This window comes from Desulfotomaculum sp. (genome assembly GCF_982386235.1).
Genome location: NZ_CEVWQM010000003.1, coordinates 57,537 through 172,483, shown reverse-complemented (window position 1 = coordinate 172,483; position 114,947 = coordinate 57,537). Strand labels below are relative to the sequence as shown.

Here is a 114,947-nt window from a genome sequence, read left to right as displayed (position 1 = left end):
TACCAAGTTTTTTCTGAATGCCAAGAAGGTAGAACAAGACATTGAAGAACTTTCCCGGGGCTATGGACTCCATGTGGATCCCACGGCAAAGATTTGGCAGTTATCCGTTGCGGAAAAACAAAGGGTGGAAATTGTTAAAATGCTGTACAGGGGTTCTAAACTACTGGTTTTGGACGAACCCACCGCTGTACTGACTCCCCAGGAGGCCAGGGAATTATTTCAAACCCTAAGGAAAATGACTGCCAAGGGACAATCCATCATTCTGATTACCCATAAATTAAATGAGGTTATGGAAGTTGCCGATCGTGTTACTATTTTGCGTGGTGGCAAATCCGTAGCAACCCGAGAAAAACATGAAGTCAACGAGCGGGAATTGGCTCGACTAATGATGGGACAAACGATGGTGATACCGAGTAAAAAGGAAGAGGCTAATTTTGGGGCCACGGTGCTGGAACTTGAACGTGTAAGTGCAGGAAGTGATGCCAGGCGAGTAGGCATTAAGGATATTTCCCTTCGAGTAAGGGCCGGAGAGATCATGGGTATTGCCGGTATTGCAGGCAATGGACGCAGGGAATTGGCAGAAACCATCGCTGGGCTGCGGAAGATAGTTGAAGGGAAAATTTTTATTGGTGGAAAGGACGTCACAAATCTTTCTACCTTGGAGGTTATTGATGAAGGTGTCAGTTATGTTCCCGAAGATCGTTTGGGTACCGGACTGGTGCCCAACCTGGGAGCGGTTGATAATCTTATCTTAAAAGAATATCGTCGGCCTAGGCTGGGCAGTGGTCCGTTCATTAACCGCCGCAAGGCCAACGAATATGCAACGGAACTGGTAAATGATGTTGGGGTAAAGCTTACTGGCTTGGAAGCACCGGTCAAGCTGCTTTCCGGCGGCAACTTGCAAAGACTCCTGCTGTCCAGGGAGTTGGCCTGTTCTCCTAAAGTAATCGTTGCGGTTTACCCAGCCCGGGGACTGGATATTGCTGCCACTGAAGCCATTCACGAAATGCTGTTGGAACAAAGAAGCAAGGGAACGGCCATCGTATTAATCTCCGAGGATTTAGAAGAATTACTAAAGCTTTCAGATAACATAGGAGTTCTTTACAAAGGTTCTTTAATGGGTATCTTGCCGGTGGAAAAGGCCGAACCGGAAATAATTGGCTTAATGATGTTAGGGGCTAAACCAGGGGAGGAATTGGCATCGTGATAAGATTAGAAAGACGTTCTGCGCCTTCTCTATTGGGTACCATCTTAGTTCCATTAATAGCTATATTTCTGGCACTGATTACTGGGGCGATATTTCTTTATCTAAACGGCTTAAGTTCCCCCAATGGCATTACCTGGGGCCAAGTCTTTGCCGTTTACACAGGTATGTTGGATGGAGCAGTTGGCTCGACCTATGGTATTTCTGAAACAATTGTTAAAGCGATTCCCCTGATGCTTTGCGGCTTGGGGGTTTCCATTGCCTTTCGCATGCTGCTTTGGAATATCGGTGCAGAGGGACAGTTTCATATGGGGGCCTTTGGTGCAGCGTGGGTTGCTCTAACCTTTCCCCACTTACCCGTTTATCTAATGATACCGGCAATGGTTTTAGCGGGTATGCTTTGTGGTGGTATCTGGGGGTTAATCCCTGGTATTCCAAGGGCTTATCTTGGTGTTAACGAAACCATTACTACATTAATGCTGAACTATGTAGCCATGCTTTGGGTAAGTTATTTTGTTTTTGGACCCTGGAAGGATCCCCAGGGTATGAATTTCCCGTTAAGTAAGCCCTTTGAACCGGCAGCTATTTTACCCACATTGGGTAGCAGCAGGGTTCATTTGGGGCTAGCCTTTGGGATTTTAATTGCTGTGATACTTTGGTTTGCCCTGCGGCGATCCAGGTGGGGTTATGAAGTAACCGTTATTGGGGAAAGTCCAAGGGCAGCAAGCTATGCGGGAATGAATATAACCAAAAACATTCTTATCGTTATGTTTCTTAGTGGGGCCATCTGTGGTCTTGCCGGCATGGCAGAGGTTTCAGCCATTGCCCAAAGGATGCAACCGGGACTTAGTCCCGGGTACGGTTATACTGCCATCATTGTAGCCTGGTTAGGTAAATTAAATCCCTTTGCTATTATTCTGGTTTCTTTCTTACTGGGCGGCTTGCAGGTAGGCGGCTATAGCGTGCAATCCAGTGGGGTACCAGCGGCCATTGTTTTCATGATTCAAGGTGCCTTGCTGTTCTTTATCCTAGGAGGGGAAATATTTAACCGATATAAGATTGTTTTCAAAAACAAGGTTAAGGTGGGGGTATAGCCGATGTCACAGGAATTTTTAATAACAATTTTGGCCACTGCTATTACTGCTGGTACTCCTATCCTGTATGCTGCATTGGGTGAGGTATTAACCGAGAGATCTGGCATTATCAACCTGGGGGTTGAGGGAATGATGTTGGTAGGGGCGGTATGCGGTTTTGTCTTTGCCATTAAGACCAATGATCCCTGGCTGGGTGTTTTTGCAGCGATGTTGGGTGGGGGCGCAATGGCCCTCATTCATGCCTTCCTAACAGTAACCTTACAGGCCAATCAGATTGTTAGCGGTCTGGCCTTAACCTTGTTCGGTACGGGATTATCCGGTTTTCTTGGGAAATCCTATATTGGTATTCCCGTGGAAAATCCCTTTAAACCAGTCGAACTTGGATTTTTAAGTGACATACCCATTATTGGGGCGATTTTCTTTCAACATGACTATTTGGTCTACATCACTTACCTGTTGGTACCGGCCCTCTGGTTTCTTGTTTACAAAACCAAACCGGGTTTAAATCTAAGAGCAGTGGGAGAAAATCCCGCCGCCGCAGATTCTTTGGGGGTTAGCGTTTATAAAATACGATATATCTATGTAATATTAGGGGGAATGTTGGCCGGTGTTGGGGGAGCGTATCTTTCCTTGGCCTATGCTCCCTCTTGGTTAGAAAATATGACCGCTGGCAGGGGCTGGATTGCGGTGGCCCTGGTGATATTTGCCACTTGGAATCCTCTTAGGGCGATGTTAGGCAGTTATATTTTTGGCGGCATTGATGCCCTTGGATTTCGTGCCCAAGCAATGGGTGTTATGATTCCCTCCTTCTTTTTAAAGATGCTGCCCTATCTTTTCACCATTCTTGTATTAATTATAGTAACTCGCAAGGCGATGGCCAACCGTGTGGGGGCGCCGGGTGCCTTGGGCTTATCCTATGACCGTGAGGAACGCTGACAATTTATGGGGGAATTGGCATGGAATTATTAAAAGATAAAATACTTGACCAGGCTAAAGTAGTCTCAGATCAAATATTAAGGGTGGATTCCTGTATCAACCATATGATTGAGCCTAATATAATGGTAGAAATCGGACAGGAATTTGCAGCTAGGTTTCAGGAAGAAAAAATAACAAAGGTTTTAACCATAGAAGCCTCGGGTATAGCCATCGGACTAACCACCGCCATGGCACTAAAAACACCACTTCTTTTTGCTAAGAAAAAAATACCCTCTACCCTGGGGGACTATTATATGTCGAACATCTACTCCTTTACCAAAAACGAAGCAGTGGCAATAAGTGTTGCCAAGGAGTACTTAACCCCCGCTGATCGCGTGTTAATTGTCGATGATTTTCTGGCTAGGGGAGAAGCCTTGAAGGGTTTAACGCATTTAGTGAAGCAAGCAGATGCGAAGTTGGTTGGTATTGGCATCGTTATCGAAAAGGTGTTTCAAGGTGGCGGCAAAGCACTGCGCGATGCGGGTGTAAGAATTGAATCCCTAATTAAAGTTAGCAGACTGGCCAACGGAGAAGTTTATTTAGAAGAATAGCGAACCAAAGATGGGAGTGTTGTAAAACTACTTTATTTAGTAGTAAGCGACATTCCCTTTTTATTGTAGATTACTCGGACAAATTATGAACTTTAGTACCTTTGTTGCTTTTGCATCATACCTTGTATAAAAGCCCTTTCTGTTTCCACGATCCGTGGAACTTATTGGTCCTTGACAGCGTCAATAAAGTAACGGGAGGGAATCTTATGAGAAAATCAATTAGCTACTTACTGGTTAGTGCAGTCCTCATTGGAGCCGTTTCTTTAGGACCAGCAGCAACCGGATTAGCTGACGAAAATACCAATAATGAACGAATAAACCAGGAACAAGTGTTTAGTAATAAAGGAACAACGGTCAAAAAGGAAATCACCGATCTATCAAGGGGAGAGGCAGCAGAGATGCTTGTGGATGCCTTGGATTTAAATCTTGACCAGTTGCGTTTTTTTAAAGCACCTGAGGTCAAGGATTTCTTTGATGATGTGTCGCTAGATACCGATTATGCCAATGCAATTATGATACTGGGGTATAATGGTGTGCTTCATACTAATAATAGAAATTTCCGACCCTCCGATACCATTACCAGAGAAGAATTAGCTGAGATATGTGGCGGTCTGTTACAACAGCAGGCCCAGGGAGTACTTCATCCTGCCAAACATCCTCAAATTAAAGATTTGCGCGAAATGAACAAAGATGCTGTGGATGATATCAAGCTGATGATAAGTTTAAATGTTATGCATCTTACGAAGGATGGGTATTTTCAACCGAAGCTGGGAGTCAAGGCCACGGAATTAAAGCAAATTATAAAGCAGTTGGAAACTTACCTCAATGTTAATAAAGATGAGATAGCCGCAGAGATTATTTCTGGCAAAGAAGGTGGCCGGGAAATAGAAATATCCTGGGGTGAAAAACCCTCCAGTGGTTATGAAATTAGTATTGTTAAAATGAATTTAGAAGGCAATACCCTACTGGTACATTATCAGACGAAAGAACCAACACCTGGTTCCTATAACTCAACAGTTATTGTTGAACCAAAGGATACTCAGCCGATACCAGGCAATTATCCTGCAAATATTAATATTGAGCTAGTAAAGGCTATAAAAAATTAACACCGACTCGGTCGGTGTTAATTTTTTATAGCGATTAGTGAATGATTAAAACCGGGCAGGAGGCATGGCGTGATACTCGGTTACTGACACTTCCCATGATGTAACCTTTTATTTCCCCTAAGCCACGGCTGCCAATCACGATTAAGTCATAATCCTCCTGCGTTGCCTTTTCTAAAATTTCGTTAGCCGGGTGACCGATGATAATAAATTGATCTACTTCTATATTTCTGTCTGAAAAGGAAGCAGCATATTGATCCAGCATTACTTTACCATTGCTTAATAATTCATCGATAATAGATTGTTGAACATGACCCATGCGATCGATTGCTGTGTCAGTATAGGGGGGTAAGACAGGAATTGCGTACATTAAGGTGATTTTGGCCGAAAATTTTTCTGCCAAAGTAACTGCATGGGCGAGGGCTTTGGTAGACCGTTCCGAACCATCTAGGGGCACCAATATTTTATTATACATTAACGGTCCCTCCTTATTATAGTTTATTCTATTTTAATCCCCTATTCCTAATAATACCAGAGTAAATTTTATGCTAGTCTTAGAAAAAGTAATAGATGCGAAATAATTGACAAGCTTTTTTTACCATGTTATACTTTATTACGTAATATGCGGAAGTGGCTCAGTGGTAGAGCATCGCCTTGCCAAGGCGAGGGTCGCGGGTTCGAATCCCGTCTTCCGCTCCAGTTTAAGCGGGGATTGAGTCCCTGCTTTTTTGTATTTTGGAAAATTAGGGGTGTATAGCATGAAGGTGAAAATTATAAAAACGGCTAAGCATCTATATGACCTACAGATTCTTCAGGAAACCGCTACGATCCAGGATTATTTGGATGCTATAAATAGATTTGTTGAAGAAAATACAGAACCTCCCTGTAAGGGCTGTGATGAATGCTGTTGGGAAAGAATCCCCCTTACATGCATTGATGTACTAAACTACATTAACAAATTAGGGGATGAACTGGACCTAAATCGGGAATGGCCCCTGCTGGACTTTTTGGATCAGTACACCTACATTTGTGCCGAAGGTGGTGCCGTGGATATCAGCCTCGGCTTTACACCGGAAGGGGCTTGTCATTTTTTAAACCAGGGGGAACGCATCTGCAATGGTTATGCGGCTAGATCCTTCGTTTGCCAAAGTTTCATTTGCATGGAGAGCAGCCAGACCGTTCAAGAATTTAGGTCACAACTGGTTAACACAGGGATGGATGAACTGGTACGCCTATGGATGTTTCAATGTAAGGATGCTGGTATAAATCTGTTCTATCACGAGGAAAATGAAGCAAACCCCCAATTGGAGGATTACCCGAAAAGTGGATTTAGCGGAAAAACAAAATACAATGAGGTTATTCTAAAAGATATCTGTAGCCCCGAAGTATGGCAAAAATTATATCGGAAATAATACAGATATGATCACGAATATTAACTCATACCGCCAAAAACAAAAAATAACTCGTATTAATGGTCTGATTAAAGAATTGATGGCTATTCATGCTGAAATAAGCGAATTAATATTAGAAGAGAGTCAACTGAGAAGAACCATCAAGGAACTGGCTAAAGAACTTAAAAAACAAACTCATTAACCCGGCGAGTAAGAGCTGGGTTAATGATTTTTTTACCAATAAATGTAAAATAAAGTGTCATTTTTATAGTATATTGGGAAATGTTGGGGATAAAACTGTTAATAATGTGGATAAGTTGGAAAGTATTAACAATTTGCGATGTTATTCTACTTTTCTCACTGGACACATACACAATATTCCAATAGATTAACTAACATCAATATGCTATAATAACATGAGTATGTTAAGAAGGGAGGTATAACAATGTCTAAAGAGCTCATTAATAAGATTTTGGAAGATATTGGTTTGGAAGAGATACCAAAAAGTGAAGAAAAAGAATAAAAAATCGAAGGCGGATTAACCCACTCGCCTTCGATTTTTTATTTTTAAATTTTTATTTTCAAATAAATATCTTGTAATTATTCAATTTACTCAATCCAATATTTAATGTAAGATTAAGTTAAAAAAGGAGGTCTGTCATGTTTAGTTTATTTAAAAAGGACAAGCCAAATTACAATCTTATAAAAGAAGAACCACTATCCGTTGAACCGGCAACTCCTATTTTGTCCGAGGAACCGCCGAGCCTTGATCTATTGCAGGCAGAGAGTCTATATACTTCTATTGAATTGATAGAGGCCCTGGGGGATTTTATTTATCAACTGTTTGACGGAAAAAACTATGTAATTGTAATTGATAAGGACTATAAAATTTTAAAAACATGGGATGTTCCTACTTTCAATTTCACCAATAAACCTGGGAATATAATGCCCAAGGGTTCAATTTGTGCCAAGGCACTGGCTTCGGGAAGGCGTTTAGCTGCACAGGTAACAAAAGAAAATTCCAGTTATGGTTTTGGCTATGCAGGAATTGGTATTCCGATTAGGGGAAAAGATGGGGAAGTTATTGGCAGCCTTGCCACAACCTTTGTATTCATTAACCCAGATGACCTGGAAAATGTAGCAGAGGAACTTCATAATGCTTCTGATCAAAATGCAATCGCACTTGAGGAGATTGCCAAAGGTGCAACAGAACTTTCGATTTCCGTTGATGTATTAACCAAAAACACAAGTGAAGCCCAAGACTCCCTCAAAACGATCAATCAAGTAATTGAATTAATTAAGGGAATAGCTGATCAGACCAATTTACTTGCTTTAAATGCTGCCATCGAAGCAGCAAGGGCTGGGGACCAGGGGCGAGGCTTTGCAGTAGTTGCAGACGAAGTGAGAAAATTGGCGCAAAATTCTGCCAACAATGCGAAGGATATGTCTGATAAACTAATGGTAATATCAAACATGATTGAAAAAATTGGCGCTCAGGCACAGGAGCTTAATTCTTACGCTCAGCAACAGGCAGCTTCCACAGAGGAAATCAGTGCATCCATGGCACAACTGGATGAACAATCGAAGGTTGTTTTAGCCTTAACAGAGGAACTGAAAAAAGGCTTGGAGTTTATGTTTAGCTAATTGGTTAAAAAATTTACAATCAGGATTTGACAACAGAGAACGTTCTCTGTTGTCGATTATTTAAGGTAATAAGATTTGAAAAACCAATTATAAAAGGATCTGCCGGCATTGCAATGACACAGAATATATGATATAATTAAAAAATTCCAAATAGTCAAACAAATCAATCAATGGGGAGGAAAAGTAATGTCGGAAGAACTTATTGACAAGATCCTTGCTGAGGTTGGGTTAGAAAGAATTGATTACTCTGAAGAAAGTTAATTTATATTAAACACCCCTCCTGAATGCAGGTGGGGATTTTTGTTTGTTAATTGACTGGATGATGTAAGTAAGTCTCCTAACCCAAACCTTTTTGATCCCCTAAGTTGCCACTTTAACATATTCCGTGCCATTCCACTCCCAAGTCTCTAATATACCAATTTCACGGGTTAAATAATACCATACAGGAACCTCATTATCCGAGATCAATTGAAAAACCTGAGCGGCAATCTGTTGTGCTTTATCAAAATGAAGATCGGGATCATTAGCGGGAACATCAACACTATAACGATACCTGGTCTTTTGGTCCCTTGGGATATTTGGCAAATTACTTAACCAAATAACAGGAATATTTAACGACTTTAGCTCCTCAGGCAGATAGTTAACTTCCCCTATTTCAGGAATGAGTTGCTTAAGCTGTAAATTAGTAAAATGATAAAGTTTCATAGCATACATCTCCTAATTAATTTCTTTCATTCAATTTTATCAAAGGAAATGAATTGTTGTAAATGGGTTATAAATGGAGTATCAACGATCTTTGCGTATACGTACTGGCAATGAGGATAAAAATAGGGTAAGCGACAGTCGTTGGTTGATCTAATGGATGTACTATGCTAATATTAGTTTAACTTTAAGAACTGGAGGTTTTCCTTGTGCATTCGATCAGACTAAGATTCTAAACCTTGAACTGTTAATTTAATGAGTTCAAGACTCTGCTTGTCTGCAGAGTAAACGGGATTGGTCTGTCTATTTTTAGGAAAATCCTTGTATGTGTTCTTTGGTTATCTTTAATCATAGGTAGTTGGCAGAAGAACTACGGATTACTTATCCATGAAAATTCACCTCAGTGTCCTTATTTAACCAGGTGCTGATTGGTGAAGTTGTTAATTTGGGTAAGTTTAATCAAGTACGTGGTTCGGCACCTGAAAGATGATTATTTTTCCTAAGATCAGGTTTTCCATAGATAGAACGAAGTCTCTTTACTCTAGCACAGGCAAATTGCCTGTGCTTTTTTACCTTACAATCCGAGAAAAAAGGCGGTGCCTACTATGGCAGCAACAAATGAACCAGTACTGGAGAATTGGAAAAAGAATACCACTCTATTTTTGGCCACTCAGGCCATCTCGCTTTTTGGCTCAGCGCTGGTTTCCTATGCCATTACCTGGTATATCACATTAACCACACAGTCGGGAGTCATGATGACCATATCGATTATTTGCAGTTTCCTGCCTAGCTTTATTCTATCCCCCATAGCAGGGGTTTGGGCCGACCGCTATAATCGAAAACGGTTGATCATCCTGTCTGATGCACTGACTGCCATTGCAACGCTAATCTTAGCCATACTATTTTATCTAGGCCATGATGCCCTCTGGCTGCTATTTGTCATGTCAGCTATCCGCTCGATAGGAGCAGGCATTCAAATGCCATCGTTAGGGGCCATTCTTCCCCAACTGGTGCCAGAGGATAAACTTATCTCAGTGAACGGAATCAACAGCAGCATTCAAGCGATGGTATTTCTCGTGTCCCCTATGGTTAGCGGCGCACTGCTGGCGATGGCTTCCATCGAGTCTATTTTCTTTATCGATGTCATTACCGCGACCATAGCGATTTTTATTTTGCTCGTATTTATAAACATTCCAGTGCATGAGAAGGCCTCAGAAAAGCAAACAAATAGCTACTTTGATGACGTAAGGGAAGGTTTTGTCTATATCAAAAATCATGAGTTTGTTAAGAAATTTTTTATCTTTTACACCTTTTTCTTTATCCTGATTTCACCGGCTGCCTTTCTAACACCCCTGCTGGTTGCGCGTAGCTTTGGGGAAGAGGTTTGGCGTTTAACGGCGAATGAAGTCGTTTACTCCATAGGAATGATGATCGGCGGAGCCGTCATAGCATCCTGGGGCGGTTTCAAAAATAAGATTCATACCATGACACTTTCTTGTTTGGTGATGGGGGTCTGTACATTTGCCATGGGGCTGATTCCGATATTTTGGATTTATTTAGTCTTCATGGGTCTGGTGGGCATCGTAATGCCCTTCTTCAGTACCCCTTCGACGGTATTATTACAGGAGAAGGTTGAAGTGAATCTTTTAGGCAGGGTATTTGGTGTACTAGGAATGATTGCAACCTCCATGATGCCCTTAGGGATGATCATATTTGGACCCATATCCGATATCATTAAAATAGAATGGCTGCTCATGGGAACGGGCATCCTGCTATTTATACAGGGATTTTCCCTGCTGGGTAGTAAAGTGTTAATCGAAGCAGGAAAACCAGTCTCCAAAGAAACTCTGCAAAGCGAATAACATAAGAAAATCCCCTCGTCCACAGGACCAGGGGATTTTGCTTCTTAAATTAGTTTGCTTAACTCGATCTAATAAAATTAGTGGCTGTTTTTGGCTCCCGCTGGGGTAAGGAAATGCCTGCATTTTTGCCAGCCTCGATGCACTTTAACAGCCAGGCCATATTATGGCCTAAGGTACGCATGGTCTGCATACCTTCCAGATCCTGCTTCACTTCCTCCGGTGTATTGCCATGCACCTGATTCCAATACTGGGAAGAGACAATCGGCATATTGCTAATGGTAAAATACTTATTAATTTGGTCAAAGGCTGAAGAGGCACCACCCCGCCGGCAGCTAACAACCGCCGCACCTAACTTATTGGCAAACTGGTCACTTTTACCAAAGAAAACCCGATCCAAAAACGAGGTAAGATGTCCCGACGCCGCTGCATAGTGGACCGGCGATCCAAATACAAAGCCATCGGCATCCTTCGCTTTACCTAAAAAGATATTCACCTCATCATCCATAAAACAATTACCCTTTTTCATACATACTCCACAGCCCAGGCAGCCGGAAATAGGCTTTGTTCCCACCTGCACAATTTCTGTTTCAATGCCATGTATATTTAAGGTATCGGCCACTTCGGTTAAAGCGGTAAACGTACAGCCATTGGCATGGGGACTGCCGTTAACTAAGATAACTTTCATTGAACATCCCTCCCTATTATAGATTATATAAAGAAAATAGATATATTTCCATTATAATGCATTATTATTGCCTGCCATTAAGCCAGTAATTCTACCGCAACATCAAAATCCTTCAGAAACAACAGCTATCAATACCTGCCCCGGCCCTCCACTTTGTGTGACCTTTGCTGAATTCGGTGGCAGCGGGCAATTTATATTCCGGCAGCGATGTTAACCACTCATTTATCATCCTATAAATAGGATATTAAGAAACCCCTGGCCAAAAAACCCCTGGACAAATGACCAGGGGTTTTTTGGTGTCCACACAGAGGGAGGGAGAAACCATTAGGTTTCATAGGTGCTAGATTTAATATCCGAAAAATAAAAGAATCAAAACCAAAAACAGGATAAACGATGGATCGAAAACATTGCCACCACAACCGCCGCCAGATCCACATCCAAAGCCCATGGTGTATCCTCCTTTCCTTGTTGTACTTCATAATATGGAAAGAAGAGGATGAATGTTACACCCAAACTGGTTAAAATAACTAGGCCATGGATGGCAAAAACTGAGTAAACCGATGCCCCTTGGGGTAAATGACTTCTCAATTGGCTTACTATTGGTAGTACTTTAATTCGTTAAGGTGGCAATGCAATAGGGGCAGAATACTACATTGTTATTAGAAAATAAGAAGGAATAAAAGTTAATACATGGAATTTATTGCTATAGAAAATTTTAATAATGTTGCAGATGGTCTTAGTAATTATATTAAACCTCATGATTTTATTCCTGAACCGTATTGGCTCAATAACTTGGTGCTTGTAATGAAGCTTTTACCGCAGGCTGATTCGATACGAAAGCGAAATTGATTGTAAATACAGGGGGAGTATTTGTATGAATTCCTGGCTCAAAGAATTGCTTAAGAATATTGATAATAATGTAAATGAACAAACTAAAATAAAAATAATGGAGGCATCTGGTGAAAACTGTCCTTTTACTCATCTTACCGATGATAGATTACTAGAGATAAAAAGCAATTCTAAAAATGAATTTTATTTCTTGAAAAAATTGTCAGAAGAATGGCGAGTGAAAATCGAAGGGGACAATATCTATGTTGTTTTTGATAAATGCTATTGTCCACTTATTAATGAAGACATAAGAGGTGCTTCGAAAACTCTTTGTTATTGTACTCAAGGCAATATCAAAAAGAAATTTAGGATTGGATTAGGTAAAGATGTAGATGTTTTGATGGAAAAGACAATTCTTGCTGGTGATGATGAGTGCCGATTTAAAGTGTTTTATAAAGGAGGACAATCAGAAGGTTTGAAATGAGTTAAGGAAAACGTGCTATCATAAATATGGAATCGTGCTCAGCTTGCCATAATCCATATACCTATTTGCTAATATCACGAAGCTTGGATATATGGCATGAGACACTAATTAATAATACAACAACACATTGGCCCGGTGTGAGCAACATCTTATTATGATAAAAAAACTAAGAATTGTCCTAGTCAATCAGCGAACATCGTATTACAGGCATTATATTATCTTTTCCTATGTCGATAGGCTGATGGGATTAAAGTGTCATTTTTTATCCTGAATGAACAAGCATCTTGATCTCAGAAAGGTCATTCAATTAGAGTAAAAGGATAAGGTATTATGGATACATTACTTTACGTTATAAAATTCCTGTTTGTTTTCTTTATAATGATGATTCTCATAAAGGTTTTTATGATAGTAGCAAATTTTATTGGCGAACAAATAATAAAGTTCTTTCGATGCTTTTTACAGAAGATAAGAAAAAAGAGTGGTTTTGATTAGGACACAGGACACAAGGGGACGGTTCTTTTGTGTTGTTTTTCTTGCTGTGCGGGTGTAAACTATATATCAGGGGTGTAAAAATGCCAAGAGCAGCGAGGGAAAAAAGCAGTACCGGAATTTATCATGTGATGCTAAGGGGTAGTAACCATAAGATCCTATTTGAGGATAACGAAGACTATCAGAAATATTTGGAGACAATAAAAACATTCCAAGAAAAAAGTGGCTATGCGATTTATGCTTATTGCTTGATGAGTAATCATATTCACTTATTAATAAAAGAAGTAACAGAAGACCTGGGGATCGTATTTAGGCGGCTTGGGGCAAGTTATGTGCATTGGTATAATCGGAAATACAGCCGCCGGGGTCATTTATTCCAGGATCGCTATAAAAGCGAGATGGTTGAAACAGACAGCTATTTTTTAACGGTACTGCGCTATATTCACCAAAACCCATATAAGGCCGGTATGGTAAAAAATATAGCCGATTACCCATGGAGCAGCTATGGTGAGTATGTTGGAGAACCAAGGATTTGCGATGTTGAATTCGGTTATAATCTTTTTTCGACCAACAGAGTAAAGGCAGTCAAACTGTTTAAGGAATTCAATTTGGCAGAGAACCAGGATCGATGTCTGGACTATGATCCTGGTGTCCGTCTAAATGATACCGAGGCTAGCAATTTTATTAGGAGCATATCCGGTGTTCAAAGCCCAACGGAGATAGCACTTTTAGAAAAAGGAAAACGTAATGAAGTGATTAAAAAATGCAAGGCTAAGGGTCTGTCCATTAGGCAAATCGAGCGTTTAACCGGTATTAGTTTCGGGGTAATACGAACAATATAGACAGAATGGTTGTTCTAACGGCCATTTAACAAGCCAAGGAGGTAGGCCTGATAAGGTTATCGGCTTACCTCCTTGGCTGGCTAATTATTCATTTTTTAACGACACAAAAGAACCGTCCCCTTGTGTTCTAAAGCCCTGCTTGACAAGAGGTGATAATAATGGAAGATAAAGTAAAGTTCTATACAAGGCGAAAAAATTATCTATCTTCTGTAATGTTTAACGAGTATTTGGAAATAAAGGCTATGGATTATGAAGACGCTTTGAAGTTAGCTGACATTCTAAAGAAATACGGCTTTATGATAAAAGTTAATGACAAAGAAATTTAGACCAGAATTTTATTAGTTAAGTGATTAAGGAATAATATATTAAGCATAAGGAGGGGAGTATCTGCAAAGATGGGATATCCCTTATGTTGTATACCCTAACAAAGGATATTAAATTTAAAAATCAAACCTCCCATAATCCATATGACAGGGATAGGAGTTATCATGATGGATTTTAAAAAATGTTTATTTGTAATTATCATAGCTTCAGCAATGGTGTTTGCTGGATGTTATATTAATAACGATAAGAAATTGCCTTTAATTGGGATTAGCGTTAGAATCGTTGAAAAAGGCGCAGATTACTGTAAACTGGAATGGGAAGTGGAAAACAAATCGGATGTAACTGCCACATTTCTTAATGGTAACATAGAGCAATATGAAATAAGAAATAGAACAACCAAAAAAGAATATACCCATGATAAAAATGAAGCAGACGTTATTCTTAAAAGCGGAGATCGGTATAGCAATAATGTTTTAATTAACAACGTAGAAAAAGGTAGTTATGATTGTACTTTTTGGGCTGAATCAGAAGAAGGCACAAAAGGCGCAATGAAGCTTTCATTTGAAATTGAGTAACAAGTTTATAAATACCGGATGTTCTAAATGAAAATATTAACTTCTTGTTAGCATGTTTTTATCTTTCAGAAAAGTAGGTGGAAACAACTGAATTCAACAATAAGGCGGGCAACTATTAGAGACACTAGAATAATTAGCAATATACACGCTTCTAGCTGGAAGATAGCATATAAGGATATAGTTCCACAAAAGTTTTTAGATGAATTAGAATATGATTTTTGGGTCTCGGCTTTTCAAAACTGGATAGATAATAACATATTAACAGCACAGATTATCTATGATAATGAAAAACCTGTAGGTTGTATCACTTATGGAAGATCTAGAGATAATAAGCTTTCTAAATGGGGGGAGATTGTTTCTGTCTATGTGCTTCCCGGTTATTTCAGAAAAGATTATGGACAAAAATTGCTAGAAACGGCCTTAAAAGATTTGAAAGAAGAGGGTTTTCAGAATTGTTATTTATGGGTGTTAAAAGAAAACTATAATGCAAGGAGATTTTATGAAAAAATGGGTTTCGATTAATAATGATGAGCTTACCTGTGAAATTATGCAAAAGAAACTAACTGACATACGATATATTCTTTCATTAAATAATACATCGTAAAATTACGATTCAAAGCCTCATTATTCATATGACACGCAGATGAACAGGAATTTGTGAGGAGGAAAGGTATATGGGGAATTTGGCGAAGTTACCCAATATTGGTGAGGTTGTCGAACAGCAACTCAATGAAGTAGGGATCACAACCTATGAACAACTAAGGGAAGTAGGCAGTAAGCAGGCTTGGCTTAAGATAAAAGCGATTGATCCTTCCGCGTGTATTCATCGTCTATATGCATTTGAGGGAGCTATTCAGGGTATCAAGAAAAGCCAGCTTCCAGCAGGGACCAAAGCAGAGTTAAAGGATTTTTATAACTCCTTCAAGGGGTAAATTCCAATTACAGCCATATAAACCAAGTGACATCCTATTGAGAAAAAGGTTTACCAATTTCTTTTAGCCTTTTTGAGAGAAGATAAAGGCTGTGTAGGGTAATAACAAATATTGATCCAGCACCCGTAATTATTGTTAGGTTTAAATAATATTCTCTTTGGTACGACAAAATATCTGACAAACCAACAACCCATAAAATACTCCAAAAGACTCCACTCATAATAATACCTGCAAGGATTGCGGGCTTTTTCTTTTTAATTAATAAGTGTAGAAACAGAATGATAAGAGAATAAATCAAGAAAGGAATAAACTCATCCATACTTGATATTACAGGTTCATCACACAATATGATCATCCACCAGGCTTGAACCAGCATTAATGAAAAAGCTGGCAGAAAGCCGATTGATAGAAAAATGACTTGCTTTAGTACTTTCATACTTTTATTAACACCTCAGCAATGTTTCTAATAATCATTTTAATTATTTTAGCTTAATTGGGAAGGGGTTAAGATGTCAATGGGGTCAGGCTTGCAGTATTGCTGTAAAAACTGCAATACTGCAAGCCTGACCCCGAATATTTTTCTTTAAGGCTTGAGTTAAAGGATAATCTTTGGTAAAATACGTATGCGGCTGGTCTTATAATCACGGGGGTAGATGGTGCCTGGTGGTGCTCCTGGTCTTCAAAACCAGTCGTTGGGCAGTGTTCCTGTCCATGGTGGGTTCGATTCCCACATACTCCCGCCAGTAATTCAAGGCTTCCGAGATTTCGGAAGCCTTGAATTTTTTGTAGTTGGCAGCGGAGTTGAGCTTTATTGCTTATTTTTACACTTGTTTTGCCATAACTCTTTTATCTGATCGGCTTGTTCTTTGGTGATAATGCCGGCCTGTACCACTTCATCTAATCTTTTTACCTTGGCCTTTTGCCAATACTCACGGCGTTCTTCTTTGGAAAGGTCCTTTATTTTTTCCCGTTCTGCTTTTCTTTCAGCCATTTTCGATTGACGAAACTGAGCCCATTTGTCTGCCTGCTCCTGGGTAATAATCTTTTGCGAGACAAGTTCTGTCATCATTTCATTAAAATGATGCTTACCGTGGCATACTTCAGAATAGGTTTGAGTTGGTTTATTTGAAACCATTGGATCAATGTTAGCAAGGGAAGCGGTGCCAAAGGATAGGATGGTTCCACTTAGGATCGCGGTGCAAAGTAAACCTTTGATACGTTGGATTTTTCTCATCGAATCCCACCTTTCAACTTTTTGATAGTAACAAACCTAATGCGGCAAAAGATTTAGTATGTCTGAATTAGGTTTGCATTAATCTTATTGTGGGCATTTTTGAGGAAATATATTAATTTAACTTCTGCACTTATCACCAGAAAGTACAATTTAAAAATTAATTTATGATCGATGCAGGTATTTTGAGTCGAATAATGCTATGTTTTGGATAATAGGTTACATATATGGTAAAATGATCTTGAAAGCTTTTTAAACCTTATTGGCGTTGTTTGTTATGGAAGGAATTATTTAACTATTGTCGAATAAGTACCAGTTATGGTGGAAAGATTAGTTTTGCAAGTAGGTGACAGATAATATATGCTCGATTTCTTTAGCCAAGTTAGGAAAGATCTACAGGTTGTTGAGCATGAAATAAAAGCCATCGTTCAGTCCCGTGATCCGCTTTTAACTCAAACATCCATGCACTTATTGAATGCCGGAGGAAAACGTTTGCGTCCGGCTTTTGCACTTTTGGCCGGAAAATTTTATAGTAATGATATTAAGGAGCTTTTACCCCTGGCCGTGGCATTGGAGCTTATTCATATGGCTAGTTTGGTTCACGATGATGTGGTGGATGATTCCATGACAAGGCGGGGTAACCCTACGGTTAAGGCCAATTGGGGCAATCGTATTTCCATGCACACCGGGGATTATCTGTTTGCAAAGTCCTTGATACTGATTTCTCAGTACGAGAACCCATTGATCGCGAGGGTGCTTGCTGATACCAGTGTTATGATGTGTGAAGGAGAGATCCATCAAATCTCAACAAGCTATAGTATTAATCAGAGTTGGCGGGATTATTTTTATCGAATTAAGCGAAAGACGGCCTTGTTGATTGCAGCAAGTTGTCAACTGGGGGCAGTGGCAGTGGGGGCTCCGGAGGAGGAGCATAAAAGCCTCAGAAGATATGGGCATTATCTTGGAATGGCTTTTCAAATTACAGATGATATCCTAGATATGATGGCAGACCAGAAGATTCTTGGCAAGCCCATTGGCGGCGATTTGCGCCAGGGCATTTTGACCATGCCGGTAATCTATGCCCTGGAAAAGGGTGCTAAAAGGGAACGTTTGCGCCAACTGATAGAAATTACGGAGAAAACAGATGAGCAGGTAGATGAAGCCATCGGTATTATTAAGGAATCCGGAGGCATAGATTTTGCCTTTAACGCCACAAAGAGGTATATTGAGAAGGCTAAGCAAAACTTAACCGGGCTTCCTAATAAACCAGTTAAAGAAACCTTTTATCATATTGCTGATTTTATCGGTATACGGAGGTTTTAAATAAGCATAAATGACTGATTTATATCCAGTTTTTTTAAATTTACAGAATCGCCTCTGCCTGGTTGTGGGGGGCGGCTCAGTGGCAGAAAGAAAAATCTCTTCGCTATTGGCTTGCGGGGCTAGGGTTAGGGTGGTTAGTCCAGAGGTTACACCCAAAATAATGGAGTGGTATCTCGAAGGTCGCTTGGAACTGCGGCAAAGGGTTTATCAGACGATCGATCTTGAAGGGATTTTTCTGGTTTTTGCCGCCACCAATTTTTCCGAGGTCAATAACAACATTATTAGGGACTGCCGGGAAAAGCAATTGATTGTCAATGTGGCGGATAATCCCCAGCAAAGCAATTTTTTTGTACCTTCCGTAGTGAGAAGAGGTAAGTTTGCCATCGCTGTTTCAACCAGTGGTGCCAGTCCTTTGCTAGCTGCTCGGGTAAAACGAAAATTAGAACAGAGCTTTGGACCAGAGTACGAAGAATTCATGGACATACTTATTGAAGTACGGCAACAAGTACTTCAAGACATAGAAGATATAAAGCTGCGGCAAAAGATTTTTAAGGAACTTGTAGATTCAGATATATTGGAATTACTAAGGGGAAAAAAGTACGACCAGGTAAAGGAGCGCATCAGGCATGCTTATTGCGGTTATCGGAGTTAACCACCGCACGGCCCCCCTTCATGTGAGAGAAAAACTTGCCTTTCCAGAATGGGGTATGAAGGATTCTTTAAAAAAGCTAATGTCCTATTCAGGCATGGATGGTTGTGCCATTGTTTCAACCTGCAATAGAACAGAAATCTATATAGCACCCATGGAATTGGATGCTGGGATGAGTTCTGTGTGGTCTTTTTTATCTGAGAAATCTGGCCTGGACATTTCTGAGATAAAAAATTTCACCTTTTGCCATACTCTGTATGATGCCATAAGACACTTATTCCGAGTAGTCTCCGGCTTAGATTCCATGATTTTGGGTGAAACTCAAATATTGGGGCAGGTGAAAAAAGCTTACGAGCTGGCTCTGGAAGCTAAAACCACCAATGTTGTTCTGAACACTCTTTTTCAGCAGGCCATCACCACAGGAAAAAGAGTCAGGACAGAAACAGGCATCGACCAAAACCCAGTATCCATCCCCTACGCTGCGGTAGAACTGGCCAAGCAAGGTCTAGGTGCTTTGGATGGTCGTTCCGTGTTGGTGGTGGGTGCCGGGGAAATGAGTGAATTAACGGCGGTAAACCTGGTGGCCAATGGCGTTTCCAGTGTTATTGTTTCCAATCGGTCCTATGACAGAGCCGTTCAATTGGCGGAAAAGTTTAACGGCACGGCTGTAAAATTTGACCGCTTATTTCAATATATGAATCAAGCAGATATTGTTATATCCAGTACAGCTGCCCAGCATTATGTGATTAAAACTCCGGAAATGTTGCAGGTCATGGCTGAAAGACAGGGCAAACCTATCATGATGATTGATATTGCAGTGCCCCGGGATATTGATCCAGAGGTGCGCAAAATTGCTAATGTCACGCTTTATGATGTGGATAATTTACAACATGTGGTAGATGCTAATCTGGAAGAAAGAAGGAAGGCAGCGGTTCAGGCCGAGGGAATCATTGAAGAAGAACTGAATGAATTTATGCGCTGGCTTGCCACAAGATTTGTAGTTCCTACCATCACTGCTTTAAAAAAGATGGGTGAGGAGATTAAAAATAGAGAATTGGTAAGGGCCTATAACCGTATGGGGGATTTAACAGAGAGGGAGAAAAAAATAATTGGTTCATTGGCTAACTCCATTGTCAATCAAATTTTACATAATCCTGTAATCAAACTCAAGCAGTACGCCCTCACACCGGAGGGTCATCTATATACTGAAATAACTCAGAATATTTTTAACCTGGAAGTGGAAGGTCAAAGGACCCAGGCTAAACCCCTACCCGAGAAGAGAAAGGTGGCAGGCGGTTCTGGTTTTGGTAAAAATTGGGATCAGGAAGTTGCCGCAGTGGTGGCAGAATGTCGATCCGGGGAATAAAGGGAGGCTTCCATGAAACACAAAATAACCGTAGGCAGCAGGGATAGCGCTCTGGCCATGTGGCAAACCAAGTGGGTGGTTGAGCAGTTAGAAAGGCTAAATCCGGAAATTGCTTTTGAAATTGTCACGATGAAAACCAAAGGTGACAAGATGTTGGATGTGGCCTTGGCTAAGATCGGTGATAAGGGGTTATTTACCAAGGAATTAGAAGTGGCCATGCAGCAAAGGGAAATTGATTTTGCGGTACATAGCTTAAAGGATATGCCCACAGCCTTGCCCCAAGGCTTAACCCTTGGTGCCATCTGCGTAAGGGATAATCCGGGGGATGCACTGATTTCTAAGGACGGACGAAAATTAGCCGACCTTCCGAAGGGGGCCAGGATTGGCACATCCTCCCTGCGTCGTTGTGCTCAGTTATTAAGCTATCGCTCTGATTTTAAACTGGAAGCACTAAGGGGCAACTTAAACACACGCATGAAAAAACTGGTGTCAGAGCGGTTGGATGCCATTGTTTTGGCAGCGGCTGGGATCACCCGTATGGGCTGGGAGGATATGATCGCCGAAATTATCCCCTTTGAAGTATGTTTACCAGCAGTGGGACAAGGTGCCATTACCGTTGAATGCCGGGAAGGTGATCAACAAATTAGAGAATTATTGAAGGGTATTGACCATAAAGACACCCGGGATGCAACCACTGCAGAGAGGTCATTGCTTCGTTATTTGGAAGGTGGTTGCCAAGTTCCCATCGGAGCCCATGGTGCAGTAAAAAACAATAAGCTCTATCTTACTGCCGTGGTGGCCAACCTAGATGGTACCCAGGTTATACGGGCCCAGGGAGAAGCTGAAGTGGGCAGAGCGGAGGAGCTGGGTGTAGAAGTTGCGGAAAAACTGTTGGCCATGGGTGGCAAAAAAATACTGGAACAAGTTAGGGCAGGGGAATGATGACAATGACAAAGGGTATTGTGTATTTAGTAGGAGCAGGTCCCGGTGACCCGGGTTTGATTACCGTTAAAGGCTTAGATTGTATTAAGAAGGCAGATGTCCTGGTCTATGATCGTCTGGCCAGCCCCAGGCTGTTGATGCATGCCCGTCAGGATGCAGAGATGATTTATGTGGGGAAATCACCTGATCGTCATGCCATGGTGCAGGAGGATATTAACCAATTGCTGGTGGATAAGGCCAAGGAAGGGAAGCTTGTAACCCGCCTGAAGGGTGGCGACCCCTTTGTTTTTGGCCGCGGCGGCGAAGAAGCCGAGTTATTAGTAGAAAATAATCTTCCCTTTGAAGTGGTGCCGGGTATTACCTCCGCCATTTCTGTACCAGCCTATGCTGGAATTCCCGTGACCCATCGGGGTTATACCTCTACCCTGGCCATTGTCACAGGGAACGAAGATCCCGGTAAAGAAGATTCCAGCATTGCTTGGGACAAAATTGCCACCGGTGCCGGTACCTTGGTTTTTTTGATGGGGATGGGTAATTTACCGGGTATTTGTGCTCGGTTAATGGAATATGGACGCGCTGTTGAAACTCCTGTGGCCCTGATTCGCTGGGGTACCAGACCGGAGCAAAGAACTTTAGTTGGTACTTTGGCCGATATCCACCAAAAGGCAAAGGAAGCAAACTTTAAGAATCCAGCAGTGATTGTGGTGGGTGAAGTTGTTAAGCTCCGGGAGAAATTAGCCTGGTTTGAAAATAGACCGATGTTTGGCAAAAGGATTATTGTAACACGTTCCCGGGAGCAGGCCAGTGTTTTATCGGCGGCCATCGAGGCCCTGGGTGGCGAGCCTTGGGAATTCCCAACCATTCGCATTGCAGAACCAGAGGACTATACACCTTTAGATACTGCCATTGCCGATGTACGCTCCTATCGTTGGGTAATATTTACCAGTGTCAATGGCGTGCAAAAGTTCTTTAAGCGGATGAGTGAAAATAAAAAGGACATTCGGGATCTGAGTGATGTTCGGCTCTGTGCCATTGGGCCAAAAACCCGCGAGGAGCTGGAAAAGCGGGGCTTAACGGTGGACTATGTACCGGGTGAATACCGTGCGGAGGAAATCGTTGAGGGACTGAGGGGAAAGGTGCTGCCCGGTGACCGGATCCTGTTACCCAGGGCAGACATTGCCCGCAAAGTGCTGCCCAGGGCCCTGGAAGAAATGGGTGCCCAGGTACATGAAGTGGTTGCCTACCACACGGTTTTAGGGGACGGTAATGCGGCAGTTATACGGGAAAGCTTGGCCAACGGTGATATCCAGGTGGTTACATTTACTAGTTCATCCACCGTACAGAATTTTGTTAAACTAATAGGGGAAGCAGGGTTGCCACAGTTAATGGAGCAGGTGGTGGTGGCCAGCATCGGACCGATTACTTCTAACACCGCCAGACAATTGGGTCTGAAGGTGGATGTGGAAGCAAGGGAATATACCATTGATGGTCTTGTACAAGCCCTTACCGATTATTTCACAGGCCGGGAAGATTAAATTATTTTAACCCGGACTAAAAATTATAGAAAGTTGGAGCTTTATGATTGGTATTAGCAAACTACTCTGCGGTACAGAAAATTTTGGGGATTCTCTGCGCTATGCCCATGGTTCAAAGGGACAAATACATGGTGCTGTGGCTGGTCATGGGCCTGTGGTGGTTTGGAATACCACCAGAACCTGCAATTTGAGGTGCCGCCATTGTTATTCCGAGTCCGACAATAAAAAATATAATGAAATGAATACCCAGGAAGCGAAACAATTTATTGATGATTTGGCCGATTTCAAGGTGCCGGTAATTTTATTTTCCGGTGGGGAGCCACTGGTACGTCCGGACTTTTTTGAGCTGGCCGAATATGCCAGCCAAAAGGGCATCCGTACCACTATCTCTACCAATGGAACCCTAATTACACCGGAGGTGGCCGCTCGAATCAAAAAAATTGGGGTAGGTTACGTGGGGATCAGCCTAGACGGTATTGGTGAAGTAAATGATACCTTTAGGGGTCGTAAGGGTGCCTATGAAGCTGCCTTAACGGGTATTCGCAACTGTCTGGCGGTGGGACAACGGGTTGGTCTGCGTTTTACCATCAACCGTCATAATCATAAGGAATTGAACCAGATCTTTGATCTTATAGAAAGGGAAAATATCCCACGGGTTTGTTTTTATCATTTGGTTTATTCCGGTCGGGGCAGTGAAATGATTAAGGAAGATATTTCACCGGCAGAAAGCCGGGCCGCCCTGGATTTAATTATTGAACGTACCCAGGATTTCCACCGGCGAGGACTGGACAAAGAAATACTAACGGTAGATAACCATGCGGATGCCATTTATCTTTATTTGAAACTACAAAAGGAAAATCCAGAACAGGCTAAGAAGGTATTCGAGCTGTTATCTCGCAATGGGGGCAACCGTACTGGCATTGCCATTGGTGAGGTGGATTGGGAAGGAAATGTCCACGCCGATCAATTTACCCGCAATCACCGTTTTGGCAATGTCAGAGAACGTAAATTTGGAGATATCTGGACGGATCTCAGCCAGCCTATTCTGGCGGGTCTTAAGGATCGCAAATCCCTCTTGAAGGGCCGCTGTGCCAAGTGTAAATGGCTTAATCTCTGCAACGGGAATTTCCGGGCCAGAGCGGAAGCTGTCTATGGGGACTTCTGGATGGAAGATCCTGCCTGCTATCTAACCGATGAAGAAATAGGTCTAGCTTAAAACTTAGCCAACAACCGAGGGCCTTGGCCTGTGGTTGCTGGCTTATACTATAATTAGGTATCAAAGCTTGTGGAGGTGCTGTTATGCCCCAATTTCCTAATATTCGTCACCGTCGCCTAAGACTGAATGAACGTGTCAGACGCTTAGTAAGAGAGAATCACCTGGCAGTGGATGATCTAATTTATCCCGTCTTTGCCACCTATGGTCAGGGGGTGTGCAGGGAAGTAAGCAGTATGCCCGGGGTTTACAACCTTTCGGTTGATTTATTAATAGAGGAGCTAAGGAGAATAGAGGAGCTGGGTATTCCTGGCGTAATCGTTTTTGGTGTGCCGGAAGAAAAGGATGAGGTTGGTTCGGGTGCCTATGACCCGGCAGGAATTGTTCAGCAGGCCGTTCGGGCCATAAAAAAAGCTTACCCCAATATGTTAGTGATTACGGATGTCTGCCTGTGCGAATATACCGATCACGGACACTGTGGTTTGATTAAGAATAATACGGTGGAAAACGATACGACCCTGGAATTACTGGCCCAAACGGCCTTATCCCATGTGCAGGCCGGGGCAGATATGGTAGCACCCTCGGATATGATGGATGGCAGAGTGGCTGCTATCCGAGCTAAACTGGATGCCGCCGGCTATGCCGATGTGCCGATTATGGCTTACTCAGCCAAATATGCCTCTGCTTATTATGGGCCCTTCCGGGAAGCAGCCGGCTCCACACCTCAATTTGGTGATCGCAAAACCTATCAAATGGATTATGCCAATGGCAATGAAGCCCTTCGGGAAACCCTGCAGGATATTAAAGAAGGGGCAGATATTGTCATGGTCAAACCTGCCCTCGCCTATATGGATATCATCAGACGGATCAAGGACGAGTTTAATTACCCGGTGGCGGCCTACAATGTCAGCGGGGAATATGCGATGGTCAAAGCTGCCGCTCAGTTGGGGTGGGTAGACGAAAAGAAAGTCGTACTGGAAACCCTTACTGGCTTTAAGCGGGCTGGGGCAGATATCATTATTACCTACCATGCTCCAGAGGTTGCCAGCTGGCTGAGGCTGAAGGAGGACTAAACATGATTATTTCTTGGAATACAACCAACGCCTGCAACCTGTATTGCGAGCATTGCTACCGTGATGCCGGGGTCAAGGCGGAAGAAGAATTAAACACGGAGCAGGCCAAAAAACTATTGGCTGAAATTGCTGAAGCGGGCTTTAAAATAATGATTTTTAGCGGTGGGGAACCACTGATGAGACCAGATATTTACGAACTGGTGGCCCATGCCCGGTCGAAGGGGCTGAGGCCTGTTTTTGGCACCAACGGTACCTTGATTACACCGGAAGTTGCTCAGCGGCTCAAGGATGCCGGAGCGGCTGGTATGGGCATTAGCCTGGACAGTGTGGACCCCGCCAAGCACGATAAATTTAGGGCTCAGCAGGGCTGCTGGCAGGCGGCGGTAGAAGGTATGAGAAACTGCCGCCAGGCAGGACTTCCCTTTCAGGTGCATACCACGGTGATGGATTGGAATTACCATGAAGTAGAAGCCCTCACAGACTTTGCCGTTAAGGAAGGTGCTGTGGCTCACCATGTTTTCTTCCTGGTGCCCACCGGCAGGGCTGTTAATATCGAACAGGAATCTTTGCGGGCAGAACAGTATGAAAACCTACTAACCCGCATTATGGAGAAGCAGAAACAGGTAGATATTGAGTTAAAGCCTACCTGTGCCCCCCAGTTTATGCGCATTGCTAAACAATTGGATATGGATGTAAGATTTCAAAGGGGCTGTCTGGCTGGTACTGCCTATTGTATTATTGGACCCAAAGGAGATGTACAGCCCTGCGCTTATCTCAATATTCCTCTTGGCAATGTCAAAGAAATGTCCTTTGTAGACATCTGGAAAAACCACCCTGTATTTAAGGAACTGCGGACCATGGAGTATAAGGGTGGTTGTGGTGAATGCGGCTATAAGAAAGTGTGCGGCGGCTGCCGCGCCAGGGCACACTTCTATCATGGTGATTACATGGCGGAAGAACCCTGGTGTTTATACCACGGTCGGAAGGGGTATTAAAGTGAAGTTGGATCATGTAGACAGGCATCTGCTGGATGTGGTACAAACGGATTTTCCTATTTGCACGGAACCCTACAAGGTGATCGGTGAAATAATTGGTATCTCCGAACAGGAGGTATTAAACCGCTTGGAACGACTGATGCAGCAGGATGTTATCCGTCGTCTGGGTGGGGTTTTTGACTCCAGAAAGCTTGGCTATAAAGGAACCCTATGTGCTATTAAAGTTCCACCAGAGCGCATGGATGAGGTTGCTCAGGTGGTTAACAGCTATATTGGTATTACTCATAACTATTTGCGGGATCATGAATATAACATGTGGTTTACCATCTTAGCGCAATCACCGGCCAAGGTGGAGCAGATACTGAACGAAATAAAAGAGCAGACCGGGATTGATGATATCATCAATTTGCCATCCCAAAGATTTTTCAAGGTATTGGTGAATTTTAAAGTAAGAAAAACAGAGGAATAAAATTTTAAGCGGGGGAGAACATGACGTTAACGGATCTGGATAAAAAGATCGTTATGGAATTGCAGGCTGGCTTACCCTTAGTAAGCAGACCATTTATGGAACTTGCCCAAAGACTGGGTATCAGCGAGGCAGAGCTGATGGATAGGGTGCAGGCCATTAAAGAAAGCGGGTTCATGAGAAGAATTGGGGCGGCCCTCAGACACCATCGGGTTGGGTTTAAGGCCAATGCCATGATTGTTTGGAACATTCCCGAGGAGATCATTATCAAAGTGGGAGAAAAAATGGCAGAATTACCGGAGGTTACCCACTGCTATCAAAGGGTGTCCTTACCGCAATGGCCTTACAATTTTTATACCATGGTACATGGTCACAGCCAAGAAGAGTGTCAGCAAATTGCAGCAAGGCTTTCTGAAATTGCCGGGGTTACAAACTATCGGCTGCTTTACAGTGTAGCGGAATTAAAGAAAAGCAGTATGAAATATTTCATGGATTAGGAGGTTCTCTATGGCTCCCAGTTACCAAAAGTCACAAGAGTTATTTGATAAGGCCCAGAGGGTTATACCCGGTGGTGTGAATAGTCCCGTGCGAGCCTTTAAGTCGGTGGACATGGATCCACCTTTTATTGCCCGAGGCGATGGTTCCCATATGTGGGACATGGATGGCAATGAATACATCGATTATGTTTGTTCCTGGGGTCCCCTGATTTTAGGACATCGTCATCCGGCGGTTGTGCAAGCCATTCAACGTTGCTTGGAGCGGGGCACTACCTACGGAGCACCCACGGATTTGGAAGTAACCTTAGCCGAAAAGGTGGCAGAGGCACTGCCTGCGGTGGAAATGGTTCGCATGGTCAACTCCGGTACCGAAGCCACCATGAGTGCCCTGCGATTGGCCCGGGCCTATACCAATCGGAATAAGATTGTTAAATTTGAGGGTTGTTATCACGGTCATCATGACTCCTTATTAATTAAAGCTGGTTCCGGGGCCTTGACCCATGGTGTTCCCACCAGCCCGGGGGTACCCGAAGACATTGCCGGCAATACCATCAATGCCTGTTATAATGACCTAGAGCTGCTGGAGAAAATCTTTGCGGAAGTTGGTTCGGATATTGCAGCGGTTATTGTGGAACCGCTGGCCGGCAATATGGGTGTGGTGGCACCGGCAGAGGGCTTTCTGCAGGGCTTAAGGAGTCTGTGCAATAAATATGGTGCCCTGTTAATTTTTGATGAGGTTATCACTGGTTTCCGCCTAAGCTATGGCGGTGCCCAGGCCTATTATAATGTGCTGCCAGACTTAACCTGTCTGGGTAAGATTATTGGCGGCGGCTTGCCAGTTGGTGCCTACGGCGGCCCCAGGGAGATTATGCAAATGATTTCTCCGGCTGGGCCAGTCTATCAAGCAGGGACACTCTCGGGCAACCCCCTGGCCATGACCGCGGGTATCGCAACCCTGGTGCAGCTTCAACAGCCGGGGGTATATGAGGAGTTGGATCGCAAATCGGCCCTCCTGGCCCAGGGACTGGCCCAGGCCGCTCAGGCTGCCAATGTGGCTGTATCCTTTAACCGGACCGGGTCTTTGCAGACCTGCTTTTTTACCAGGGAAGCAGTAAGGGACTTTGCCTCTGCGGCTTCCTCTGATACTAAAAACTATGGAGTTTTCTTTAGAAGCATGCTGGAACAGGGCATTTACTTGGCACCTTCCCAGTTTGAAGCGTCCTTTGTTTCCTTGGCCCATACGGAGAAGGACATTGAAAAAACAGTCGAAGCAGCTTTCAAAGCCTTTAAGGCGGTAGCAGAAAAAGAATAGCCTTCAGCCTATCGGATAGCATTTGGCCTTGGGCTTTGTTGGCTCCAAGTTATATGTATATAAAATAAATTGGCAGTCACCACTAGTTGATAACCAAAATCCTTGTGTTAGGAGGTTTGTTTATGATTATTACTACAACAGGAACCATTGAAGGAAAGGTCATTCGGCAATATTTTGGTCTTGTCAACGGAGAAGCGATCATGGGTGCCAACGTAGTGCGGGATATTTTTGCCAGCATTACGGATATTGTTGGCGGACGCAGTGGAGCGTACGAGAGTAAACTGGCCCAGGCCCGGGAGGTTGCCCTGGCAGAAATGACGGAACATGCTCGTCGTATGGGAGCCAATGCCATTGTGGGTGTGGATCTAGACTACGAAGTGATCAGAGAAGGCATGCTTATGGTAGCTGCCAGCGGTACAGCAGTATTGATATAGTCATGAGCCAGGACTCATGGGCTTTGCACGGGTAAAAATGATAAGGGCTGTTGCACACGTCGTTAATGGTGCAACAGCCTCTTTTTTATCCGATCTAAAAGAATTTTAAAGATGATAGTATGCTAATGGTTTAAAGCCTACGGCCATTTTTATAAAACCGTATCCAAATTTACTAGCAACCAGAGTTGATCTCCCTTTTTAACAACGCCCTTTAAATATTCTACGTTGTCACCAATTAAATTGGGTGGTTCCACTTCTTCTTGGGTGAAACGTCCAACCTCTAGAACACTGTCTACAATCATTCCCACCTTGTTACCTTTGTTTTCTACGACAATTATTCTGGTATCCTCATTTATTTCTGTTTCGGGTAATCCCAGTCTTCGATTGAGGCTGATAACAGGGAGAATTGTACCGCGTAAATTAATAATACCTTCCACATAGAAATTCGTGTTGGGTAATCTAGTTACTTCGGCCATACGTATGATTTCCTGGGTTTCATTGATGGGTAGTGCATACTGTTGGTCGTTTAATTGAAAAACCACCAATTGATCTTCCTGACCCACTGCCATAAATATATCACCGTTCCTTTCATAATAGAAAAATATTCCTAACTTGAAATTCCTGCATCATAGACCCGTGACTGGAAACAGTTCCCTGCCTCTCCGCCAGAGAAGTCTCCACAGGCGTAAATTCACAAAGTAATTTTAAGAGCTTGGGACGATGACCCCTTGTTTTAGTGTGCGATTAAAAGAATTTAGGTGGATATATTCGACATTAAGGCAATATTTCCCTTTGAGGAATTACGTAATACTTAAAATTGAGGATAAAGAATTTTCAGAAAAGATGCAACCAACCCATTGACTGGTAATTCGTATCAGATATAATAAGAATAGACCTGACAAGTTAGGACTTCCTGTCTTGGAGGGTGTAAAAACGGATGCAATTTCCCTCAGGAGAGAGGCTAGTGTGCCTTGGACCAAGGGGTGTGCGGTTTTGCTTGTACGCTACCCGTCTGCCTTTCTCTGGCTTGACGGGTATTTAATTTTAGTTGGGAGTGATTAAATGTTACGTCGTATTGGTGTTGTGGGGATCATCATTGAGGAACGGGACAAGGCACCAGAAATCAATAGCATTTTAAGTCGCTATGCCGAGATTATCATTGGCCGCATGGGTATTCCCCATAAGGAAGCAGGGCTTTCCGTTATATCCCTGATTATCCAAGGTACCAATGATGAAGTTGGGGCCATGACCGGTAAACTTGGCAACATTAAGGGAGTTCAAGTAAAGACAGCCCTTAGCAACAAATACTGATCAGGCATCCGCTTTGGGGCATTTCTTGATGATCGGCTGTTAACGATTAGCGTAAAGACTAAAAACCAACATGGGACTTGGGTCAGCGAAACAAATTAGAAGTGACAATTAGGAGGAGGCTGAATAATGGATCACACCCCTAAGGGCAATCGGTTGCATATCGCCCTTTTTGGCCGGCGTAATGCCGGCAAATCAAGCCTTATTAATGCCTTAACCAATCAAGATATCGCACTGGTCTCCAACACCCCCGGGACCACCACCGATCCCGTTTATAAGGCCATGGAGATTTTACCGGTGGGGCCGGTAGTTCTTATTGATACACCAGGCCTTGATGATAGTGGCAAACTGGGGGAACTTAGGGTTAAAAGGTCGATGGATGTATTTAATAAAGCAGACCTGGCTCTATTGGTTGTTGATGCCCAAAACGGCTTTACCGAGTATGAGTTGAAGATTACTCAGCACTGCCAGAACAAAAAAATCCCCACCATTGTGGTCTTTAACAAAATTGATATCCAAGGGGTAGCTGAACTGGATATCGAGCAGGCCAAGGCAGCATTTTCAAGGGAACCAGTGCTGGTTAGTGCTCTTACTGGCCAGGGGATAAGTGAGTTAAAAGCAGCCATTGTCAAAACAGCTCCGGCAAACTGGGATGACCGGGTAATTGTAGGTGACCTATTAAATCCCGGGGATACGGTTGTGCTAGTAACACCCATTGATACAGCAGCACCTAAAGGACGTTTGATTTTACCCCAGGTGCAAACCATCAGAGATATTCTGGACCACCGGGCAATGGCCTATGTTGTTAAAGAGAGCGAGCTAAGGGAATGTCTGGGCAACCTAAATAAAAAACCCAAGCTAGTTATTACCGACTCCCAGGCCTTTAAAGAAGTAGCGAGAGATACACCGGAGGATATTCAATTAACATCCTTTTCGATACTCTTTGCCCGGTATAAGGGGGACTTAGAGACATTGGTGGCAGGGGCAAAGGCTATTGGTAATTTGCAACCAGGTGACAAGGTGTTAATTTCCGAAGCCTGCACCCACCATCGTATGGAAGATGATATTGGTACGAAAAAAATACCCGGTTGGTTACAAAAAATTGTTGGCGGAGATTTAGAATTTCACTGGAGCAGTGGCCACAGCTTTCCCGAGGATTTGACCGAGTACAAACTGGTGGTGCACTGCGGGGCCTGTATGATCAATGGAAGGCAGATGTTGTCCCGGATGATGCAAGTACAGCAGTCAGGTGTACCCATGGTCAATTATGGCGTCTGTATTGCCTATGTCATGGGAATCTTACATCGGGCTTTATCACCCTTTCCAACCATTCAAGCAATGTTAGCTGACCAAAATTCATAAACGAAGGGGGAACTGCCTTGGGGGAAAATTTTAGCCTGGCCCTAGCTAAAGCGGCCACAGGTGATAAATTATCCAGGCAGCAGATCATCGATTTATTAGGTGCACTGCCAGGAGAAGAAGAAAACCAGTTATTTAAGTTGGCGGATCAAGTAAGAAAACAACATTTTGGTGACGAGGTGCACCTCAGGGGAATCATCGAATTCTCCAATTATTGTCGTAATAACTGTTATTATTGTGGTCTCAGGAGAAGCAATAAACAAATTCAAAGATACCGTATACCCCTGGCGGAGATCATTAAAACAGCTCAATATGCCGCAGAACTGGGGTATGGTACCATTGTTTTGCAGTCAGGGGAAGATCCCCATTACAGCGGTTCCGAACTGGCAGAGATCATTCGGCAAGTGAGGCAGGCCGGCAATTTTGCCATCACAGCCTGTGTGGGAGAACGCAGCAGAGAGGATTTTGCTCGGATGAAAGAAGCAGGAGCGGATCGCTACCTGCTCAAACATGAGACCGCAGATCCCAATTTGTTTACGCAGCTTAGGCCAGCAACCACCCTGGCGGAAAGAATAAAAAAAATTGGCTGGTTAAAGGAATTAGGCTATCAAGTGGGTTCTGGCAATATTGTGGGGCTGCCTGGTCAAACAGTGGCAACACTGGCAGAGGATATCCTTTTATTAAGGGATTTAGATGTTGAAATGGCGGGCCTCGGACCCTTTGTACCGCATCATCAGACACCGCTAAGGGATAGCAAACCGGGGGATCTTAGCTTAACCCTAAAAACCCTTGCCGTGGCCCGGCTGGTGCTTCCCCAAACCCATTTACCGGCCACCACAGCAATAGGGACTTTACACCCTGCGGGGCGTCAAATGGCCCTCGGCTGTGGTGCCAATGTGATTATGCCCAACTTATCTCCGGAAAGTTACCGTGAAAAATATCAAATTTATCCGGACAAGGCCGGTAGTAAAGAAAATCCCGCTGAATCCCACCGCAAGATTACCGCCTTGTTAACAGAGGTGGGACGAAGCATTAGTACAGGACGGGGCGATAGCCCAAAGGAAAAATTTAAGAATGAGAGGTAGGGGAAAGGCATGTCCATTAACAAAGCGAATATTTACCAGCATCAATGGGAAGCTGCGGACTTTATCAACGAGGGAACCATAAACAGCCTATTGGAAGAGGGGAAAAAAGCTGCATCGGCCAGAGTGCGGGAAATTATCGAGAAGGCCAGGGAAGCAAAGGGTTTGACACCGGCAGAAGTAGCAATTCTCCTGCAAAATGACGATCAGGAATTACTGGATTTAATGTTTAAGGTTGCCGGTGAAATAAAATTGAAAATCTATGGTAAAAGACTGGTCATGTTTGCTCCCTTGTATATCAGTGATCACTGTGTCAACAACTGTGTTTATTGTGGTTATCGTAGAGATCATCAATTCAACCGGCGTAAATTAAGCCAAGCGGAAGTGGCAGAGGAAGTAAAGATTTTAGAATCCCTGGGCCATAAGAGATTGGCCCTGGAAGCAGGAGAGCATCCTGGTGAATGCTCCATTGAGTATGTTTTGGAATGCCTAAAAACCATTTACAGTTTGAAATTTGAAAACGGCAGTATCCGCCGCTGCAACGTAAACATAGCTGCTACCACCATCGAAGAATATCAGCTGCTAAGGGAAGCAGGTATCGGAACCTATATCCTTTTCCAAGAAACATACCATCGGGAAACCTATAAAAATATGCACCCCAGTGGTCCCAAGGCTGATTACGATTGGCATACCACGGCCCATGATCGAGCGATGTTAGGGGGCATTGATGATGTAGGCTTTGGTGCTTTGTTTGGCCTATACGACTATAAATTTGAGGTCATGGGCTTGATGCTGCATGCTCAACACCTTGAGGAACGTTTTGGCGTAGGGCCTCACACCATATCCGTACCCCGTTTGCGTCCTGCTCAGGGCATCGACTACGAAAGCTTCCCGTATTTGGTTAAGGACGAGGAGTTTGCGAAGATAGTTGCTATTGTTCGTCTGGCTGTTCCCTATACCGGACTTATTTTATCCACCCGCGAGCGACCGGAGCAGAGGGATATGCTGCTGAACTACGGTGTATCTCAAATATCCGCCGGCTCCTGTACCGGGGTAGGTGGTTATAAAAAGGAACAAGAAAAGCAAAATTGCACCAGTGGCAGCTGTGGCGAAGAAGAATCACCGCAATTTTATGTTGATGACCACCGCCATCCCGATGATGTATTGCGCAATGTTTGTCAATCTGGCTGGCTTCCCAGTTATTGCACAGCCTGTTACCGCAAGGGCCGTACGGGTGATCGCTTTATGGCTTTGGCAAAAAGCGGGGAGATTCAAAACGTCTGCCAACCCAATGCAATTCTTACCTTTAAAGAATATTTAATTGACTATGCATCCCCGGAGACAAGGGCAGTTGGTGAGGAGACTATCCGCCAACATTTAGCAGAAATTAAAAATGATCAGATTAGAAATTTGACGGAAGCGAGAGTAAAACAAATTGAGGACGGGGAACGGGATCTTTATTTCTAAGATTTAATTAACAAAATATAATTCCACAGGGACTGTGTTTTACGGTGCAGTTCCTGTTTTTTTTATTAAGCCGGGACTTTCCCTATTTCCCTGCCTGACCAGGGGCAAGTGTGCCAAGTTTTTCTAAAAAGCCTTTTGCTTTTTTGGATACGGGGTTATAATATGTAGCTAGTATAATATATTATGGAGGAGCTTATTGTGGTAAATCATGACCTACATCTGGCAAGGTATGTTACCATTGCTGCAGATATAGCCGAACGAATTGTCCGGGGAGAATATCAGGAAGGGCAAAAAATATTTGGCCGATCCACTTTGGCAGGAAAATATAGTGTTTCACCGGAAACCATCAGACGAGCACTAACCCTCTTACAAGAGGTGGGCATCGTTGATGTGGTTCCTGGTATTGGTGTGGTGGTTAAGTCTGTTTCAGCGGCTCAAAAATACTTGGATGATTTTGATCAGCGGATGGTTTTGACTGGTATCCATGAAAAATTACATGAACTATTAAAGGAAAGAGACCGTGTAAATGGTGAAATTTCAAGACTTTTAGAAGACTTATTACAACACACCTACCATTTGGAAAGCCGTTTAAATAAAATTGAAGATTGGAAGGTCTTACCCGATTCCATTCTGGTCGGAAAAACATTGGCCCAAAGCAGGCTCAATGAAAGTAAAGTATTGGCGATTGTTCGCAAAGGGCAAGGGGATATTGTTGACCCTGCTCCAGATAGTCGTATTTTGGCCGGGGATATTATAACCGTGTATGGACACCTAAATGCTTCTGACAATGAAGGTTTAATAAGGGTTTAAAAGGAAATTTGAAAGGTAATTCCCTTCGGAATGCCTTTCTTTTTTATTTACATACAGGCAACTTACATGGTAAAATGAGTTGTGACAACTTACAAAAACTAGATAAATGTTTGTAGGAGCTGAATCCTGTTCATACAGGAGCGGAGGACCCGATTTTTGGGGTGAATCTGATTATATTCAGTAGGGTTTTAACCTTTCGACCCGAACCCTTCAGCTAACTTCGTAAGCTATAAAGAAAGGGGTTTTTTTATGTCTGTACATTTAATTTCAGAAGATTTTCGGTCGGAACAAACTAAAAGAAAAATAGCCCTTAAAAGGGCCAAGGAGTTAAAATCAAACATTAGTGGTTACCTGGAGAACAAGGTTAACATACGTAATGGTTTTGAAATTCAGGAGCAGCATAACCTTGCTAAAAAGAATATTCTGAATTTTTTTCAGGCGGATGAGAAACAATGGCAGGATTGGCGTTGGCAAATGGCCAAGCGTATTAAAGATGTTAAGGTTCTAAGTCAACTGGTGGATCTTACAACGGACGAAAAAGAAGCAATCGAAAAGGTTGGGCGTCAATACCGTTGGGCTGTTTCTCCCTATTATATGGCCCTGGCAATGGCCAGTGGGCATGGCGGCCCTGTATGGCTGCAGGCTGTCCCCTGTGTAGAAGAAATTTTGGATCGCTATGGTGTTGAAGACCCTATGGGAGAAGAATATACTTCACCTGTGCCGGGGGTGACCAGAAGATACCCGGATCGTCTTATTATTAATGTTACGAACCAATGTGCGATGTATTGTCGACATTGCCAAAGGCGTAGAAATATTGGCGAAATTGATGTTCACAAATCAAAACAGGTGCTGCAAGGAGCACTGCAGTATATCAGAGAGAACACTGAAATAAGGGATGTCTTAATAACAGGCGGCGATGCCTTGTTATTATCAGATAAACAAATCGATTGGCTGCTCACGGAATTAGATAATATTTCCCATGTGGAAATAAAACGAATCGGTACCAGAACACCTGTCACAATGCCCCAAAGAATTACACCGGAACTTTGCAGTATTTTAGAAAGCCACCCACCGCTTTATATCAATACACAGTTTAATAGTCCCTTGGAAGTTACACCTGAGGCAAAAAAGGCCTGCGATATGTTGGTTAAGGCAGGCGTAGTCCTTGGTAATCAGGCTGTTTTATTAAAAGACATTAATAATCAACCAGATGTCATGAAGAGATTAAACCAGAGTCTATTGACCATCCGTGTTCGGCCCTACTATATTTTTCATGCTAAAGCAGTAAAGGGAACCAGGCATTTTATCACTGGTGTTGATGATGGTATTGCTATTATGGAACAACTGAGAGGCTATACATCTGGACTTGCTGTCCCCACTTATATTATTAATGCACCCAATGGCTATGGGAAAACACCCATATTGCCACAGTATATTCTAGAGAATAAGGATGAGCAGGTAGTCATGCGAACCTGGGAAAAGAGGGTTATTTCCTATAATGTTACTGGTAAACACTAAGTTTTTAGACCTGTCATAATAGTATGACAGGTTTATTTTTTACCCTTGACACGAACATAGGTTTGGTAATAAAATAATAAAAACAAATGTTCGGGGGGAGTCATGATGAAAAGTGCGGAGATGGTGATGGATTTTTCTATAACGCATCAACTGGTATGTGAAGAAACGGAAGCCGATCTATATGAAGGTACCCGTCAGTGGTTAGAGGGGGATGACTCAATTTTTGTCAAGAGATTTGGCCTGGCGGTAATTTGTTTTTCGGGCTTATATTTTATGGGACAAGTATTCAGGATTTTGTTTAATTAATAGCCCGCTACCGGGTTATTTTTTTTTGCCAATGCGCCATACTAGGGTTAGCCGATAGTAGATAGGAGGAATCCGGTGACCAGAGTATATGTGTTGGGGGCCGGTGCAGGAGCAGCATACAAAGGCTCATATCTTGGTGAAACAAGCCCGGTGGCTAAAAATTTCTTTCAAAAGGCCATGCGGGTTATTAATATTCATCAAATCAGAGAGAGGTACTATGAAGATGAAGATATGACCTATAATCATATATTTCAGTTTATTGAGAGATTATGGGGTGTTTCTAGGAATGAGGTAAGTAATTCCAACCTGGATATGGAAGAAGTATTAACTTTATTAAATATTGAAATGGAAGAGGACCAACCAGGACGGGAAAGACTTTTAAAGGCCTATGAGGAGTATCTGCTGCTAATGGCACTGACCTTTGATAAAATTTTATACGGGGATCTTTGTCCCTACCATAGCAAAATAGCGGCCTCCTTAAATCCCGGAGATACGATCATATCTTTTAACTATGAATTACTAATGGATTACGCTTTACTTAGGGCAAACTTACAAAGGAAAATGTGGTGCATCCAAGATGGTTACGGTATTTCTTGCCGATATTTAAGTGGATCAATAATGCCCCTTCACTTTAAGCATCAGAATGACTCGGGGCCGGCTAATTGTGCCAAGGTAAAATTACTTAAACTTCATGGTTCTTTAAATTGGTTGTACTGTCCCCAGTGTGGTCAGCTCTATGCCTATGAACATAGTGATGGGGGAGGACACAGTGTGGTAATAAATGGTATAGCCAATATGATTCAGTGCACCTCCCAACATTGCTGCAACAAACTTAGTAGAGTTATTATTCCACCCACCTTAATGAAAAACTACCAATCGATCCCTTTTATTCCGGAGTTATGGCACCAAGCCCGCAGGGCACTGGGGTTTGCATCGGAAATTGTTGTTATTGGCTATTCTTTTCCCACAACCGATTTTCGATCCAATTGGATGTTTCGCAAGGCTATGGTGGATAACAAAGAACTTAAAAAGGTAACAATTGTGGATAAGGCAGAAGGATATCAATTGGAAACATTGTTAGATAAACATAAGAGTATTTTTAGGGTTAAAGATGTTGATTTTTACCCCGATATTGGTGCCTTTACGCAGACACTGAAGTAAATCAGCTTAAAACTCTTGGGTTCTTGAGCCTTGGGCTTTTAATGCATGTAGATATTATTTAGGGGAATGATAAAGAAAATTCCCACCCGTCGCTTGTGGGAGGCGCGGAAAGGTTAACGGGTAAAGGTGTCAACAAAACCACTGGAAAAACCGACACCCGGGAAAAGGTATGGGGTTGCCTTTTCAGGGCTCCCTGTCAATGGCAGGGGGTCTTATTTAGTGCATCATATTTATTAAATGTGATATAATATTTATTGATAAATCAATTTATTAGGAGTATAATTAAAGTGACAAAAAGTAATTCTTACCCAATTAGATAATTAATTAGGTAAGAACGGTTACCTACATATTTTTAAGGAGGGATACCGTATGACACAATTTATTAAAACCTGTCCTAACTGCGGCCAAAATCTAGTAGAGAAACTTCAAAATGTTGATGTAAAACAAGACCTAAAAGCTTGTTACGCCGAGAGCATCCCGGTACTTGTATGTGAGAACCCTACCTGTACCAACCAGGAAAAGTATTATAGCCCCTTTTCATTCAATCTATTAAAAATGAAATGTCCGGAAATCAATAAATGGTAGAAGGTCTTACCCGGCAAAGCCGGGTTTTTTTATATCTTTTAATGGGAATTGATCCGGACTGATAAAAAATCTATAATTAAAGCAGAATTCATAGCTAAGGGAGTGCTACAATGAAAATTGGCAGTATTGAAAAACCAACCTTTGAAAAATTCCGGGAGAGTTTTTTACAGCTAATGGAGCAATTCACAGAAAAAGAACCAAACCCCTATGATGACTGGTTGGAGATTGCTGATAGTGAAATCAGAGAAAGCATCATTCGCCAGTTTATTCAAAGCAATGAGCAACAATATGGCTTTGAAATAGTCTTACAGGGGAAGCTCGCCAATAGGGAAGGTTCTGTTGAGGGAGTGGTTGGGGAACTATATCATGTGTTTTCTACCATGTTTTTAGTAGAGGTTATTAATTCTAAAATTCGTTCAGGGGAGAAGCGGGTTGATATATAAGCCCGCTTTGCTATTGGCCGTTAGCCGTTAGCTATTGGCCCTTACTAACCTGAAACATGCCCTAAGCCCAAAAGCTGTCAGCCATCTGCCGTCAGCTTTTGGGCTTAGAGGTATTCCTTTTGGGTCGGTTGAGTTGTAGGGGTGACCTGTGGTCACTCCTTCCTTCGTGTTTCAGGTATAAAAAAACCAGGCAATATATGCCTGGTTTAAATGGTGCGGTCGAGAGGACTTGAACCTCCACACCCTGACGGGCATAAGAACCTGAATCTTACGCGTCTGCCAATTCCGCCACGACCGCATGTTTATAGGATTGAATTACATGTCCTACCGACAAAAGTTATTATACATCACTTCAAATGGACATGCAATAGCGAAATAAAGTATTATTTTGTGTTTTTAGCCATTTAGCTATTAGCTGTGTGCTTCTAGTAGAAAAACAGATGATTGTGCTAGTAAAATATTTCAGACATAAAAAATAACCAGGTATTCGTACCTGGTTTAAATGTACGAGTGGCGATACAGCATTTTTTCAAAAAACCCCGTAGAATCAAGAGTTTATAGGCAGTTGAAAGCAGTATTTACATAAATATGCGCTGATAAGGCGAATTTATATTTTCTTCAAAAAATACTTGACGATTACCTTGGGTATTGGCTTAAGATTCTATTGGGGTGATAAATATGTTAATAAATCAAGTTAGCAAAACAACAGGCTTAACTAAAAAAGCAATAGAGTATTATACTTTGCAAGGATTGATTTTTCCGTCCGTTTTAAATAACGGATATAGGGATTATAGCAAAAATGACATTGGTGATTTTGTTATATTCCGGTTCAAGAGGACGGAGCTAAGGTAAATTTATCATACTTTGTATTGTAATTATAATGTGGAGTCTTGCAGCAGCGGTGCGTACATCATAATAGCGTGGTTCTCAGTCACAAATTCATCATCTATCAAGACATTGTTCCAGTCATATTTTTTTCGAAAGATCAGATTATGTCTTGTATAGCCACCCCAATACTCGGATTGAATAATATGTTTTTTTTCGTATACTTTATATTTATATTCAGGTGGTGCGTTTGACCGCCAAGTTCCTTTTAATTCATTTTCTGTAATTTCTATGCAAAGTTGAAAAGATTGGTCTGTATTGTTCTTTATCATCAAGTCACCGTAATTGTAAAAACAGGTTGCCCCGCTCCCAAACGGCTGTGTCCTGTTTGAGTCTGGGAAAACGTCGTAGCCGTGACGGTGACGCTCCGTTATTGTCAGTGGAGTATGAAGCGTCATCCAGTATATCAGGTTGGACAATTGGCATAAACCGCCGCCAATTCCGGCCTTGAAAGTGCCATTTTGCAGGACCATGCCTTTTAGGTATCCTTTGCGCTTTGTCGGTCTGCCTATCCGTTTCCAGTATGAAAAGGTTTCGCCCGGATGTATTGTTACGTAATTCACTTTGGGTACAGCAATCTTCAAATTTGCAATCTTATTATATTGCAGGTACATATCTACATCCTTTAGTTTTCTTAATAACGGAGTAGAGTGACAAAAGTGTTCGTATTCTAACAGAGTTTTATCTATATGCGCAAATTGAATACCGCCCAATATCCAAAAAACATATCTTTTGAACGTATAATAAGCGCTGCCCAGCATTAACCTGGCAGAGGTTCTATTTTTCGGTTTTTCGATTGGCTTTTGCATTGCGCCACCTCACGCATTATATAATAATGCTAGCTAACTCAATTTCCGTTTTGCAATAGGCTACAGCCATACCCTGTGCCCGTTGCCCATTGTACCACGTCTTGCACCCGAAAAGAAGGCATACCTTTCCTTAACGGAAAGTGGAGTTACGTTGCAAATAAAATTTCATGCTGCGAGCGCCAGCGAACCGCCGCCATGCACCCATTTCCCCCATGCACCGGGAGGAACCACCATATTTCGCCTATGTTCATCATCCAAAATCCGTGCCGCCTTGTTCAAAGATACAAGGTCGAATGCGGCATGATCGTAATAGATACCAATGTCAATATCCGATGTCTGGGAATGTGTACCCCTTGCACGCGAGACGCCAAGCACAACAGCCTCAATCCTTGAAATCTCGGTCAAATCTGTTACCACTTTATCTAATACAGCTCTGATTTCATCCATACATAACTCACCATACTTTCGTTACTATAAACAATTAGGCTAAAACAGACACATTTCTGTATCTGTTTTAGCCCAATAACCTTGTAAAGATGGTGGAAAAAAGATTTTTCGAATAACAGCAACTTATAGCCCGACCGACAAATTAGAATTTGTTAAACTAATCGCATATACAAAATCGGATAAGGATTTCCTTGCTCGTCTGTGTTCCTTCTTTTATAAACCTGAAATCCCATGTGTTCATAGAAGCTTTTTGCTTGCGGATTTTGTTCGTTCACACCTAATTCGTTTATAGAATAGTTTTCCATACCATAATGTAAAAGTTGTTTTCCCAATCCCTTTCCTCTATATTGGGGGGAAATAAAAAGCATTTCCAATTTTCTTTCTTCAATTCCCATAAATGCAACAGGTTTCTTTTCATTATTGACTGCAACAATCAAATGAGCTATCGAGTTCAAAGCCTGTGGAATATACTTCGCTATATTTTTAACCTCTGAATCAGATAAAAATAAATGTGTTTCTCTAACTGATTGATCCCAAACTTCAAGTAGTTGCTCTATTAGGACAGGATTTAATTCGTTAACTTCAATTAGTTTCATATTTTTATGGCTCCTTGTCAAATTCCCGTTTATCTGTTTGACTGAATAAGCCTTGAATCTATAATACCGCATTTGATTACATAAAAAAAGACATAACATCTCCTTGGCGGAAATGTTATGTCTTTTTTGGTGCGGTCGAGAGGACTTGAACCTCCACACCCTGACGGGCATAAGAACCTGAATCTTACGCGTCTGCCAATTCCGCCACGACCGCATATTTAGTTAGCTGGGGCACCAGTGCAATAGTGATTATAACAAAGAATTTCAGTTCGTTCAAGTGTATTCGTTATTTATAGACAAAAAAATACCCGGTCTTTTTACCGGGATTAGAGAGTAATCTTCAAGTGTAATATTATTATGTCATATTTTGTAGAAAAAGAATGAAACACAGCTGACATTTATATGCCAAAAAATAATAAAATTTTGGCTATACAGTAAAATTTTATTAAAAAGGCTTGGCTTATTTGTGCTCTAGCCTAAAAATAGCCTTCTAAATATGATCATTGTTCTGGTGGTGCCGACCAGCGGTATGAAAACGATCATCATTAAAAGCTTATGATTCCAGAGCGTGCAGGTTAAGCTGAACTCGTTTTTCAAAAGATCTGTAATAATGATGGTAAAGAACGGTGTTTCAGGAGAAAATAAATAGACGCAAAGGAGGGGTGTAGATGGCTAAAAAGATTAGAGGTTTCGTTAAAAATTCTGGGACCACGGGAGAGTCGGCCTTGGTGGGTAAAACCGGAGGCTATCATGATACCTGGGATACAGGAGTAAACGCCATGAAAAAAAGACAAAGGCTAACCGGGGTCAATAGGCCTTCAACTTAAAAGTAGGCTTGATTCATGTTTAATCAGCCGACAATAAAAAAAGCTAAGACCGACGCACCTTACATGCAGGTCTTAGCTTTTTTATTGCATCTGGCTGGGGCGGCTGGATTCGAACCAACGAATGCCGGAGTCAAAGTCCGGTGCCTTACCGCTTGGCGACGCCCCAGTAGTGGTGGAGGGAGAAGGATTCGAACCTTCGAAGGCGATCGCCGGCAGATTTACAGTCTGCTCCCTTTGGCCACTCGGGAACCCCTCCATAAATGGTGACCCCTACGGGATTCGAACCCGTGTTACCGCCGTGAAAGGGCGGTGTCTTAGACCACTTGACCAAGGGGCCATATTTTATTGTCCCACAACGATGTTTATTATAACAAAACATATTGTAGCAAGCAAGTTGTTTTTAAACATTTTTAACCAAATACTATTTTTATTTTCTTCTGTAAAAAGTTAATAGTTTTGTAAGATTAAAGTTAAGTAAAATAAAGATTAATTTGATATGCTTTTAAATATTTGATCAAAAACTATGGGAGGTAGTGGCGTGAGAGAGAAACTGGTTGAATTACTCACACGTAAGGAAGATGAAATTATCCACCGTTTAATTGATTATTCCAAAACAGGTGGGTTCACCAGATACAGTTCCACACGCCGAGGAGACTGGCGTCTTTCAGTGCATGAAATAATTCATGCTTTGTCTTATTACCTAAAGAATTATAAGGGCGATCCGATCCATGCCGAAGAAAAACTAGGTGAGGACCCAGTGACCAGCTTTGGCATTGAAAGTGCTAAACTTCACAGGGCCAGGGGTATTACTTTAAAAATGTTTTTGGGGTTATTTAAATATTATCGTCGATCCTACTTAGACATGCTTAAGGAAGGTAACTTGACAATTTCGGAGCAAACCCAGGCCTCAGAGGCATTGAATACTTTCTTTGACCGTTTTGAAATTGGTTTTTGCAGTGAGTGGGTGGGGGAAGGCCCTGATTCTAGGTTAACAGAATTACAGGCAATTAATCGAAGATTAACCAATGAGAAAAATAAATTTAAAACTATTTTCGATAGCATGATGGAGTGTGTCTTTGTGGTAGATTACGATATGAAAATTATCGAAATAAATCCTGCCGCTGCAGCTTTTTTTGATGTAAGTTCCGAGGATGTAATAGGTACCCAATGTTCTCAATTAATGGGATGTGATTTTAAACCTGAGCAGTGCCACCTTTATCAGGCTATGACAACGGGCGGCTCCTTTAAAGATATTCAAATGGAAATCAAAACCAGGCAAGGACGGAGACAAATCCTTACCAGTGGTTCCTTTCTACATGATATCAGTGGTAAATATGCTGGTGGGGTTCAGGTTTTTGTAGATATTACGGAGCGTAGTATAATGGAACAAAGCCTCCGCCTGCATATGCATGCCAATAATAGCTCCATAGAATCAGTAAGTATTTTTGATATAGCTGGTAAGTTAATTTATGCTAACCCTGCTGCCATAAATATGTTTGCCAGTGAATATAAACAATTGTTAGGAATGGGTATCGAAGAGATCTATCCCGGTGCAGAGAAAGTCTTATTCTCTTTAGTTCAGGGTGAATCCTGGAAAGGGGAAATGAATCAAGGTGGCAGGATCCTAAATATTAACGCCAATCCCATTCGGTTACCCAAGGGAAATATTACTGGTTTTTATGTGGCGGCCGAAGATATTACTTCTGTTAAAGCAACCCAGATAAAACTTCAACAAGCCAAGGAAGAAACCGAAAGAGAGGCTGCAAAACTCAGGGCAATCATCTCCATCATGAATGCATCCATCGCATTGGCTGATGCAGATGGGATCATTACAGAAGTAAATGAACAATGCCTTGTTATGTCTGATCTGACGAGGGATGATGTGATTGGGAAAACGTTAGATAAGATACACAGTGGTGAAACCTTTAAAAAGATACAGCAAATTGTGACACAGTATAGTCGCTACGAAAAAAGTGCTCCCACCACGATTACCAGGAGATTAGGTGAAAAGGATGTCATTATGAACATCCAGCCGGTTTACCGTGATAAAACATACGATGGTGTGTTGTTGATGGTGGTAGATATATCGGAAGTGGTTAAGGCAAAAAGGCAAGTTGAACAAGCATTACTCGTGGCAGAAAAGGCCAACCAAGCCAAATCGGAGTTTTTAGCCAATATGAGTCACGAGATTCGAACCCCTATGAATGGCATCCTTGGCTTTGCCGAGGTATTAATGCAACAGGAATTAAATTCGAAACAACAGGAAAGTATTAAGATTATTCAGCAGTGCGGCGAGCAATTAATGGATCTGATTAATGATATCTTAGACCTTTCTAAAATAGAGTCGGGCAAGTTAACAATTGATGAAAGAGTTTTTAGTTTGCGAAAAATAATTCATGAGGCTGTCAATGTTAATGAATCCCGATTACAAGCACGTAATATAGAAATAAAAATTAATATTGAACAAAATCTCCATGATCATTTTAAGGGAGATCCTACCAGAATAAGACAGGTTTTATGCAACCTAATTTCCAACGCTGCCAAGTTTACACATAACGGCTATGTTAAAATTTCCGTTGGTTCCGACGTGCTGGATATTTTTGGGCAACAGATGAATTTATTCTTTAGTATCGAGGATACTGGTATTGGAATACCGAAGGAAAAGCTGGAATTGATTTTTGAGGCCTTTACCCAAGCAGACGGGTCCACCACCCGCAAATATGGGGGAACTGGTCTTGGACTGACGATTTGTAAAAGCTTAACAAGGCTAATGGGTGGCGAACTTCGTGTAAAAAGTGAGGTAAATAAAGGTTCCGTTTTTTCTTTTAATATTCCGGTTGATAAAGTGGAAATAACGGAGCTGGATAAATCACAGGAAGCCAGAGGCGTGGAAGTGAAAAATGGAACGGTTTTGGTAGTTGAAGATGATTGGACTACCAGACAATTAATTCATAACTATTTGGAAAGGGCCGGTTATGCCGTAATCAGCACAGAACAGGGAAAAGAGGCTATTACACTGGCAAAGATTTATCAGCCGAATGTTATTATGCTTGATATCCTGTTACCGGATTTAACTGGCTGGGAAGTGTTGCAAAGAATTAAAACCTCGGAAGATACCAGGGAAATCCCCATTGTCATATGTTCTGTAATGCCGGAAAAGGAAAGGGCCTTTTCCTTGGGAGCAGTTGATTTTATTGAGAAGCCAATTTCTGAAAGGGTGCTGATTGACCGTCTGGAAAAGGTTATAACTAAGCAGAGAAACGATAAGATTAATATTTTACTGATCGATGATGAAGAAGCTGCCTTACAGTATCTAAAGGGGATAATTGGTCAGCACGGCTATAAAACCCATTCCTTTACGAGGGCAGAGGATGCCTTGGCATACCTGCTTCAAGGGGGTAGGGCTCAGGCCATCATTTTAGATCTTTTAATGCCAGGGATGGATGGCTTTGAATTTTTGGCAAGTCTTCGTGCTCGGTTGGATTTTAGAAAGATTCCAGTTCTTATCAATACCGGAAAAGACCTCACCCCAGAGGATTACCAACGGCTTAATGATATGTATGAAAAAATACTTAACAAAAGCTTAGTCCATCCTAATATGCTATTGGTAGAATTAAATGAGCTTCTAAAAGGGGTGACCTCTTGCAACAAGAAAAATGATAAAAAGAAAAGTGCTAATATATTGTTGGTTGAAGATAACCACTTTAACCAGTATTTAGTAGAACATTTATTGGCCGATGAATTTAAGCTAACAGTGGTTGAAAATGGGTTGCGGGCCTTAGAAAGATTGGCACAGGAAAAATTTGATCTCATCTTAATGGATATGCAAATGCCGGTTATGGATGGCTATGAGGCCACCAGTCTGATTCGCAGACAGGATCAATTTAAGGAACTACCGATCATTGCCCTTACAGCCCACGCTATGAAAGGTGATTATGAAAAATGCATTGCTGCCGGCTGTAATGGATATTTGGCCAAACCAGTAAAACGAGATGAATTAATTCAGACGATCAAACAATATCTTGCTTTATCCGGGGAGGCAGGCAAAAAAGGGCGAACCCGGGATAAAGGGATTGAAGCGCTGATACCCTGGTATCTACATGATCTAGAGGAAGAAATGGCAAGGCTCAAACAAGCTGTGGAGAGCAATGATTTTCCTACTATTCGCTATATTGGGCATGGTTTAAAGGGATCAGGGGGAGCTTATGGTTTTCCTGAATTCACAATCAGTGGGGCAGCCATCGAAAAGGCAGCCATCAATGAAGATGGGGTATTATTAAAAGAACTAGTGGATCAATTACAGGAACTATATAAAGCGGTACTGCAAGAAAATATCTCATAAACTAAATAGGGGATGTCGCTTACCACGATGTTTTGCGGCATTCCCTATTGATATTTTGTGAAAACATTAATTAGTCCATGCAAAGGATAATTGAATCCCCGGAAAGAATGTTTTAAAATAAGAACAGGGTTGCTATAAAACAGGAGTGTGAATATTATGAAAATTACCTTAGAGCAACTAGGGGACAACGAACAAAAACCTCTTTATCAAGACGAATCCAAACTGGTATTTGGCAGCATCTTTACTGATCGTATGTTTACTATGAGATATACAGATAATGCATGGATGGAACCCCGTATCGAAAAATATAAGCCCTTTCATCTCGACCCTTCATCCTGCGTATTACATTATTCCCAGGAAATTTTCGAAGGATTAAAGGCCTATGCCTCGGAGGATGGCAGAATCCTTTTATTTAGGCCGGATCAAAATGCCAGAAGGTTGAATCGGTCTGCGGCACGTTTGGTTATGCCCACCATTCCCGAGGAAGATATCATGCAAGCAATTACGGAACTGGTATTGGAGGAAAAAAGGTGGCTGCCTAAGCAACCGGGAACCTCCCTTTATATCCGTCCCGCTATGATTGCAACGGAACCTTTTCTAGGGGTTCATCCATCCAGGGAATATATCTTTTTCATTATTATAAGTCCGGTTGGGGCCTACTATAAGGGTGGATTTAAGCCGGTAAAGCTTTATGTAGAAGATACCTATATAAGGGCAAATATAGGTGGTGTTGGTGACGTTAAAACAGGTGGCAACTATGCTGCCAGTTTAATGGCAGGCCATCGGGCTCAACAAAAGGGATATTCTCAAGTACTGTGGTTGGATGGACGTGAGCGCAAATATGTAGAAGAAGTTGGCGCCATGAATATGTTCTTTGTTTTTGGTAATAAGTTAGTAACTCCTAAGTTAACTGGCTCCATTTTACCGGGTATTACTCGTGCCTCTGTATTAGAGCTTGCCAATTATCTTGGTCTGGAAACAGAAGAAAGATTAATAAGCATTGACGAAGTGATTGAGGGAATTAACACGGGAGATATTACCGAAGCCTTTGGTTCCGGTACTGCGGCTGTAATTTCCCCGGTTGGTTCTTTATATTATAAAGAAAAAGAGTATACCATCAATGCCGACCAGGTTGGTTCGGTGACTCAAATGCTTTATGATAAACTTGTTAATATACAATATGGTAGGGAGAAAGACCCCTTCGGTTGGGTTAGGGAAATTGGCAGATATTAAAAACGAAGCAGACCAAGGCAATAAAAAAAGATAAAAAAACAGAAGGCACCGTGTCCTTCTGTTTTTTTATCTTTTTTATTAAAAATTCGTACAAAAAAAGGATTATGCTTGTGAAATGTAGAATTTGCAAAATAAATGACAGATTTTTTTTACAAAAGGGGAGGTGGGTCATTTATAATGTACAAATTGCACGAGTTATTATGTGAAAACGATGACATGCTCATGTGTTTTTTGAATTATCTTCAATTAAATAGAAAAATATCTGAAGATGAAGTGAATGCCTTCCTAATCATTTATGAAGAGCAGAAAAATGTAGGTAAAACATACAAGAGAAAATATAAAAGTCTAAGAGAATTGCAATTTATTAAGTAGCATCGGTTAAATCCGGTGCTTTTTTATTTTATGCATTGACATATAGGGTAGGGGGGTATACTATTTTGGTAAAGGCGGTGATCAGAATGGACAGCGATAAAAGGGCTTCCTGTCTAGGTTGTCAGGAAGAAATGAAGAATAGGCTCAGTCACCATGATGAAAAGACAATCAAAGAGCTTGTAAATAGGATTAACCGTATAGAGGGGCAATTACGCGGTATTAAAGGCATGATAGAAAGACATGCTTACTGTGATGAAATATTAAATCAGATTTCCTCAGCCAACTCTGCTTTGCATGGAGTGGCCAAATTATTGTTAGAAAAACATATGAAGTCCTGCATCAAGGAGCAGCTTCAGGCTGGTGATGAGCAAGTGATCGATGAAGTATTAAAAACAATTTTTAAAATGATGAGATGATGAGGGGTGAAAGAGGAATGGAGCAAAAATTAACGACTTGCACTCTCCCTGTATCCGGTATGACCTGTGCCGCCTGTTCTAGCCGGGTAGAGCGGGTGCTAAAAAAGACACCGGGGATCCTAGAGGCCAGTGTAAATCTTGCTACGGAAAAGGCTGTGGTATCCTATGATGCCAGTCAAACCAAGGTAGAGAATATTATCGACAAGGTACGTGATCTTGGTTATGACGTACCAGTGGAAACAGTTGAGTTGGCCATTTCAGGCATGACTTGTGCTGCTTGCTCTGCCAGAGTGGAAAAAAGGCTAAATTCCTTGTCCGGTGTACAAAGGGCCTCCGTAAATTTGGCCACAGGTCGGGCAGCCGTAGAGTATATTTCCGGTTTAACCAATATAGGTGAAATACGTAAAACGGTAGAAAAGCTAGGTTATGGGGCCCAGAAGGTCACGGATGATTCCAGAGATCGGGAACAACAGGCACATCAAAAGGAAATTCGCCGCATGATTTTTAAGTTTGTCTTGGCCACGGTTTTATCTCTGCCATTGGCCTGGATGATGGTGGCTGAGGTGCTGGGTTGGCATCAGTTTATGATTGATCCGTGGATTCAACTGATCTTAGCAACACCGGTACAGTTTTACGCCGGAGGACAATTTTATCGGGGTGCTTATCATGCCCTAAAAACAGGCGGCGCCAACATGGATGTATTGGTGGTATTGGGAACTTCAGTGGCTTATTTCTATAGCCTAATTGCCGTGATAAAGGATTTGACTCCCCTGTACTTTGAATCAGCAGCCGTTGTTATTACCCTTATATTACTAGGGAAATTACTAGAAGCCATAGCTAAAGGGAAAACCTCCGAAGCCATCAAAAAATTAATGGGGTTACAGCCCAATACGGCCAGAGTAATCAGGGCTGGTGTGGAGGTGGATACCCCCATTGAGGAAGTAGAAGTGGGGGATGTCATCCTGGTTCGCCCCGGGGAAAGAATTCCCGTGGATGGCGTGGTCATAGAGGGTTTATCCAATGTGGACGAATCCATGTTAACCGGTGAAAGCATCCCAGTGGAAAAAGGACCGGATGACGAAGTTGTGGGGGCAGCGGTAAATAAACAAGGCAGCTTCACTTTCCGCGCCACCAAGGTTGGCAAAGATACCACTCTCGCGCAGATCATACGCATGGTAGAAGCAGCCCAGGGTTCTAAGGCACCGATTCAAAGATTGGCCGACCGGGTTTCTGGTATTTTTGTGCCAGCGGTGGTAGCCATTGCTATCTTCACCTTTATCGGTTGGTATTTAGCCGGTTATGGCGTTACGGAGGCATTAATCCACATGACCACAGTATTGGTCATAGCTTGTCCTTGTGCCTTGGGATTGGCAACACCTACCGCCATCATGGTAGGCACGGGAGTTGGTGCAGAAAAGGGGATATTAATTAAAGGTGGTGAGCATCTGGAAAGAGCTGGTCGATTGAATACAATCGTACTGGATAAAACAGGCACCATTACCAAAGGGGAACCATCCCTCACAAATTTATTTGTTTTACCGTCCTTTCGTGAAAACGAGGTTTTACAGGCCGTTGCCTCTGGGGAGAAAAAATCTGAGCACCCATTGGGGCAGGCCATCATTAAGGAAGCCCAGGGGCGTCAGCTGACATTATTAGAAACCACTGAATTCGAGGCCCTGCCGGGTAAAGGGATTCGATTCAATCTGGGACAAGATGTCTGGTATATCGGAAATGAAGCCTTAGCCAGTGCTTTAAATATTGATTTAGCATCTGTAAGAACAGAAAAAAATAAGTGGGAAGAGGAAGGAAAGACCGTCATGATTGCCATGACCAGTGGAAATCTGGCAGGATTAGTGGCGGTGGCGGATACCGTAAAGGACAATGCCCAAGAAGCCATTGCTGAACTGAAAAAAATGGGACTGGCAGTATATATGCTGACCGGCGACCAAAGACGTACAGCGGAGGCCATTGCTGGCCAGGTGGGCATTGATCAGGTTATTGCAGAGGTATTGCCAGAACACAAAGCGGAAGAAGTTGAGAAACTAAAGAATGCCGGCAAGGTTGTGGCGATGGTCGGTGACGGCATTAATGATGCACCGGCACTGGCCACGGCAGATGTAGGAATGGCCATCGGTACTGGTACAGACGTGGCCATCGAGAGTGCAGCGATTACCTTGATGCGCGGTGATTTAAGAACCATTGCCTCGGCCATCAGACTATCCCGGCAGACCTTGCGAAAAATTAGACAGAACCTCTTTTGGGCTTTCTTTTATAACATCATTGGTATACCCCTGGCGGTCTTTGGCTTATTTACTCCGGTAATGGCCGGGGCAGCGATGGCCTTTAGTTCCGTATCGGTGGTAACAAATTCATTGCTGTTAAAGAGATATGACCCCACTGCTTGAAGGGAGGTGATCAAATGAGTGAGATTTTACTTAGGGTAGAAGGAATGAGTTGTGGTCATTGCCAGGCCGCTGTGGAAAAGGCCCTCAAGGCCATAGCCGGGGTGACAGATGTGAAGGTAGATCTAGGACAAAAAGAGGTTGTGGTGACTGGCACAGCCCCAAGGGAAGAATTAGCCAAAGCCATTGAAGAGGCAGGCTACGAAGTAGTCGGATGATCACAAGGCATACTAAGCTGACGCCAAGAATTTGACGTCAGCTTAGTTGTCTGACATTAAACAAAGGGCAGACCAAGGATATCATCGCCGATGGCAGAGACAGATTTCCCGTCGGTTGTTATTTCGTAATCAGCGGCGGCCGCATATAAACGAAGACGTTTTTGGAGCAGGCTTTTGATGTCCGCAAGGCTTTTATCTTTAAGCAACGGACGGTCATGCTGATGCCTTAGCCGCTCCAAAAGGGTTGCCGGCTCTGCTTTAAGCCAGATGAGTTTACCCCTTTGTTTGAGGCAAGTTACATTGGCGTCATCGATGACAACGCCGCCGCCGCAGGAGATAATAGCCTGTTCCACTGTGCTAAGGCGTTCAATAACTTCCCGCTCCCGGGCGCGAAAATATTTTTCCCCATGCATACTGAAAATGTTTGGGATTGATTGCCCGGTTTGCTGTTCGATCAGACGATCCACATCGTAAAAGGTAAAACCGCTGATTTTAGCCAGGTGACGGCCCAGGGTTGTTTTGCCGCTGCCCATAAAGCCGATGAGAACGATGTTACAGGAAAATACCTGACGGCTCTGCACCCGGCGGCTCAGTTGGAAAATATGTTGGTACAGTTCTTGTATTTCTGCCCCGTATGCTTGATTTTTCAGGTTAGCGGCAAGTTTATTTAAAACAGCAGCTTCCCGTTCGGGCTGATAAACAGCCATGCCGCATTCTTTTTTATAGGTTGCTATGCGGGCAGCAGCCAAAAAGCGTCGGCCTAATGCTTCCGCAAGGATCGAGTCACACTGATCAATTTCTGCTCGCAGTATATCCAGCATTCACTACACCTGCCTGTGTTTTATCGTTTATCGATTATAGCTTATTCGGTTCCTTTATCTGCTAAGCAATGCAAGGGTTTGTTGAGGTGTCAGGGTGTATTCGGTAACTTGCCCCAAGCCCGTTGGCAAAATGAAGGAAATGATACCGTCTTGATTTTTTTTGTCTGTACGCATCTGTTCTACCAGACTGGTTAAGGAAAAATCTGTTCGATCAGCAGATATGTTCGTCCTGCCAATCAAATCCGCAATTTCCTGGTTGTATGCTTCGGAAATGAGATTCATCTTTTTAGCCAACAGGCTTTCATAATGCATCCCGATTAATACCGCTTCACCGTGTAAATAACGCTGATAATGGGTCAAGGTTTCAAGGGCGTGACCAATGGTATGGCCGAAGTTTAAGATTTTGCGAAGGTCCCTTTCGGTTTCGTCCTGTCCCACAATGCCGGCCTTAATTTGGCAGCATTGTCTAATCAGGCTGTTCAAGGCGGCAAAATCCAGGTTGTAAAATCGAACAAAATTATTTTTAATGTGTTGGAGAAATTGATAATCATAAATCAGGCCATATTTAATGACCTCGCCCAGACCTGCGGTAAACTCCCTCTGGGGCAGGGTTGCCAGCAACCCGGTGTCAATGAGTACCACCTGGGGCTGATAAAAAGTACCGGCCATATTTTTGCCCTGACTTACATTGATGCCGGTTTTGCCGCCGACACTGCTGTCCACTTGGGCTAATAAGGTGGTGGGTATTTGCAGATAGCGAATGCCTCTCATATAAATGGAGGCGCAAAACCCCGCCAGATCACCCACAACGCCGCCGCCAAAGGCGATGATCGCTGAATGGCGGGTCAGACCGGCAGCCAGCATTGCATCAATGATTGTTTCTGCCGTATGAAAGCTTTTGCTTGTTTCACCCGGCGGCAGCACAAATTTTGCATGGGGCAGACCCTCCAGGGCGGCAGCCAGGTCTGCACCGTATAAACGGTCCAGGTTTTCGTCGGTAAGAATGAACCATTTGTCTGCCACGCCGCTATAGGCGGCAAGATCGGCCAGGATGCCGTCTTGAATATAAATATTGTAACTTTTTTCTCCTAACGAGACTGCCAGTGTTTCCATTGCCTTGTTATCTCCTCCAGACTGTCACCGCTGCATTTGCGCAGAAATTCTTCCCCGATAACGGTAAGGGCCAGTGCTTCGCCCACCACGGCGGCGGCGGGTACGGCGCAGATATCACTGCGCTCAATGGCGGCTGTGCAGGGTTGCTTGGTGTTAATGTCTACGGTGTATAATGGCTTGGTTAAGGTTGGGATGGGTTTCATGGCACAACGGATAACGATAGGCTGCCCGTTAGACATACCGCCTTCGATACCGCCGGCATGGTTCGTCCGGCGATAATAGCCCCGGTCAGCATGATAAAATATTTCATCATGGACCTGGGAACCCCGTTGCGCAGCACAGGCAAAACCGCCGCCAAATTCGACACCTTTAATTCCCTGAATGCTTTGGAGGGCATAGGCCAGTCGGGCGTCCAGTTTACGATCCCACTGCACGTAGCTGCCAAGTCCCACCGGTACACCCGTAATCATAATTTCAAATACACCACCCAAGGACTCACCTTCCATTTTCGTTTGGTCAATCAGCTTCATGATCCTTTCGGCGGCTTGGCTGTCAATGACACGAACCGGTGATTGCTCGGCCCTGGCTAAATCATGAAAGGAGGGGTTAAGGGTATTGACGGCGATACCCCCGATGCTTACCACATGACAAGCAGCCTGAATGTTAAAGTTTTGCAGGAGTTGCCGGATGATGCTGCCAATGGCTACCCGGGCGGCAGTTTCACGGGCGCTGCTGCGTTCCAGTACATTGCGAATGTCGTCAAAGCCATATTTGATGCTGCCAGCCAAGTCAGCGTGGCCCGGTCGGGGCGCGGTGACTTTTTTACTTTCTCCGTCAATCTGACAGGGGTTCATATAGGGCAGCCAGTTTTCGTAGTCTTTGTTAGCAATGGTAAAGCTCAGTGGACTACCGAGGGTTTTACCGCCCCGCAGTCCGGATAAAAATTGTATTTTGTCTGATTCGATTTTCATGCGGCCACCCCGGCCATAACCATGCTGCCGGCGGGCCAGATCACGGTTGATGGCAGCCACATTAATAGCCACCTGGGCGGGGAATCCTTCAATAATACCCATTAAACCTGGGCCGTGCGATTCGCCGCCGGTTAAAAAACGCAGCATAATGTTAACCTCCTACTTGCCCTTAGATTCTCCAGTGTCCCTGGGATATGCGCCGAGTACTTTAAGTCGGCAGACCTGCTCGTTGATCTCCTGCGAAACCCCGGCACTTAAATCATCTTGATCATGCCCTAAAAAGTCAATATAGAAAATATACTTACCCATCCGGTGCTTGGCCGGGCGGGACTCAATGTGCGTCAAATTAACGCTAACGATAGGATCCGGCAGGACCAAGATAACTCAATTTCATCATTTCACTTCTTGGTGTGTGTTACCTGGCGACCTGGCGCAGCAAAGAGTAAAAACCCGGAAAGGATATGTCAATGCAGGCACGATCGGCAATCGTTGTTTCGCCCTCGGCAAAAAGGCCGCAAATGGCCAGCGCCATGGCGATGCGATGATCGTGGTAACTGTTGACGGCGGTACCCCGCAGGTTAGTTGGTCCTTCAATTTCCAGCCCGTCAGGCAGTTCACAAATTTTAACGCCCATTTTCCGCAGTTCGCTGGCCATAGCAGCCAAACGATTGGATTCTTTAACCTTGAGTTCAGCGGCCCCCTTAATGCGTGTCACGCCCTGGGCTAAGGCAGCCGCAACGGCCAAAACAGGAATTTCATCGATTAAACGGGGGACGATCCCCGGATTAACTTCTGTGCTCTGCAGGGTCGCACCTTGGATGATAAGATCGCCGGTTTCTTCACTGCCGCTGCTGGATCGATTGTCTATTTCAATATCTGCTCCCATTTGGCGTAAAACATCAATAATTCCTGTTCGGGTAGGGTTAAGTCCGACATTTTTAATAACCAACTGCGAGCCGGGCTGAGCGGCGGCGGCAACGATGAAGAAAGCTGCCGAGGAAATATCCCCCGGTATTTTAAGATACTGTCCTTCTAAAATACCACTGCTGACTGTAACAGCCGTGCCCCTGCGTTCCACAGGCATACCGAAATGGGCTAACATGCGTTCCGTATGATCCCGTGATAAGATTGGTTCTTGCACGGTAGTTTGATCACTGGCGTATAGTCCTGCCAGCAGGATGGCCGATTTTATTTGGGCGCTGGCTACGGGAGTTTGCCAGGTAATACCTTGTAAAGTGCCGCCCCGGATCACTAAGGGTGCGTATTTTCCTGCTAGCCTGCCATCGATATGGGCTCCCATTTGTTTTAATGGCAATGCTACCCGGTCCATCGGACGCTGCCGCAGGGATTGATCGCCGGTGATAATGCTTAAAAAATGCTGTCCGGCCAAGATACCGGACAGCAGCCGCATGGTGGTGCCGGAATTTCCCGCATCCAGTATCTCCGGGGGTTCTTGTAAGCCGTAAAGTCCCTTGCCGGCTATTTCGAAGCCTTGCCCCTTTGGTATGATATCAATGCCCAGGGCCCGAAAACAGTGGATGGTGCTTAAACAGTCCTGGCCGTCTGAAAGACCCTCAAGCATACTTTTTCCTTTGCTGATGGCGGCCAGCATAACGGCTCGGTGCGAGATGGATTTATCACCGGGCACTGTCATCGTACCAAAGATTTTTCCGATTTTATGGATAACCAGCATGGATGAAAACCTCCTTAGACACAGGTAACAACAAAGTTTTGGGCTGCCAATAATTGTGTGGCAAAGGACTGTTCCTTGGCAGTGGCAAAGCCGATGCGAAGGGCCCCCCTGGCGTTGTCACGTACATGCAGAATTTCTATTTCCCGGATATTTAAATGGTGGTCACCGACAATTTTGGTTAATTGGCCGATAATGCCCGGTCTGTCTTGAACATCTACGATGATGTTATAAAGAACGGGTAAATAATCTTTGCCATGCCTGGGTAGACCATCGCGCATTAATTTTGCCCTCTGGAAAAATTCAAGCAACTTGGCTTGATCTTGCTCCCGTACGATGTCTTTTACTTCAGACAGCATATTTTCGATGGTTTGCAGTGCCAGCAAAACTTCTCGCTTGTTATAAATTAAAATATCCTTCCAGAGGTAAGGGTTGCCAGAGGCAATGCGGGTCGTGTCGCGAAAGCCGCCGCCAACAAAGGCAGAATGACGAAGGGAGTCGTTGCCGGCCAAGGTATTGGCTAATAACGATGCCACTACATGGGGCGCATGGCTTATTTGTGCCACAATACGATCATGTTCAGCCGGTGATATCAGGACCGGCAGAGCACCAATGCTTTGGATGATCTCCATCAAGGCGGTCATAACCGGCTGATTCTCTTGCTTGGCCGGGGTTAAAAAATAATAGGCATTTTCAAATAAGTAAGGGGTAGCTGCTGGAAAACCTCCTTTTTCTGAGCCGGACATGGGGTGTCCGCCAATAAAAGGCACCGTTGGCGGAAGGTGCTGACAGGCCAGGTCATGAATGTGGGTTTTGACACTGCCCACATCCGTAACGACCATCTCCTGATCACCAATGATACGAGCCATTGCCTGAAAAGTTTCTGGATAAGCACCCAAAGGTATGGCCACAATAACCAGCCCCGGATAGCCAAGGGCTGCCGGCAGGGTTTCTGCCGCAATGTCAATGGCGTTGGCCCTTAAGGCTCCGTAGAGGTTTTCCCTGTCTAAATCAAAACCGATGATCCTGCCTGGAAAGCTGGAATTTTTAAGGGCCAAGGCCATGGAGCCACCAATTAATCCCAGGCCAAGAATCATAATATTTTTAAAATTGTTCATAACTACCTCGCTGTGTTATTATACTGTGCCCATCATTTTGAAGACAGAGGACATGAGGGAGCCAAATTTTTGGGGTTTTAGGGATTGGGCTCCATCGCATAAGGCCTGTTCCGGCTGATGATGCACTTCGATAATCAGTCCGTCTGCTCCGGCGGCTATGGCAGCCTTGGCTAAGGGTTCCACCATGGACCACTTGCCGCAGGCATGGCTAGGGTCAACAATAATGGGCAAATGGCTGAGTTCTTTAACCGCCGGAATCAGGCTGATGTCAAGGGTATTTCGGGTATAGGTATCAAAGGTTCGGATACCCCGCTCACAGAGGATGACATTGTAGTTGCCGCCGGCCATAATGTATTCCGCGGACATCAGAAATTCTTCCAAGGTAGCGCTGAGGCCCCGTTTTAGCAGAATGGGTTTCGTGCTTTTGCCGGCTCTTTTGAGCAGTGGAAAGTTCTGCATATTCCTTGTGCCAATTTGGATGACATCTGCATAGGCCTCAACCAGATCAAAGGTTTCCAAGCACATCACTTCTGTTACAAAGGGCAGGCCGGTGGCTTCCCGAGCCCTGGCCAGTATCTTGAGTCCTGTTTCACCTAGGCCCTGAAAACTGTAAGGTGAGGTGCGGGGTTTGAAAGCCCCGCCCCTAAGCATCGAGGCCCCATGACTTTGCACAAGGGTGGCTGTGTGGATCATTTGCTCCTCACTTTCCACCGAGCAGGGTCCTGCGATGACGGCTCTGTGGCCGCCGCCGATTTTACAACCGCCAATTTCAATGGTTGTATCGGAGGGCTGGAAGGTACGGCTGGCCAGCATATAGGGCTGTTGAATGTTCATTACTTTTTCAACATATTGGTTGGTTGTGATGGCTGCCAAGTTCAGTTTGCTGGTATCTCCGGTTAAGGCAAAAACACTTTGCTGGGGTCCGGCAACAAAGGAACTTTCTACTGCCATTTGCAGCAACCCATGGTGAATTTTCTCCACTTCTTCCTGCGGGGCCTTTGATCTGAGAACAATTAACATAACGTTACCTCCTAAAAAATAAATAATGCGGATACGACATAGCCCGAACCAAGGTTAAAAATTAGAAGCGGAAAATGCCCTACTGTGGTCTTTGCAAGGATTCAAAAAAAGAAGAGGCTCTTAGAAAGAACCTCTTCTTAAGCGTATCCAGATAAATATAAAATCCCTACGCTGGGTTTTTTATATCAAATTGGTCACGGCTAGGATTCTTTAAAGAGTTTGTCAGGTATAAGGTTTTTTGGTGAAGGCAAAATAACCAACGCTAAAGTAATAGCCTTGGGTAAAAAAGTTGCACCAATAACCGTTTTGTGGTTGACCGATTCTCATAACGATTGACATGATTGACCTCCTGTAAATCCGAATTTTGCCACACGAGTTTAGTAAAAAAAAGAAGAGGCTCTTGATCAAGAACCTCTTCTTTGCTGTATAACCCGATAAATAAATATAAAGAACCTAATAAAGATATTTTATATCATTCCGGCGTGCCAGAGATTCCCCCAAGGGATTTGTCTTTTATACGGTTTTTAGTGAAAGCAAAATAACCAACGCTAAAGTAATAGCCTTGGGTAAAAAAGCTGCACCAATAACCGTTATCAAGTTGACAAGCCCTTTGTTTATTCTCTAACATGATGTTCACCTGCAATAATTTTTTAATATTGTTATCGGACATTATATTATTAATGTGTGGAATTGTAAAGAAATTTTGTTATCATTTTTTTCTTGACTTTTCAGGAAAGGAAGATATACTTTGTACTTAACAATTGCTGAATAAATTAAATTCGATGAACAGGAAGAGTAGGCAGTGAACTTAGGGAACAGAGAGCCGGCGATGGTGTGAATCCGGTGCCACGGTTGCTGTTGAATGGACCTGGGAGAAGTGAGGCGAAGTTGCAGTAGCCGTAACCGGTAGTCTACCGTTAAAAAGACAGGGTATCGAATTTTTCCGTACCTGGCTAAGATGGCTGTATTTAGGTGGCACAGCGGATGCTTAAGCATTTCGTCCTAAGGGATGAAATGCTTTTTTTATACCGGAGCGTCGAATTGTCTGTTTTTTACCTGAATACCGGCTGCATTTGGGTGGCACCGCGAGCGCAACTCGTCCCATGGGATGAGTTGTGCTTTTTTATGTTAAGAAAGGAGCGGATAGCTTGATCCATCCCGAAAAAACGGAATTTTTAAAAGGCAGGGCGGCAAATTTGCTTGTGCCGGTCATGTTGACCTTTATGGCCGACGAGTTAACCCCCATCAGCTTGTTTTACAGCTTAGAAGGGGAGCGTAAGTTTTTGCTGGAGAGCGCGGAAAACGGCAAAAGATGGGGACGTTATTCCTTGTTGGGGTGTAATCCCTATCAGACAATTTACAGCAGCGGGGACCGGGTTACCATCGAAGAAAAGGGCAAAACCACGGTAAGGCAAGGCCAGTTGCTCCAAATTGTCGAACAACTGATGCCGTCCGTGCAGGATCACGGCGGTGGGGAAATGCCTCCCTTTATGGGTGGTGGAATCGGTTATCTGGGCTATGATTACAGCCGTCAGTACGAAAAAATTCCGGATCAAAACTTTGATCAATTGCAAACCCCGGAAGCCTGCCTCATGTTTTATCAGGAAGTTATGATTTATGACCATTACCATCATCTGGTTCACCTGGTAGATAACGTCAGGCCGGATCAAGACATAACCTATGAGGCAGTGGTTGAGCGGCTGAAATTAAGGCAAAGCAGGCTGAGAACCCGGAACCAACTGCATCCCTTGGCGGCATCCGAGGGTCCATTGCGGATAAGGGCTGGCTGCACCAAGGAGCAATTTTGTGACAAAGTCAGAAAGGCAAAGGAACACATTCAAGAGGGAGATGCATTTCAAGTTGTTCTATCACAGCGGTTTACCATTGAGACAAGTGCCGACCCCTTTGTGGCCTACCGCAAACTACGTGGGCTGAATCCGTCACCCTATCTTTTTTACATTGATTTTGGCACCTATCAGGTGGTGGGTGCCTCACCCGAGAGTCTGGTTTGTGTCCAGGATCAGTTGGTCAAGACAAACCCCATTGCCGGCACCCGGCCCCGGGGTCAGAATCCGGAGGCAGACGCAAGAATGAAGGAAGAACTTCTGAGCGATGCAAAGGAGTTGGCTGAGCATGTGATGTTAGTGGACTTGGGAAGGAATGACCTGGGTAAGGTAGCCTGTTTTGGCAGTGTGAAGGTTGAGCGGTGGTTGGAGGTGGATTTCTATTCCCATGTGATGCATCTGGTTTCCACCGTAACGGGTCAACTGCGGCCGGATCGGACTGGTTTTGATGCGCTGATTGCCTGCTTGCCGGCAGGCACTGTTTCCGGTGCTCCTAAAATCAGTGCCATGACCATTATTGATGATTTGGAGGAGGTGAGGCGTGGGATTTATGCCGGTGCGGTGGGGTATCTGGCTTATACCGGCAACCTGGACATGTGTATTGCCATTCGCACCATTGTTTTTAAAGAGGGGCAGGCCTATGTTCAGGCGGGAGCGGGCATTGTTTACGATTCGGTGCCGGAAATGGAATATCAGGAAACATTAAACAAGGCCATGGCCTTAAAGGAGGTGTTGGCATGATTATACTCATCGATAATTATGACTCCTTTACCTATAACCTGTACCAGGCCTTAGGGGAAATATATCCAGAGGTTGAAGTGGTCAGAAATGATGCCCTGTCAGTCCAGGCGGTTGTTGCAGCCGGGGCCAGAGGGATTGTCCTGTCCCCCGGACCGGGCCGGCCCGAAGAGGCAGGTATTTGTGTGGAATTGGTACGAAAGCTGGCAGGGAAAGTACCGCTGCTGGGGATTTGCCTTGGCCACCAGGCCATTGGTGCTGCCTATGGTGCCTCCATTGTGAAGGCGGACCAGGTAATCCACGGCAAGGCTTCGCCGGTGCTGCATAACGGTCAAGGGTTGTTTGCAGCAATGCCCAACCCCCTGGGTGCAGCCCGCTACCATTCCCTGGTCGTTGAACGAAAAAGCCTGCCGTCGGTGCTGGAGGTTACCGCACAGACCTTGGATGGGACCGTGATGGGCATGAAGCACCAGGCCTTTGAGGTATACGGTCTGCAGTTTCATCCGGAATCCGTGCTGACTGAGCAGGGTAAGGTGCTGCTGCAAAACTATCTTGGGTGTTTGGAATGAAATGAATCAGCAGCAGAGCTGAGATGAGCGGAGGAGATAGCTTGTTACAGGAGTTATTTAAAAAAGTAATTCGTAAAGAAAACTTAACCGAACAAGAAGCAATGGCGGTAATGGAGACCATCGTCAGCGGCAAGGCAACTGTCGCCCAAACTGCGGGGTTCCTTGTGGCACTGGGCAGCAAGGGAGAAACAGTCGATGAACTGCTTGGTTTTGTCGGAGCAATCCGGTCCAGGGCAATACCGATTGATTTGCCCGGTGATAGTATTGATACCTGCGGTACCGGCGGGGATGGTGGCAGGACCTTTAATATCTCCACGGCTGTGGCCATCGTTGCCGCCGCCGCCGGGATTAAAGTGGCAAAACACGGCAATCGTGCGGTTTCCAGCCGGAGTGGCAGTGCCGATGTGCTGGAGGTGTTGGGCATTAATATTGGGCTGGCCACCAGGCAGATGGTGCATTGTATCAATGAGGTGGGGATTGGCTTCCTGTTTGCGCCAAGCTATCATCCCGCCCTGCGGCAGGTTGCCGGCATACGACGGGAACTGGGGATTCGTACCGTGTTTAACCTATTAGGGCCCTTGGTTAACCCGGCAAAGGTTACCGGACAGGTGGTGGGTGTTTATGACCGCAGCTATACCAGGCCGGTAGCCGCAGTCCTGCAACAAATGGGAGTCCGGCGGGCGCTGGTGGTGCATGGTGCCGATGGGCTGGATGAAATTACGACGACGAATATCACCTTTGTTAGTGAAGTGCGGGGTGAAAGGATCGCCGATTATACCATTGACCCCCGTACCTATGGCATTCAATATGCCCCCAGCGCCGCTTTGGCCGGCGGGGACGCAGTGGAAAATGCGGCGGTGATTCGCCGTGTCTTGGCAGGAGAATTGACGCCGGCACGGGACATCGTATTGTTAAACAGTGCGGCGGCCCTTTGGGTTGGCAATGCCGCCGGTGACTTAGGAGAAGGAATAAAAATTGCCGCAGGCTTGATTGACTCGGGTGAAGCCTCAGCTAAGTTGGATGCATTTATTAAAAAAAGTCAGGAGTTGAGTGCATGATTCTCGATCAAATAGTGCGGCAGAAACAACAGCAGGTTGCCTTGCAAAGGGTCCAAAAACCCTTGCCGATATTGCTAAAAGAACTGGAGCAGGTCAAACCAGTGCGTGATTTTACGGCGGCCGTGCACGGCAAAGCTGAAATGAGCGTGATTGCCGAAATCAAGCAAGCTTCACCGGCTAAAGGGATGATTCGTAAAAATTTTGACCCGCCGGAAATTGCCGCAGCCTATACCAGGGGCGGCGCCAAGGCCATTTCGGTGTTAACAGAAACAAAGTTCTTTGGCGGCAGTGAAGAATTAATTGGTCTTGTCAAAGGCGTTACTCCCTGTCCGTTATTACGGAAGGATTTTATCATTGATCCGTATCAAGTTTATCAATCGCGGCTCCTTGGGGCGGATGCAATTTTATTGATTGTTGCCGTCCTGGGCAAGCAAGTTAAGGCTTTTTGCCAACTGGCCACCGAGCTTAGTTTAGCTTGTCTGGTGGAGGTGCATGACTTAGCTGAACTTGAACTGGCCCTTGAGGCCGGGGCAAAAATAATTGGCGTGAACAACCGCAATTTACATGATTTTAGTGTTGACTTGCGAACCACAGAGCAGTTGGTAACGGAGATGCCCGATCACATTGTTAAGGTCTCGGCCAGCGGCATAAAAACCGCAGCAGACATTGTTTATCTAAAAGCTTTGGGTATCAATGCAGTTCTCATTGGGGAAGCCCTCATGCGGGCCGGGGATCAGGCAGCCGCCTTAGCCAAGTTGAGGGAGGCTGGCGTTAATGGTTAAAATCAAGATTTGTGGTTTGCGACGGGAGGAAGATATTGCCTTCGTAAACAGCCTGGGTGTTGATTATGCCGGCTTTGTTTTTGCCCCCGGCCGGAGGCAAATCGATTTGAGTAGGGCAGCTAAATTAGTAGCTAGGTTGGCAAAGGGAATCAGCAAAGTGGGGGTGTTTGTGAATGCTCCCCGGCCGTTAATTGAACAGCATGCTGCGGCATTGGGTTTGGATGTTATCCAGCTCCATGGGGACGAGGGGCCGGCTGATACACAGTATCAGCAGTTAGTCTGGAAGGCCTTCCCGGTCAGGGATGCAGAATTTAAGCACCGGCTAAGCCGCTATGCAGTGGACGGAATTCTCTTGGATGCACCGGCGGTCGGGACCTATGGCGGGAGCGGTCGGACATTTGACTGGTTGCTTACCCAAGGGATAAATCCAGGGGTGCCATTGATTCTCGCCGGTGGCTTACGGGCGGCAAATGTGGCGGAAGCCATGCGAATTGTTCAACCTGCGGTGGTTGATGTGAGCAGCGGCGTGGAGGTGAATGGCTATAAAGATTTTTCCAAGATGAAACAATTTGTCGAGAGGGTGAGGCAGCATTGCGGATAATACCGGGTAGGTTCGGTGAATTTGACAGGATGAATTTGTTAGCATCCTTACCCCACGAATTTGCCATACTCGTTTGGTGAAAAAAGAAGAGGCCCTTGAGCAAGAACCTCTTCTTTGCTGTGCATTCAAATAAATATAAAAAAATAATAAGTAGTAGGATGATCACCAGACATAGTAAGCTGACGCCAAGAATTTGACGTCAGCTTAGTTTTTTATGACACGAAACCACTTGATTTTCAATTAAGAATTATGTCAATAGGGTTGCAAATATAACATATTGATTAATAATGGATTACACTATCACGAGATCTCTTCCCTTATATTAATAAGAATGATAGAATTGCTCAAAATATCATTTGGTGGTTCTAGGGAAATTTTATAAAGAAATGGATGGGGTATAAATGGAATTATATGTTGCTAGGCAACCTATCTTCGATAAAGGTCTAAATTTATTTGGCTATGAGTTACTTTATAGATCGGGTCTAAGTAATTACTATTCTAATTTAGACGGTGACCAGGCCACGTCTGAGCTGATCCTAAATAGCATGATGGTCATTGGCTTTAATAAATTGACCAGGGGCAAAAGGGCATTTGTAAATTTTTCCAATAATCTGCTTGAACAAGATTTTGCAACGATACTACCAGCAGAATCCACGGTCATAGAAGTATTAGAAGATGTCGAACCAAATGAAAAATTAGTGGATGCCTGCAAGAGGCTAAAAAGAAAGGGTTACCTTATTGCCCTGGATGATTTTGTGTATCAAAAAAAATATACACCTTTGATTGAATTGGCAGATATCATCAAAATTGATTTCCTAAACACAAGCCAAGAGGAAAAAGCTCAAATCATTAAAAGGTTAGCCAATTATAGAATTAAATTCTTAGCGGAAAAAATAGAAACCCATGAGGATTTTAAGGAAGCGGTTAAATTAGGATACACCTATTTCCAAGGTTACTTTTTCAGTAAACCGATCATATTGTCGGGTAAAAATATACCAACCCACAAATTGATTTATTTTCATATTTTACAGGAGATAAATAAACAAGATTTTAGTTTTGAGTCAATAGAAAGACTGATCAAGTCAGATATATCTCTCTCATACAAACTCCTTAAAATGATAAATTCCTCTGCCATTGGTTTAAGAACGCAAATCCAATCCATCAAACAAGCATTAACCCTTTTGGGTGTAAAAGGGTTGCAAAGGTGGTTATTATTGGTAGCAATTAAGGGTTTAGGAGATGAGAAACCAAGTGAACTTTTTTCAATGGCCTTAACAAGGGCATATTTTTGTGAGCAGATGGCACCAAAGGTAGGGTTAAAGGACAGGAGTTCAGAGCTTTATTTAATTGGGATGTTATCCTTAATCGATGCCATCCTAGATAAACCATTAGACGAAATTCTCGTCGAGTTACCGATCTCAGAAGATGTAAAAAAGACTTTATTGGGTGAAAGCTCCATATTAAAAGATACTTACGAGTTGGCTGTTTGTTATGAACAGGGTATGTGGCATAATTTAAAACAGCTGGCTGCTAAATTAAATTTAAAAGCCAAGGATATTATTGATACTTACTTTAATGCGCTTGATTTATCTCACACGATAACTGAATAGGATGGGTTATCTAAAAAAGCTATTGCAAAATGCAATAGCTTTTTTAGATGGTTTGATTGGTCGGGATGACACGATTTGAACGTGCGACCCCCTGCTCCCAAGGCAGGTGCGCTACCAAGCTGCGCCACATCCCGGTATGTTTCACTGACAAAAGCTATTTTAGCAAAAAAGTTTGCCACTGGCAAGGCTTTTTCGAAAATATTAATTTAAATTATTATTCCGGGTTTCTAAAAAGAAAAAGCCCAGCTATTTGCTGGACGGGAGAGATAGAACTCACCAAAGCGGAGTATTAATAGTATTAGCAAATATAAATATTATATACACTAAAATGTGGAAGAAAGGGTAAGTTGTCAATAATTATAGGAAAATAATGGTCATAAGCTGGACAACACCTCGATATATATAATAAAAAAGGTTGCCCAGAGGGGGTTCCAGCAGATGTATCAAAAGAGAGCTTTTATACTAATTATGGCAATTTTGGTTTGGTTTGCTTTTTCAACCCGGACAATGGCTGAAGAATCAATAACTAAACAGGAAAATGAAAAGTACTCAAAGGTAACCAGTAAGATCTTTATGATAGTTGCTGATGGCTTACAGGATGAAACCTTGCAAAAGACCTCTGCTCCTAATATGAACGGCTTAGCCACAACCGGGATGAGGGCTTCTAAGGTCATCTCGGTATTTCCAGATACAAGGCAGGCTGCAGTGGCATCCATCCTAACCGGTATGCTGCCGGATAAACACAAGTTTATACAGGCAGGAGACATACTGGAGGGTAAGTCTATTCAAGCATTTATGGAGGAAAAGCAAATTAACACCTGTTTTTATGGTGCTGAAGGGGATATAAAACATTTGCTGGCAGAGGGGGGGCATAACTGTATAGGTCCCTTTGATAGTAAAGATGAATTGGTTATCGATAATTTATTAAATGAGTGGACTGAGGAACAATCCTACATGAATATTATTCTTTTGCCGGAACTTCGTGAGTCTTACAAGAAATATGGGGTAAACAGCAATGAATATAAAATGGCGGTTACCAAGACCGATGCGCAGATCGGTCGTCTTTTAAAAAAATTACACGATGAAAATATCTACGACAGCTCGATGATTGTTCTTTGTGGTACCCTGGGGGCACCACCACTTATTATGAAAGGTTTACCCTTTAAAAGTGGGGGAACAATACCACCGATAAGCATCTGTGATGTTACCCCGACCATTGCTTATTTAAACGGAGTGAAGTTAGACAAGAATGACGGGTTGGTATTGTGGAACGCCTTTAATGAAACCACTGGCCAGTCTGGTGAATACATGTTACAAGAAAGAATTAAGGATCTCAGTCAAGCCAATACTCATTTACAGGAAGAAATGACTCGGTTACAGGAAGAAAAACTTCGGGTAAAGTCTGAGCAGGAGATCGTGGCCAAGGAAAAGGAAGATATCCAGGAGCAAATTGCTGAAAGGGATCAAAAGATAGAATCTCTAAAAAATCGTATGGCCATGTACCATATTTTTGCATTAATTATCATAGGGGCAGTTGGTGTGGGTTATCTGGTACTTTATAAACTACTGAAAAAAAGATTCCTGATGTTTTAATACAGACTAATGGCCATGGGCAATTGCACATGGCCAATTATTTATAGGTTAACGATTTTTTCTTTTATGGCATAAAGGGCGGCCTGGGTACGGTCAACCACACCAATCTTTTGAAATATATTTGTTAGGTGATTTTTAACAGTTTTTTCACTGATATATAAGGCATTGGCAATGGCCTTATTGCTTTTGCCCTTGGCAACCTGTCTAAGAACTTCTATTTCTCTTTCCGTTAGGCATTGGCGTTTCTTTTCTGTTTTACTAACTGTGGCAAGTCTGCTTAACTCAGCCAGTACCCGGGATGTAAGAGATGGGGGAATAAAGGATTCTCCACGGGCAACCCCCAAAATAGTCTTGATTAGCTGATCGGGGTGAACATCCTTCAAGATATAACCGGAAATACCATATTTGATAAGCTCAAAGAGATAATCCTCTTGATCGTGGATAGTTAGAGCAATGATGCCTATATTTGTTCTATTTTCCTTGATCAGCCGACAGGCTTCAATACCATTCATCATAGGCATATTAATATCCATTAAAACAATATCTACTGAATTTTTGGCACAAAATTCTACGGCCTGTTGTCCGTTAGATACTTCACCCACCACTTGTATACAAGGCTCAATGGATAAAATTTTCCTTAAGCCTTCCCTAATTAAAACATGGTCATCCGCTATCAGTATTCTAATAAATTTCATTGCTTTACCTCCCAAGTCAATCCTTGACCCATGGAAGGCTATAAAAACTCTCAATAGGTAAGGATTAGTTAGTTTTTCAATGGTAAATAAAAACGAATCTCTGTCCCTTTACCAGGAGTTGAGTTAAGCATCAGGGCACCCTTTAAAAGTTGTATCCTTTCCTTCATCCCAAGCAGTCCATAGCCACTTCCGTCCTCACGGGGTTTAATGCTGCCTACGCAAAACCCACAACCATCATCAATTATAGATACGTTAATTCTTTTGGAAATTAGCTCCATTTTTATCATAATCTTTTGGGCTTGGGCGTGTTTTTTTATATTTACCAGTGCTTCCTGAATAATTCGAAAGACAGCTACCTCCATTGAGGGATCAAAACGTTGTTCCTTGCCTATGAAGTTAAAGTCTACCATCAAATTATTTTGTGTTTGAAAGACTTCGAGGTATTTTTTAACCGCGGGAACAAGTCCAAGGTCATCTAATACCATTGGCCTGAGATCAAAAATAATTTTTCGAAGGTCTTGTAAGCTTTGGCGAACAAGTTGTTGCAAGGAAACTAACTCACCGCCAACTTTACTGGGATTTATTTCCAATAATTTTGAACAAAAATCAGTCCTCATAACGATATGGGCCATCGATTGGGCAGGGCCATCATGGATTTCCCTGGCCACTCTTTTCCTTTCCTCTTCCTGGGCACGGATAATCGAAAGGCCAAGCTGTTTAATATCGTACAAATCTGTCAGTTTTTCACTTACTCCAGATAAATCGTTGCTTAGGAATTGTAGTGCTACACTAACCTGGGAAACTAATTGTTCCGCACGACTTGCGGTATCTTTCATACGCTTAAAGGATATCTCAAGGTGATCCCGTTTAAAACGCATGGATTTTTCTTCTTCCCGCAGCATGACTAACTTTAACTGTGTAACTTGGGCCCTTTCGTAGGCTTCTTTAATATCTTCTTCTTTGTAGCTGCGAAAATCTTTACTGACATCCATTAGACGGATCCTCGTTTTTCGTTCCTCAAGTTCAAGTTTATTAACTTCATCAATGATTATGAATAAGCGGCTTCTTACTTCTTTAATTTCATTTTCCAGTCTTTGCAACTCCATACGGGCGGATTCTGCAATGTAGTAGATCTGTTCTTTGCTTTGATTTATCGTTGAAATCGTCTCTTTAATAATCTTATCTAAAATCTTTATGTCAACAACCATGCTATGACCTGCTCTTTCTTTATTTAACTAAAATAATTCGTGGCACAAAACGGAATATCCTGCAGTTTTTTACTACTTTAACTCGGGAATCTGTTATTTGGTAGTACGGGAAAAGAGCAATGCCTCAGCACTGCCCTTTAGAAAATATCGAGGTTGTACAGACTAAAATCTTGATCATCCTCATCCTCTTCCTGTTTCTGCGACAAATGATTGAGAAGATGATCTGCTAATTGCCTTTGTTCGTCATGCGGTAAAGTTTTAATATGATCAAATATATTATCTGTGGACATAGCGACACTCCCGTTTTTAGTATATAATAACCTATTGTTGTATTTTTTATTTTGAAGGGAGTTGTAACTTGCTATTTGTAATTTAGGAAAACCGTGTTATAAGGCTTAGATGAAAGAGTAACGCTAATCAAAACAGATAAGCCCAGATTTTAATTAACTTTGTCGAGAAACTAATGTGGACAAGAGTATAATTTTTGCCATAATATATTTGTAAGGGATATGAGGGGGTTGGGGGCATGTCACAGAATAATAGACGGGCTCTAAAAAAAGAATTTGATGCTACCAACATGACCGTTTATTTTGGTTCAGCTATTTTTTCTGGGGGAATTACGGGAATACCTAATTTATTTCTTAGGTATTATCGGGATGTTGGCATTACTGATTCGGAAATGATGTTAGTTATTCAGTTGTTAAGGCTTCGCAATGAAGAAAACCTATTAATGCCAAGCCCGGAGATACTGGCCAGTTGTCTTTCTGCGGAGCCGGTTCAGATTGAAAAACAAATCAAGGGATTGCTTGATAAGAGGGTAATAGGTATAACGAATTACTATATTGGAGAAGAAGGTATTGTAAAACAAGGGTATGATTTTGAGCCCCTTGTCTTTGAACTATCGGAAGTATGGGCTCTTAACCAGAAGAAGGAACTGGATAAAATTTCAGAAAAAATACATAATCCAGGTGGTAAGGCTTATACCAATGAGGAGCTGGGTGCTGTTTTATCTTCCGGAGAACAAGATCTGTGTCATGCCTTTGAAAATGAATTTGGCAGGCTTCTTTCACCCATGGAGATTGAACAAATTACCATCTGGTTGGATGATCATGAGGTTGAGTTAATATTAGAAGCATTAAGACAGGCAGTAATACGAGGTAAACATAATTTCAAATATATCGGCAGCATCCTCAGGGAATGGCATAAAAATAATATTAGAACCATTCAAGAAGTAGAGAATTCTCAACGTCAGTTTGAACAAAATAGACTAAAACAGCAACTGCCCAAAAAAACAGGGGCAGGTACGGATGTTAACAACAGAGCGGAATTAAAGAAAAAAACTTTAATGAGATCGATGTATAGTTAATCGAATCTTTGAAAATAACGCCTTAGGGCGTTTTATTTTTTTACCTAAATAAGCGTTATAGGAAGTAAACTTAGCCATCAGCCGTCAGCTTTATAGAGTAGAAGATGGTCATGAGCCGTAGGCCTTGGGCGATGGCCTTTTCATAAGCAAAACATGCAAAAAAGCGGATGGCTGACGGTTAAAGGCTAAAAAGTTCCGACTATCGTTGTATTTAAATAACCCATTTTATTACTCAATAATGTTGATTTATTTCCTCCCTCCCGCAATGTATATTCTTTACAAAATTGTACAAACTATCTGATGGGTAAGAAAGGAGGAATTATGAACAAGAAGTACCGTAGAATCGCCACATTATTGGCGGTTTTGGTAGCAGTCACCTCAGGGTTTATGGGTGCTACAATAGCTGTGGGAGGGACTAGCGACGGTGCCGGCGGTTTAGAATTTGAAAATTCCGAATCGGGTCAATCTTATTCTGAAATAAGCTATAAAGTTAAACCAGGGGATACCCTGTACCAGGTGTGCAAAGATTATCATGTATCACTTGGTCAATTGATGCGTGCCAATAATTTAAAGAATACTACAATATATCCAGATCAAAGTCTTATTATTCCGGCAGTAAATATCTCATCCTACGGTATGGTTCTCTCACGGGGAGATGTATCCAGAGAGGATATTAAACTTTTAGCGAGGCTTATTCATGCCGAGGCTAGAGGGGAATCCTATTTGGGTAAAGTAGCTGTGGGGGCAGTTATACTAAATCGTATGCAAAGCCCTGATTTTCCGAAAAGTATTCGGGAAATTATTTTAGAGAAAAACCATCGGGTGTACCAATTCTCACCGGTTCAAGACGGCTCGATTAATCTCGAGCCAGATGAGGAGTCTGTGAAAGCAGCGGTAGACGCATTAAGTGGACAAGATCCTACTGGTGGTGCTCTATTCTTTTATAATCCGGTTATTGCCACAGATAAATGGATAAAAACACTACCTGTCATTACCCAAATTGGTAATCATGTATTTGCCGCAAGGGCAACCAAAGTATAGAGTCAAAAAGGGTGTTGCAATACTACGTTTTAGTAGTTAGCTACACCCTTTGTTATTTATCAGGGAATTTTTGGTGCGGAGAAATTACATAGCAATTTTATTCAAAGGAAACAATAACAAAGATTCAATAGTAAGTATTTTAGGAGGGAAAAAATGCAACGTTATCGGCTTTTACTCCTAATCGTTTGTTTTGTTATTGTTTTCATGTGGGCTGCTGGTTGTTCAAACATGGGACAAACAGTAACAGACATTCCTACCCCTTCCAGAATTGTCGATGCGAATAACAAGCTAATCACCACGATATCCCAAACCAATCAAATTCCGGTAGAATTTGATCAAATTGCACCGGAAATGCGGCAAGCAATCATTGCCATTGAAGATTATCGCTTTTATCAGCACGTTGGTATAGATTTTAGGGGATTAGCCAGGGCAGCTTTTATAAATTTGCGCAACCTTAGTATTGTTGAGGGTGGCAGCACCATTACCCAGCAACTGGCTAAAAATTTATATCTAGGGCCGGAGCGCACCCTTGGCAGGAAAATAAAGGAATTATACTATACCGTTCAATTAGAGCGGACTTATACAAAGGATGAAATATTGACTTTATATTTAAACAATGTTTACTTTGGTCAGGGAGCCTATGGCATTGAGGCCGCTGCTCAAACATATTTTGATAAACACGCCAAGGATTTAACCCTAGGAGAGAGTGCACTACTGGCAGGACTACCAAAGGCGCCTAGTTATTATGCACCCACAACCAACTTAAAGGGAGCGAAGCAAAGACAACAGGTAGTTTTAAACAGAATGTTGGAATTAGGTATGATTACCCAAGACCAAAGGGATCAAGCAGTGGCAGAAACCATTGAACCCCAGGCCAAAACAGAATATTTTCGGCAGGCACCTTACTTTGTGGCCGAGATTGTTAAGCATTTTAAAAATCAATATCCCGACGGTATGGAATTGCTTTATTCCAGTGGTCTAACCATTCAAACTACACTGGACCTGGATATGCAGAGGGCTGCAGAGCAGGCGGTTGTTGAGCGTTTAGAACAAATTGATCCAGAAATTGAGGGGGCCTTGGTTGCGATTGATCCTGAGAACGGCTATATTAAAGCCATGGTTGGAGGGAGAAATTGGCAACAGTCTCAGTATAACCGAGCTTTAGCTAAATCTCAACCTGGCTCATCCTTTAAGCCGTTTTTGTATACAGCAGCCATTGGTTCAGGATATACAGCAGCTTCAACCTTTTTTTGCCAACCCACTACCTATCCCGGTGGTTACACACCGAAGGACTATAAGGGTTTCCATTATCGGCCCTTTGTCCTCAAGCAGGCCTTGGCAATTTCAGATAATGTAATATCCGTTCAATTGGCAGATCGTCTAGGCCCCCAGGAATTGGTGCGCTATGCCAGGGCCATGGGCATTGAAAGTAAGTTGGATCCCTACTTATCGCTTGCCTTGGGTGCCTCAGAGGTAACACCCTTGGAAATGGCTGTTGCCTTTGGACCTCTTGCCAATGCCGGTATTCGTACTAAACCGATGTATATCTTAAAGGTGACGGACCCTTCAGGCAGGGTTATTGAAGAAAACCGACCACAGATCTCTAAGGTTATTGATGAGAAAGTGGCTTATATTGTAACGGATATGTTGCGGGCAGCTGTTCAACCAGGTGGTACAGCGGCGCAGTTATCCAGAATTGTGTCAAGGCCAGTGGCAGGGAAAACAGGAACCACGGACCAAACTACAAATGCCTGGTTTGTTGGTTATTCTCCGGAGTTAGTGGCTGCAGTCTATATAGGATATGATGATAAGACGAGGCATGTTGGGCTAACAGGTAGTGATATTGCTGCACCAATTTGGGGTAATTTTATGGAAAAAGCTTTAGAAGGGAAAGAAGCAAGGGATTTTATAAAACCAGAAGGGGTAATAGAGGCCTATATTTGTGGTTATGATGGGCTTCGAGCCTCGGCCTTATCCAGCAGTACAATGGCTGCTTACTTTATTAAGGGAACGGAACCACAAATTCCATGTTTTGGTGACTTTTGGTGGGGTAGCTCTGGGAATAAGGATGAGGAGGCTGCACCGGAGCAAAATCAGAGTCCTGAAATACCAGAACAAGGACCAGACGATGATGGGTAAGACAAACAGCAGTAGATTAAAGGATAATTAAACACGGTTATCCTTTGCTTTTGCTCAGGATGAAACAAAAAAGGGAATGTCGCTTATACTTAGTTGCGACATCCCCGATCATCTTTATGGACCCATAGCCACCATGGCTCCCCTTATTCCGCGGCTCTCTCAGCCAGATAACAATTTTCACAATAGCTGTTTTCTAGCTCTTCCTCGAAGACCATTTTAGATTCATGCATTTCCTTGCCACAAACACAACAACTAGACATTGATGTACCCCCTGCCTTTATAAATAGCTAAACCTATTATTTACATAAAGTAGCTAATTATACGGAGATTGGTTTATTAAGCATGATTATCTTGACAAATGAAAAACAATAAGTCATAATGGTTTCTGTTATTAGAGTAACGGGATGTAGCTCAGTTTGGTAGAGCGCACGGTTCGGGACCGTGAGGCCGCAGGTTCAAGTCCTGTCATCCCGACCAATTGTGAAGGCCGTCGATTTATGTCGACAGCCTTTTTATATCCATTTCATATGGGGGTCTACAGTTCCAAATATACTTAAAGTTCTACACTTCCACTCGAAAGCAAAATTAGTGACAGGATTTGGTCGAAATGGCATAATCATTACATTAAGAGGTATAGTCTCATAACTCTTAAAATGCTGTGATACTTTTTATGGGGCATTATCCCGTTTTTATGCAATAACTTTCAGGTTTTAGTTGATATGAGGTGACATTTGATGGGTAAGCGCATTTTCATTTCCTATAATTGGGACAATAGCGATGATGTAAACCGTCTTGATAACTTATTTTTGCGGTTTCAAATTCAGCTAACGAGAGATATTAGAGATTTAGAATATAATGCCAATATTCATGATTTTATGGACACCATAAAACTACATGACAAACTGATACTATATGTGAGTGATTCTTATCTACGGTCTGTTAACTGTATGTACGAAGCTTCGAAAGCCATGGATATGAAAGATAAAGTCATAATTATTATAAAAAAAGGTACTAAGCTGTTTGATGCTACAGATAAAATGGATCTTAAAAATTACTGGGAGGAGAAGCTCAAGAAAATCTCTCAAATGGATCTATCTAACTTTCAGCAGGAGATTAATGACACAAAGATTGCTTGCAATTCTATTAGCGCGTTTATTGACTTTGTAAAACAAGACAACCGCATGAACGACGAAGAATTGGACTTTGATGCTTTGTTGGATATTTTGCAGGTAGAAAAAGCTTATCCGAATATTATGACTAAATCGGTCTATAATTGGATTGCCAAATATCCTCAAGCAAAACTGTTCGATGTTTTAGCGTTAATCCACGACCTATATAGTTCCATCAATATAGAGATTTCTGAATTTCCTAATATACCAGATAATGAAGTCGGTTTCATGTTTCAAGGGATACGGTTTGAGAGCGAAATTAACGGCATTAGTCTGTTCCTGTCCATTACTGATAAAAAAAGCGGTACAGTTAATACGATTCCTTATTCACATTTAGTGGAAATTGAAGAAAACAATATTAGAAGCGACCATCATGCCAAATATTATTTTCATTGCGAAAACCCATCAAAAAAGCAAAAATGGATGGAGCTTTGCAATAGTAGTAAATACAGAGTTCTCAATTCTGAAGAAAGAATACTACTAGCTAAGGGGTATAAGGATACATTTAGGATAATTATTCATTTCTAAAATAATTATTGTAAATACTACTCGCTGACCACCTGCAAAACATTGATATTACTGGTTTTTTCCAAGTCCTATAATTTCATCCCGACCATGTCGAATGACCCTCGAATGGTCATAAAAACAAAAACAGGCTGATAATGTGTCAGCCTGTTTTTGTTTTTTATGACGTCCTATTTCCTCTTAATTCGTTATAATGTCACTGATATGAACGCAGATAAAACAGGAGTTTAGCGGGTAGCTTTAACTTCGGTTCTTCTGATACCGCCCTTATATCTGCTGATACATCTCGCTGAAAATCTGAAGGTGACGTTCTTCGTCGAGTATGATGCGATTTAATATCGCTACGATATTCGGATCGCGGATGGTATTCGCCTGGCTGGAATACTTGCGGATGGCTGCCGTCTCTGCTTTGATTGATTCGGCTATCAGTGCGCGCAACTCGCGCGGGTAACGGATAAACGATGGCGACCACCAGCGCTTGCGTGTCCGGCCGCTCCAAAGCCGCGGGTCTGCGCCGAGCAGCCGTGCAAGCTCAGCGAACATGTTGAGGTGGTGCATTTCAACGATACTGATATTATGAAAGCATGTTGAAATCGAACTATACTTTTGCTGCGTCACGACTGCGATATAGAAATACCGAGAGACGTCGCTCATCTCGGAAACAACATCGGCCATGTCGCTGAGCATCTCATGGGCATAAATGGGGTTTTGACCGTCCACCCGCACCTGCGGGTACGGCGCGTCTACCTTGTAGTTGCACTCGCTGATTTGATTACCGTTCATGCGCATTCCCCTTTCCGCATGGTTATACCGTATAATTTATTCGTGCAGATAGGAAATTATGACAGAACCACTAGCAATATAGGGGATGAAGCGTTATTAATATTGGGGCGTGAAAATATAAGGACTCATATATATATTAAGATTTTTCATTTCTTTTAATCATTTTTTGAAACAACTACTGGAAACATAATTCGTCTGCAAATTTTGTGTGATAAATAATAGGACAATAAATACAATCTACCATATCGGAGAACGGAACATCCAGGGTACACCGGATCTGATGATTGAGGTTCTTGCTTCAGCCACAGCAGCCTATGACAAGAAGAAAAAAGTCATAAATGGTTCCAACGGTTTGATAAAAGTGTTATAATGCAGTGTATATGCCAATTTGGGTAAATTGGTTCAAGTCCTGTCATTACATATTTTTCCGTTACGGGAAGATATATCTTTTCTATGGAGTAAAGCGTGATATTGTGAACGTAAGACTTGTTTAAACATACGGACAAACAGGAATTTGCACTGCTGTGAGCATGTCGGTTTGCATTCACAAGGATATCACGGTATAATACTCGAAATTAACAGCGTGGCCCTGGTCATGCAAAAATTAGAAAAGGTGGAAAAATCCATGGGCTTATTTGATCTGACAGGAAAATCCGCAGTCGTCACCGGAGCATCCTCTGGACTAGGCGTACAGTTTGCCAAAGCGCTTGCCCGTCAGGGCGCCGATGTTGCGTTGCTGGCGCGCAGAGTTGACAAACTGGAAGCGGTAAAAGCGGAAATTTCGAAGCTGGGCGTGCGCTGCATCTCGGTTCCCTGCGATGTGACCGACAGCGAGGCACTAAAAAAAGCCGTTCAGGTAATTGAAGAAGCCTTTGGCAAGGTGGACATTCTCGTGAACAATGCGGGTGTCGGCCAAATCGTTCCCGCCGAGGATCAGAGCGATGAGGCTTGGAAATGGGTCATGGATGTCAACGTCAACGGCGTTTACTTTGCCAGCAGAGAGTTTGGCAAAGGTATGATCGCCCGCAAATACGGCAAGATCATCAACATCGGCTCGATTCACAGCAGCGTGGCGATGCCGGGCGCCGGTTTGAGTGCCTATTGCGCCGCCAAGGGTGCGGTGAAGATGCTGACCAAGGAGATGGCCAACGAGTGGGCGCAGTACAACATTACCGTCAACGCTATCGGACCGGCCTACTTTCCCTCCGAGCTGACCGAAGCGGTGTTCGCAGACCCTGCGTTCCAGCAGGTGCTCGACACATACTGCCCCATGAAGCGTGCAGGTCGTGAGGGCGAGTTGGACGGCGCGCTGGTTTATTTTGCTTCGGATGCTTCCAGCTATACCACTGGTCAGCTTCTGACGATTGATGGTGGCTGGACCACCATCTAAACGAGAACTCTTTCTCTGCAAACAGGTGCATCTGGGAGATGCTCCCGATAAAACAATACCGCTGCGGGTGGCATGGCCAAAAGGCCATACCGCCAGCTGTTTTTTATCAGAATGCCCAAACCCTATAATTTCACTCCGCCATTTGCTGTCCGGAAATCCAATTTTTGTTGGATTTACGGGCATTTGTGTTTTATTAATTAGAATTCGAAATATTAATAAAACAATACAATTTTCTGGTATTTTTGGAGGACGAAAATGACTTCTTTTGTTATTGGACACAAAAATCCTGATACAGACTCTGTGGCTTCGGCCATTGGCCTTTCATATCTTAAAAATTGTTTAGGATTGAAAACCGTATCATGTTCCTTGGGGAAAATCAACAGAGAAACTGAGTTTGTTTTAAACCACTTTGGTATTGCTGCTCCGGTTATTTTGGAAAATGTTAAAACGCAGGTTAAAGATTTGGAGTATGACAGGGTAGATGGCATTACCCTGAGTACATCAATCCTATCAGCCTATAAACGAATGGAACAAAATAATATGAGAACCCTGCCAGTGGTCAATGATAAAAACCAACTACAAGGCATATTAACTATAAAGGATATTGCCATGGAGTTAATCAAGGGTGATTTTTATAGGCTGGATACTTCCTTGAACAATATTGTAAAAGACCTGAATGGTAAGATTCTTACGGGTCAAGATTTTAACGTAACGGGCAAAATCTCTGTAATTGCCTATTACTATAAGAATATCCAAGGTTCTTTGGGGCCAGAGGATATAATCATTGTTGGGGATCGTTATGATATTCTGGAGTGTGTCATTCGTTCCCGAGTGAAATTAGTTATTATTACTGGATCAGGGGAAATTCCAGAGGTCTATTTGCAAATGGCTCAATTAAATAACGTGGCCATGATTTCTGTTCCTTTAGATACCTATACTACATCAAAATTAATTAACCAGTGCAATTATGTATCTTCCATTATGAAAAGCAGTGGAATTGTAAAGTTTAAGGAAAACGATTATCTTGACGAGGTAAAAGAAGAAGTCTTACACAATAATTATAGAAATTACCCTGTAGTTAATAACGAAAATATTTTTCATGGCTTTATCAACAAGAAGCATATTATTAACCCAGGGAGGAAAAAGGTGATCTTAGTTGATCATAATGAATATTCCCAAAGTGCCGAGGGGTTAAATGAAGCTGAAATCCTAGAAATTGTAGATCACCATAAAATTGGCGATATCTGTACAACGAAGCCCATTGCTTTCCGTAACATGCCCGTAGGAAGTACCTGTACCATCGTTTATCAAATGTTTAGGGAATTCAATGTTAAAATAACGCAACAAATCGCAGGGGTTTTATTGGCTGGGATTCTATCGGATACCTTACTCTTTAAATCACCTACTACTACCGATTTAGATAAAGAGTCAGCTTTAGAGTTAAATAATATTGTAAAAATTGACATGGGGAACTTTGCCATGGAAATGTTTAAGCTAGGGAGCTCCTTGGAAGGTTATAGTATTCAAGAAATCTTTTATAAAGACTTTAAGGAATTTGAGCTAGAGGGTTGTACAATTGGAGTAGCGCAGGTTTTCACGCTGGATACGGAAGATTTATTTAATCGAAAACAACAGTTTATAGAATTTGTAGACCAGACCCATCAGCACAAAAATTATATTTTGACGATGCTGGTCATTACAGATATCATCAACGAGGGTTCCTATTTACTCTATCAGGCAAGGAACAATTCGCTTATTCCAACAGCCTTTCGGGTAACTGCTGAACAAGGGGTGTTTGTTGCTGGCCTGGTGTCTAGAAAAAAACAGGTTATTCCTAAAATTTCAGAGGCCCTTAGCCTTTTAAAATAGTTTCATATGAAGGAGTTTTCAAAATTGTACACCCTTATTAAAAATTCTGAAAAATGAGTTATGAAATAGACTTGAAATATAAGTCAAAACTAGATAAAATCAGAAATGAGAAATTGTGCACAAACTTTAAAAGGGGTTTAGTAAATAAAATCAATTTTGTGACGACGAAAAATTACATTTTTATTACATCGTTGATATAATGATAATAGATCTAGCTGCGATAGAATAAAAAATTGCATTTTTTTGTCTAAAAACACAAAGCCTATACCAATATGTAAATAATTTTTGCCCATAATTATATATCATCAGGGTTAAAACTAATAAAAAATTCACAAAGGAAGTGTTGTACAATGGCAACTAATGCTCAACTGCCAACTCAGGTAAATCCAGATGAAATCACTCCAATTACTATCACCGTAGGGATTTCTGCCCGTCACGTGCATCTGACCAAAGAACACGTGGAAATATTATTTGGACCTGGTCATGTATTAACGAGATTCAAAGATCTTTCTCAACCAGACCAATTTGCCTGTGAAGAAATGGTAACCGTTGTTGGACCCAAGGGTGTTATTGAAAAGGTTCGCGTACTTGGACCTGAACGCAAGAAAAGCCAAGTAGAACTTTCTATTTCTGACTGCTTCAAAATTGGCATTAAGGCTCCCCTTAGAGACTCCGGCGATTTAGCAGGATCTGCCTCTGTAACAATAGTTGGACCTGCTGGCTCAGTAACCGTAGATGAAGGTGCTATCATTGCTGCTCGTCATATTCACATGCATACTTCTGATGCTGAAAAATACGGTTTAGAAGATGGCGATAGAATTTATGTAAGAGCCAAGGGACCCAGAGGAATTATCTTTGGGGATGTATTGGTTCGTGTAAGTGACAAGTACCAATTAGAAATGCATGTGGATACTGATGAAGGAAATGCTGTTGGTTTAAGAAACGGTGATGTCGTATATGCCTATAAGATCCATGGACATATTTCCGAGCTTGTAAAATAGATAAATAAGTAATCGCGTTAGAGGAGGGACCCCCCTTGTTAGTTTTAGTTGTTAACTGTGGTAGTTCATCTATTAAATATAAATTAATGGACATGACCCAAGAATCCGTGTTGCTTTCTGGCCTATCTGAAAGAATTGGGATCGCTGGTTCCAGAATTAAGCAGGAAAATAGTAAGGGTGAAGAATTGGTATTGGAGCAAGACCTGCCAAACCACAAAGCTGCCCTTGAGACCATTTTAAAATGCATTACCGATGAAAAATATGGTGCCATTAAGGACACCGCGGAAATTAAGGCTGTAGGACACCGTGTGGTACACGGCGGTGAAAAATTTAATACATCTGTGGTAATTGATGCTGAACTGATGAAGGTGTTAGAGGAAATGTCAGAATTGGCACCTCTCCACAATCCCCCCAATATTGTGGGTATTAAAACTTGTCAAGAACTGATGCCCCATGTAGCACATGTGGCAGTGTTTGATACTGCTTTCCATTCAGCCATGAGCAAGCAAGCATATACTTATGCTATTCCCTACGAATATTATGAGAAGTATAAAATTCGTCGTTACGGTTTCCACGGCACTTCTCACAAGTTTGTTTCTTATCGGGCAGCGGAAATATTAGGCAAACCCGTTGAAGAGTTAAAGATTGTTGTTTGCCATTTGGGCAATGGTTCTAGTATTTCTGCAGTAGGCAATGGGGTATCACAGGATACTTCCATGGGCTTTACTCCTCTGCCAGGTCTGCCGATGGGTACGAGAACCGGGGATATGGACCCAGCCATTGTTTCTTTCCTAATGGAGAAGGAGCAAATAAGTCTTGCAGATATTAGTAATGTCTTAAATAAGAAGAGTGGCGTATTGGGTGTTTCCGGTATCAGCAGTGATTTCCGTGACCTAGAAGATGCTGCCAACAAAGGCAACGAAAGAGCTGAATTAGCTTTGAGTATGTTTGCCTATGGTATTATTAAATATATTGGAGCTTACACAGCAGCCCTGGGTGGTTTGGATATAGTAGCCTTTACCGGTGGCATTGGTGAAAATTCCGTTGACATGAGAGCAAGGGTCTTAAAAGGACTTGCCTACACGGGTTTACAAATTGATGAAGAGAAAAACAAATCCCGGGGTAAAGAAGTTATCATCAGTAAGCCCGGTGCCCCCTTTGTAGCAATGGTTGTTCCCACCAATGAAGAATTAATGATTGCTCGGGAAACCAAAGAACTGGTTCAGTAGATCGTTTATTTATATAAAGTAAAGAAGTGTCGCGAAACTACCCCTTAGTAGTCAAGCGACACTTTTTTATAGGTACAAAAGGAACAGGTTTGTTGTCCCATTTGTACCACATGCATGATTTGAAACAAACTGGTCAAAATATAGGTAAAAACCTGAGTGGGTTATTTAAAGATTGACATACGAACAAACTCAGGAATATAATGGAGTTAAATTAATAAACAAAACCTTCAGGGTTAGGTGTAATTCCTTACCGGCGGTATGGCCAAAGGGCCAAGCCCGCGAGCCCCTTGGGGCATGATCTGGTGAGATGCCAGAGCCGACAGTTAAAGTCTGGATGGAAGAAGGTTATAGTTGAGCCTGCAAAAAGCATTCTTTTGCATGGCCTACTTGCCTTTGCCAAAAAGCCCTGATCCTTTCAGGGTTTTATTTTGTTTATTAGGCACAAAGAGTTTTTCTAAGGGGATGAAAAAATGGATCAGGACAGGTGCTATATGCAAATGGCCCTTGAACTGGCAGCCAAAGCAAGGGGCCGTACTAGCCCTAACCCCATGGTGGGGGCTGTTTTGGTAAAGGATGGCGAAGTGGTTGGCAAAGGTTATCACGCGAAAGCAGGTGGTGCCCACGCCGAGGTGGTTGCCTTGGCCGACGCCAAGGCAAGGGCTAAGGATGCCACTGTGTATGTTACTTTGGAACCCTGTTGTCATCATGGCAGAACGGGCCCCTGTACAGAGGCTTTGATCAAGGCGGGAGTGAAGAGGGTTGTGGCAGCCATGCTGGACCCGAATCCCTTGGTTGCTGGCAAGGGGCTAAATATTTTAAAGGATGCTGGTATAGAAGTAATATCCGGCCTGCTGGAAGAGGCGGCCAGAGAATTAAATGAGGTTTTTATAAAATACATTACAACCAAAAAGCCCTTTGTGGTATTAAAGGCTGCCACCAGTCTGGATGGCAAAATAGCAACTGCCAGTGGGGAATCAAAGTGGATTACCGGTAATGAAGCCAGAGCATATGGCCACCGGTTAAGGGATCAATATGATGCCATTTTAGTGGGAGTAAATACCGTATTGGCAGATAATCCGTCACTTACGGCGAGATTGCCTGAGGTCAGAGGCAAAGACCCCATCCGCATCATCGTAGATAGCATGGCCCGAACCCCTACTGCTAGCCAAGTGCTTATTCAGGAGTCGGCGGCCCATACGATTATTGCCACAAATGAGTCAGCACCGGTAGAACGTAAGGCAAGCCTAATGGCAGCCGGAGCAGAGATTATGGTAGTTCCTGGGGCAGGGCCAGGGGTAGATCTGGCTAAACTAATGGAACTACTGGGAGAAAAACAAATAGCCAGTGTATTAATCGAAGGCGGCGGGAAAATCAGTGGTTCTGCCTTAAATGCTGGTATCGTTGATAAGATTGCTTGGTTTATAGCACCCAAAATTATCGGGGGTGACCTTGCCCCTGGTCCTGTCCGGGGTGAAGGGATAACAAGTTTACAGGATGCCACCCAAATTTATCAGATGTCAGTGCAACCGTTGGGAACAGACTATCTCGTGACTGGTTATACCTCGAAAGGGGGGAATGGCATATCTTTACCGGAATTGTAGAAGAGATTGGCACCATTAGGGGTATATCAAAGGGACCGGATTCAGCCGGACTACATATTTTAGGCTCCAAGGTTCTGCAAGATACAAAAATTGGTGATAGTATCGCTGTCAATGGTGTTTGTCTAACCGTTACTACAATGGATAAAGGGACCTTTACCGCCGATGTAATGGCGGAGACACTGGCGAAAACAAACCTCAGGGATCTTAAGCCTGGCAGTCCGGTTAACCTGGAAAGGGCTTTGCGGCTTGGTGACCGCATGGGGGGGCATATGGTATCCGGTCACGTGGATGGGATAGGTACCATTGTTGGTAAGGAAAGATATGATATTGCCACCATCGTTACGATTCAGGCCCCACCCCAGGTGATGAAATATATTATTAAAAAAGGTTCCGTAGCCATCGATGGTACCAGTCTTACGGTGGTTGATTTTGCTGGGGATAAATTTCAAGTATCATTAATTCCTCATACAGCCCAGGCCACTGTCCTGGGAGACAAGAAGATTGGTAATTCTGTGAACCTTGAATCGGATATTATTGGCAAATATATCGAACGGTTATTACAGGGGCAGCAGGAAGACAAAGCTGCTGATAGTAAAATTAATCTGGAATTTTTAGCAGCCAACGGATTTTTATAAGGGGGAAAAGTCATGACATACAAATTTAATACAATTGAAGAGGCCATTGAAGATATTCGTGCAGGAAAAATGATTGTGGTCGTTGATGATGAAGATCGCGAAAATGAAGGTGACCTGGTCATGGCTGCAGAATTAGCCACAACAGAGGCTGTGAACTTTATGGCCACCTACGGGCGCGGTTTGATCTGTATGCCCATATATGGTCAGCGTCTTGATGAATTGGATCTGCCGGCAATGGTATCCAATAACACGGATCCCAATGGAACTGCCTTTACCGTATCCGTTGATGCAAAGGAATGCAGCACAGGTATTTCGGCTGTTGAGCGTGCCCTAACCATTAAAAAAATGCTAGATCCCAATACAAAACCCGAAGATTTACGTCGTCCAGGTCATATATTTCCCTTGCGGTCCCAGGAAGGCGGGGTTTTGGTAAGGACTGGTCATACCGAGGCTGCGGTGGATCTAGCTAGATTGGCAGGTCTAAGATCGGCCGGGGTTATTTGTGAAATTATGAAGGATGATGGGACCATGGCCAGGGTTCCCGAATTGGTGGAATTTTGTAAAACCCATGATTTAAAGCTAGTCACCATTGCGGAATTAATCAAATACCGCAGACACCACGAAAAATTTATTAAGAAAATTGAGTCGGCCCAAATGCCTACCCAATACGGTGAATTTACAGCAGTTGGCTATGAGAGCCTAATCGATGGCAAGGGACATATTGCCTTGGTCAAAGGGGACCTATCCAGTGTGGAGGCACCTTTAGTACGGGTTCACTCTGAATGTTTAACCGGGGATGTTTTTGGCTCCGTGCGTTGTGATTGTGGGGATCAATTGGCAAGGGCTATGCAAGCCATCGAAAATGAAGGGGTTGGCGTACTTCTTTACATGAGACAAGAAGGCCGGGGTATCGGCCTGATGAATAAGATTAAGGCCTATAAACTTCAAGATATGGGGGCAGATACCGTAGAGGCCAACCTAGCCTTAGGCTTCCCCGCAGACCTGCGGGACTATGGCATTGGGGCTCAAATATTGGCTGATCTGGGACTGAGAAAAATAAGACTGCTGACCAATAATCCACGTAAAATTGCCGGCTTAGAGGGTTATGGTTTAGAGGTTGTAGACCGTGTACCCATCGAAATCATAGCAGGAAAGTCAAATGAAAAATACCTGAGTACGAAGAAGTGCAAATTGGGACATCTTTTAAGTTTAGAAGAAGCCAATAAAAAAACGGTGAATGAATAAAGATTATCCATTATAACAGGAGGAGAAAACCATGCAGAAAATTTTTGAAGGGCATTTACTGGGACAAGGTTTAAAATTTGGTATAGTTGTAGGACGTTTCAATGACTTTATTACGAACAAATTGCTAACCGGTGCGCTGGATGCGCTCAAACGTCATGGGGTGGAAGATGAGAATGTTGAGATTGCCTATGTACCAGGTGCCTTTGAAATTCCCCTGGTGGCTAAGAAAATGGCGGATACCCAGCGTTACGACGGTGTTATTTGTCTAGGTGCTGTAATCAGAGGAGCAACTCCTCACTTTGATTATGTATCTGCCGAAGTATCCAAAGGAATAGCGAAGGTTAGTCTTGATAGTAACCTGCCGGTTATCTTTGGCATACTGACCGTAGATACCATTGAGCAAGCCATTGAAAGAGCTGGCAGTAAAGCTGGCAACAAAGGTTGGGAAGCTGCCAACACAGCCATTGAAATGGCGAATTTGTTGAAAACCATCTAAATAGAAGGAAAGGGAGTTTGCATAATTTTTTAGTATGCGAGCTCCCTTTTGTTATGCAATAAAAACGGATTAAGAACGAATGAAAGAATGATCGGTTGTTATAAAAATAAAAAACGGCCAAAGGGCCGTTTTTGAAAAACCTATATGATTTAGGTGCAACTAGATAGCGCGCTGCACTTTTCCACTCCGTAGACAACGGGTGCATACCATGATACGCTTGGGGGAACCATCAATGATCGCTTTAACACGTTGCAAGTTGGGTTTCCAGGTCCGCTTGGTACGAATATGAGAGTGGCTTAACTTAATGCCAACGGTTACACCTTTGTCACAAATTGCGCACTTGGCCATTGTTACACCTCCTTTAATGACACAATAACCACATAACTTAGGATAACTTGCCAATGTTCACTAGGATAGTATACCATAAATAAAGCTAAAATCAAATAAAAAATAATAAATCTTACTACCATGGAATTTCCCCCCATGTTATAATAGAACATATGTTTTTATAAAATGGTGATATTATGCTGGACTTATACCAATCAATTCAATACGTTAAGGGAGTGGGACCCCAGAGGGCCATTCAGTTGGAACGGTTGGGTATTTATACAATTTGGGATTTACTATACCATTTTCCCAGGGAATATCAGGATCGGAGCAGCATCCGGCCAGCCCATTCCTTTGCCCAGGGGGATGTTGCCACCGTTAAGGGTATGGTCATTGCAGCCCAGGAGAGCAAACCCAGAAGGGGCCTGACGATAACGAAGTTAGCTTTGCAGGAGGGGGCTGGCACCTTTTATGCAGTATGGTTTAATCAGCCCTACATAAAAAAACAATATCCCCCGGGCAAAAAACTTCTGCTTACTGGAAAAATAGATAGAAAATATGGCATACCGCAAATACAAGTTACCGATCATGAAGTATTAGGAGAAGATGAGGGTCTGCACAGTGGTAGAATTGTGCCGATCTATCCCCTGACGGAGCATCTCAATCAACGCTTTTTCCGTTCTTTAATAAAAACAACCCTTGATCAGGTAGGATCCTTAGCAGAGGAATTTTTATCGGACTCTCTGCTGGATAAGTATAATTTACCTTGTCTGCCCGAGGCCCTGCGGGAGATACATTTTCCTGAGAGTCAGGAATCTTGTCAGCGAGCCAGGCGTAGGTTTATTTTGGAAGAACTATTTTTGTTTGAGTTGGGGCTGTCTCTGCAAAAGGGGCGTATTCATAAAAAAACAAAAGCCCATAGCTATCAGGATGATGTTCTTGCGGAGCGTCTAAGCAACAGTTTACCCTTTACCTTAACCGAGGCCCAGAAGAGGGTGTGGCAGGAAATTGCAGCAGATTTAAAAAGCCCGTATCCCATGAATCGTTTGTTGCAGGGTGATGTAGGGGCAGGTAAAACCATCATTGCTGCTTTAGCCTTATGCAAGGCCGCAGGGGCCGGACTGCAGGGGGCCCTAATGGCACCCACAGAGCTTTTAGCAGAGCAACATGCTAGGAGTATTCAAGAACTACTTGAACCTTTGGGAGTGAAGGTGGCTTTATTAACAGGCAGCAACCGCAGGGGCAGGAAAGAAATATTGGCGTCCGTGGCAAATGGCAAAATCCAAGTGGTAATCGGTACCCACGCCTTGATTTCTGAAGGGGTGAACTATCAAAACTTAGGTCTAGTGGTGGTAGATGAGCAGCATAGGTTTGGCGTTCGCCAACGGGCTGCCCTGCAGGACAAAGGGTCGGTACCAGACGTGCTGGTCATGACAGCAACCCCGATACCCCGCACGTTAGCCTTAACCCTATATGGGGATCTTGATGTTTCAGTGATTGACCAATTACCCCCAGGCAGGCAGAAAATAAAAACCCATCATCTTAGCCTAGCCCAAGCAGGTAAAGCCGTGGGCTTGATTAAGCAACAGATATTAGAAGGCAGACAGGCCTATGTTGTCTGTCCCTTAGTTGAAGAATCCGAAAAAATAGACACCCAAGCAGCAGTGGATTTGTATGAGAGGCTAAAAAAAGCTCTTGTTGGCTGTTCGGTGGGATTACTCCATGGTCGCCTGAAGGCTGCGGAAAAAGAAACAACGATGAATGATTTTCGCCAGGGTACCCTTGACCTTTTGGTTTCCACCACGGTAATTGAGGTAGGTGTAGATGTAGCCAACGCCACGGCGATGGTTATTTGGGATGCCCAGCGTTTTGGACTGGCGCAGCTTCATCAACTTAGGGGCAGGGTGGGGCGAAGTAGTCAGCAATCCTACTGCCTTTTGGTGGGGGATCCAACCACCCATGAGGCGAAGGAAAGAATAGCTGCTATGTGTCGTACCCAGGATGGTTTTGTTTTAGCAGAAGAAGATTTGAAACTGCGTGGACCGGGAGAGTTTTTTGGTACCCGTCAATCTGGTTTGCCAGAATTTAAAATTGCCAATTTAGTTAGAGATGGCAAAGAAATCGAACAGGCCAAAAAAGAAGCGGAAGCATTATTAAGTACGAACCCAAATTTAAAATCACCCATGCATAAACAGCTTTTCGCACAATTTGCCCGGCGATTTCCTGACTTTGTTAAATATAGCGACGTAAGTTAGGCGTGGAAAATGTTCCACGCCTTGTTATGTTTTCCTAAGTATGTTCAATTTGCTTGGTCAAATAATAATACCAGAGGTGATGACGATGCCAGCAAATAATAAAAAATCTCAATTTAAACAAAGAGATACCAGTCGTTTTGAGGTAGGACAGGAAATTGGTCATACGGATGAAAGCAATAAGATCGGTCTAACTCAGCCAACCACCGGTGCTGATTATTTAACAAAAACCGATCATGGTAACGATGCCGAGTTTAATGCAAATACTGACTATACTCCTCAGCACTAATGGCTGGGTGAAGGGCAAGGGAAATGCCACCGGCAATGATTTTGGCGGTGCTTTCAATGAGGGTGTCTATTTCCTTGGGGGTTACCATTAATTGACCAGAAGTATAGGGCTGTAAGATAGCATTGATGATGGGCTGGAAGCTTTCCGAGTTCATATTTTGATAGATGCCCTGTAACTCTGGTTTATCTTTAGCTTGTTCAACTAAGCGATCCAATGTTTCCCCGGCAATAACCGCTGCTGGGACAACAGTGGGTACACCGATGGCAATTGTTTTTACACCAAGTGTTTCGATATTTAGCCCTTTGCGTTTATTTCCTACTCCTGAACCGGGTGCTATGCCTGTATCTGCAAGTTGAATGGTTGTACCAATTCTTTCAATTGACCTAGAAGCTAAAGCGTCTACTGCGATTACTAGTTCAGGTTTGATTTTTTCGACTACACCCTTAATGATTTCTGCAGTTTCAATGCCGGTCAGACCTAACACCCCGGGAGAGAGGGCACTTACCGAACGCATGCCACCCCGGATTTCCTCAGGGGCATAGTTGTACATATGTCTGGTCACGAGGGTCATTCCCACTACCTTGGGGCCTAGGGCATCCGGCGTGGCGTTCCAATTTCCTAGACCAACCACTAATACATTGGCGTGTTCTGGCAAACTAAATAAGGAAGATAACTGTTTGGCTAAGATTTCAGCAATCTCCTGATGGGACTGTTTGCTGTTTTCACGAATTGAAGGAGCCTCAATGGTAATATAATTACCCTGTGGTTTGCCCATTATTTCTTCTGCATATTTTTCTACCACTCGCACAATTGTTACCGTGGCATGGTCATAGCTTTCCTTCTCCATAATACAACCAGGTATTTCCTGTCCTGTTTGACCCCGCACTACCTCCCTGGCCTCCACCGCCAGATCTAGACTTATGTTGTTGTTTTTAAAGAAATTAGTATCCATAAGAACCTCCTTTATTAGCCATCAGCCTTCAAGTTTTAGGATAGCCAATGGAGAAGGCCTTGAACCATGCATCGTGGGCCTTGGGCTTGTATGATTGTTTTACTTTGGGGTATATGTTTTTTGTCATCGTGAGCTAGCGAAGGATCTTGCAGATAGCCTTTCAATGATGAAAAAGATCCTTTGCTAGCTCAGGCTGACGGCTGATGGCCTAAAACCCAAGGCCAACAGCGCATGGCCCAGGACCATTTTTAGGCTGCTAAGTGCTAAAAGCTAAAGGCTGACGGCTAATAAATATCCTGTTCCTCCTAGAGCTAATTTATACAAAACTTGTCTACAATGTAAAAAAAACGATTTTTTTTAATCGAGTGTGTTATAATAATGAATGTTAAGGTATAACACAAACCAGGTTTTAGGAGGAATTATTCGTATTGCGCATTATTGCCGGAACCGCCAAGGGACGAAATTTAAAGAGTCCTAAGGGAATGTCCACACGGCCTACATCGGATAGGGTAAGAGAGGCTCTCTTTAATATTCTTTCCTATGAGGTGCCAGGCAGTCGAATACTGGATTTATTTAGTGGCACAGGTGCCGTTGCTATAGAAGCCCTAAGTCGAGGTGCAGCAAAGGCTGTTTTGGTGGAAAAAGATCGCAATACCAGTAAAATCATTGGAGAAAATTTGAGATTATGCAATGTACTGGATAAGGCAGAGGTAATGACAACCGAGGTAAGTCAAGCCATTCAAGTACTTGGTAGAAAAAAAGAAAGCTTTGAGTTGATTTTTATTGACCCTCCCTATAAAAAGGGCTTTGAAATACCTACGCTGCAAAAAGTTCTAGAATATGATCTACTAACAAATGAAGGAATATTGATAGTGGAGAGTGATAGGACAGACCTGCCGCCAGATATGGTAGGGGGTTTAAGGGTATTTCGACGGGAGCGGTATGGAGATACCATGTTGTCATTCTATAGGCTTTGAGGAGGAAAATCAATGCGTATAGGGATTTACCCCGGCAGCTTTGATCCTGTTACGAATGGTCATATTGATATTATTGAACGATCCATCGGACTTTTTGATCACCTTATTGTTACAGTGGCCAAAAATACTCAAAAATCAAAATCACTTTTTTCAGTGGAAGAACGGGTTGATATTTTAAAAACGATTTTAGATAAATATTCTAATGTTAGTGTAGATACCTTTGATGGGCTTACCGTTCACTATGCTATAAATAAAAACGCGGTTGCCATTGTGCGGGGATTAAGGGTCATTACTGATTTTGAAAATGAATTTGTTTTTGCTTTAACAAATAAGAAATTGGAACCAAAGATAGAAACTATTTACCTAATGACCAAAGCCGAGTATTCTTTCGTTAGTTCCACAACGGTGAAGGAAGTTGCCTCCTTTAGTGGTTGCTTGAGTGGCATGGTTCCGGAGCTGGTTGCTCAAAAAATAAAAGAGAAATACGGCTATGGTAAATAACCAAGGAGGGATAAACTGTGGAGCTCTTTAATATCCTGAATGAGCTGGAAGAACTCATTGAGGAGAGCCCCAAGGTGCCGATGACTAGACGTGTCATGGTAGATGAAAATAAGGTTTTAGACTACCTTGATCGTATTCGCACCTCGCTTCCTGAAGAAGTTCGCCAGGCAAAGTGGCTTGTCAAAGAAAGAGACAAGGTGCTGTCTGAGTCTAAAAAAGAAGCTCAACGCATGCTGGAAGATGTTTCCAGAGAAATCGAACAAAAGGCAGAAGACCATGAAATTGTAAAAAAGGCAGAATTACTAGGCCAAGAAACGATTAAAAAGGCCGAAGAGGTTGCCGCCCAAATTCGGCATGGTGCCAGGGGATATGCCGATGAACTTCTCCAATCCATGGAGAACAAGCTGGGTAAGATGCTGGAGGAGATTCAACAGGGCAGGGATGAGTTGAGAAAGTAAATTAAAGCCGTCAGCCTTCGGCTTTTTTTGCTACCTTGATAATAACCGATTACCTCGTTATCACAAAGCTTATATATCCTAAAGGAAAACCAAGCTCATGGCCCAAGGCACACCTCTTAAAAGCTGAGGGCTGAAGGCTAACAGCTAAAAGGATGGCATACGCCATCCTTTTTTATTTGCACTCTCTGAGTATTCCTTGCCAATCACAGTAACGTTCTACGTTTTCAATGGCCTTGCGAATGCAGTTTTGATTTTTAGGTGTAATGCGGCCAGCCAGTTCACTCAGGCGTTCAATAGCCGTATAGGTGTCATAGTGAACCAATAATACAGGAACACCTTTTTCCATGGCACGGTTAATTACTTTTACATCGGGGTAGAGGCCTCCGGTAAGGACGATTACCGACGTGCTTGTTTCCAGGGCTGCCAAAGCCATATCTGCGCGGTCACCGCCGATAAGGAAGATTTTGTTGTTGCCGCGGCGTAAATGGACCAGAGCACTTTCAATGGTCATTGCCCCCACGATGATATCCTCGGTTAGGAGATCAAGATTGTCTTCCCCGGTTAATAATTCCCCGCCTAATAGTTCATGTACCTGGGCCACGGATGGCGAAGATAGTACCCTTTGTTTAGGAATAATACCCAAGGTGGAAAAGCCTATGTCAGCCAGTAAAGGCTTATAGACCCCTTCAATTTTTGCTTGAATTGGTATAGGTACATGGGTAAATATATTGCCTAAAAGATTTACACCACGACTTTGTATATATCGATTGTGGAAAACGGATTCATCCAAGGTATAATCATTCTTGGCGTTGATTAGGTAGATGGCTGAGGCATTTAGTTCAACCGCCAAAGAGGGTGAATCCAAACCAATGGTGCTTAGGGCGTAAGGGTAGATGGCACTGTCAATAATAACGATGTCTGTGTTTGTGGATACCTTAGTAAAGGCCTCTTTAATCGCCCGCAGCATTTCGGTAGATCGATTACCTCGGGATAGATAGAGGGGACTGGCTATTATAGGTGAGATTATTTCCAGGGGTTCAGGCATATTTAATAATTCTTTCATCAAGATGGCATCTTCATCGGCCTTGGAAGTTAAAGTCGTACTGCCAACGGGTTTAAAATAGGCTACTTTTAATCCCTCTTGCTTAAATTTTAATGCAAGTCCCACTGCCATAGCAGTTTTACCACTGCCCACAGAACCCATAATATAGAGGCTTTTCACAGGTAACACCTCCTGTTGTTTTATATATTGCTGTTACAATTCAATGGTGATTTTAATATCGAGGGCGGCATAACCGTTAGGATAAGAAAAAAGTGGGTTGATTTCCAGTTCACTAATTTCTTCAAAATCTGAGATTAATTTTGCTGCCCGTGCAATCATATCAATGAGACTCATGATATCTGCCGGTTTTTCGCCCCGGAAGCCCCGCAATAGGGTGGAAGCCTTTGTTTCTGAAATCATAGCGGCAATTTCCGCCAAGGTGATGCCCTTTGCTAATCGAAAGGAGACATCCTTTAAGAGATTTACGTAAACCCCTCCTAAGCCAAAGGCAATTAAGGGGCCAAACTGGACATCCCGGGTCATGCCAACAATCAGCTCCGTACCCTTAGGCATCATTTTATTAACCTCAATGCCATAGGGAATAACATTCGGCAAATAACGTTGGACATTTTCGATCACATCAAGGAATGCGTTGTGAACTTCCGTGGCATTATTTAGGCCGCCGCTTACGCCTCTCACATCCGTTTTGTGTAAAATCTTTGGTGAAGCCACCTTTAGAATCACCGGGTAGCCCATGGTCTCCGCGATTGCTACGGCTTCCTCGGGTGTTATTGCTAATTTAACGGGTACTGCGGAAATTCCATAGGCTGTTGCTACGGCTGCAGCTTCGCTGCCTAGGAGCACACTGCGTCGATCACGGATTACATCATAAAAAATGGCCTTTACTCGGTTGGAGTCTATATCGGTAAAGGAGATCTCTTCACCTTCAGTCTGCTTATCTGCCCGGCGAGTATATTTTGCCATACCTGAAATGCTAGAAATGGCTGGTTCTGGAAAGGTAAAACTGGGAATTTTGGCTCTAGTCAACATTTTGGCCCCTTCAGCCAGAGCAAAACCTCCCATATAAATAGCAAAAATAGGTTTGTCTGGGTAGCGATCACGTAGGCCAATAATTGTTCTGGCAATATTTTCAGGATCTGCCGCTGCCGTAGGACAAACGATAATAACCACACTGTCTACATTCGGATCTTTTAGCACGGCTTCTAAGGCAAAGCCATAACGGTCCGCTTTGGCATCAAAAACAATATCCACAGGGTTGTAAATATTAGCCTCAAGAGGTAGGTTTTCTCTCAGGGAGTCTAAGGTCTCTTTTTCAAAGCGTGCCATAGACAAACCGAAATTTTCTACCGTATCTGAAGCCACAATACCTGGTCCACCTGCATTGGTGATGATTGCCACCCGATCCCCCTTTGGTAATGGCTGGTAGGAAAAACTTTTCGCTAAATCAAATAGCTCGGTCATTGTTCGGGCCCGTAAAATACCTGCCTGGGTAAAAGCAGTCTCATAGGCTAGGTCACTGCCCACCACCCCTGTGTGAGAGGAAGCTGCTAGGGCACCGGCCTGACTGGCACCGAATTTAAGTACAATAACCGGCTTTTTTTGGCTTGCCTGACTGGCTGCCTCTAAAAATTCCTCGCCCTTTCGAACATCTTCGAGATAACAAAGGATTACTTTCGTTGAAGGATCATCCGCTAAGTAATGAATTAAACCTGTTTCACATAAATCGGCCTTATTACCCAGACTAAAAACCCGGCTAAAGCCTAAACCTACTGTTTTGGACCAGTCCATAATGGATAGCAAGATGGCACCACTTTGGGATATGAAACCAATATCACCTTGCATAGGGAATGATGGGGAGATAGAGGCATTGATCGGTATGAGAGTATCCAAAATCCCCTCGCAGTTAGGACCAAACATTCGTATACCGTATTTATTGCAAATATGAGTAAGTCTTTTTTCCAGTTTAAGTCCTTCTGGGCCGATTTCACTAAAGTAAGAAGAAATAACCACGGCAAGCTTAATGCCTTTTTTACCACATTCCTCCATTACATCTGGACAGTTTAGTGCAGGAACGCAAACAACGGCTAGATCAATGGGCTTGGGAATATCACGGATCCCTTGGTAACAAACAAGACCCTCAATCTCCTTTTCCGTTGGGTTAACCGGAAATATTTCCCCAGTAAAACCACTATTAATAACATTCCTTACCAAAACATTGCCAACTTTGCCGGTCTTTTTGGAAGCCCCGATTATGGCTACTGAATGAATGGCCAATAATGGGGTTAATTCTGCCATTTACTTCACCACCCTTGCATGTGAATAGACAGTCGCTATTAGCTATTAGCTGTTGGACATTAGTCTAAGCAAAGAACTAAATACTAAGAGCTAAAGGCTAAGAGCCAGTTCACGGCTAATCATTTACAGATATTAAATTATTGTTTCCACAGAACAAATCCCAATACCTCTTTAAGAAAGTGAAATTCCGCAACTATCTTGTTAGTTTTTTATAAAAACTGAACACGATATGAATAAATAAACCAACCAGGATTAAAGCAAAAGTGGCAGAGAGCATGATTAAAAGTAATCCGGTCAAAATAAGAAAGGGAGAGTAGGAAAAATGTTGATAGATGGGTTGGAAAACTGGTACGGTAAAGACCGTGGTGATCCCTAGCGGCTTATAGAGCAGCCAAGTAAAAAAGGTTGCTAATGCTGCATGGGCAATTCGAGTGAACACAAAAATTCCCATGCGTATATCCGTCTTGGCGATCATAGAAGCAACCTGGGCATGAATAGAAAGGCCACTCCAACCTAAAACCATTGCCACTGCCATCAGTCTTTGTAATTCGGTTGCATTGGCCTCGGATGCTAGCTTTGTGCCAATGGTCATTTCAAACATGCCACTGGCCAAGGCTTGAAATATTTCAGGTGAGAAGCCCAGAGGGATTAATAGTACCCCCAGGACGGCTGCCAGCAATTTTATGACTCCTACGTAATCCAGCAATCGAATAATCACGGCAAACAAGATAATAAACCCACCGATGTTTAATAGTTTATTTACGGAAGAACCAACTGCTTCTCCCAGGAGCTGACCCAGGGGTGGGCGACCCTGGGAGGCATCATGCAGGAAGGCCCTAATGGCATGTTTTATGTTTCGGGAGGAAGGGAAGCTTTGCTCAAAACTACGATCTTCACGACCATGAAAACGAAGTAACAGCCCTAATACTAAATTTGCCAGGTAATGGGAGCCCGCAATAACAACGCCCAATTCAGGTCGCCCAAACATACCCACTGACACGGCAGTAAGCATAAACAGAGGACTGGAATTGTTTGTGAAGCTCATTAATCGTTCGGCTTCTATTCTGGTACACAGTCCCTGTTGCCGCAGGTTGGCAGTGACCATACTGCCAATCGGATAACCACTGGTAAAACCAATAACCATGACAAAGGCACCGGCCCCGGGCACGTTAAACAGGGGACGCATAACTGGTTCCAGCAGTACCCCCATAAAGCGCACAAGACCTAACTTCATGAGGATTTCCGAAGCTATAAAAAAGGGAAGCAGGGATGGAAGGACAATATTAAACCATGTTTTAAGGCCATTTACTGAACCTTCATAGACAATTTTGGGTTGGATAATCATACCCAATACAAAACAGAGGGCTAAACCTACCCAGACCAGGGATTTGTATTCTTGTTTGTTTAATAAAGAAAAAGGACCGCGGTTTTTTAAGGACAAACCATATCACCCCGTACCTTTGATTAAAGTCCTTAGCATATATATAAATGGAAATACTTAACTTTAGACCACTTGCTTCAGACAGTTTGCCATTATACAGTAATTTTCCTTGACAAATAATTAGCCACTTTATATAATGAATTTTGTTAATCGAGGTGACTTGTGAACAAGTGAAGATAAATATCCTAAAAATTAGGAATGCTGCTGGCGAAGGAATTAACTTTGAATTTAAAAAGAAGCTTGATGAAATCACGGTAAGTGGGCAGAAGTTTACCTTTATCGATCCAGTAGAAGTCTCCGGTGAGATTATGAATAGGAACAATAACTTTTTGCTTAAGGGAGAGGCCAGGGCCTTCGTTTCCACCAATTGTGTGAGTTGTTTAGAACCTTTTCAATTAAATTTACATACTACGATTGATGAAATCTATGGCAGAACAAGGGATTTAAATGACCCAGACGATGAAATGATTGAGTTTGATGGAGAAGACCTTGATATTGAGCCTGAGGTAATTAAGTCACTATTAATGGCGATACCCATGCGAGTGGTTTGTTCACCTGACTGTGCTGGTTTATGCCAGGGCTGTGGGTGTAACCTAAATATAAAGCAGTGTGACTGCGAAAGCAAAGCCATCGATCCAAGGTTGGCTGTACTTAAAAAATTACAACAATAATTTTTAATTCCTTGAAGGGGGTGTAATAAAATGGGTGTTCCACATAGGAAACTTGCTAAGCACCGGGGAAGACAGCGCCGGGCTATGAATATGAAGTTAGAAGCCCCCAGCTTGGTAGCATGCCCGCAGTGCCGTGTCTTGATCCAGCCACATCATCTTTGCCCTGAATGTGGTTACTACAAGAACCGTGAAGTTATTGCTGCCAATAAATAATGTGAAAATGCACCCTTTCTCCATGGGAGAAGGGGTTTTTTCTTTATTATTATAAAGAAAAAATTTACATTATAAGGAAAAAACAAGGAGAAATGGTTTGCAATTGACCTAGTATATGGTTATAATTAGGACCAGGTACTAATTATATTGTGGTGGTTTTATGACCAAAAGAGGCAGCGGTAAAGTTTTTCGGCAAAAAAACTTGATCCGGTATCTACAAAACAATCCCCTGCTTAAGGACGAAGAACTGGCAGGTATGTTTGGTGTAAGTATTCAGACCATCAGGCTGGACCGGTCTGAGTTACATATTCCTGAGTTAAGAGAACGGATGAAAACCGCACTACAAACTAACAATTCGGTTCGTTCCCTGGGAAGTGACGAATTAGTTGGTGATCTGCTGGATATTAAAGTAGGTAGTTTTGGCGTATCACTTTTAAAGATAACACCGGAAATGACCCTGCGAAAAAATCAGGTGGCAAGGGGACATCATTTATTTGCCCAGGCAAACTCTTTGGCCGTTGCCATCATTGATGCAGAGATTGCCTTAACAGGTGATATCAGGGTAAGATTTAAACACCAAGTTAAGTCAGGGGATTTAGTGGTTTGTCGAGCAGAAATCGGCAGCCAAAAAGGGAATAGAACGACGGTCAGGGTTATCTCCCAGGTAGGAGAAACAGTGGTCTTGGAAGGGATTTTTATAGTTTTTGTCCTGGCAGAGGAGGAGAACCAGTGATTAAGATTGCGTTAGATGCGATGGGTGGCGATCATGCACCGATGGAAATCGTTCGAGGTGCCAGGGATGCAGCCCAGGAATTAGGAATTGAGATAATTTTAGTGGGGGATCAGGAAAAAATTGAAAGAGAATTATCTGGAAATTTTGTAGATAATCTCATTTCCATCGTTCATGCACCAGAAGCAGTGGGTATGCACGAACATCCGGTTAGTGCCATCCGTAAAAAGAAGAACTCATCCATTGTGGTGGCAACCAAACTGGTTAAGGAAGGTGCCGCTGATGCCATCGTATCAGCGGGCAATACCGGAGCGCAAATGGCTTCCTCCTTACTTATTTTGGGTCGTATTGCCGGTGTAGATCGCCCTGCCATTAGTACATTACTGCCAACTGCCAAGGGTGCATTGGTGCTTTTGGATGCCGGGGCCAATGTGGACTGTCGTCCCCAGCATCTTAAACAGTTTGCTATTATGGGTTCTCTCTACGCGGAAAAGGTCTTAGGGTTACCTGCACCCAAGGTGGGCTTGGTGAATATTGGTTCTGAAGAAACCAAAGGCAATGAATTGACTTTAGCGACCTATGAGCTGTTAAAGGAAACGAATATTAATTTTGTTGGCAATGTCGAGGGAAGAGAGCTTTTCCTTGGCAGCAGTGATGTAGCAGTTTGTGATGGTTTTGTGGGAAACGTTATTTTAAAGTCAGCTGAGGGGCTGGCCATGAGTATATTGGGGATGTTTAAACAAGAATTGGGTAGACTGGAAGATGTTATCGGAACGGAACGTATCATGCATATGATGGGCGGGTTTAAGCGTCGCATGGATTATGCTGAATATGGCGGTGCACCCCTACTGGGTGTTAACGGGGTTTCGGTGATTTGTCATGGCAGTTCGAAGGCCAGGGCGATTAAGAACGCCTTAAGAGTGGCTAAGGAGACAGTTGAACAGGGACTGGTTCCGGCCATTAGAAAGAGTCTGGAAAATGACAAGGGGGTAGAGGAATAGATGCCCAACCACCTAATTCAGGCTGGTATTCTAGGGGTAGGGAGTTATCTGCCGGAACGGATACTTACCAATAAAGAATTAGAAAAAATGGTCGATACCACCGACGAATGGATAAAGTCACGTTCTGGGGTCAAGGAACGTAGAATTGCTGAACCAGAAATGTCCACATCGGATTTAGCCCTGCGGGCCTCCCGTAAGGCACTGGAGAATGCTGGCATAGGACCAGAGGAATTGGATCTGATTATCTTAACCACCTGTTCGAAGGATATGATTATACCGGCAGGGGCCTGCCTGGTGCAGCAGGAACTGGGTGCAACCAGGGCTGGCGCCTTTGATTTAGAAGCAGGTTGTACTGGCTTTGTCTATGGTCTAACCATCGCCACACAATTTATAGCCACCGGAGCAATGAAGCATATTCTTGTTATTGGGTCAGAGAACCTATCCAAGGTTGTTAACTGGGAGGATCGCAACACCTGCGTCCTGTTTGGTGATGGGGCCGGTGCTGTGGTGGTTGGTCCGGTTCATGCAGGCGAAGGCGTGTTGGCCACTAAGTTAAGTGCTGAGGGATCTGGCTGGCAACATCTCTATATACCGGCAGGTGGTTCGAAGATGCCGGCTGATCCCTTGACTTTGGAGAAAAAGCTTCATTATGTGCATATGAATGGCAAAGAAGTCTTTCGCTATGCAGTCAGGGTTATGGAAGAAGAATCATTAAATCTGGTCAAAGCGGCGAATTTAGAGTTAAGTGATATTGATCTCTTAATTCCTCACCAGGCTAACCATCGGATCATTGAACATGCCGCTAAAAGATTAGGTTTATCCATGGATAAAGTTGTTGTAAATTTAGACCGCTACGGGAATACCTCTTCCGCTTCTATTCCCATTGCTTTGGCAGAGGCCGTGGAAACTGGCCGCATAAAAGCAGGGGACAACATCGTTATGGTGGCCTTTGGGGCTGGTTTAACTTCTGGTGGAGTTGTATTGAAGTGGGGCGAAAGGCAGGGATAGTACATGAGGATAAATACCAGGCTATGTACTTTATTAGGAGTTGAGTACCCCATTTTGCAAGGCGGTATGGCTTGGGTCTCCACCGCAGAATTGGCTGCAGCTGTTTCCGAAGCTGGTGGCTTGGGCATCATTGGGTCAGGACATGCACCAACTGAATGGCTTGAGGAACAGATTAGTAAGGCTAAAAGGTTAACAAACAAACCCTTTGGGGTAAATATTATGCTAATGTCTCCCTTTACAGAACAAAACATGCAGCTAATCGTCCAGGAAAGGGTTCCTGTGGTTACCACCGGAGCTGGCAATCCGGGCAAATATGTGCCCGCCTTAAAGGGAATTGGCACCAAAGTGATACCCGTTGTTGCCTCTGTGGCCCTAGGTCAACGTATGGCCAGGGCGGGTGTGGATGCTCTCATTGCTGAGGGCGGAGAGTCCGGGGGACATATTGGGGAATTGCATACCATGCCCCTGGTACCCCAGGTGGTGGATGCAGTAGATATTCCAGTTATTGCAGCCGGAGGCTTCTTTGACGGTAGAGGCTTGGTGGCTGCCTTAGCTCTGGGTGCCCAGGGTATCCAAATGGGGACCCGATTTATGTGTGCTGCGGAATGTACCATCCATGATAATGTTAAAGAGGTTATTATCAAGGCTAAAGACCGTGAAACAGTTGTAACTGGCCGTACCACTGGCCATCCTGTGCGGGTTGTTCGTAATAAGTTAACCAGGCACTTTGAAGAAAGAGAACGTCAGGGTGCTTCTCCGGATGAACTGGAAAAGTTGGGTGCCGGCCGGCTAAGAATGGCTATGGTAGAAGGGGATATTCAGCAGGGGTCCGTAATGGCCGGGCAAATTTGTGCCATGGTCAAGAAAATTGAGCCGGCGGCGGCGATCATTCAGGACATAATTGGTGGTGCTGAGCAAGTAATAGGGCGCTTAGCCAGAGGGGAGTTTTAGAAATTGTCTAACACAGCATTTGTATTCCCTGGCCAGGGTTCCCAATATGTGGGTATGGGTAGGGATTTGTATGACAATTTTTCGGTGGTTCGTCAAACCCTTGAAGAGGCGAACGATGCACTTGGCTTTAACGTAACCAAATTATGCTTTGAGGGGCCGGTGGAAGATCTTAACAGCACTGTAAATACACAGCCTGCATTACTGGCCATGAGTGTAGCGGCACTGAGGGTTTTACAGCAGGAATCGGGGTTGTTGCCCACCGTGGTGGCAGGTCATAGTCTAGGTGAATACTCTGCTCTGGTGGCAGCCGGTTCCCTAGAGTTTTCGGATGCCATCAAGGTTGTACGGCAGAGAGGGAAGTTTATGCAAGAGGCCGCGCCGGTTGGCTTCGGTGGTATGGCAGCCATTCTAAATTTGGCCAGGGAAAAGGTTATTGCCTGTTGTCAGGAGGCGTCCGCCAACGGAGTGGTTGAGCCAGTGAATTTTAACTGTCCGGGGCAAATCGTCATTGCCGGGGAAAAGACCGCTTTGAAGTTGGCAATGGAACTGTGCCGGGGAGCCGGTGCCAAAAGAGCCATGGAGCTGGCAGTCAGTGGTCCCTTTCATTCCAGTTTAATGGCTCCGGCCGGTGAAAGATTGGCGGAAGTACTGGCCCAGGTTTCAATTCTTGATCCTAAAATACCAGTTATAGCCAATGTCAGTGCTGACTATGTGAGGACAGCAGCAGAGGTTAAGGATTCTTTGATTAAGCAGATATCCGGAGCTGTGCTTTGGGAAGACAGTGTCCAAAGGATGGCAACAGAGGGTGTTCGTGCTGTGGTTGAATTAGGGCCTGGCAAGGTATTATGCGGTTTGGTTAAGAAAATTAACAAGGGAATAAGCACCAGTAACTTAGAAGATATGGCAAGCTTGGAAAAAGTCCTTGCACTGTTCAAGGAGGTTGGCTAAAATGTTTCTGAACGGTAAAGTTGCCATTGTCACCGGGGCATCCCGGGGTATTGGTAAAGCCATTGCTTTGGCTCTGGCCGGAGCCCAGGCAGATATCGTTGTAAATTATGCTGGACGGGTGGAGGCTGCGGAAGAAACCGCTGCTGCCATACGCAAGTTAGGACGTCGGGCATTGGTTTATCAGGCTGATGTAGCGGATACACAACAAGTACAAGAGATGGTCAGTGCAGCTCTAACTGAGTTTGGTAAAATCGATATTCTGGTGAATAATGCCGGAGTTACCCGGGATAATTTAATTCTGAGAATGAAGGAAGAGGATTGGGACACCGTATTATCTGTGAACCTTAAATCTGCCTTTAATACCATTAAGGCTGTGGCCAGACCGATGGTGAAGGCCCGCTCTGGTCGCATTATTAACATTTCTTCAGTCGTTGGGCAGTATGGCAATGCAGGCCAAGCCAACTATGCTGCGGCCAAGGCAGGTTTAATCGGCCTTACTAAATCAATGGCGAAAGAACTTGGCCCGCGCAATATTACGGTAAATGCTGTGGCACCGGGCTTTATTATGACCGAAATGACAGAGCATTTAACCCCGGATGCCAAAGAAAAGTTAACCTCAGCCGTTGCCTTAAACCGTCTGGGAAAACCAGAAGATGTAGCTAGCATCGTTGCCTTCTTGGCCAGCGATTTCTGCAGCTATATAACAGGGCAAGTCATTGGGGTTGATGGAGGAATTTCAATCTAACTATCGCGGCTATTTGCCCGATATTCATAAATTAAGTGATCAAGATTTAATTCCCGGAGGGGGGTGAAGTTGTGTTTGATAAGATTAAAGCAATTATTGTAGATCAACTGGGTGTTGAGGAAGCTGATGTAACAATGGAAGCTTCTTTTGTGGATGATCTGGGTGCTGATTCTCTTGATATTGTTGAATTAGTCATGGCCTTAGAAGAAGAATTTGGTCTGGAAATTCCTGATGAAGAGGCAGAAAAGATTCGCACTGTAGGAGATGCCGTGAAATTTATCCAGGACCGCCAGTAATATGGTAAAAGTCCCGGTAGAAAAACCGGGGCTTTTTTCCACTACCCAATTAGCCATTAGCTTTTAGCTATTAGCCCTTAGCTAAAAGACTTTCATGCCTTTAACGGCAGCATCAAAGAATGAAAATTTAATGTCATCCTGAGCTAGCGAGGGACCTTAAGGGTTAGTCTTTCAATGTTTGAAGATCCTTCGCTAGCTCAGGAGATGGCCCATGGCCATTTTTCGGGATAGCTAAAGGCTAAAAGCTAATGGCTTGAAGAATAAAGTACCTATTCTTTTCATAGAAGAATGTAAGGAGGAAGTTATTTTGTTAAAACGGGTTGTTGTAACAGGGATGGGAGTAATCTCTCCTGTAGGCACCGGATTAGATAAATTCTGGAATGCTCTAACAGCAGGGGTTTCTGGAATTGCTAAAATCACTAGATTCGACCCGACCGACTACGCTACCCAAATTGCCGGTGAGGTAAAGGACTTTGATTATTCCCAGTATTTAGATAAAAAAGAAGCCCGTCGTATGGACAAGTTTTCTCAGTATGCAGTGGTTTCTGCGGCAATGGCCATTGAGGATGCGGGTCTTGATCTAAATGAGTTGGATAAAGATCGTACCGGTGTAATTATTGGGTCAGGTATTGGTGGGATGGAAACCTTTGAGGAGCAATGCAAGATTCTGATTAATCGAGGTCCCAGCAGGATCAGTCCTTTCTTAATCCCAATGATGATTGCTAACATGGCAGCCGGTCAGATCGCGATAAAATTTGGCCTTAAAGGAACGAACATTACAACCGTGACAGCTTGTGCTTCCAGTGGTAATGCCATTGGAGATGCCTTTAAGCTGATTCAGAGGGGTAATGCGGAGGTTGTTATTACCGGAGGAACGGAAGCACCCATTACGCCACTGGCGGTGGCAGGTTTCTGTGCCGCTAAGGCCATGTCCACCAACAATGAAGAACCAGAACGGGCCAGCAGACCCTTTGATGTCGACCGGGATGGCTTTGTCATGGGGGAAGGCGCCGCCATGCTGGTAGTAGAAACCCTGGAACATGCCCAAAAGAGGGGCGCCCATATTTATGCTGAAATAGTCGGCTATGGCAGTTCCTGTGACGCTTACCACATTACTGCTTCGGATCCGGAAGGATCGGGTGCATCATCCGCTATGCGCATGGCCCTGGAAGATGCAGGACTAAAACCGGAGGATGTTCAGTACATTAACGCCCATGGCACCTCCACTCCCGTGGGGGATGTGGCGGAAGTGGGAGCGATTAAAAAAGTTTTTGGTGAACATGCCTATAACTTGGTGGTTAGTTCTACCAAATCGATGACTGGGCATATGCTGGGGGCTGCTGGGGCCATTGAGGGGATTGCCTCGATATTGGCTGTTAAAAATAGTCTAGTCCCCCCCACCATTAACTTAGATAATATTGACCCTGCCTTTGACCTGGATTTTGCTCCTAACAAGGCAAAGGAAATGAAGGTTGATGTTGCACTTTCCAATTCCTTTGGGTTCGGGGGTCATAACGTTACCTTGGTCTTTAAAAAGTTTAATCTTTAGATCGTTGGTGATTCATATTGTCTAAACAGGACGAGCAAACCAATCGCCTGAAAACACGATTGGGGTTTAAATGGCATAATCCCACTTTACTAATACAAGCACTGACCCATAGTTCTTGTGTGCATGAAAGCAGAGGACATGGGCTATGCCATAACCAAAGATTAGAATTTTTGGGGGATGCCGTTTTAGAACTAATTATTAGTGAGCATTTATATAAACTATTCCCCGATAGAACGGAAGGCGAACTTACTAAAATGAGGGCTGCTTCGGTCTGCGAACCTTCGCTGGCTAAAGTAGCCCGGGGATTGGATCTGGGCCGTTGCCTGCGCATGGGGCGTGGTGAAGAGCGTTCCGGCGGCAGGGAGCGGCCATCCATCCTGGCCGATGCCTTTGAGGCGTTACTAGGTGCGATCTACTTGGATCAGGGGTTGGACATCTCCAGGGACTTTGTTTTGAATCAACTCAGTCCGATCATTGATGATGTTGTGGCGGGAAGGTTAGATAGGGATTATAAAACGGAACTACAAGAGATTTTACAACAATCATCCCCGGAACCTCTAACCTATACCATTATGGATGAAACTGGCCCGGATCACGATAAAACCTTTACAGCAGGTGTTATTTACCGGGGCGTAATTATTGGTAAGGGCAGGGGTCATTCCAAAAAAGAGGCTGAACAACGGGCAGCCAGGGATGCTTTTAAAAATATTGATGATATTAAGAAATCGAGTGCTAAATTAGTTGGACCCACCCGATAAAGAAGCGGTAACAGGGGGCAGGCGTATTGGGTTTAAAAAGATTGGATATTCAGGGCTTTAAGTCCTTTGGTGACCGTGTTAAATTGGAGTTTGACCGAGGTTTATCCGTGGTTGTGGGCCCTAACGGCAGTGGCAAAAGTAATATCTCCGATGCCATAAGCTGGTGTCTTGGTGAACAACGGGTCTCTTCACTAAGGGGCGGACGCATGGAGGATGTTATTTTTGCCGGCAGTTACAAGAGAAAGCCCATTGGTATGGCGGAAGTAACCCTAACCTTGGACAACACTGCCAAAATGTTCTCCTTGCCCTATGAGGAAGTATCCGTTACCAGACGTTTATATCGTTCTGGGGAAAGTGAGTATTTAATTAATAAGGTGCCCTGCAGGCTTAAGGATATCCATGCACTGTTTATGGATACTGGTTTAGGCCGCGGGGCCTACTCTCTTATTGGGCAAGGTAAGGTAGATGAGATTTTGAGCAGTCGACCCGAGGAAAGGCGCTCAATTATTGAGGAAGCTGCCGGGATCGTAAAATACCGTCATCGAAAAGAAGAAGCTTTACGAAAATTAGCTGTGGCGCAGCAAGATCTAAACAGAGTTTCAGATATCATTAACGAACTGGCAGGGCGCCTTGAGCCCCTGGCACAACAAGCAGCGAAGGCCAGAGAATATAAGGTTTTATCCGATCAAGCCAGTGCTTTGGCCTTATCTTTATATCGGAGAGACTGGGAAGACCTAACGATTAAGGCAGAGGATTTAAAAAGTCAACTGACAAAACTTAAAGAAGATTATAAGGATGAAAGACCAGCCATGGAAAAGGAACTGGAAATGGCCAAGTCTGAGCTCCATAAAATAGAAATAGAGATTAATGCTCTAAAAGAGAAGTTTCTTGGCTTCGTTAGCAGCATGGATCGGTTAAATAACAAAAATGATCTAATAACGGAACAAATTAATCACAATAAGCTTGAACAACAAAGGGTAGAGAAAGAGGTCCAGGAATCAACCGATTTGTTACAACGGCTAAATCAAGAATGGACGGAAGAAAAGGTAAAGAGTAAAGAGATTAAAGAATGCATGCGTGTTCAGGGAAAGAATGATTATGATGATTTGCTGAAAGAGATCGATCAAAACCTATTGAGCAAGCAGGAGTTATTCCAGAATCTTAATACAGATTTAATCGAGCAACTAAATAAGGTTGCCAACCAACGTAATTTACAGAGCCAGGCCAATGACAGAAAAGGGCAATTAGCCCATCGCTTAGAACACCTAAAAAAAGTGTTAGAGGATGCTCAAGAAAAGGAACAGGCCCTTGGTCTACTGATAGAAGATTATAGGAAGAAGACAGAAAAGCTTAATTTGGCAAGGCAGCAGGTTGAGCAGGACCATCATGGGTCAGAAGGGGAACTACATCGACTGCAGGAAGTGCTATCTCAGCTCCAGGCTAAACTAGCCACCGCTAAGGAAGAAATGGTTGCCAAGCATTCACGTTTAAAGGTATTGGAAGAAAGCCTTCATTCACATAGTGGTTTCATGAAACCAGTGCGGGAGTTATTAAAGGCCACCAATCAGAAAAACGACGGTTCTCTTGGTATCTGTGGTGCAGTGGCAGACCTGATTAAGGTACCCCGGGGATTTGAGACTGCCATGGAAGCAGCCCTGGGGGGAGCATTGCAAAACCTGGTAACAGAATCTTCCCGTCAGGCCAAGGAAGCCATTGAATATTTAAAGAGACATAATTTAGGCAGGGCAACCTTTTTACCCCTGGATTCCTTACGACCTACCCCCGCCGGCGATTGGGAGAAAAGGGCACTGGGTTTGCCTGGTGTTATTGGTTTGGCAGCGAATTTAATTAAAACAGAAGGCAAATATCGTCAGGTGGTTGAACTGCTATTGGGCCGACTGGTTGTGGTGGATACGCTGAGCAATGCCATCGAAGTGGCCAGACAAATGCAGCAAAGAATCCGCATTGTAACCCTTACCGGAGAGTTGTTCAGTCCTGGGGGATCCTTAACCGGTGGGGGAGCTGTCCGTAATGCGGGTGGGATGCTGCATACCCGTCGGGAAAGGGACGAGCTGGCAAAGGTTGTTCAGGTACTGCATCAAAAGGTAAATGATTTAGCCAGGGAGTTTACAGAACAACAACAACTCCAACAACAAGGGTTGGAGCGCAATAAGGATTTGCAACAGAAGTTAGTAATCTTGGGTTTAGATGTCCAAGCCGCTGCAATGGATTTAAGCAAAACCAGGGAAGAGTTGTCACGCACCAATGAACGCCGTCAGGAAAGCCACTATCAAATGCACAACATTGAACGAGAGATGGAACATTGGTCCCAGTCTGAAAGGGAAGCCAGCACAAAACGATCCCTTTTGGAAGGGGAGTTAACACAGTTGCAAGGGGAAATTAACCGAACCCAAGAGGGTCTTGCCAAAGCCAGGAACCAAAAGGCAGAACTGGAAAGCAAGGTAAATCAGGAAAAGGTAAGACAGGCTGAATTACACCAGGAAATGCTTGGTATACAAAAAATTATTAAGCGACTGGAAAAAGAAATGGACGAGCGAAGGACGACAATTACAGCGTCCCAGGAACTTCTCCAGGGTTTATGCAAGAGAAATGCTGAATTGGCACAACAGCAAGCACAAGTGACTTTGGATCTCAAAAGTTTACAAGAGGAGCATCGTAAAGCCAAGGCACATCTTAAGCAAGCCCAGGCTAGCCGGGAGACCGCGGCTAGTATGGTTGAGGAACAGGAAAAAACCCTACGTGCAAAACAGGAACTATGGTTGCAGACCAGTCAGAAGGTTCACTCCCTTGAACTGCAGCAGGCTCGGATTCAAACGGAATTAGAACTATTAGCTGAAAGGTTAAAGGAACATGCGATCGATGATCCAGCTCAAATGACGGTATTGCCCGCAGCAAATAAAAAACAGGTTCGCAGTGAATTACAACTGCTAAAATCAAGTATGGCGGAGATGGGTCCGGTCAATGAAAGGGCTGAAACAGAATATCAGGAAGTTGTAACAAGATATAACTTCCTGGAGGAACAAAGAGTTGATTTAGAAGAGAGCAGAAATTCCCTGGGTCAGCTGATCGATGAACTGAATCGGTTGATGTCCGGTCAATTTGAAACAGCCTTTAAGATCATCAATCAAAATTTTGCACGGATATTTGAGCAATTATTCGGCGGTGGTGGTGCCAGCATGAATCTTACCGAAGGGGATACGCTATCCTGTGGCATCGAAATTACTGCCCAGCCGCCTGGCAAAAAGAACCAAAGCCTATCCTTGCTATCCGGAGGAGAGAGGGCTTTAACAGCCATCGCTTTGCTTTTTGCCATATTAAAGTTTAAACCCAGTCCCTTTTGTGTGCTGGATGAGATAGAAGCATCTTTGGATGAAGCCAATGTACATCGGTTTGCTGAGTACCTCTGCCGTACCTCGGATGAAGTTCAATTTATTGTGATTAGCCACCGTAAAGGGACAATGGAAAAAGCAGATGCTCTTTATGGCGTAACAATGGACGAAACGGGAGTGACTAAATTACTTTCCATGTCCTTGGATGAGGCCAAGGGAAAGAAGAAGTTAGCCTAATACACGGACCTGGGTAAGGTTGACATGGTTCGATAGCAGGCATTATAGTAGGGACAGGCCCTGGCCAAAATATTGAGGTTTGAACTGGAGGTTTAACAGTGGGCTTTTTTAACAGGCTAAAAGAAAGCTTAAGCAAAACCCGCCATAGCTTTATTGAAAAAATTGATCAGGTGGTTACTGGTCGTAAGGGTATCGATGAAGATTTATATGAAGAGTTAGAAGAGGTTTTGATCCAGGCCGATGTCGGGGTCAATACAGCCATGATGCTGGTAGAACGAGTGCGTAAAGGTGTCAAGGCCAGAAATGTTCAGGAGGCTTCTCGCCTAAAAGATATATTCCAGGAGGAATTGGCATATTTAATGGGTGAGAAAATGACCCCCATTAAGCTAAGTGAGGACGGCCCCACGGTGATCATGGTGGTGGGGGTAAATGGTGTAGGCAAAACCACTACCATTGGGAAAATGGCCCATAATTACAAGGAACAGGGTAAAAAGGTCATGCTGGCAGCGGGAGATACCTTCCGGGCCGCAGCCATTGACCAACTTGAGATATGGGCTGAAAGAGTAGGGGTGGAACTGATCAAGCATCAGGAGGGTTCCGATCCAGGGGCTGTGGCCTATGATGCTGTGCATGCTGCCCGTTCCCGTAAAGCAGATATTCTTTTAATTGATACCGCTGGTCGTTTACATAATAAAAGCAACTTGATGGAGGAATTAAGAAAGGTTCACAAAATAACTTCACGGGAAATGCCCGGGGCGCCCCATGAGGTACTGTTGGTGCTGGATGCCACCACGGGCCAAAATGCCCTCAGTCAAGTTAAAGTTTTTAGCGAAGCGGTGAATGTAACCGGTATTGCTTTAACCAAATTAGATGGTACAGCGAAGGGTGGGGTGGTAACCTCCATCGTAACAGAAATGGCCATTCCAGTTAAGCTCATTGGCATTGGCGAACGCATGGACGATTTGCGTCCCTTTAACCCGAAGGATTTTATCGATGCCCTATACGGAAAATCGAAGGAAGACGAATCATAACAAATTATTTTTAAAACGTCTGGCGACGAAAACGAAAGTTTTGAGTGACATATTCAATTGATTATTATACAATAATTATCAATAATTATGACGTTACGTTGAAGCAAAGTAATAAATGATAAAAGAATCATACTACTTTTTGCGGGGGGACTCTTCGGAGTTGAGAAGGTAAAACCTGACCCTTTGAACCTGTTGGTTAAGACCAGCGTAGGGAGGCAAATCCGTTATACTATGTAATTGGGTGCTTTCCGAAATTTGGATGGCACCCGATTTTTGTTTAGATAACCTAATTCATTTTAAGGGTTATTATTCAATTTTATACAAGGAGGATTTATATTTGAAAAACGTATTAAGTATTGCGGGATCGGATTGCAGCGGCGGTGCTGGCATACAGGCTGATCTCAAAACATTTTCTGCCCATGGGGTTTTTGGCATGAGCGTGATTGTATCGGTGGTAGCAGAAAATACAAGCCGTGTCATCGACATACAGGATGTTACGCCTGATATGATCAAAAAGCAAATTGACGCCGTGTTCGAGGATATTGAAGTACATGCTGTGAAAATCGGTATGCTTTCTACACCGTCCTGCATGGAGGCAGTTGCAGAAAGGCTTCATCATTACAAACCGAATAATATTGTGGTTGATCCTGTGATGTATGCCAAAAACGGCTATCCATTGATGAATCCCGATGCAGTTAACACGCTAATCAGGGTCATTATCCCCTGCGCGGATTTTCTCACTCCCAATATTCCGGAAGCAGAAAAGATCTCACGCATGGAAATTAGCAATATAGGGGACATGGAGACCGCTGCCAAGAGGATTCATGAAATGGGCTGTAAAAATATTATTGTCAAAGGCGGACATGCTGTTGGCAATGCAGTCGATGTCTTATATGACGGTGAACGTATTTATCGTTATGAAACACATCGCATCAACACGAAAAACACACATGGCACGGGTTGTACCTTTTCTTCCGCTATTGCGTCCAACCTTGCTCTTGGACTTTCCGTTCCTGAAGCAATGGAACGTGCCAAGCGGTATGTAACAACTGCCATTGAACATTCCTTGCCGATTGGCAAGGGAAATGGCCCAACCCATCACTTCTATGACCTTTATCGCAATGGTTTGCGCTAAGCACAACATTAACAAAATGGTTAATGATAGGAGGAAATAAAAATGACAAATACAAGGGAAATGGCCCAACTGCTTACTCTTGTGCGCAGTCAAAGGCCACTTGTCCATCATATTACCAATTATGTTACAGTAAATGACTGTGCCAATATTACGCTGTCCATTGGTGCATCGCCCATCATGGCTGACGCCATTGAAGAAGCAGGTGATATGGCCGCCATTGCTTCCGCCGTGGTACTCAATATCGGAACGCTCAATAGCCGAACGATAGAGGCAATGCTGATTGCCGGAAAGAGCGCCAACCAAAATGGCATCCCTGTGGTATTTGATCCCGTAGGAGCCGGCGCATCTAAGCTGCGCAACGAAGCTGCCGCGCGCATTCTTAACGAAGTAAAAGTTGCCGTGGTGCGCGGCAATCTTTCGGAGGTTCGCTTTATTGCAGGGCTTTCGGCCAATACAAAAGGAGTGGATGCCTCTGAACAGGATGGCGGAGATACTGCGGAAATTGCCCGGAATTTGGCGCAAAGACTGGGCTGTGTAGTGGCAATTACAGGTGCTGTGGATACGGTTTCCGATGGAAAGAGGACCATGCATATTCACAATGGACATCCCGCACTTTCCGGTGTGACGGGAACAGGCTGCATGTGTTCGTCCTTGATTGGCTCCTTTTGCGGAGCGATGCCGAATCAGGCCTTGGAAGGAACCGTTGCGGCATTGCTTTGCATGGGTATTGCAGGTGAACTGGCTTATGAGAAGGCTGGTCAGGTTGGAAACGGCAGTTTCCATATCGGAATTCTGGATGCCATCAGCAAGATGGACGCAAATATATTGGAAGAAAAGATGAAATACCATGAAGTATAATGTGGACTATTCCCTCTATTTAGTAACCGACCGCGAACGAATGAACGCTCCTTCGTTGGCGGAAGCAGTGGAAAGTGCCATCCTGGGCGGCTGCACATTGGTACAACTCAGGGAAAAGACCGTATCTTCCCTTGACTTTTTTAAGATCGCCCAAAAGGTAAAGGGCATAACCGATCGCTATGATATCCCACTGATCATCAATGACCGAGTGGATATTGCCCTTGCTGTTGATGCCGCAGGTGTACATGTTGGACAGAACGACCTTCCCGCAGCAACAGTCCGACGAATCATCGGACCGAATAAAATTCTTGGTGTATCTGCTGCCACTTTGCAGGAAGCGAAACAGGCACAGGCTGACGGTGCAGATTATCTCGGCGTGGGGGCCATGTTTGCAACAGAGACAAAAACAGATGCACACCTGGTATCGCTGGCTGAGCTTGGACAGATACGCAGCGATGTATCGATTCCAATTGTTGTGATTGGCGGTATCAATAAAGCGACCATACCAAAATTTATTGGTACAGGAATAAATGGCTTGGCTGTGGTTTCCGCTATTCTTTCGGCACAGGACATAAAAGCTGCGGCAAGAGAGCTAAAAAATCTGTCCTCATAGGAGAAAAGGAATGATTGATTTTCAAGCGGCTATATTTGACCTTGACGGCACTCTCCTTGATTCCATGGGTGTTTGGGAAGATATTGATGTTGAATTTTTAGCAAAACGAGGGTTGTCCGTTCCGGATGATTATATCAATGAAATTTGTGCCCTTAGTTTTCAGGAGGCGGCTGAATATACCATAAAGTTGTTCGGGTTTTCAGAGGAACCAGCTGCCATCATTAACGAATGGAATGACATGGCCCTAGCCAAGTATAGTCATACTGTACGAATGAAGCAGTATGCAGGAGAGTATTTGAGTAAGTTAAAGGCACGCGGCACCAAGCTTGCTGTAGCCACAGGTCTTCCTCCTGTTCTTTATATCCCTGCTTTGCGAAATAACCGAATACTTGATCTTTTTGATGTCCTGTGTTCAACGGAGGAGGTAGCACGAGGAAAGGAATTTCCGGATATTTTTCTCTACGCGGCTGAAAAGATGAAAGTTGCGCCTGAAAATTGTATTGTATTTGAAGATATTTTTCCCGCTGTTTGCAGTGCACGGGAAGCGGGAATGAAAGTCTATGGTGTCTATGACAAATCTTCCGCAGCATCTTGGGAGAGTATTTTAAAGACAGCAGATGGCGTCCTTTATGACTTTCAATTTGCTCCGATACCTGTTTAGAAAGGCTTGGCCCGCGCCCTTAAAGGGTACAATCGAAAGGTTACAGGCAAGCGAGCCGGATGCGATCATCATTAAAATCAAAGGACGAGGAATAATTTATTAATAATGAGAGAATCCTATCCTTGAAATAATAAAGGAGGGATTATCTATGCCAGATGTAGCATGCACTGTTTCTAACTGCAAATATCACTCAGAAGGAAACATATGCTCAGCACAACAGATTATTGTACAAAATGACGGTCAGGGCGGCGGCATTAAACCGAATGCCGACCTACACAGTCTTTCCCACACACCTGCCAACAGTGTTGATGATACCTGTTGCCAAACTTTCAAAAATACTAATGGCTAAATAAAAGGGGGCTATGTGAAAACATAGTCAAGCAAACCGTCTAAAACAAAAGGTTTTAGGCGGTTTCTTAATTTCTATTAAGAAATAACTGGTAAAATATATGTAGAAAAATAAAATAGCTTTAGCTGCACCAGAGCTAAACAAATTTGAGATATGTTTTTAACATCTCCAAGATGGTTCTTATCTTGCCCTTACAGAGCAGAGAAAATTCTACTGCAAATAGATAGCCACACTCATGGCAGAGGCCAGCTATTTCCACACATCTGCCACAGAGGTATCTTTGCTTGTTTTCAGATACGATACACTGGTAGCAGGGCCTTGACCATTCATTTTTTAAATAAGCATCAAGAGCACTGGGTAAATTGAAAATGGGCAGCTTATCTTTCAGCATGCTTTTTATGGCAGTAACCGCGATTTGTTTTTCTGCATGGCTTAAACTTAAAAATTCGGTACCTTGATAGGGCGTGTGAAAGTTAAAGGATATAGAATTTATTTTGGGATGTTTTTTGGCTAGTTTACATAGGTTTTCAATGTCGTGATAATTTAATTTGTTAATGGCCATGTAGATGCAGATATTGCAATGATCTGTTTTTTGCAAATTCTGCAGAATCAGATCATAAGTATCCCCCCGAATCGAATTATGAGCTTGCTGTGTTCCATCCAGGCTTAGAAAAATAACATCCGCTTCGGGGATATTTAAGTCGATGGTCCCGTTGGTAACAATATTGACCAGGTAGAAACCCATTTCCTTTGCTTCCCTAATTAAATCCCGGACGGTTTTTCCCGCCTCCTGCCAAAGAAGCGTTTCACCGCCGCAGAAAAAGAGAATCCGAAGGCCCTCTTGATAAAAATTGATCATTTCTTTCCTCGCTTCTTGATAGGAAAGCATTTGGCCGGTAATGTTGTTAACGGCACAGTGCTTGCAATGTAAATTGCAGGAGTCTGTTAAGATGATCGTTCCCAAGATCGGCTGCCGCCGTTTAAACAAAATGGTACGAAGCCCAAAGAGAGCAAGGGATAGAAAGTGTCTTGTTTTCATTTGGCTGTCCTCATAGCTTTATTTCCTCAATCCAGGGTTGTTGCATGGACTCCGCCCATAAGTGGTTTAAATAATAAAGGGAGTACTGTTTTTCTACATAATGGTAGGCAAACCGTCCCCAATCAGTTAGTAAATAGTTAGAACCTTGTTTGCTGCATAATCTAAATAATTTGAGCAGGCCCAAAAGAAGTCTGAATTCCTTTTCGATATTTTCGTCAAATAGCTGCTGGAACCGCTGGGTATCGATAACCCCGTCGTAGCAGCGCCAAAAGATCCAGAAGATCATTTTTTCTCTCTTGTTCATGGTATTAACCAAGTTAATGGGCATTCTTTTTTGCTGGAGAGCCCGGATATATTCATCTACATGGAAGGTATTGAGGTAAAAATAGTTTCCGAACAGAGAGGTAGCCCCAGCCCCCAAACCGATAAAACTTTCTCTGGTTACCGAGGTATATCGGTTATGCTGATCTTTACCGTAAGTCCAGACAGAACTCCTTTCATAACCATGTTCCTGCGAGATGGTATCGATGAGGTTGAGTATTTTACCTTCCTGAATTTCAGTAAACCGGCGTAAGCCTTTTTGCTTTATTTGTTTGCCCAGGTTAGTTAGGGGGAAAAGGATGAGAGGATAGATGGAAAGTTGGTCTATTTTATAAGAGTAAACCCTTTGCAAGTCGTATGTAATATCCTCCATGGTTTGCCCTGGTAGATTTGTCATCATATCAACATCTACACATTTAAAATGGAAATGGTTAACCATGGATAGCATCTGGTCAATGTCGTGAGAACGATAGTTTCTCCCCAACTGTTTGAGTATTTGATCGTTAAAAGTTTGAACACCCAAGCTGATTAAATTAATTCCCAGCCTTTCGAGTTCCCTAAATAATGCCTCACTGGCATCATGCGGGTGAATCTCTATACCAATATCCCCTTGAAAATGATAGTTATCCCGGATGAATGCAAGAATTTCTCGGAGTTCAGATAACAAAAGGCTTGGCGTACCACCTCCAATATAGACGGAG

General features: G+C 43.4%; 113 protein-coding genes, 9 tRNA genes, 1 pseudogene, 3 riboswitches and 1 other annotated feature (2 of these 127 cut by a window edge). Of the genes and pseudogenes, 89 read left to right on the top strand and 34 right to left on the bottom strand.

Features of this window, described 5'->3' with window-relative positions; genetic code table 11:
• The 5 genes from AC1U9Z_RS02950 to AC1U9Z_RS02930 form a co-directional block, all read left to right on the top strand.
• Window positions 1–1,207, top strand: partial view of an ABC transporter ATP-binding protein gene (locus AC1U9Z_RS02950; RefSeq protein ID WP_479955647.1) — the 3' portion only. It extends 323 nt beyond the left edge of the window; the window shows 1,207 of its 1,530 coding nt (coding positions 324–1,530); its start codon lies beyond the left edge, outside the window; its stop codon occupies window positions 1,205–1,207.
• Complete coding sequence (locus AC1U9Z_RS02945) at window positions 1,204–2,298, top strand: ABC transporter permease (protein WP_479955646.1); 1,095 nt, start codon at window positions 1,204–1,206, stop codon at window positions 2,296–2,298. The genes AC1U9Z_RS02950 and AC1U9Z_RS02945 overlap by 4 nt, the downstream gene beginning before the upstream one ends.
• A 3-nt stretch (window positions 2,299–2,301) precedes the next feature.
• Window positions 2,302–3,234 (top strand): ABC transporter permease, encoded by a 933-nt coding sequence (locus AC1U9Z_RS02940; RefSeq protein ID WP_479955645.1) that lies wholly within the window; start codon window positions 2,302–2,304, stop codon window positions 3,232–3,234.
• Between the two features lie 20 nt (window positions 3,235–3,254).
• The gene (locus AC1U9Z_RS02935; protein ID WP_479955644.1) at window positions 3,255–3,824 is read left to right on the top strand and encodes a xanthine phosphoribosyltransferase; all 570 of its coding nucleotides are present in this window, start codon (window positions 3,255–3,257) and stop codon (window positions 3,822–3,824) included.
• 206 nt (window positions 3,825–4,030) lie between these two features.
• Window positions 4,031–4,930: an S-layer homology domain-containing protein gene (locus AC1U9Z_RS02930; RefSeq protein ID WP_479955643.1), complete on the top strand. Its 900-nt coding sequence runs from the start codon at window positions 4,031–4,033 to the stop codon at window positions 4,928–4,930.
• Window positions 4,931–4,964: 34 nt separating this feature from the next.
• Here AC1U9Z_RS02930 and AC1U9Z_RS02925 read toward each other — a convergent pair whose 3' ends face one another.
• Complete coding sequence (locus AC1U9Z_RS02925; RefSeq protein ID WP_479955642.1) at window positions 4,965–5,402, bottom strand: universal stress protein; 438 nt, start codon at window positions 5,400–5,402, stop codon at window positions 4,965–4,967.
• 149 nt (window positions 5,403–5,551) lie between these two features.
• Between AC1U9Z_RS02925 and AC1U9Z_RS02920 the strand changes: the two genes are divergently transcribed.
• From AC1U9Z_RS02920 to AC1U9Z_RS02905, 4 genes and pseudogenes are all read left to right on the top strand, one after another.
• Window positions 5,552–5,626: transfer RNA gene (locus AC1U9Z_RS02920), tRNA-Gly, on the top strand.
• 59 nt (window positions 5,627–5,685) lie between these two features.
• Complete coding sequence (locus tag AC1U9Z_RS02915) at window positions 5,686–6,339, top strand: YkgJ family cysteine cluster protein (protein WP_479955641.1); 654 nt, start codon at window positions 5,686–5,688, stop codon at window positions 6,337–6,339.
• A 7-nt stretch (window positions 6,340–6,346) separates the two neighbouring features.
• Entirely contained in the window at window positions 6,347–6,520 is a 174-nt protein-coding gene (locus tag AC1U9Z_RS02910; RefSeq protein WP_333532262.1) for a hypothetical protein, read from the top strand.
• Between the two features lie 458 nt (window positions 6,521–6,978).
• A pseudogene (locus AC1U9Z_RS02905) lies at window positions 6,979–7,738 on the top strand (methyl-accepting chemotaxis protein); the annotation flags it as partial.
• A gap of 584 nt (window positions 7,739–8,322) precedes the next feature.
• Here AC1U9Z_RS02905 and AC1U9Z_RS02900 read toward each other — a convergent pair.
• On the bottom strand, window positions 8,323–8,667 hold the full coding sequence (locus AC1U9Z_RS02900) for a hypothetical protein (RefSeq protein ID WP_333532260.1): 345 nt from the start codon (window positions 8,665–8,667) through the stop codon (window positions 8,323–8,325).
• Between the two features lie 602 nt (window positions 8,668–9,269).
• Here AC1U9Z_RS02900 and AC1U9Z_RS02895 point away from each other — a divergent pair.
• Window positions 9,270–10,526, top strand: a complete 1,257-nt coding sequence (locus tag AC1U9Z_RS02895) for an MFS transporter (RefSeq protein WP_333532259.1) — start codon at window positions 9,270–9,272, stop codon at window positions 10,524–10,526.
• A gap of 58 nt (window positions 10,527–10,584) precedes the next feature.
• Here AC1U9Z_RS02895 and AC1U9Z_RS02890 read toward each other — a convergent pair whose 3' ends face one another.
• Entirely contained in the window at window positions 10,585–11,211 is a 627-nt protein-coding gene (locus AC1U9Z_RS02890) for a flavodoxin family protein (protein WP_333532258.1), read from the bottom strand.
• Between the two features lie 874 nt (window positions 11,212–12,085).
• Here AC1U9Z_RS02890 and AC1U9Z_RS02885 point away from each other — a divergent pair.
• The 6 genes from AC1U9Z_RS02885 to AC1U9Z_RS02860 all read left to right on the top strand — a co-directional run bounded on the left by AC1U9Z_RS02885 (window position 12,086) and on the right by AC1U9Z_RS02860 (window position 15,685).
• On the top strand, window positions 12,086–12,523 hold the full coding sequence (locus AC1U9Z_RS02885; RefSeq protein ID WP_333532257.1) for a DUF6144 family protein: 438 nt from the start codon (window positions 12,086–12,088) through the stop codon (window positions 12,521–12,523).
• 572 nt (window positions 12,524–13,095) lie between these two features.
• Window positions 13,096–13,854 carry a transposase gene (locus AC1U9Z_RS02880; protein WP_333532256.1) on the top strand — a complete coding sequence of 253 codons (759 nt, stop codon included), beginning with the start codon at window positions 13,096–13,098 and terminating at the stop codon, window positions 13,852–13,854.
• Between the two features lie 158 nt (window positions 13,855–14,012).
• On the top strand, window positions 14,013–14,180 hold the full coding sequence (locus AC1U9Z_RS02875; protein ID WP_479955640.1) for a hypothetical protein: 168 nt from the start codon (window positions 14,013–14,015) through the stop codon (window positions 14,178–14,180).
• Window positions 14,181–14,345: 165 nt separating this feature from the next.
• Window positions 14,346–14,753 carry a hypothetical protein gene (locus tag AC1U9Z_RS02870; protein WP_479955639.1) on the top strand — a complete coding sequence of 136 codons (408 nt, stop codon included), beginning with the start codon at window positions 14,346–14,348 and terminating at the stop codon, window positions 14,751–14,753.
• A gap of 60 nt (window positions 14,754–14,813) precedes the next feature.
• Window positions 14,814–15,275: a GNAT family N-acetyltransferase gene (locus AC1U9Z_RS02865; protein ID WP_479955658.1), complete on the top strand. Its 462-nt coding sequence runs from the start codon at window positions 14,814–14,816 to the stop codon at window positions 15,273–15,275.
• Between the two features lie 152 nt (window positions 15,276–15,427).
• Complete coding sequence (locus tag AC1U9Z_RS02860) at window positions 15,428–15,685, top strand: TfoX/Sxy family protein (RefSeq protein WP_333532253.1); 258 nt, start codon at window positions 15,428–15,430, stop codon at window positions 15,683–15,685.
• Window positions 15,686–15,719: 34 nt separating this feature from the next.
• On the opposite strand, the gene AC1U9Z_RS02855 is transcribed toward AC1U9Z_RS02860, so the two are convergent.
• A complete protein-coding gene (locus tag AC1U9Z_RS02855; protein WP_479955638.1) occupies window positions 15,720–16,121 on the bottom strand; it encodes a hypothetical protein in 402 nt (133 codons plus the stop codon).
• Window positions 16,122–16,330: 209 nt separating this feature from the next.
• On the opposite strand from AC1U9Z_RS02855, the gene AC1U9Z_RS02850 reads away from it, so the two are divergent.
• Window positions 16,331–16,428: transfer RNA gene (locus tag AC1U9Z_RS02850), tRNA-Sec, on the top strand.
• A gap of 65 nt (window positions 16,429–16,493) precedes the next feature.
• Here the strand turns inward: AC1U9Z_RS02850 and AC1U9Z_RS02845 are convergent.
• Window positions 16,494–16,919 (bottom strand): hypothetical protein, encoded by a 426-nt coding sequence (locus AC1U9Z_RS02845; RefSeq protein WP_333532251.1) that lies wholly within the window; start codon window positions 16,917–16,919, stop codon window positions 16,494–16,496.
• A gap of 357 nt (window positions 16,920–17,276) precedes the next feature.
• Between AC1U9Z_RS02845 and AC1U9Z_RS02840 the strand changes: the two genes are divergently transcribed.
• From AC1U9Z_RS02840 to AC1U9Z_RS02785, 12 genes are all read left to right on the top strand, one after another.
• Window positions 17,277–18,239 (top strand): polyprenyl synthetase family protein, encoded by a 963-nt coding sequence (locus AC1U9Z_RS02840; RefSeq protein ID WP_479955637.1) that lies wholly within the window; start codon window positions 17,277–17,279, stop codon window positions 18,237–18,239.
• 10 nt (window positions 18,240–18,249) lie between these two features.
• Entirely contained in the window at window positions 18,250–18,891 is a 642-nt protein-coding gene (locus tag AC1U9Z_RS02835) for a precorrin-2 dehydrogenase/sirohydrochlorin ferrochelatase family protein (protein ID WP_479955636.1), read from the top strand.
• On the top strand, window positions 18,866–20,254 hold the full coding sequence (gene hemA, locus AC1U9Z_RS02830; RefSeq protein WP_333532248.1) for a glutamyl-tRNA reductase: 1,389 nt from the start codon (window positions 18,866–18,868) through the stop codon (window positions 20,252–20,254). The genes AC1U9Z_RS02835 and hemA overlap by 26 nt, the downstream gene beginning before the upstream one ends.
• Before the next feature lie 12 nt (window positions 20,255–20,266).
• Window positions 20,267–21,196 carry a hydroxymethylbilane synthase gene (hemC, locus tag AC1U9Z_RS02825; protein ID WP_333532247.1) on the top strand — a complete coding sequence of 310 codons (930 nt, stop codon included), beginning with the start codon at window positions 20,267–20,269 and terminating at the stop codon, window positions 21,194–21,196.
• Between the two features lie 5 nt (window positions 21,197–21,201).
• The gene (gene cobA / locus AC1U9Z_RS02820; RefSeq protein WP_333532246.1) at window positions 21,202–22,731 is read left to right on the top strand and encodes a uroporphyrinogen-III C-methyltransferase; all 1,530 of its coding nucleotides are present in this window, start codon (window positions 21,202–21,204) and stop codon (window positions 22,729–22,731) included.
• Between the two features lie 43 nt (window positions 22,732–22,774).
• The gene (gene nirJ1 / locus AC1U9Z_RS02815) at window positions 22,775–23,947 is read left to right on the top strand and encodes a putative heme d1 biosynthesis radical SAM protein NirJ1 (RefSeq protein WP_333532245.1); all 1,173 of its coding nucleotides are present in this window, start codon (window positions 22,775–22,777) and stop codon (window positions 23,945–23,947) included.
• 83 nt (window positions 23,948–24,030) lie between these two features.
• Window positions 24,031–25,017, top strand: coding sequence for a porphobilinogen synthase (gene hemB, locus AC1U9Z_RS02810; RefSeq protein ID WP_333532244.1), 987 nt, complete (start codon window positions 24,031–24,033; stop codon window positions 25,015–25,017).
• 2 nt (window positions 25,018–25,019) lie between these two features.
• A complete protein-coding gene (gene nirJ2, locus AC1U9Z_RS02805; protein ID WP_479955635.1) occupies window positions 25,020–26,012 on the top strand; it encodes a putative heme d1 biosynthesis radical SAM protein NirJ2 in 993 nt (330 codons plus the stop codon).
• Between the two features lies 1 nt (window position 26,013).
• Complete coding sequence (gene ahbA, locus AC1U9Z_RS02800) at window positions 26,014–26,481, top strand: siroheme decarboxylase subunit alpha (protein ID WP_479955634.1); 468 nt, start codon at window positions 26,014–26,016, stop codon at window positions 26,479–26,481.
• 20 nt (window positions 26,482–26,501) lie between these two features.
• Complete coding sequence (ahbB, locus tag AC1U9Z_RS02795) at window positions 26,502–26,975, top strand: siroheme decarboxylase subunit beta (protein WP_333532241.1); 474 nt, start codon at window positions 26,502–26,504, stop codon at window positions 26,973–26,975.
• 10 nt (window positions 26,976–26,985) lie between these two features.
• Window positions 26,986–28,287: a glutamate-1-semialdehyde 2,1-aminomutase gene (hemL, locus tag AC1U9Z_RS02790; protein ID WP_479955633.1), complete on the top strand. Its 1,302-nt coding sequence runs from the start codon at window positions 26,986–26,988 to the stop codon at window positions 28,285–28,287.
• A 122-nt stretch (window positions 28,288–28,409) separates the two neighbouring features.
• Window positions 28,410–28,721 (top strand): YbjQ family protein, encoded by a 312-nt coding sequence (locus AC1U9Z_RS02785; protein ID WP_333532239.1) that lies wholly within the window; start codon window positions 28,410–28,412, stop codon window positions 28,719–28,721.
• 149 nt (window positions 28,722–28,870) lie between these two features.
• Here the strand turns inward: AC1U9Z_RS02785 and AC1U9Z_RS02780 are convergent, their stop codons facing one another.
• A complete protein-coding gene (locus tag AC1U9Z_RS02780) occupies window positions 28,871–29,290 on the bottom strand; it encodes a chemotaxis protein CheW (RefSeq protein ID WP_333532238.1) in 420 nt (139 codons plus the stop codon).
• A 493-nt stretch (window positions 29,291–29,783) separates the two neighbouring features.
• On the opposite strand from AC1U9Z_RS02780, the gene AC1U9Z_RS02775 reads away from it, so the two are divergent.
• The 10 genes from AC1U9Z_RS02775 to AC1U9Z_RS02730 all read left to right on the top strand — a co-directional run bounded on the left by AC1U9Z_RS02775 (window position 29,784) and on the right by AC1U9Z_RS02730 (window position 38,760).
• Window positions 29,784–30,032, top strand: a complete 249-nt coding sequence (locus AC1U9Z_RS02775) for a TM1266 family iron-only hydrogenase system putative regulator (protein ID WP_333532237.1) — start codon at window positions 29,784–29,786, stop codon at window positions 30,030–30,032.
• A gap of 126 nt (window positions 30,033–30,158) precedes the next feature.
• Window positions 30,159–31,391, top strand: coding sequence for a [FeFe] hydrogenase H-cluster maturation GTPase HydF (hydF, locus tag AC1U9Z_RS02770; protein WP_479955632.1), 1,233 nt, complete (start codon window positions 30,159–30,161; stop codon window positions 31,389–31,391).
• A gap of 17 nt (window positions 31,392–31,408) precedes the next feature.
• Complete coding sequence (gene hydE / locus AC1U9Z_RS02765) at window positions 31,409–32,473, top strand: [FeFe] hydrogenase H-cluster radical SAM maturase HydE (protein WP_479955631.1); 1,065 nt, start codon at window positions 31,409–31,411, stop codon at window positions 32,471–32,473.
• A 9-nt stretch (window positions 32,474–32,482) separates the two neighbouring features.
• Complete coding sequence (gene hydG, locus AC1U9Z_RS02760; protein WP_479955630.1) at window positions 32,483–33,937, top strand: [FeFe] hydrogenase H-cluster radical SAM maturase HydG; 1,455 nt, start codon at window positions 32,483–32,485, stop codon at window positions 33,935–33,937.
• A 198-nt stretch (window positions 33,938–34,135) separates the two neighbouring features.
• Window positions 34,136–34,747 (top strand): GntR family transcriptional regulator, encoded by a 612-nt coding sequence (locus tag AC1U9Z_RS02755; protein WP_333532233.1) that lies wholly within the window; start codon window positions 34,136–34,138, stop codon window positions 34,745–34,747.
• Window positions 34,748–34,854: 107 nt separating this feature from the next.
• Window positions 34,855–34,991, top strand: a riboswitch (cyclic di-AMP (ydaO/yuaA leader).
• Between the two features lie 5 nt (window positions 34,992–34,996).
• Complete coding sequence (eam, locus tag AC1U9Z_RS02750; protein ID WP_479955629.1) at window positions 34,997–36,265, top strand: glutamate 2,3-aminomutase; 1,269 nt, start codon at window positions 34,997–34,999, stop codon at window positions 36,263–36,265.
• A 105-nt stretch (window positions 36,266–36,370) separates the two neighbouring features.
• The gene (locus AC1U9Z_RS02745; protein ID WP_333532231.1) at window positions 36,371–36,571 is read left to right on the top strand and encodes a hypothetical protein; all 201 of its coding nucleotides are present in this window, start codon (window positions 36,371–36,373) and stop codon (window positions 36,569–36,571) included.
• A gap of 75 nt (window positions 36,572–36,646) precedes the next feature.
• The gene (locus tag AC1U9Z_RS02740) at window positions 36,647–37,732 is read left to right on the top strand and encodes a hypothetical protein (RefSeq protein ID WP_479955628.1); all 1,086 of its coding nucleotides are present in this window, start codon (window positions 36,647–36,649) and stop codon (window positions 37,730–37,732) included.
• Between the two features lie 369 nt (window positions 37,733–38,101).
• Window positions 38,102–38,317: a hypothetical protein gene (locus AC1U9Z_RS02735; protein WP_333532229.1), complete on the top strand. Its 216-nt coding sequence runs from the start codon at window positions 38,102–38,104 to the stop codon at window positions 38,315–38,317.
• A 110-nt stretch (window positions 38,318–38,427) separates the two neighbouring features.
• On the top strand, window positions 38,428–38,760 hold the full coding sequence (locus AC1U9Z_RS02730) for a hypothetical protein (RefSeq protein WP_333532228.1): 333 nt from the start codon (window positions 38,428–38,430) through the stop codon (window positions 38,758–38,760).
• A gap of 211 nt (window positions 38,761–38,971) precedes the next feature.
• On the opposite strand, the gene AC1U9Z_RS02725 is transcribed toward AC1U9Z_RS02730, so the two are convergent.
• Window positions 38,972–39,058: transfer RNA gene (locus tag AC1U9Z_RS02725), tRNA-Leu, on the bottom strand.
• 380 nt (window positions 39,059–39,438) lie between these two features.
• On the opposite strand from AC1U9Z_RS02725, the gene AC1U9Z_RS02720 reads away from it, so the two are divergent.
• Entirely contained in the window at window positions 39,439–39,612 is a 174-nt protein-coding gene (locus AC1U9Z_RS02720; RefSeq protein ID WP_479955627.1) for a MerR family transcriptional regulator, read from the top strand.
• Between the two features lie 23 nt (window positions 39,613–39,635).
• Here the strand turns inward: AC1U9Z_RS02720 and AC1U9Z_RS02715 are convergent, their stop codons facing one another.
• The 4 genes from AC1U9Z_RS02715 to AC1U9Z_RS02700 all read right to left on the bottom strand — a co-directional run bounded on the left by AC1U9Z_RS02715 (window position 39,636) and on the right by AC1U9Z_RS02700 (window position 41,711).
• Window positions 39,636–40,454: a VanW family protein gene (locus AC1U9Z_RS02715; protein ID WP_479955626.1), complete on the bottom strand. Its 819-nt coding sequence runs from the start codon at window positions 40,452–40,454 to the stop codon at window positions 39,636–39,638.
• A 165-nt stretch (window positions 40,455–40,619) separates the two neighbouring features.
• Window positions 40,620–40,901 carry a nucleotidyltransferase domain-containing protein gene (locus tag AC1U9Z_RS02710; RefSeq protein ID WP_479955625.1) on the bottom strand — a complete coding sequence of 94 codons (282 nt, stop codon included), beginning with the start codon at window positions 40,899–40,901 and terminating at the stop codon, window positions 40,620–40,622.
• Between the two features lie 152 nt (window positions 40,902–41,053).
• Window positions 41,054–41,497, bottom strand: a complete 444-nt coding sequence (locus AC1U9Z_RS02705) for a GNAT family N-acetyltransferase (protein ID WP_479955624.1) — start codon at window positions 41,495–41,497, stop codon at window positions 41,054–41,056.
• Window positions 41,498–41,624: 127 nt separating this feature from the next.
• Window positions 41,625–41,711 (bottom strand) — tRNA-Leu (locus AC1U9Z_RS02700).
• Between the two features lie 454 nt (window positions 41,712–42,165).
• On the opposite strand from AC1U9Z_RS02700, the gene AC1U9Z_RS02695 reads away from it, so the two are divergent.
• Window positions 42,166–42,324 carry a hypothetical protein gene (locus AC1U9Z_RS02695; RefSeq protein ID WP_333532223.1) on the top strand — a complete coding sequence of 53 codons (159 nt, stop codon included), beginning with the start codon at window positions 42,166–42,168 and terminating at the stop codon, window positions 42,322–42,324.
• A gap of 91 nt (window positions 42,325–42,415) precedes the next feature.
• On the opposite strand, the gene AC1U9Z_RS02690 is transcribed toward AC1U9Z_RS02695, so the two are convergent.
• From AC1U9Z_RS02690 to AC1U9Z_RS02680, 3 genes are all read right to left on the bottom strand, one after another.
• Window positions 42,416–42,490, bottom strand: a tRNA-Gln gene (locus AC1U9Z_RS02690).
• A gap of 4 nt (window positions 42,491–42,494) precedes the next feature.
• Window positions 42,495–42,580, bottom strand: a tRNA-Tyr gene (locus tag AC1U9Z_RS02685).
• 5 nt (window positions 42,581–42,585) lie between these two features.
• Window positions 42,586–42,661 (bottom strand) — tRNA-Glu (locus AC1U9Z_RS02680).
• Between the two features lie 201 nt (window positions 42,662–42,862).
• On the opposite strand from AC1U9Z_RS02680, the gene AC1U9Z_RS02675 reads away from it, so the two are divergent.
• The 5 genes from AC1U9Z_RS02675 (at window position 42,863) to AC1U9Z_RS02655 (ending at window position 51,307) form a co-directional block, all read left to right on the top strand.
• Entirely contained in the window at window positions 42,863–46,666 is a 3,804-nt protein-coding gene (locus AC1U9Z_RS02675) for a response regulator (RefSeq protein ID WP_333532222.1), read from the top strand.
• Window positions 46,667–46,822: 156 nt separating this feature from the next.
• Window positions 46,823–47,899 carry a branched-chain amino acid aminotransferase gene (locus tag AC1U9Z_RS02670; RefSeq protein ID WP_479955623.1) on the top strand — a complete coding sequence of 359 codons (1,077 nt, stop codon included), beginning with the start codon at window positions 46,823–46,825 and terminating at the stop codon, window positions 47,897–47,899.
• Between the two features lie 458 nt (window positions 47,900–48,357).
• Complete coding sequence (locus tag AC1U9Z_RS02665; protein WP_333532329.1) at window positions 48,358–48,687, top strand: metal-sensitive transcriptional regulator; 330 nt, start codon at window positions 48,358–48,360, stop codon at window positions 48,685–48,687.
• Between the two features lie 17 nt (window positions 48,688–48,704).
• Window positions 48,705–51,092 carry a heavy metal translocating P-type ATPase gene (locus AC1U9Z_RS02660; protein WP_479955622.1) on the top strand — a complete coding sequence of 796 codons (2,388 nt, stop codon included), beginning with the start codon at window positions 48,705–48,707 and terminating at the stop codon, window positions 51,090–51,092.
• A 14-nt stretch (window positions 51,093–51,106) separates the two neighbouring features.
• The gene (locus AC1U9Z_RS02655; RefSeq protein WP_479955621.1) at window positions 51,107–51,307 is read left to right on the top strand and encodes a CopZ family metallochaperone; all 201 of its coding nucleotides are present in this window, start codon (window positions 51,107–51,109) and stop codon (window positions 51,305–51,307) included.
• A gap of 56 nt (window positions 51,308–51,363) precedes the next feature.
• Here the strand turns inward: AC1U9Z_RS02655 and AC1U9Z_RS02650 are convergent, their stop codons facing one another.
• The 8 genes from AC1U9Z_RS02650 to AC1U9Z_RS02615 all read right to left on the bottom strand — a co-directional run bounded on the left by AC1U9Z_RS02650 (window position 51,364) and on the right by AC1U9Z_RS02615 (window position 58,668).
• Window positions 51,364–52,128 carry a shikimate kinase gene (locus AC1U9Z_RS02650; RefSeq protein ID WP_479955620.1) on the bottom strand — a complete coding sequence of 255 codons (765 nt, stop codon included), beginning with the start codon at window positions 52,126–52,128 and terminating at the stop codon, window positions 51,364–51,366.
• Between the two features lie 54 nt (window positions 52,129–52,182).
• Window positions 52,183–53,241 carry a 3-dehydroquinate synthase gene (aroB, locus tag AC1U9Z_RS02645; RefSeq protein WP_479955619.1) on the bottom strand — a complete coding sequence of 353 codons (1,059 nt, stop codon included), beginning with the start codon at window positions 53,239–53,241 and terminating at the stop codon, window positions 52,183–52,185.
• Complete coding sequence (gene aroC, locus AC1U9Z_RS02640) at window positions 53,217–54,359, bottom strand: chorismate synthase (protein ID WP_479955618.1); 1,143 nt, start codon at window positions 54,357–54,359, stop codon at window positions 53,217–53,219. Before aroC ends, aroB begins: the two co-directional genes overlap by 25 nt.
• A gap of 12 nt (window positions 54,360–54,371) precedes the next feature.
• Window positions 54,372–54,590 carry a hypothetical protein gene (locus AC1U9Z_RS02635; RefSeq protein WP_479955617.1) on the bottom strand — a complete coding sequence of 73 codons (219 nt, stop codon included), beginning with the start codon at window positions 54,588–54,590 and terminating at the stop codon, window positions 54,372–54,374.
• A gap of 37 nt (window positions 54,591–54,627) precedes the next feature.
• Entirely contained in the window at window positions 54,628–55,905 is a 1,278-nt protein-coding gene (gene aroA / locus AC1U9Z_RS02630; protein ID WP_479955616.1) for a 3-phosphoshikimate 1-carboxyvinyltransferase, read from the bottom strand.
• A 14-nt stretch (window positions 55,906–55,919) separates the two neighbouring features.
• A complete protein-coding gene (locus tag AC1U9Z_RS02625; protein WP_479955615.1) occupies window positions 55,920–57,020 on the bottom strand; it encodes a prephenate dehydrogenase/arogenate dehydrogenase family protein in 1,101 nt (366 codons plus the stop codon).
• 18 nt (window positions 57,021–57,038) lie between these two features.
• On the bottom strand, window positions 57,039–58,040 hold the full coding sequence (gene aroF / locus AC1U9Z_RS02620) for a 3-deoxy-7-phosphoheptulonate synthase (protein WP_479955614.1): 1,002 nt from the start codon (window positions 58,038–58,040) through the stop codon (window positions 57,039–57,041).
• A 472-nt stretch (window positions 58,041–58,512) separates the two neighbouring features.
• Window positions 58,513–58,668 carry a hypothetical protein gene (locus tag AC1U9Z_RS02615; RefSeq protein WP_479955613.1) on the bottom strand — a complete coding sequence of 52 codons (156 nt, stop codon included), beginning with the start codon at window positions 58,666–58,668 and terminating at the stop codon, window positions 58,513–58,515.
• Between the two features lie 145 nt (window positions 58,669–58,813).
• Window positions 58,814–59,147: a binding site (T-box leader), on the top strand.
• Window positions 59,148–59,188: 41 nt separating this feature from the next.
• On the opposite strand from AC1U9Z_RS02615, the gene trpE reads away from it, so the two are divergent.
• From trpE to AC1U9Z_RS02585, 6 genes are all read left to right on the top strand, one after another.
• The gene (gene trpE, locus AC1U9Z_RS02610; protein ID WP_479955612.1) at window positions 59,189–60,625 is read left to right on the top strand and encodes an anthranilate synthase component I; all 1,437 of its coding nucleotides are present in this window, start codon (window positions 59,189–59,191) and stop codon (window positions 60,623–60,625) included.
• On the top strand, window positions 60,622–61,191 hold the full coding sequence (locus AC1U9Z_RS02605) for an anthranilate synthase component II (RefSeq protein ID WP_479955611.1): 570 nt from the start codon (window positions 60,622–60,624) through the stop codon (window positions 61,189–61,191). Before trpE ends, AC1U9Z_RS02605 begins: the two co-directional genes overlap by 4 nt.
• Before the next feature lie 41 nt (window positions 61,192–61,232).
• On the top strand, window positions 61,233–62,249 hold the full coding sequence (gene trpD / locus AC1U9Z_RS02600; RefSeq protein ID WP_479955610.1) for an anthranilate phosphoribosyltransferase: 1,017 nt from the start codon (window positions 61,233–61,235) through the stop codon (window positions 62,247–62,249).
• Entirely contained in the window at window positions 62,246–63,031 is a 786-nt protein-coding gene (gene trpC, locus AC1U9Z_RS02595; protein WP_479955609.1) for an indole-3-glycerol phosphate synthase TrpC, read from the top strand. Before trpD ends, trpC begins: the two co-directional genes overlap by 4 nt.
• Window positions 63,024–63,632 carry a phosphoribosylanthranilate isomerase gene (locus AC1U9Z_RS02590; RefSeq protein WP_479955608.1) on the top strand — a complete coding sequence of 203 codons (609 nt, stop codon included), beginning with the start codon at window positions 63,024–63,026 and terminating at the stop codon, window positions 63,630–63,632. The genes trpC and AC1U9Z_RS02590 overlap by 8 nt, the downstream gene beginning before the upstream one ends.
• Before the next feature lie 401 nt (window positions 63,633–64,033).
• Window positions 64,034–65,242, top strand: coding sequence for an EAL and HDOD domain-containing protein (locus tag AC1U9Z_RS02585; protein WP_479955607.1), 1,209 nt, complete (start codon window positions 64,034–64,036; stop codon window positions 65,240–65,242).
• A 57-nt stretch (window positions 65,243–65,299) separates the two neighbouring features.
• On the opposite strand, the gene AC1U9Z_RS02580 is transcribed toward AC1U9Z_RS02585, so the two are convergent.
• Window positions 65,300–65,376 (bottom strand) — tRNA-Pro (locus tag AC1U9Z_RS02580).
• Between the two features lie 304 nt (window positions 65,377–65,680).
• On the opposite strand from AC1U9Z_RS02580, the gene AC1U9Z_RS02575 reads away from it, so the two are divergent.
• The gene (locus AC1U9Z_RS02575; RefSeq protein ID WP_479955606.1) at window positions 65,681–66,835 is read left to right on the top strand and encodes an alkaline phosphatase family protein; all 1,155 of its coding nucleotides are present in this window, start codon (window positions 65,681–65,683) and stop codon (window positions 66,833–66,835) included.
• A 41-nt stretch (window positions 66,836–66,876) separates the two neighbouring features.
• On the opposite strand, the gene AC1U9Z_RS02570 is transcribed toward AC1U9Z_RS02575, so the two are convergent.
• The 3 genes from AC1U9Z_RS02570 to AC1U9Z_RS02560 form a co-directional block, all read right to left on the bottom strand.
• Window positions 66,877–67,530, bottom strand: coding sequence for a response regulator transcription factor (locus AC1U9Z_RS02570; protein WP_333532205.1), 654 nt, complete (start codon window positions 67,528–67,530; stop codon window positions 66,877–66,879).
• 68 nt (window positions 67,531–67,598) lie between these two features.
• Window positions 67,599–68,738: a sensor histidine kinase gene (locus tag AC1U9Z_RS02565; RefSeq protein ID WP_479955605.1), complete on the bottom strand. Its 1,140-nt coding sequence runs from the start codon at window positions 68,736–68,738 to the stop codon at window positions 67,599–67,601.
• A 137-nt stretch (window positions 68,739–68,875) separates the two neighbouring features.
• Window positions 68,876–69,028: a hypothetical protein gene (locus AC1U9Z_RS02560; protein ID WP_479955604.1), complete on the bottom strand. Its 153-nt coding sequence runs from the start codon at window positions 69,026–69,028 to the stop codon at window positions 68,876–68,878.
• 236 nt (window positions 69,029–69,264) lie between these two features.
• On the opposite strand from AC1U9Z_RS02560, the gene AC1U9Z_RS02555 reads away from it, so the two are divergent.
• The 5 genes from AC1U9Z_RS02555 (at window position 69,265) to AC1U9Z_RS02535 (ending at window position 74,981) form a co-directional block, all read left to right on the top strand.
• Window positions 69,265–70,104, top strand: a complete 840-nt coding sequence (locus AC1U9Z_RS02555) for a DnaD domain-containing protein (RefSeq protein WP_333532202.1) — start codon at window positions 69,265–69,267, stop codon at window positions 70,102–70,104.
• Window positions 70,105–70,425: 321 nt separating this feature from the next.
• Window positions 70,426–71,145, top strand: a complete 720-nt coding sequence (locus AC1U9Z_RS02550; RefSeq protein ID WP_479955603.1) for a cell wall hydrolase — start codon at window positions 70,426–70,428, stop codon at window positions 71,143–71,145.
• 153 nt (window positions 71,146–71,298) lie between these two features.
• Window positions 71,299–73,284 (top strand): transglycosylase domain-containing protein, encoded by a 1,986-nt coding sequence (locus AC1U9Z_RS02545; RefSeq protein ID WP_333532200.1) that lies wholly within the window; start codon window positions 71,299–71,301, stop codon window positions 73,282–73,284.
• 400 nt (window positions 73,285–73,684) lie between these two features.
• Window positions 73,685–73,761, top strand: a tRNA-Pro gene (locus AC1U9Z_RS02540).
• 257 nt (window positions 73,762–74,018) lie between these two features.
• On the top strand, window positions 74,019–74,981 hold the full coding sequence (locus tag AC1U9Z_RS02535; protein WP_479955602.1) for a toll/interleukin-1 receptor domain-containing protein: 963 nt from the start codon (window positions 74,019–74,021) through the stop codon (window positions 74,979–74,981).
• Window positions 74,982–75,245: 264 nt separating this feature from the next.
• Here AC1U9Z_RS02535 and AC1U9Z_RS02530 read toward each other — a convergent pair whose 3' ends face one another.
• Complete coding sequence (locus AC1U9Z_RS02530; RefSeq protein WP_479955601.1) at window positions 75,246–75,761, bottom strand: ferritin-like domain-containing protein; 516 nt, start codon at window positions 75,759–75,761, stop codon at window positions 75,246–75,248.
• 595 nt (window positions 75,762–76,356) lie between these two features.
• On the opposite strand from AC1U9Z_RS02530, the gene AC1U9Z_RS02525 reads away from it, so the two are divergent.
• The 8 genes from AC1U9Z_RS02525 to ribH all read left to right on the top strand — a co-directional run bounded on the left by AC1U9Z_RS02525 (window position 76,357) and on the right by ribH (window position 85,227).
• Complete coding sequence (locus AC1U9Z_RS02525) at window positions 76,357–77,151, top strand: SDR family NAD(P)-dependent oxidoreductase (protein WP_479955600.1); 795 nt, start codon at window positions 76,357–76,359, stop codon at window positions 77,149–77,151.
• A 255-nt stretch (window positions 77,152–77,406) separates the two neighbouring features.
• Complete coding sequence (locus AC1U9Z_RS02520; protein WP_479955599.1) at window positions 77,407–79,020, top strand: putative manganese-dependent inorganic diphosphatase; 1,614 nt, start codon at window positions 77,407–77,409, stop codon at window positions 79,018–79,020.
• Between the two features lie 350 nt (window positions 79,021–79,370).
• Window positions 79,371–80,021 (top strand): phosphate propanoyltransferase, encoded by a 651-nt coding sequence (pduL, locus tag AC1U9Z_RS02515; protein WP_479955598.1) that lies wholly within the window; start codon window positions 79,371–79,373, stop codon window positions 80,019–80,021.
• A 35-nt stretch (window positions 80,022–80,056) separates the two neighbouring features.
• A complete protein-coding gene (locus AC1U9Z_RS02510) occupies window positions 80,057–81,250 on the top strand; it encodes an acetate/propionate family kinase (protein WP_479955597.1) in 1,194 nt (397 codons plus the stop codon).
• Between the two features lie 219 nt (window positions 81,251–81,469).
• A riboswitch (FMN riboswitch) is annotated at window positions 81,470–81,600 on the top strand.
• A 120-nt stretch (window positions 81,601–81,720) separates the two neighbouring features.
• Complete coding sequence (gene ribD, locus AC1U9Z_RS02505) at window positions 81,721–82,851, top strand: bifunctional diaminohydroxyphosphoribosylaminopyrimidine deaminase/5-amino-6-(5-phosphoribosylamino)uracil reductase RibD (RefSeq protein ID WP_479955596.1); 1,131 nt, start codon at window positions 81,721–81,723, stop codon at window positions 82,849–82,851.
• Window positions 82,833–83,486, top strand: a complete 654-nt coding sequence (locus AC1U9Z_RS02500; protein WP_479955657.1) for a riboflavin synthase — start codon at window positions 82,833–82,835, stop codon at window positions 83,484–83,486. The genes ribD and AC1U9Z_RS02500 overlap by 19 nt, the downstream gene beginning before the upstream one ends.
• Window positions 83,487–83,498: 12 nt before the next feature.
• On the top strand, window positions 83,499–84,731 hold the full coding sequence (locus tag AC1U9Z_RS02495) for a bifunctional 3,4-dihydroxy-2-butanone-4-phosphate synthase/GTP cyclohydrolase II (RefSeq protein WP_479955595.1): 1,233 nt from the start codon (window positions 83,499–83,501) through the stop codon (window positions 84,729–84,731).
• Window positions 84,732–84,762: 31 nt separating this feature from the next.
• Complete coding sequence (gene ribH / locus AC1U9Z_RS02490; RefSeq protein ID WP_479955594.1) at window positions 84,763–85,227, top strand: 6,7-dimethyl-8-ribityllumazine synthase; 465 nt, start codon at window positions 84,763–84,765, stop codon at window positions 85,225–85,227.
• A 159-nt stretch (window positions 85,228–85,386) separates the two neighbouring features.
• Here the strand turns inward: ribH and rpmB are convergent, their stop codons facing one another.
• The gene (rpmB, locus tag AC1U9Z_RS02485; protein WP_479955593.1) at window positions 85,387–85,575 is read right to left on the bottom strand and encodes a 50S ribosomal protein L28; all 189 of its coding nucleotides are present in this window, start codon (window positions 85,573–85,575) and stop codon (window positions 85,387–85,389) included.
• Window positions 85,576–85,751: 176 nt separating this feature from the next.
• Between rpmB and recG the strand changes: the two genes are divergently transcribed.
• Both recG and AC1U9Z_RS02475 read left to right on the top strand, forming a co-directional pair.
• On the top strand, window positions 85,752–87,809 hold the full coding sequence (gene recG, locus AC1U9Z_RS02480) for an ATP-dependent DNA helicase RecG (RefSeq protein WP_479955592.1): 2,058 nt from the start codon (window positions 85,752–85,754) through the stop codon (window positions 87,807–87,809).
• An 85-nt stretch (window positions 87,810–87,894) separates the two neighbouring features.
• Window positions 87,895–88,095 (top strand): hypothetical protein, encoded by a 201-nt coding sequence (locus AC1U9Z_RS02475; RefSeq protein WP_479955591.1) that lies wholly within the window; start codon window positions 87,895–87,897, stop codon window positions 88,093–88,095.
• Here AC1U9Z_RS02475 and gpr read toward each other — a convergent pair.
• Complete coding sequence (gene gpr, locus AC1U9Z_RS02470) at window positions 88,061–89,047, bottom strand: GPR endopeptidase (RefSeq protein WP_333530294.1); 987 nt, start codon at window positions 89,045–89,047, stop codon at window positions 88,061–88,063. The genes AC1U9Z_RS02475 and gpr overlap by 35 nt on opposite strands.
• Window positions 89,048–89,475: 428 nt before the next feature.
• On the opposite strand from gpr, the gene rsmD reads away from it, so the two are divergent.
• The 3 genes from rsmD to AC1U9Z_RS02455 are packed head-to-tail and all read left to right on the top strand — an operon-like array spanning window position 89,476 to window position 90,983.
• Window positions 89,476–90,024 carry a 16S rRNA (guanine(966)-N(2))-methyltransferase RsmD gene (rsmD, locus tag AC1U9Z_RS02465; RefSeq protein WP_479955590.1) on the top strand — a complete coding sequence of 183 codons (549 nt, stop codon included), beginning with the start codon at window positions 89,476–89,478 and terminating at the stop codon, window positions 90,022–90,024.
• Window positions 90,025–90,036: 12 nt separating this feature from the next.
• On the top strand, window positions 90,037–90,525 hold the full coding sequence (gene coaD, locus AC1U9Z_RS02460; protein WP_479955589.1) for a pantetheine-phosphate adenylyltransferase: 489 nt from the start codon (window positions 90,037–90,039) through the stop codon (window positions 90,523–90,525).
• A gap of 17 nt (window positions 90,526–90,542) precedes the next feature.
• Window positions 90,543–90,983 carry an ATPase gene (locus AC1U9Z_RS02455; protein WP_333530297.1) on the top strand — a complete coding sequence of 147 codons (441 nt, stop codon included), beginning with the start codon at window positions 90,543–90,545 and terminating at the stop codon, window positions 90,981–90,983.
• 172 nt (window positions 90,984–91,155) lie between these two features.
• Here AC1U9Z_RS02455 and AC1U9Z_RS02450 read toward each other — a convergent pair whose 3' ends face one another.
• From AC1U9Z_RS02450 to ylbJ, 3 genes are all read right to left on the bottom strand, one after another.
• On the bottom strand, window positions 91,156–92,205 hold the full coding sequence (locus tag AC1U9Z_RS02450; protein WP_479955588.1) for a phosphotransacetylase family protein: 1,050 nt from the start codon (window positions 92,203–92,205) through the stop codon (window positions 91,156–91,158).
• A gap of 33 nt (window positions 92,206–92,238) precedes the next feature.
• Window positions 92,239–94,341, bottom strand: coding sequence for an acetate--CoA ligase family protein (locus tag AC1U9Z_RS02445; protein WP_479955587.1), 2,103 nt, complete (start codon window positions 94,339–94,341; stop codon window positions 92,239–92,241).
• Window positions 94,342–94,534: 193 nt separating this feature from the next.
• Window positions 94,535–95,782, bottom strand: coding sequence for a sporulation integral membrane protein YlbJ (gene ylbJ, locus AC1U9Z_RS02440; RefSeq protein WP_479955586.1), 1,248 nt, complete (start codon window positions 95,780–95,782; stop codon window positions 94,535–94,537).
• A 170-nt stretch (window positions 95,783–95,952) separates the two neighbouring features.
• On the opposite strand from ylbJ, the gene AC1U9Z_RS02435 reads away from it, so the two are divergent.
• The 18 genes from AC1U9Z_RS02435 to AC1U9Z_RS02350 all read left to right on the top strand — a co-directional run bounded on the left by AC1U9Z_RS02435 (window position 95,953) and on the right by AC1U9Z_RS02350 (window position 112,886).
• Window positions 95,953–96,453: a YceD family protein gene (locus AC1U9Z_RS02435; protein ID WP_479955585.1), complete on the top strand. Its 501-nt coding sequence runs from the start codon at window positions 95,953–95,955 to the stop codon at window positions 96,451–96,453.
• 30 nt (window positions 96,454–96,483) lie between these two features.
• Window positions 96,484–96,666 carry a 50S ribosomal protein L32 gene (gene rpmF, locus AC1U9Z_RS02430; RefSeq protein ID WP_479955584.1) on the top strand — a complete coding sequence of 61 codons (183 nt, stop codon included), beginning with the start codon at window positions 96,484–96,486 and terminating at the stop codon, window positions 96,664–96,666.
• Window positions 96,667–96,826: 160 nt separating this feature from the next.
• Complete coding sequence (gene fapR, locus AC1U9Z_RS02425) at window positions 96,827–97,399, top strand: transcription factor FapR (protein ID WP_479955583.1); 573 nt, start codon at window positions 96,827–96,829, stop codon at window positions 97,397–97,399.
• Window positions 97,399–98,397, top strand: coding sequence for a phosphate acyltransferase PlsX (gene plsX / locus AC1U9Z_RS02420; protein ID WP_479955656.1), 999 nt, complete (start codon window positions 97,399–97,401; stop codon window positions 98,395–98,397). The genes fapR and plsX overlap by 1 nt, the downstream gene beginning before the upstream one ends.
• Window positions 98,398–99,405, top strand: a complete 1,008-nt coding sequence (locus AC1U9Z_RS02415; RefSeq protein WP_479955582.1) for a beta-ketoacyl-ACP synthase III — start codon at window positions 98,398–98,400, stop codon at window positions 99,403–99,405. It abuts the gene before it with no gap.
• A 3-nt stretch (window positions 99,406–99,408) separates the two neighbouring features.
• Window positions 99,409–100,356, top strand: coding sequence for an enoyl-[acyl-carrier-protein] reductase FabK (fabK, locus tag AC1U9Z_RS02410; protein ID WP_479955581.1), 948 nt, complete (start codon window positions 99,409–99,411; stop codon window positions 100,354–100,356).
• 3 nt (window positions 100,357–100,359) lie between these two features.
• Window positions 100,360–101,304, top strand: a complete 945-nt coding sequence (gene fabD, locus AC1U9Z_RS02405) for an ACP S-malonyltransferase (RefSeq protein WP_479955580.1) — start codon at window positions 100,360–100,362, stop codon at window positions 101,302–101,304.
• Between the two features lies 1 nt (window position 101,305).
• Window positions 101,306–102,049, top strand: coding sequence for a 3-oxoacyl-[acyl-carrier-protein] reductase (gene fabG, locus AC1U9Z_RS02400; protein ID WP_479955579.1), 744 nt, complete (start codon window positions 101,306–101,308; stop codon window positions 102,047–102,049).
• 71 nt (window positions 102,050–102,120) lie between these two features.
• A complete protein-coding gene (acpP, locus tag AC1U9Z_RS02395; protein WP_333530309.1) occupies window positions 102,121–102,345 on the top strand; it encodes an acyl carrier protein in 225 nt (74 codons plus the stop codon).
• 307 nt (window positions 102,346–102,652) lie between these two features.
• Entirely contained in the window at window positions 102,653–103,894 is a 1,242-nt protein-coding gene (gene fabF / locus AC1U9Z_RS02390) for a beta-ketoacyl-ACP synthase II (RefSeq protein WP_479955578.1), read from the top strand.
• Window positions 103,895–103,911: 17 nt separating this feature from the next.
• Entirely contained in the window at window positions 103,912–104,652 is a 741-nt protein-coding gene (gene rnc, locus AC1U9Z_RS02385) for a ribonuclease III (RefSeq protein ID WP_479955577.1), read from the top strand.
• A 26-nt stretch (window positions 104,653–104,678) separates the two neighbouring features.
• Window positions 104,679–108,239 (top strand): chromosome segregation protein SMC, encoded by a 3,561-nt coding sequence (gene smc / locus AC1U9Z_RS02380; RefSeq protein ID WP_479955576.1) that lies wholly within the window; start codon window positions 104,679–104,681, stop codon window positions 108,237–108,239.
• 98 nt (window positions 108,240–108,337) lie between these two features.
• On the top strand, window positions 108,338–109,270 hold the full coding sequence (ftsY, locus tag AC1U9Z_RS02375) for a signal recognition particle-docking protein FtsY (protein WP_479955575.1): 933 nt from the start codon (window positions 108,338–108,340) through the stop codon (window positions 109,268–109,270).
• Window positions 109,271–109,403: 133 nt separating this feature from the next.
• Window positions 109,404–109,502, top strand: a riboswitch (TPP riboswitch).
• A 105-nt stretch (window positions 109,503–109,607) separates the two neighbouring features.
• Window positions 109,608–110,405 carry a bifunctional hydroxymethylpyrimidine kinase/phosphomethylpyrimidine kinase gene (gene thiD / locus AC1U9Z_RS02370; RefSeq protein ID WP_479955574.1) on the top strand — a complete coding sequence of 266 codons (798 nt, stop codon included), beginning with the start codon at window positions 109,608–109,610 and terminating at the stop codon, window positions 110,403–110,405.
• 42 nt (window positions 110,406–110,447) lie between these two features.
• On the top strand, window positions 110,448–111,263 hold the full coding sequence (thiM, locus tag AC1U9Z_RS02365; RefSeq protein WP_479955573.1) for a hydroxyethylthiazole kinase: 816 nt from the start codon (window positions 110,448–110,450) through the stop codon (window positions 111,261–111,263).
• Window positions 111,253–111,876, top strand: a complete 624-nt coding sequence (gene thiE / locus AC1U9Z_RS02360; RefSeq protein ID WP_479955572.1) for a thiamine phosphate synthase — start codon at window positions 111,253–111,255, stop codon at window positions 111,874–111,876. Before thiM ends, thiE begins: the two co-directional genes overlap by 11 nt.
• 10 nt (window positions 111,877–111,886) lie before the next feature.
• Complete coding sequence (locus tag AC1U9Z_RS02355; protein ID WP_479955571.1) at window positions 111,887–112,537, top strand: HAD family hydrolase; 651 nt, start codon at window positions 111,887–111,889, stop codon at window positions 112,535–112,537.
• A gap of 148 nt (window positions 112,538–112,685) precedes the next feature.
• Window positions 112,686–112,886, top strand: coding sequence for a DUF1540 domain-containing protein (locus AC1U9Z_RS02350; RefSeq protein WP_479955570.1), 201 nt, complete (start codon window positions 112,686–112,688; stop codon window positions 112,884–112,886).
• Window positions 112,887–113,022: 136 nt separating this feature from the next.
• Here AC1U9Z_RS02350 and AC1U9Z_RS02345 read toward each other — a convergent pair whose 3' ends face one another.
• Window positions 113,023–113,925, bottom strand: a complete 903-nt coding sequence (locus tag AC1U9Z_RS02345) for a radical SAM protein (protein WP_479955569.1) — start codon at window positions 113,923–113,925, stop codon at window positions 113,023–113,025.
• 10 nt (window positions 113,926–113,935) lie between these two features.
• Window positions 113,936–114,947 carry the 3' portion of a coproporphyrinogen-III oxidase family protein gene (locus AC1U9Z_RS02340; RefSeq protein WP_479955568.1) on the bottom strand. Its footprint extends 260 nt past the window's final position, so the window shows 1,012 of its 1,272 coding nt (coding positions 261–1,272); its start codon lies beyond the right edge, outside the window — the gene reads right to left on this strand; its stop codon occupies window positions 113,936–113,938.

Bases quoted from the DNA above. Each gene is read 5' to 3' on its own strand.
- AC1U9Z_RS02715 (WP_479955626.1), bottom strand. From the start codon at position 40,454: ATGCAAAAGCCAATCGAAAAACCGAAAAATAGAACCTCTGCCAGGTTA.
- AC1U9Z_RS02785 (WP_333532239.1), top strand. From the start codon at position 28,410: ATGATTATTACTACAACAGGAACCATTGAAGGAAAGGTCATTCGGCAA.
- AC1U9Z_RS02655 (WP_479955621.1), top strand. From the start codon at position 51,107: ATGAGTGAGATTTTACTTAGGGTAGAAGGAATGAGTTGTGGTCATTGC.
- rpmB (WP_479955593.1), bottom strand. From the start codon at position 85,575: ATGGCCAAGTGCGCAATTTGTGACAAAGGTGTAACCGTTGGCATTAAG.
- cobA (WP_333532246.1), top strand. From the start codon at position 21,202: ATGACAAAGGGTATTGTGTATTTAGTAGGAGCAGGTCCCGGTGACCCG.
- fabK (WP_479955581.1), top strand. From the start codon at position 99,409: ATGAGGATAAATACCAGGCTATGTACTTTATTAGGAGTTGAGTACCCC.
- coaD (WP_479955589.1), top strand. From the start codon at position 90,037: ATGCGTATAGGGATTTACCCCGGCAGCTTTGATCCTGTTACGAATGGT.
- aroB (WP_479955619.1), bottom strand. From the start codon at position 53,241: ATGGAAACACTGGCAGTCTCGTTAGGAGAAAAAAGTTACAATATTTAT.
- AC1U9Z_RS02615 (WP_479955613.1), bottom strand. From the start codon at position 58,668: ATGTTAGAGAATAAACAAAGGGCTTGTCAACTTGATAACGGTTATTGG.
- ahbB (WP_333532241.1), top strand. From the start codon at position 26,502: ATGACGTTAACGGATCTGGATAAAAAGATCGTTATGGAATTGCAGGCT.
- rpmF (WP_479955584.1), top strand. From the start codon at position 96,484: ATGGGTGTTCCACATAGGAAACTTGCTAAGCACCGGGGAAGACAGCGC.
- AC1U9Z_RS02870 (WP_479955639.1), top strand. From the start codon at position 14,346: ATGGATTTTAAAAAATGTTTATTTGTAATTATCATAGCTTCAGCAATG.
- AC1U9Z_RS02860 (WP_333532253.1), top strand. From the start codon at position 15,428: ATGGGGAATTTGGCGAAGTTACCCAATATTGGTGAGGTTGTCGAACAG.
- aroA (WP_479955616.1), bottom strand. From the start codon at position 55,905: ATGCTGGTTATCCATAAAATCGGAAAAATCTTTGGTACGATGACAGTG.
- eam (WP_479955629.1), top strand. From the start codon at position 34,997: ATGTCTGTACATTTAATTTCAGAAGATTTTCGGTCGGAACAAACTAAA.
- AC1U9Z_RS02720 (WP_479955627.1), top strand. From the start codon at position 39,439: ATGTTAATAAATCAAGTTAGCAAAACAACAGGCTTAACTAAAAAAGCA.
- AC1U9Z_RS02585 (WP_479955607.1), top strand. From the start codon at position 64,034: ATGGAATTATATGTTGCTAGGCAACCTATCTTCGATAAAGGTCTAAAT.
- thiM (WP_479955573.1), top strand. From the start codon at position 110,448: ATGACAAATACAAGGGAAATGGCCCAACTGCTTACTCTTGTGCGCAGT.
- AC1U9Z_RS02925 (WP_479955642.1), bottom strand. From the start codon at position 5,402: ATGTATAATAAAATATTGGTGCCCCTAGATGGTTCGGAACGGTCTACC.
- AC1U9Z_RS02940 (WP_479955645.1), top strand. From the start codon at position 2,302: ATGTCACAGGAATTTTTAATAACAATTTTGGCCACTGCTATTACTGCT.
- AC1U9Z_RS02780 (WP_333532238.1), bottom strand. From the start codon at position 29,290: ATGGCAGTGGGTCAGGAAGATCAATTGGTGGTTTTTCAATTAAACGAC.
- AC1U9Z_RS02855 (WP_479955638.1), bottom strand. From the start codon at position 16,121: ATGAAAGTACTAAAGCAAGTCATTTTTCTATCAATCGGCTTTCTGCCA.
- hemL (WP_479955633.1), top strand. From the start codon at position 26,986: ATGGCTCCCAGTTACCAAAAGTCACAAGAGTTATTTGATAAGGCCCAG.
- hemB (WP_333532244.1), top strand. From the start codon at position 24,031: ATGCCCCAATTTCCTAATATTCGTCACCGTCGCCTAAGACTGAATGAA.
- gpr (WP_333530294.1), bottom strand. From the start codon at position 89,047: ATGGATACTAATTTCTTTAAAAACAACAACATAAGTCTAGATCTGGCG.
- AC1U9Z_RS02445 (WP_479955587.1), bottom strand. From the start codon at position 94,341: ATGGCAGAATTAACCCCATTATTGGCCATTCATTCAGTAGCCATAATC.
- trpC (WP_479955609.1), top strand. From the start codon at position 62,246: ATGATTCTCGATCAAATAGTGCGGCAGAAACAACAGCAGGTTGCCTTG.
- AC1U9Z_RS02935 (WP_479955644.1), top strand. From the start codon at position 3,255: ATGGAATTATTAAAAGATAAAATACTTGACCAGGCTAAAGTAGTCTCA.
- AC1U9Z_RS02525 (WP_479955600.1), top strand. From the start codon at position 76,357: ATGCAAAAATTAGAAAAGGTGGAAAAATCCATGGGCTTATTTGATCTG.
- AC1U9Z_RS02415 (WP_479955582.1), top strand. From the start codon at position 98,398: ATGCCCAACCACCTAATTCAGGCTGGTATTCTAGGGGTAGGGAGTTAT.
- AC1U9Z_RS02535 (WP_479955602.1), top strand. From the start codon at position 74,019: ATGGGTAAGCGCATTTTCATTTCCTATAATTGGGACAATAGCGATGAT.
- AC1U9Z_RS02910 (WP_333532262.1), top strand. From the start codon at position 6,347: ATGATCACGAATATTAACTCATACCGCCAAAAACAAAAAATAACTCGT.
- AC1U9Z_RS02880 (WP_333532256.1), top strand. From the start codon at position 13,096: ATGCCAAGAGCAGCGAGGGAAAAAAGCAGTACCGGAATTTATCATGTG.
- AC1U9Z_RS02670 (WP_479955623.1), top strand. From the start codon at position 46,823: ATGAAAATTACCTTAGAGCAACTAGGGGACAACGAACAAAAACCTCTT.
- AC1U9Z_RS02560 (WP_479955604.1), bottom strand. From the start codon at position 69,028: ATGTCCACAGATAATATATTTGATCATATTAAAACTTTACCGCATGAC.
- AC1U9Z_RS02625 (WP_479955615.1), bottom strand. From the start codon at position 57,020: ATGAACAATTTTAAAAATATTATGATTCTTGGCCTGGGATTAATTGGT.
- AC1U9Z_RS02885 (WP_333532257.1), top strand. From the start codon at position 12,086: ATGAATTCCTGGCTCAAAGAATTGCTTAAGAATATTGATAATAATGTA.
- AC1U9Z_RS02695 (WP_333532223.1), top strand. From the start codon at position 42,166: ATGGCTAAAAAGATTAGAGGTTTCGTTAAAAATTCTGGGACCACGGGA.
- nirJ2 (WP_479955635.1), top strand. From the start codon at position 25,020: ATGATTATTTCTTGGAATACAACCAACGCCTGCAACCTGTATTGCGAG.
- AC1U9Z_RS02930 (WP_479955643.1), top strand. From the start codon at position 4,031: ATGAGAAAATCAATTAGCTACTTACTGGTTAGTGCAGTCCTCATTGGA.
- AC1U9Z_RS02650 (WP_479955620.1), bottom strand. From the start codon at position 52,128: ATGCTGGATATACTGCGAGCAGAAATTGATCAGTGTGACTCGATCCTT.
- AC1U9Z_RS02840 (WP_479955637.1), top strand. From the start codon at position 17,277: ATGCTCGATTTCTTTAGCCAAGTTAGGAAAGATCTACAGGTTGTTGAG.
- AC1U9Z_RS02835 (WP_479955636.1), top strand. From the start codon at position 18,250: ATGACTGATTTATATCCAGTTTTTTTAAATTTACAGAATCGCCTCTGC.
- hemC (WP_333532247.1), top strand. From the start codon at position 20,267: ATGAAACACAAAATAACCGTAGGCAGCAGGGATAGCGCTCTGGCCATG.
- AC1U9Z_RS02895 (WP_333532259.1), top strand. From the start codon at position 9,270: ATGGCAGCAACAAATGAACCAGTACTGGAGAATTGGAAAAAGAATACC.
- AC1U9Z_RS02495 (WP_479955595.1), top strand. From the start codon at position 83,499: ATGACATACAAATTTAATACAATTGAAGAGGCCATTGAAGATATTCGT.
- AC1U9Z_RS02350 (WP_479955570.1), top strand. From the start codon at position 112,686: ATGCCAGATGTAGCATGCACTGTTTCTAACTGCAAATATCACTCAGAA.
- ribD (WP_479955596.1), top strand. From the start codon at position 81,721: ATGGATCAGGACAGGTGCTATATGCAAATGGCCCTTGAACTGGCAGCC.
- fabG (WP_479955579.1), top strand. From the start codon at position 101,306: ATGTTTCTGAACGGTAAAGTTGCCATTGTCACCGGGGCATCCCGGGGT.
- AC1U9Z_RS02735 (WP_333532229.1), top strand. From the start codon at position 38,102: ATGACACAATTTATTAAAACCTGTCCTAACTGCGGCCAAAATCTAGTA.
- AC1U9Z_RS02590 (WP_479955608.1), top strand. From the start codon at position 63,024: ATGGTTAAAATCAAGATTTGTGGTTTGCGACGGGAGGAAGATATTGCC.
- AC1U9Z_RS02845 (WP_333532251.1), bottom strand. From the start codon at position 16,919: ATGAGAAAAATCCAACGTATCAAAGGTTTACTTTGCACCGCGATCCTA.
- AC1U9Z_RS02570 (WP_333532205.1), bottom strand. From the start codon at position 67,530: ATGAAATTTATTAGAATACTGATAGCGGATGACCATGTTTTAATTAGG.
- AC1U9Z_RS02890 (WP_333532258.1), bottom strand. From the start codon at position 11,211: ATGAAAGTTATCTTAGTTAACGGCAGTCCCCATGCCAATGGCTGTACG.
- AC1U9Z_RS02730 (WP_333532228.1), top strand. From the start codon at position 38,428: ATGAAAATTGGCAGTATTGAAAAACCAACCTTTGAAAAATTCCGGGAG.
- AC1U9Z_RS02575 (WP_479955606.1), top strand. From the start codon at position 65,681: ATGTATCAAAAGAGAGCTTTTATACTAATTATGGCAATTTTGGTTTGG.
- recG (WP_479955592.1), top strand. From the start codon at position 85,752: ATGCTGGACTTATACCAATCAATTCAATACGTTAAGGGAGTGGGACCC.
- AC1U9Z_RS02605 (WP_479955611.1), top strand. From the start codon at position 60,622: ATGATTATACTCATCGATAATTATGACTCCTTTACCTATAACCTGTAC.
- AC1U9Z_RS02530 (WP_479955601.1), bottom strand. From the start codon at position 75,761: ATGAACGGTAATCAAATCAGCGAGTGCAACTACAAGGTAGACGCGCCG.
- hemA (WP_333532248.1), top strand. From the start codon at position 18,866: ATGCTTATTGCGGTTATCGGAGTTAACCACCGCACGGCCCCCCTTCAT.
- AC1U9Z_RS02550 (WP_479955603.1), top strand. From the start codon at position 70,426: ATGAACAAGAAGTACCGTAGAATCGCCACATTATTGGCGGTTTTGGTA.
- hydG (WP_479955630.1), top strand. From the start codon at position 32,483: ATGTCCATTAACAAAGCGAATATTTACCAGCATCAATGGGAAGCTGCG.
- AC1U9Z_RS02705 (WP_479955624.1), bottom strand. From the start codon at position 41,497: ATGAAACTAATTGAAGTTAACGAATTAAATCCTGTCCTAATAGAGCAA.
- aroC (WP_479955618.1), bottom strand. From the start codon at position 54,359: ATGCTGCGTTTTTTAACCGGCGGCGAATCGCACGGCCCAGGTTTAATG.
- AC1U9Z_RS02710 (WP_479955625.1), bottom strand. From the start codon at position 40,901: ATGGATGAAATCAGAGCTGTATTAGATAAAGTGGTAACAGATTTGACC.
- AC1U9Z_RS02520 (WP_479955599.1), top strand. From the start codon at position 77,407: ATGACTTCTTTTGTTATTGGACACAAAAATCCTGATACAGACTCTGTG.
- AC1U9Z_RS02745 (WP_333532231.1), top strand. From the start codon at position 36,371: ATGAAAAGTGCGGAGATGGTGATGGATTTTTCTATAACGCATCAACTG.
- AC1U9Z_RS02775 (WP_333532237.1), top strand. From the start codon at position 29,784: ATGTTACGTCGTATTGGTGTTGTGGGGATCATCATTGAGGAACGGGAC.
- pduL (WP_479955598.1), top strand. From the start codon at position 79,371: ATGGCAACTAATGCTCAACTGCCAACTCAGGTAAATCCAGATGAAATC.
- AC1U9Z_RS02900 (WP_333532260.1), bottom strand. From the start codon at position 8,667: ATGAAACTTTATCATTTTACTAATTTACAGCTTAAGCAACTCATTCCT.
- AC1U9Z_RS02665 (WP_333532329.1), top strand. From the start codon at position 48,358: ATGGACAGCGATAAAAGGGCTTCCTGTCTAGGTTGTCAGGAAGAAATG.
- AC1U9Z_RS02875 (WP_479955640.1), top strand. From the start codon at position 14,013: ATGGAAGATAAAGTAAAGTTCTATACAAGGCGAAAAAATTATCTATCT.
- AC1U9Z_RS02565 (WP_479955605.1), bottom strand. From the start codon at position 68,738: ATGGTTGTTGACATAAAGATTTTAGATAAGATTATTAAAGAGACGATT.
- AC1U9Z_RS02660 (WP_479955622.1), top strand. From the start codon at position 48,705: ATGGAGCAAAAATTAACGACTTGCACTCTCCCTGTATCCGGTATGACC.
- AC1U9Z_RS02545 (WP_333532200.1), top strand. From the start codon at position 71,299: ATGCAACGTTATCGGCTTTTACTCCTAATCGTTTGTTTTGTTATTGTT.
- AC1U9Z_RS02915 (WP_479955641.1), top strand. From the start codon at position 5,686: ATGAAGGTGAAAATTATAAAAACGGCTAAGCATCTATATGACCTACAG.
- AC1U9Z_RS02555 (WP_333532202.1), top strand. From the start codon at position 69,265: ATGTCACAGAATAATAGACGGGCTCTAAAAAAAGAATTTGATGCTACC.
- AC1U9Z_RS02345 (WP_479955569.1), bottom strand. From the start codon at position 113,925: ATGAAAACAAGACACTTTCTATCCCTTGCTCTCTTTGGGCTTCGTACC.
- AC1U9Z_RS02475 (WP_479955591.1), top strand. From the start codon at position 87,895: ATGCCAGCAAATAATAAAAAATCTCAATTTAAACAAAGAGATACCAGT.
- nirJ1 (WP_333532245.1), top strand. From the start codon at position 22,775: ATGATTGGTATTAGCAAACTACTCTGCGGTACAGAAAATTTTGGGGAT.
- thiE (WP_479955572.1), top strand. From the start codon at position 111,253: ATGAAGTATAATGTGGACTATTCCCTCTATTTAGTAACCGACCGCGAA.
- aroF (WP_479955614.1), bottom strand. From the start codon at position 58,040: ATGTTAATTGTTCTCAGATCAAAGGCCCCGCAGGAAGAAGTGGAGAAA.
- hydF (WP_479955632.1), top strand. From the start codon at position 30,159: ATGGATCACACCCCTAAGGGCAATCGGTTGCATATCGCCCTTTTTGGC.
- fapR (WP_479955583.1), top strand. From the start codon at position 96,827: ATGACCAAAAGAGGCAGCGGTAAAGTTTTTCGGCAAAAAAACTTGATC.
- AC1U9Z_RS02355 (WP_479955571.1), top strand. From the start codon at position 111,887: ATGATTGATTTTCAAGCGGCTATATTTGACCTTGACGGCACTCTCCTT.
- ribH (WP_479955594.1), top strand. From the start codon at position 84,763: ATGCAGAAAATTTTTGAAGGGCATTTACTGGGACAAGGTTTAAAATTT.